The organism is Actinomadura sp. K4S16 (assembly GCF_008327685.1).
Lineage (GTDB): Bacteria > Actinomycetota > Actinomycetes > Streptosporangiales > Streptosporangiaceae > Spirillospora.
Window position 1 is genome coordinate 1 of record NZ_BDDE01000032.1, and the last position, 98,555, is coordinate 98,555.

Sequence of the window (98,555 nt, forward strand, 5' to 3'; positions counted from 1 at the left end):
AAGCAGTACATACAGTATGAATCAGGGGCCGCAGTGATCAAGGTTTATCACGGTCAATCGCTTCCGGTGCCGGTGCAGACCTACGAGTATGCGCGTTCTCTTCTGTTGGCCGGAGCGGGGGCCGAGAACATCGAGGGCGCGTTGGAGATTCGGCTCAAGCGGCAGGAGATCCTGAGCAAGGCCCAGCCGCCGCGAGTATGGATCTTGGTCGACGAGGCGGCTCTGGACCGCCTCGTCGGCGGCGTGGACGTCATGCGCGACCAACTCCGCCGATTGCTTGAGCTGGGCGAACTGCCCCACATCATCATCCGTGTCGTCCCGTTGTCCGCTGGAGCGCATCCCGGGTTCGACGGACCGTTCCAGATCCTCACCGTCGGTTCCAGGGACATCGCGTATGCGGGCGCGCAGATCGGCGGACGGCTGATCGAGGCCGGTGACGAGGTCCGCACCCTCGGGGTACGGTTCGATGAGATCGGCTCTGAGGCATTGTCTCGGTCCGATTCGAGGTCCCTGATAGAGCGGAAGCTGAAGGATCTGACTTGACGAAGTGGCGGAAGAGTTCGTACAGCGGCGGCGTCAATGATGAAGCCTGCGTTGAGTTGGCGAGATTGGGGCAGGGCGTCGGCGTACGGGATTCCAAGGACCCGAACGGTCCGCATCTCGACCTCGGCTCCCGGGCGTTTGGCGGTTTGGTCGCCCGGATTCGGCGCGGCGAACTGGATCTTTAGGGGCCTCTGGTCAGGTGTGCCAGTGGCCTACTAGTTCTGCGTAGGTCTGGCTGCGGGTCAGGAGGGTCTCGTGGGTGCCGAGGGTGGGGACGGGGCCGTCCATCAGTAGGACCTGGTGGGCTCGTTCGGCGGAGGTTATGCGGTGGGCTATGACGATCAGGGTGCCGCCGCGGGCTGCCAGGGCCTGTTCGGCGCGGGCCTCGGTCGCCGGGTCCAGGTGGCTGGTGGCCTCGTCCAGGACGATGACCGCGGCCGGGGACAGGTAGGCGCGGGCCAGGGTGATGAGTTGGCGTTCCCCCTGGGAGAGGCCGCCCCCGCCGGGTGGGATGTCGGCCTCGTATCCGCCCAGGCGCTGGACTGTGTCACCGAGGCCTACGGCGGCTACGGCTTCGTCTAGGGCTGGGGTGGAGGCCTCTGGGCTCAGGTAGGTCAGGTTTTCGCGGAGGGTGCCGGCGAAGACGTAGCTCTCCTGCGGGATCAGCGTGATCGAGGCGCGCAGGTGGGCCGGGTCCAGGCGGGGGAGGGGGACCTTGCCGAGGGTGATCCTGCCTTTCTGGGGTTCCAGGAGGCCGGTGAGCAGGTTCGCCAGGGTTGACTTGCCGGTGCCGCTGGGGCCGACCACGGCCAGGTGGGTGCCCTCGGGGACGTGCAGGGACAGGTCCTCGACCACCGGGGCGGCGTGCGGGGAGTAGGCGAAGGTCACGTGGTCGGCTTCGATGCCGGACGATTCGGCCGTCGCGGTGCCGGGGGGCGGGGCCTTGGGGACGGCGCAGACCTCGGCCAGGCGGCCCAGGACCACCGCGAGGCTGAGCAGGAGGGTGCCGCCCGCGTCGACCAGGACGGTGATGCCCGGCTGGAGTCCCGTCACGAGGTAGCCCGCGCCGCCTGCGATCTGCCCGGCGGTGAGTCCGTGGTGCGCGGTCAGGTAGGGCGACAGGACGAGCAGGGAGAGCAGGGGCAGGTGCACGCCGAGCGCGAGGACGGGGAGCCTGACCCAGCGGGTGCGGGCGTAGGCGCGCAGGGCTTCGGCCTGTGCGTCCACGACCTCGCCCACCGCGGCGGCGGCGCGGTCCTCGGCGGCGCAGGCGGTGACGTCGCGGACGCCGTGGACGACGGTCGCGGCGGCCTCCCCGATCCGTTCGGCCTGGCGGATGACCGCCCGGTACCGGCGGATCTGCATGCCGACGAACGCCGCGTACACCGCCAGGGCCAGCGCGACCGACACGCAGATGACGAGGGCCAGCGGCGGGGACAGCAGGGCCAGGCCCACGAGCGCGGCGGCGCCGGCGGACAGGAGCTGGCGGACGTTGCGCAGCGCGGTCCCCACCAGCGCCCGGACGGCCTCGGCCTGCTCGGTGACCTGGGAGACGCCCGCGCCGGCGGCGTCCGGGGCCCGGTCGGCCATCCGGCGGAGGGCCGCCGCGACGACCTCGATGACCAGGGAGTCGCGCAGCGGCTCGACGGTCGCGGCGAGCCACGGGTAGACCCGCCCGGTCGCGAACGCGCCGACCGCGTACAGGGCCGCGAGGACGGCCAGCCAGCCGAGGCCGGTCAGGGTGCGGCCCGCGAGGAACCCCTGGTCGACGGCGCGGGCGAGGAGCAGCCCGGACGCGAACATCGGCAGGGACTCCACGGCCGACCAGGCGGCGAGGCGGCGCACCGCGGGCCACTGGCCGCGCAGGTGGCGGTGCAGCAGGCGCGCGGCGGGCGGGGCCGTCATGAGGCCGTCCCGGTGGAGAAGACGGCGCGGTAGTCCGGGTCGGCCCATAGCTCCGTGTGCGGGGCGAGCGCCCGGACGCGTCCGGCGTCCAGCCAGGCGACGAGGTCGGCGCGGGCGGCGGTCGCGGGGCGGCGCGCCACCACGAGGCTGGTCCGCCCGGCGAGGATCTGCCGGAGCGCCTGGGTCACCTTCATCTCCGTCGCGGTGTCGAGGCTGCTGGTGGCGTCGTCGAGGAGGACGATCCGGGCGTCGGCGAGCGCGGCGCGGGCCAGGCCGAGCCGCTGCAGTTCGCCTCCGGACAGGGGCACGCGGTCGAGGGGCGTGTCGTATCCGTTGGGGAGGACCCGGATGAAGGCGTCGGCGACGGCGTCGCGGGCGGCGCGGTGCACCTCGGCGCGGGTCGCGGCGGGGCGGGCGTAGGCGATCGTCTCGCGCACGGTCGCGCCGAGCAGGGCGGGGCGTTCGAAGGCGTAGGCGACGGCGCGCCGCAGCTCCGCGAGCGGGACGGCGGTGACGGGGACGCCGTCGAGTTCGACGACCCCCTCGTCGGGGTCGAGGAGCCGCCCGACGGTCGACATCAGCACGCTCTTGCCCGTCCCGGACGTGCCGACCACCGCGAGCGTCGTCCCGGGCGGCACGTCGAGGTCGAGTCCGTCGAGGACGGCGCGGCCGCCGAGCCGGACGGTGACGCCGCGCAGCCGCAGCCGGCCCGGCCCGTCCGGCAGCCGCACCGGCCGTTCGGGGGGCCGCACCGCCGGGACGGCCATCAGGATCTCGTTGATCCGCCCCGCGCCGACCTGGCAGTTGAGCAGTGCGACGACCGTGTCGAACACCGACGCCGCCGCGACGGCAAGGGCCGCGTAGGACAGGGCGCCCACGAGCTGACCGGTGGTGATGTCGCCGGTGGCCAGGCGGACGCCCGCGACGCCGACCACCAGGACCTGGGTGAGCGGGGCCAGCAGCGCGAGCCGTCGGCTGACCGTGCCCTGCACGGCCCACGTCTCCCGGCCCGCCCGCCCGAGGCCGGGAAGCGGTGCGAGGATGCGGCGGGCCTCGGCGGCGGCGGTGCCGCTCGCCCGGATCGTCCGAATCCCCTGCCGGGCGTCGAGCAGCCGCGTCGCGATCGCCGCCTGGCAGGCCTGGTAGCGGGCGAACGGCTCGGTGGCCCGGACGACGAACACCCGCAGCGCGACCAGCAGCGGCGGCACCCCGGCCGCGAACGCGGCGGCGAGCCACCAGTCGATCAGGGCCAGGCCGGCCAGCGCGCCGGCGGTGGTGGCCAGCGCGGCGGCGGCCGACAGCAGCAGGACGGGGAACGCCGCCGGACCCGACGCGGACTCGGTGAGCCGGGACAGCACGTCCCCCGCGGGGAAGCGCCGGCGCCCCTCCGGTCCGAGGGCCAGCACGTGCCGCAGCAGCCGGTGCCGGAGCCAGGCGGTGACGTCGCTGCCGCAGTAGGAGCCGAGCACGTCCTCGCCGGTGGTGGCGACCGCCGCCGCGGCCAGGACGAGCGCGAGCCACGCCGCGGAGGCGCCGACGTCCTGCTGGGCGCGGGCGGCGTCGACCGCCCGGGCGAGCATGACGGGCGTCGCCAGCGTCGCGGCGACGCGGACGATGGCGAGGAGGACCAGCACGCCCATCGCCGCCCGGAAGCGGGCCATCGCCGTGCGCAGGAGCCGCCGGCCTCCGGCGCGCAGTGCCGCGGAGTCGCCCGATGTGCCGGTGAGGGCCACGCGCCACGACTCCGTTCGCTTCCGGGGGATGTCTTCTACACTCGTAAGTGGGTCCGGTCACGGACCGGCTCGTGGCCGGTCCGTGACCGGGGTTCTGCGGGCCGGGGTTCATTCAGGGGTCCCGGGTTCCGCATGGGCTGCGCTGATCAGGCGCAGGAGATGCCGATGCAGATCGTGTTGAGCAGCGTCAGCAGGCCGACACACGCGCAGGTGCCGCCGAGCTGGATGCCGTCGATCTCCACGGGGTCGGTCTCGGGCAGCTCCTGCAGAGCGGCCACGAGGTCGCCGTCGAACGTGTTCATGCGTTTCACCTCCCTTCCTTGTCGAGGGCCAAGGCCCGCCCCGCCGTGAGGCAGAAGCGGACCACCGCTTCACGCAGGACCGGGGACCAGGCCTGGACGACCTCGTGGTGGTCGCCGGCGGTCTCCAGGTAGTCGAAGTCGACTCCTTCGGTCCTGCCGAGTTCGAGGAGGCGGCGGCGCAGCGCCCTGGACTGCTCGACCGGGACGGCCTCGTCCCGGACGCCGTGCGCCACCAGCAGCGGCGCCGTCAGCGCATCGCACGCCCGCAGGACGTCGCGCCCGGCGTCCTGCTCGTCGTGGGCGTCGAGGCGGCTGAGCCGCGACACGCGATCCCTGACCGCTCCGTTGGCGGTGCGGTGCAGGCCGGCCGCCGAGGTGAACGGCGCGAGCGCGACGCAACCCGACCACAGGTCCGGCCGGCGGCAGGCCGCGAGCAGGGCCAGGAAGGCGCCGTAGCTGCCGCCGAGCACGACGGGGCGCGGCAGCGCGGTGCCGCGGCCCTCCGCGAGCGCGTCCGCGACGTGGACGACGTCGTCGAGGTCGGGGCCGCCCCAGTCGCCGATGACCGGCCGCAGGTGCGCGTCGCCGTAGCCGGTGCTGCCCCGGTAGTTGGGGGCCACGACGGCGGCGCCCGCGGCGGCCAGGTACTGGAAGAGCGGCTCGAACTCGTACCGCCACGCCGACAGCGGTCCGCCGTGCAGGGCCAGCACCAGCCGGGGCCGCGTGCGCCAGCCGGGGCCGCCGTAGACGATCGCCTCGATGGGCCCCGCCGGTCCGGAGAGTTCGACGAGTTCCGCGCCCCGCCAGGCCGCCGCGCCGTCGGAGGGATGCGCGGCCAGGTCCCAGCCGGAGGGCGCGGGACGCCGCACCGTCGCGAGGGTCGGCGGCTGGTGCGGGGCCGAGAACCGGACGTGGACACGGCCGTCGCCGCCCCAGTGCGCGGGCGGCCAGAGCATGCCCGGCGGGCCGGGGACCGGGGTGATCCGGTCGTCCCCGGTGGCGTAGACGGCGAGGCGCGCGGCGGCGCCGGCGATCTCCCGGACGAGCAGCCGCTCGCCGGAGGCGTCGAAGGCCAGCGGGGTCCGGTACGCGGCCGACCGGTTGAGGTTCTCGGGGAACCGGACGGGGCCGCCGCCGGGCAGGCGCAGCCCGATCTGCGGCGCGCCCCGCTGCTGGGCGCCCGGCGTGGTGGTGGTCACCGCGAGGGCGCCAGAGCGCGGGCTGTAGGCCGCGATCCGGTCGCCGGTGGTGTCCGACACCGACCAGAAGCGCTGCCAGGTGCGTTCGCGCAGGTCGACCAGGATCCCCTCGGTCCGGTGCCCGGCGCCGTCGTGGTCGAGGGCGAGGGTGCGGCCCTCGTCGGCCCAGACGCCGCCCGACAGCACGCCGGGGATCCGCAGCACCGGCTCCAGGACGGGGGACGAGGGCGACACCCGCCAGATGCGCGAGTGCCGTTCGTCCTCGACGGCCACGAGCAGCGCGGTCTGCGCCTGCCCCGGAGAGGCCAGCAGGAACCCGGCGAGCATCTCCGGCACCGGCCACGACCGGACGGGCCTCAGCCCGGCGGAGGTCGGCTCGGCGAGGACGAGGGTCCCGTGGCCGGCGGGTTCGCCGTGGTCGCCGACGGCGGGCCGCACGACCAGCACGCGGCCGTCGTTCAGCGGCAGCGCCCCGCAGCGGCGGTCGATGATCCCGCCGCCCGGGCCGGCCCCGTCCGGGAGGGCGGCGTCGTCGAGCGTCCGCAGGGACGGCCCCGGGTTGACGGCGGGCCACGTGAGGTCCCAGCGCTCCAGGACGACGCTGTCCTGCGCGGACCGCAGGCAGGTGGCCCAGCGGCCGTCGGCCGAGAAGGCGAAGCCGAACCGGCTCGGCACGGGCGGAAGGTCCGGCAGGGCCGCGGTCATGAGGCCCGCCCGGCGGTCGTCGGCTCGGGGGCCGCGGATCCGGCGGCCTCGTCGGCCGTCCACTGGCGCGGCGTGCCGTGCTGGAGGCGCACCAGGAAGCCGAGGACGCCGCTGAGTCCGTCCCCCCAGGTGATCGAGACGTTGCCCTGCTCGTCGGGGAACACCGTCCGCCCGCCGCGATGCGCCCGGTTGGCCAGGACCATGCGGGCGAGCCGCCACGCGTCCTCCCGGAAGCGCTCGTCGCCGGTGAGGGCGGCCAGGTCGAGCAGGAAGTCGCCGTTGCCCGACAGGCCGTGGCACTGCCCGAGCGTCGCGCGCCAGCGGTTGTCCATCACCGCGCGCGCGGCCAGTTCGGCGGCCCGGCGGAAGCGCCGCTCCCCGGTGGCCTGGCCGAGGCGGCCGAGGAAGCCGCCGATGCCGGCCGAGCCGTGGCACCAGTACGGCGCGGTGGCGATGTCCCCCGAGTTCGCCGGCCACATCGCCGACCGCCCTGTGTCGATCATGGTGTCGAGCAGCGTCTCCCCGACGCCGGCCGCGAGCGCCCGGTGGGCGTCGCCGCCGACCGATTCGGCGCAGGCGAGCAGGAAGGCGCCGACGCCCGCGACGCCGTGCGCGAATCCGTAGTAGCGCCGTCCGGCGAGCTTGGACTCGATCTCGGCGGGCGTGCTCCAGTCGAGCCCGCCGTCCCGCTCCTCGGCGGTCGCGGCGAGGGCGTCGGCGGCCGCGACCGCCCGCTCGGCGAACCTCGCCCGCCCCGTCCGGGCCCACATGTGCAGGGCCGCGAAGCCGAGGCCGGCCGTCCCGTGCGTCACGTCCGGGCTGGGGACCGCCTCCGGCAGCCGCTCCGCGACGGCGAGCGCCCCGTCGACCAGCTCGCCGTCGTCCAGGGCCAGGCCGGCGTCCAGCACCGCCCACGCGGCGCCCGCCGTGCCGAAGTACAGCCCGGGGGGCCGGTCGCCGTCCCTGTCCAGCCGCCGCAGGACCCAGTGGCCCGCGTCGCTGATCGCCTCGGCCAGGCGCGGGTCGGCGCCGACCTCGTAGCACTGGGTCAGCGCGCCCAGCGCTCCCGCGGCGCCGTGCTGGAGGCTGCAGGGGTCGGGGGCGCCGTGGACGCACGAGGCGGGCCACAGCGTCTCGGCCGACTCCGGGGTCATGGTGGCGATGAGCTGGTCGACGATCCCGGCGATGGAGAGCCTGCACTGCCCCTGCAGCGACGGGGTGCGGACGGTGCGCGGCGCGCCGCCGCGCCGGCCCGCCGGAACGCCGCCGGCCTCGCGGCCTCCGCCTTCGCGCTCCGGGGCCATCCTGGCCAGCTCCTCCCGCGCCCTCGGCGGCCCCCAGCGGTGGCCGGGCCGGTCGGCCATCAGGCCGAGCAGGAGCGGGACGAGCCCGTCGGGCAGGTCGAGGTCCAGGGTGCGGGCGGCCAGCCATTCCGCCAGGCGCTCGTTCAGGGACCTGGCCGGGGGGCTCTCCTCCAGGAGGTAGGGGGGTCCGCCGGTGAGGACGTGGCAGAGCGTCGCGCCCAGGGCGAAGTAGTCGGCCGACCGGGCCGGCGCGGCGCCGTCCATCTGCTCCGGCGCGCTGTAGCCGGGGGTGCCCACCCGCATCCCTTCGCGCTCGGTGTCGTCCCGGGTGAGGGCCAGCTCCAGGTCGATCATCACCGGGGCGCCGCCGGGGCGCACGATGATGTTGCTCGGGTTGAAGTCGCGCACGATGAGCCCGGCGCGGTGCGCGTTCGCCATCAGCTCGGCCAGGCGCCGGCCCATCTCCAGGGCCGGGGTGAGGTGGGGGCCCCAACCCGCGTCGCCGATCACGTCCGCGATCCACTGCCGCAGCGAGATGCCCGGGATCATCTCCTGCGCCAGGAAGAGGTGGCCGCTCTGGGTGAAGAGCTCGACCGGGCGCGGCGCGAAGCCCAGGGTCTCGACCGCCCTGAGCACGCGGTCCTCCGTCCGCAGCCGGTCGCGGGTGTCCCTGCCCTTCGCGTCGACGTCCACGTGCGGGCGCGCCTCCTTGATGACGACCGCCTCGCCGGTCTCGTTGTCCGTCGCCCGGTACACGCCGCCCTTGTTGGTGTGGCGGATCGCCTCGTGGACGGTGAACCGCGATCCGATCAGAACGCCTTTCCCCTTCTCCGTGCCATTCTTGATGGCTGTGCTATTTCGGCTGTTTTCGGTCCCGCCGGTCGCGTCCGCGCCGTTCTCGCTCTGCGTCGGCGGAACGTCCTGGGGGAATGGGCAGACGGCCCATGGAGGCGGCGCGTAGGTGGCGCCGCGGCGGTCTTCCACGGGATTGCCGTCGGGGTCGAGAATGACCCAGGCGTAGAACCCGTCGTTGGTGATCCGCCGCACCTCGACGAAGGCTCCGTAGCGGTAGTGGACGAGGCTCCCCGGCCCGTAGGGGCGGTCGGAGAGGATGCGCGGGCCGGGCAGGCCGGCGGTCGCCACGTGCAGTTCCGCCGCGAGCCGGACGGCCTCGTCGTCGTCCACCGGGTAGACGGTGATGAACTTTCCGGAATGGCCGCGCGAGGTGTTGCGGGCGTTCAAGGCGGCGACCAGGTCGCGGGTGGCGGCGAACTTGAAGAGGGAGCGGCCCGCCAGCAGCACCGGCAGCGAGCGGGCGAGCACCTGCTCGGCCGACGCCGGCGTGGCGGAGACGTGCAGCTTCCAGCCCTGCTGGGGGCACTCGGCGTTCCGCGGGCGCACCTGGGCCCACATGCCGCTGCGCACCGTCGTCCACCGGACCGGGCCGGCCGCGGCGGCGAGCGCCCGGTCGAGGACGTCGAGCAGGCGGGTGTCGCCGTCGTCCGCGGCGGACGCCCCTGACAGGACACTGAAATGGAAGTCCGCCATCTCCGCTCGTCCTCTCTTTCCGCTCGACCGTCCAGGTCGCCGGCGCTTGCTATGGAACGTGTCGGCTTTTGTGATCAAAAGCCGGGAAAAGCAATGGGATGTAACTTTCGTCGAGCAGGGACACGGTAACCACGAATCATCCGGAAACGCTAGAGCACGAGTTCTGTCCGGCATCCACTTGATCGGTAGAAAAGACTTACCTGATGGGAAATATGTCATGTGACGCGTGTGCAGAGAGTGACGATCTTTTCCGGCGTTGTTCCCGCAATGGGGGGAAATGTCGAGTTTGCCATCACCCGGAATCGATGATCGCCTTTTCGTGCCGGGTTGCGGTCCGGTTTCCGGACACCTCATGGCCGATGACTGCCACACCGGCCGCTGGCGACGCGCCGTGCGGTTGTGCTAACGCCCCGTCGCGCACGAAAAGGGCGGCCGCGCTCTCGCCTGCGGTTCCCGCCTCTCAGGCGCCGGCGGCGGCCGCGTCCACGGCGCCGGGGGAGAGGATGTTGTCCAGCACCATGGCGGCGCAGCCGGCCAGGCCCGCGCCCTCGCCCAGGCGGCTCGGCTCGATCCGCAGGTCCCGGGTCGCCAGCGCCGTGGAGCGCCGGTAGACGATCTCTCGCAGGCCGGCGATCAGCGGCTCGTCGGCGCCCGCGAGGTCGCCGCCGAGGACGACGACCGCGGGGTTGAGCAGGTTGACGGCGGTGGCCACGACCTCGCCGATGCGGCGGCCGGCGTCGCGCAGCAGGGCGACGGTCGCGGGGTCGCCGGCCCGGGCGAGGGCCGCCAGGGCGGGCAGGTCGTCGGCGGGGGAGCGGGCCAGCAGGGCGGTCCCGCCGGCGACGGCCTCGACGCAGTTCACGTTGCCGCAGCGGCAGGGCGCCTCGCCGGGGAACGGGACGGGGACGTGCCCGATCTCCCCGGCCGCGCCGAGCGCGCCGCGCTGGATACGGCCGCCCGCGATGATGCCCGCGCCGATCCCGGTCGAGACCTTGACGAACAGCAGGTCGCCGACGCCCGGATGGGCCTGGTGCTCGCCGAGGGCGGCGGCGTTGACCTCGTTGTCGAGGTAGGCGGGGACGCCGAAGCGCTCGGCGACCGGCGCGCCGATCTCGACCGCGTCCCAGCGCCCGGCGACGTGCTCGACGGCGTCGGGCACGCCGAGGCCGACGCCGCGGACGGTCGACGGGTCGGTGCCGGACGCGTCGAGGAGCGACGCCCACTGGTCGAACAGGCGCGGAAGCGTCTTGCCCGGGGTCGTCTCCGCCGGGGGCCCGTCGGCGCGGGCCAGGACCGTGCCGGCGAGGTCGCACACGGCGAGCTGGCCGCGGGACTGGCCGAGGTTCGCGACGAGGACGGCGCCGCCCGCGGCGTTGAACTCCAGCCGGGCCGGGGGGCGCCCGCCGGTGGACGGCCCGTCGGCGCGCTCGACGACCAGCCCGCGCGAGATCAGCGCCGCGACGCGGGACGCCACGGCGGGACGGGACAGCCCGGTGAGGCGGCCCAGCTCGGCGCGGGTGGCGACGCCGTCCTCGCGGATCAGGCGCAGCATGTCGCCGCCGGTGGCCGGACGGGTGACGGGGCGGGGCATCCGGTCAGTCAAGCAGTCAGGGCTTCGGTACGTCCAGTTGGGAGAACTTCCAGACTTTTGTCATTCAAAGTTCATAAGTCCTGTTGAACGGGTGACCTATGTCTCGCTACCTTGGTGATCCAGCGATCCCCCTGGGCTTGGAGCTTCTGATGGCTGTGCATCCCGTGCTGGCGGCAGTGACCCGGCGCGTCGTCGAGCGGAGCGCCGGATCCCGCGGCGCCTACCTGGACCGGATCCGGGCCGCCCGGTCGGAGGGCCCGGTGCGCGGCGGGATGGGGTGCGCGAACCTCGCGCACGGCTTCGCGGCCTGCGGCGTCCAGGACAAGCTGTGGCTGCGCGGCGACGTGACGCCCAACATCGCGATCGTGTCGGCGTACAACGACATGCTGTCCGCGCACCAGCCGCTCCAGGACTACCCGGACGTCCTGAAGGCGGCGATCCGCGCGGGGGGCGGGACGGCGCAGTTCGCCGGGGGCGTCCCCGCCATGTGCGACGGCATCACCCAGGGCCGCGCCGGCATGGAGCTGTCGCTGTTCAGCCGGGACGTGGTGGCGATGGCGACGGCCGTGGCGCTGTCGCACGACATGTTCGACGGCGCGCTGCTGCTCGGCGTCTGCGACAAGATCGTCCCGGGGCTGGTGATCGGGGCGCTGTCGTTCGGGCACCTGCCGGTGCTCCTGGTACCCGCCGGGCCGATGGCGTCGGGGCTGCCGAACGGCGAGAAGGCGAAGGTCCGCAAGCGGTTCGCGGCGGGGGAGATCGGCCGCGAGCAGCTGCTCGCCGCCGAGGCCGCGTCCTACCACTCGCCCGGCACCTGCACCTTCTACGGGACGGCCAACTCCAACCAGCTGCTCATGGAGGTCATGGGGCTGCACCTGCCGGGGGCCAGCTTCGTCCCGCCCGGGACGAAGCTGCGCGAGGCCCTGACCGAGGCGGCCGGCAGGCGCGTCCTCAAGCTCACGGACCTCGGCGACGGCTACACCCCGATCGGGGAGCTGCTCGACGAGCGCGCGTTCGTCAACGGGGTCGTGGCGCTGCTCGCGACCGGCGGCTCCACCAACCACACGCTGCACCTGGTGGCGATGGCCGCCGCGGCGGGCATCGAGCTGACCTGGGACGACTTCGACGAGCTGTCCAAGGTCACGCCGCTGCTCACCCGCCTCTACCCCAACGGGACCGCCGACGTGAACCACTTCCACGCGGCGGGCGGCACCGCGTTCCTCATCGGCGAGCTGATCGACGCGGGGCTCCTGCACGAGGACGCGAGGACGGTCGGGGGCGACACCCTCGCGGCGTACCGGAACGTTCCCGAGCTCGTCGGCGGCAAGGTCGAATGGCGCGCGGCGGTCGGAGAGTCCGGCGACACCGAGGTGCTGCGCCCGGTCGCCGAGCCGTTCGACTCGCACGGCGGCCTGCACACGGTGCGCGGCAACCTGGGGCGGGCGGTCGTCAAGGTGTCGGCGGTCCGGCCGGAGCACCGCGCCATCGAGGCCCCCGCCCGCGTGTTCGACTCGCAGGAGGCCCTCCAGGAGGCGTTCGCCGCCGGCGAGCTGGACCGGGACGTGGTGGCGGTCGTCCGCAACCAGGGCCCGCGCGCCAACGGGATGCCGGAACTGCACCGGCTCACCCCGCCGCTGTCGGTGCTCCAGGACCGTGGGCACCGCGTCGCGCTGGTGACGGACGGTCGCATGTCGGGCGCCTCAGGGGCGGTGCCCGCCGCGATCCACGTGTCGCCGGAGGCCGCGGCGGGCGGGCCGCTCGCCCGCGTCCGCGACGGCGACGTCGTCCGGCTCGACGCGGACGCCGGGGTGCTGGAGGTCCTCGTCCCCGACGAGGAGTTCGCCGTCCGCGAGGCCGCCGCGCCGCCGCCCGACCAGACCTACGGCACGGGACGGGAACTGTTCCAGGTGTTCCGCCATGCCGTGGGCCCGGCCGAGCGCGGGGCCGGGGTGCTCTCATGACGAGCGGAGCGAAGCGGGGGGTGTGGGGGGTCGTCCCCCCACAGGAAACACAGCCTGGAGTCTGGCTGGTCGCGGATGTTGGCGGGACGAACGCGCGGTTCGCGCTGGTAGACGGTCCGGACGGCGTCCCGTCCGAGGTCAGGTCGCTGCCGACCCGCGACCATCCGGGCCTGGCGGAGGCCGCGGCCGCCTACCTCGACATGGTCGGCGTGCGTCCTGCGGCCGCGTGCCTGGCGGTGGCGGGGCCCGTCACGAACGGCACCTTCCACCTCACCAACGCGGGCTGGCCCAAGGGCAGCCCGGAGGCGGTGCGCGCCCACCTCGGCATGGCGCACCTGGAGGTCATCAACGACTTCGAGGCGCTCGCCCTGGCCCTGCCCCGCCTCGGCGAGGACGACCTGGTCCCCGTCGGGGCGGGAACCGCGGACACCGGCGCGCCGCTGGCCGTGGTCGGGCCGGGCACGGGCCTCGGCGTCGCCGGGCTCGTTCCGACGCCGTCGGGCTGGGTGCCGCTGCCGGGTGAGGGCGGCCAGGTCGACGTCCCGGCCGCCACCGACCGGGAGACGGCGGCGGCGCGGCTGCTGCGCGCCGAGAAGGGCTCGGCCACCGCGGAGTTCCTGCTGTCGGGGGCGGGTCTCGCCCGCCTCCGCCGCTACCTCGCCGCGATCGACGGCGCGCCGGCGCGCGACCTGACCCCGCGGCAGATCAGCGAGGACCTGGACGACCCGCTGAACCGCGAGGCCGTGGAGATGTTCTGCGCGCTGCTGGGGTCGCTCGCGGGCAACGTCGCCCTCACGCTCGGCGCCCGGGGCGGCGTCTTCCTCGGCGGGGGCATCCTGCCGCGGATCGTGGACGTGCTGCAGGGCAGCGCGTTCCGTGCCCGTTTCGAGGGGAAGCCCCCCGTCGAGGACTACATGCGCGCCATCCCGACCTCGCTCATCGTCCATCCCGGCCCGGCCCTGGTCGGCGCCGCCGTCCGGCTCGCGCAGAGCCTGCCCCACCTGGAGCCCGCATGATCGCTGAAGACCTGTTCGACCTCGCGCCCGTCATCCCCGTCGTGGTGCTGGACGACGAGGAGGCCGCCGTCCCGCTGGCCCGCGCCCTGGTCGAGGGCGGCCTCCCGGTGATCGAGGTGACGCTGCGCACGCCGTCCGCGCTGGCGGCGATCACGCGGATCGCCGCCGAGGTCCCGGACGCGGTGGTGGGGGCGGGGACGGTCGTCCGCCCCGAGGACGCCGAGCGCTCGGCCGCCGCCGGGGCGCGGTTCCTGGTCAGCCCCGGCTGCACGCCCCGCCTCCAGGCGGCGATGGTCGCGACCGGGCTGCCGTTCCTGCCGGGCGTCGCGACCGCCTCCGAGGCGATCGCGCTGCTGGAGGGCGGGATCACGGCGATGAAGTTCTTCCCGGCCGAGGCGGCGGGCGGCGCCGCCTACCTGAAGGCGCTCGGCGGGCCGCTGCCGCAGATCCGGTTCTGCCCCACGGGCGGGGTCGGCCTGCGGAACGCGGCCGACTACCTCGCGCTCGGGAACGTCGGATGCGTCGGCGGCTCCTGGCTCACCCCCGCGGACGCCATCCGCGACGGCGACTGGGACCGCGTCCGCAAGCTCGCCTCCGAGGCGGCGGCCCTCCGCTCGCGGTGATGTCACATCGGGCGCCGGGCCTCACGTCTCCCGGGTATGGACACGAAATCGACGCTTGAGACTCTGAGGAAGCAGCGCACCGTCCTGCTGACGAGCTACCGCAGGGACGGGACGCCGGTCGGGACGCCTGTGAGCGTCGTCGTCCGCGGCGACCGCGCCTACTTCCGCACCTACGACAAGGCGTTCAAGGCGAAGCGGCTGGCGCGCAACCCGGAGGTGGAGATCGCGCCGAGCACCCTCCGGGGCGAGGCCACCGGCCCGGCGGCGCACGGCCGCGTCCGCCTGCTCACCGAGGAGGAGGCGCGGCCGATCCGCAGGCTGCTGGCCCGCAAGCACCCCCTCCTGCAGGGCCTCGCGGTGCCGCTGGCCCACAGGCTGAAGCGGTACCGGACGCTCCACTACGAACTCACGCTCGACGAGGGCTGACCGCGCGGTGCGGGCACGGCCCGGCGGCGAGCCCCTGGCCGCCGCCGGTGGGGACGAGGTCCATCCGCAGCCGCCCGCAGGCGCAGCGCGTCCACGTGACGACGCCGTCGCTGGTGATGTGCCGGGACACGAGAGTGGTGTGTTCGCTCATGCCAGCAGTCTGCGACCGTTCCAACGTTGCCGTCTATTTCAGATTTCCTTAGGGAATCGTGCAAGATGGTTGTATGATCGACCTGCGCAGGCTGCACATGCTGAGGCTCGTCCACCAGTACGGGACGGTCACGTCCGCGGCGGAGGCGATGCACCTGACGCCGTCGGCGGTCTCCCACCACCTCCGCGAGCTGGCGCGGGAGCTGAGGGTCCCGCTGCTGGAGCCGCAGGGCCGCAAGGTGCGGCTCACGCCGGCCGCGCACCTGCTGATCGGGCACGCCGACGGCCTCCTCGCCCGGTGGGAGGAGGCCCTCGCCGACCTGGCGTCGCACCGCGCCGGTGAGGTCGGGCCGCTGCGGATGTGCGGGTTCACCACGGCGGTCTCCGGGCTCGTCGCGCCCGCCGCCGGCGCCCTGCTGCGGGAGGACCCGGATCTCACGATCGAGGTCCGCGAGTGCGACACCGACGAGGCCGTCGGGCTGCTCGCCGCGGGGGAGACCGACATCGCGGTGATCGAGCCGACGCCCGGCGCGCCGCCGCCCGGCGATCCGCGCTTCGACCGGGAACCGCTCCTGGAGGAGGCGCTCGACCTCATCGTCCCGGCGGGGCACCCGCTCGCGCTCCGCGACGGCGTCCGGCTGGAGGACGCGGCGGGCGAGCCGTGGATCAGCGTCCACGGCTGCGTCCACCACCAGCAGGTCATGGCCTACTGCGCCGCGGCCGGGTTCACTCCGCGGATCGCGCACAACGCGACGACCTGGTCGGTCATCTGGGCGCTGGTCGCCAACGGGCTGGGGGTGTCCCTCGTGCCGCGGCTGGCCGGCGATCCGGCGGGCTCGCAGGTCGTGCGGGTGCCGCTGGCCGGGGACGGCGTCCCGAAGCGCCGCGTGCTGACCTGCGTGCGCCGCGGCAGCCGCTCCCACCCGCTGATCGCGCGCGCCCTGCACGCCCTCCACGAAGCCGTCCCCGCCCCCTGCGCCCTGGCAGCCGCCTGACCCCGGGGTCAGGAGCCCGGGGCGTGGCGGCGGGATCGGCGGATGCCGAAGGCCAGCAGGACCGCGCGGAGGATCCAGACGGCCAGGGCGATCTGCAGGGCGACGAGGAGTCCCGTGCCCGGTCCGGCGGTGAAGGCGAGCACCAGGAACACCGCGAACACGACCGGGAACGCCGGGAAGAGCGGCCCGGGCCGGTGGCGCTGGGCCATCTGGCGGTGGCGGCGGGCCATGTGCCGCTGATGGCGGTGCCAGGCGGGGTGCCCCGGGCCGCCGAACATGACCGCCATGCCCGGCTCCCACGCGTGCCCGGGCTCCCACGGCGCTTCCTTCCGGGGTTCGGGCAGCCCCGTCGGGGACGGCAGGTCCCGGACGATGGCGCGCAGGTCGCCGCGCGTTCTGGCGCTCAGCACGGCCTCCAGCCGCTCGTCGAGCTCGGCGCGGTCCAGCCTGCCCTCGGCGAAGTGGTCGTGCAGGGCGACCATGACGGCGTCCCGCTCGGCGTCGCCGATGCGGAGCGCGTCGTGCAAGGCCGTCTCGTCGTGCCGGGCCATGATCACTCCTCGGTGTCGTCGGCCGTCGGCCCCGGGTCGCCGAGGTCGTCGGCCAGGATGCGGTACAGGCTGCGCCGGGCGTCCGACAGGACGTCCTTGGCCTGGGCGACCTGCTCCGGCGAGCCGGAGTGGACGATCTGCATCACCGCGGCGCCCGTCTGCGCGGCCTGCTTGAACAGCTCGGGGACGCCCTCGCCGAACTCGGGCGTCATCTCCGCCCACGGCTCGGCGAGCCGGTCGGCGTTCTCCTCGACGTGGGCGCGGCCCTCGTCGGTGAGGTGGAAGGTGCGCCGGCCGCCGGCCTCGTCGCCGACGATCAGCCCCTCGTCCGCGAGCTGCTGCAGCGCCGGGTAGACCGCGCCGGGGCTCGGCTTCCAGGCCCCGTCGCTGCGCTCGTTGATCTCCTGGATGATCTGGTAGCCGTTGCGCGGCTCCTCGGCCAGCAGGACGAGGATCGCCGCCCGGACGTTCCCCTTGCGCGCCTTGGCGCCCCGGCCCCACGGGCCGCCGCGCCCGCGCGCCCACGGCGGGCGCGGACCGGGCCCGTGCCCGAAGCCGCCGGGCGGGCCGAAGGGGCCCGGCCCGCCGCCGAACAGAGCGCCGAAGTTCGGGAAGTCGCCGCGGCCCCAGGGACCGCGGCCGTGCATGTGCCCCATGTTCTGCACCACCTTCTGAGAGCTCTCTCTGACCTCTCGCGATACGACAACGATATATCGAAGACGTACGGATCGGCCAGATGGTTCCCCGATTTCCGGCACGATCCGGCGAGTCCGCCGGAACCGGCCGGAGCGGGTCTCCGAATGCCGGGCGCGGGGCCGTCTGAGGCGGCGCGTGTCTGGGTACCACCGTGGCGAGGGGACGATGGGCACACAGGAAGCGGTCGCCGCGCAGGACGCGGCCTTCACCCCGGGCGTCACGGGTACCAGGCTCCGCGCCAGGAACGAGCTCGTGCTCGGCCTGGCGCTTTTCGCGCTCTACGCACTGGTGGCGATCCTTCCCGAGCAGGCGAGGGCGACCGCGGCCCGCGGGCACGGGGAGTCGCTGTACGCCCTGGAGCGCGCCCTCCACCTCGACGTGGAGCCGACCCTCAACGGCTGGCTGGCGGGGCAGCCGGTCCTGCGGGTCCTGGCCAACTACGAGTACGCCATCACCTACGTCGCCAGCGCGCTCGCCCTGCTGGTGTGGCTGTATCTGCGCCACCCCGAGCGGTACCGCACGGCCCGCAACGCCTTCGTCATGCTCAACCTCGCCGGCCTCGCGTGCTTCGCGCTCTACCCCGTCATGCCGCCCAGGCTGATGCACACCGATCTCGGCTTCGTCGACACCGTCGCCAACGGCCGCACCTGGGGGTCGTGGGGTTCCCCACTGGTCAAGCACGCCGACGAGTTCGCCGCCGTCCCGTCCCTGCACATGGCCTGGACGCTGTGGGTCGGCGTCGAGCTCGCACGGGTGAAGGCCAAGCGCTGGGTGCAGGGGCTGAACACCGTGCACATCCTGGTCACCCTCTACGTCATCCTGGCGACCGCGAACCACTACCTGCTGGACGCCGTGGCGGCGATCCCGTTCGTCGTCGTGCCCGTCTACCTCGCCGAGCGCCGCGCGGCCCCGCCCGCGGGGCGCGTCCAGGGCCCGGACGCGTTCTTCCTCGCGGTGGAGACGCCCGAGGCGCCCCAGCAGGCCGGCGGCGTCATCATGCTCGACACCTCGCGGGCCGGCGTCGGCCGCGCCGACCTCGTCCGGGTGATCGAGGAGCGCCTCGACGGGCTGCCCCGCTTCCGGCAGCGGCTCGTCCGGCGGGGGCGCTGGCGCCGTCCCGTCTGGCGCGACCAGGACCGGGTCGACTGGGAGTGGCACGTCGCCGAGAAGCAGGTCGACGGCATGGACGGGCTGCGCGGCGAGGTGGCCCGGCTCCAGTCCGAGATGCTGCCGCTGGACCGCCCGCCCTGGCGGATGGTCGTGCTCAAGGGCGCCGAGCCCGGCCGCACGGCGGTCGCCTACATGATGCATCACGTGGTCGCCGACGGCGTCGGCATCGTGGCGCAGGCCGTCCACCTGATGGAGCCGCCGCCCGAGCCGGTCGCCGCGCCTCCCCGGGCGCCGTTCCGCAAGGCGCTCGCCACCGTGGTGGGCCTCGGCCAGCTAGCCACCGCCGTCGGCAGGCCCGAGCCGCTGCCCGCCTCCGGGACCAGCGAGCGCCGGTTCGGCACCATGGTCCTGCCGCTCGGCATGGTCCGGGACGTGGCCCGCCGCTACGGCACCCGGGTCACCGACGTCGTGCTGTGCGCGGTCGCGGGCGCCCTGAACCGCAGCGTCAGCGAGGAGGACGGCCGGCCCGGCACGTGCCGCGTCGCGGTCCCGCTGATGATGCGGCCCCCGGGCAGCGCGATGGTGGGCAACCACACCACCGCCGTCATGGTGGACCTGCCGATCGGGAAGATGACCGAGACCGAGCGGCTCGCGCTGATCGCCGAGCGCGGCCGGGTGCTGCGCTCCGGGACGCGGGCCCAGGCGGCGTGGTTCGTCATGTGGCAGGCCGGACGGCTGATGCCGCCCCCGCTGCACGCCCGCTTCGCGCGCATGTCCTACAGCGGCCGGTTCCTGCAGGGCACCGTGTCCAGCCTTCCCGGGCCCGACGCGCAACTGCGGCTGTGCGGCGCCCCGATCACCGCCGTGTACCCGATCGTCCCGCTCGCCCCCGGCACGCCCCTGGCGATCGCCGGGCTCGGCGTCAACGGCGACCTGTGCTTCGGCCTCTCGGTCGACCCCGGCCTGACGGAGGACGCCGACGCGCTGATGGACGCCGTCCACGACGTCATCGAGGAGCTCCGGGAAGGCCCCGCCTGATCACGCGCCCGGCCTGATCACGCGCCCGGCCTGGTCACAGGCCGGGGGTGATCACACGCTTCGCACGGCGCGCAGCGACTCCTTGAGCGAGCCCATCGTCGCGAACACGGCGGTGGGCTCGTAGCCGCAGTGCGCCATGCAGTTCGCGCACCGGTCGTCGCGGCCCCGCCCGTAGGCGTCCCAGTCGGTCTCCTCCAGGAGCTCCTGGTAGGTCGCGGCGTAGCCGTCGTCCATCAGGTAGCAGGGCCGCTGCCAGCCCTTCAGCGAGTACGACGGGATGGCCCACGCCGTGCACGGGAAGTCGACCTTCCCTTCGAGGAAGTCCAGGAACATCGGCGAGTGGTTGAACCGCCACCGCTTGCGCCGGCCGTCGGCGAACGCCTTGCGGAACAGGCTCCGGGTCTCCTGCACGCCGAGGAAGTGGTCCTGGTCGGGCGCCTTCTCGTACGCGTACGCGGGCGAGATCATCATCTGGTCGACGCGCAGCTCGTCGTTGAGGTAGTCGAGGACGTCGATCACGGTCTGCGGGGTGTCGGTGTTGAACACCGTCGTGTTCGTCGTGACCCGGAACCCGCGCTCCTGGCACATCCTGATCGCGTCCACCGCCTGGTCGAACACGCCCTCCTTGCAGACGGACGCGTCGTGCCGCTCGCGCAGCCCGTCGATGTGCACCGCCCAGGCGAAGTAGCGCGACGGCCGGAACTGATCGATCTTCTTCGGGATCAGCGCGGCGTTCGTGCACAGGAACACGTACCGCCTCATCCGGACCAGCTCGGCGACCAGCTCGCCGATCCGCGGATGCATCAGCGGCTCGCCGCCCGCGATCGACACCATCGGGGCGCCGCACTCGCGGACCGCCGCGACCGCCTGCTCGACCGGCATCCGCTGCTTGAGCACGTCCGCCGGATGCTGGATCTTCCCGCAGCCCGCGCACGCCAGATTGCACGCGAACAGCGGCTCCAGCTCCATGATCAGGGGATACTTCGTCCGCCCCGCGAGCCTGTTGCGCAGCACGTAGCCGCCGACGCGCAGGCTCTGGCGCAGTGGCATCGCCATTTAGGAGATCTCCTTCAGGTACCGGCCGAGCGCCGAGAGCGGGAACACGATCCGGTACAGGTGGTAGTTGATGTAGAAGTCGCCCGGGAACCCGGTGCCGGTGAAGTGGTCCTCGTCCCAGGTCCCGTCCGCGCGCTGGTGCTCCACGAGCCAGCGGACCCCGCGCTCGACGGCCGGTCCGCGCTCCCCGGCTGCCAGCAGGGCGAGCAGCGCCCACGCGGTCTGCGACGGCGTCGAGACCCCGTGGCCGATCCACGTCCGGTCCCGGTAGGAGCGCAGGTCCTCGCCCCAGCCGCCGTCGTCGCGCTGGTGGCGCTCCAGCCAGCCGACCGCGTCGCGGATCGCCCGCTTGCCCGGCCGGACGCCCGCCGCGATGAGCGCGGGCACGACGCAGCCCGTCCCGTACACGTGGTTGGCGCCCCAGCGGCCGAACCACGACCCGTCCGGCTCCTGCGCCTTCAGCAGCCACACGACGGCCCGCTTGACCACCGGGGAGTCGGCCATGCCGCGGTGCGACATCGCCTCCACGACGTGCGCGGTGACGTCCGCGGACGGCGGGTCGATCACTTCGCCGAAGTCGCAGAACGGCAGCCGGCGGCACAGGGCGCGGGTGTTGTCGGCGTCGAACGCGCCGAACCCGCCGTCCCGGGAGGCCATCCCCGCCATCCAGCGCAGCCCCCGCTCGATCGCCGGCCCGGCCGCCAGGTGCCGGACGCGGCCGAGCGCGAGGATCACCTCGGCGGTGTCGTCGGTGTCGGGGTAGCAGTCGTTGTCGAACTCGAACGCCCAGCCGCCCGGAGGCAGGTCGGGACGCCGCACCGACCAGTCGCCGGGCCCCTTCACCTCCTCGCGGATCAGCCATTCGGCGGCCCGCTCCAGGGCCGGATGCCCGGCGGGCACGCCCGCGTCGGCCAGCGCGTTCATCGCGAGGGCGGTGTCCCAGACGGGGGACTGGCAGGCCTCCAGCCGCCGGCCCCCGGCGTCCCGGATCGTGAACCGCTCCAGCCCGTCCAGGCCCCGCCGGACGATCGGGTGGTCGAGGCCGTAGCCCAGCAGGTGCAGCGCGAGCAGCGAGTACACCCAGGGCGGCTGGATCCCGCCCCAGGACCCGTCCCGCTCCTGCCGCGCGATGATCCACTCGGCGGCGCGGCGCAGGGCGGCCCTGCGCAGCCCCTTCGCCGGGCGCCGCTCGTACACGTGCAGGGCCTTGTCGAGCGCCCCGAACGCCGCGTCCCAACCGGACAGGCCCTGCCCGCCGTCATGGGGGACGTCGTAGTCGGGGTACAGCTCGTCCAGCGCGAACGGCAGCGGCCGGACGGGACGCAGCGCGGCCACCACCGTCAGCGGGACGATCGTCTGCCGCGCCCAGCACGCCCAGTCGTAGACGTTCAGCGGGAACCAGCGCGGCAGCAGCACCATCTCCGGCGGCAGCGCCGGCAGCTCCTCCCACGGCCAGCGGCCGAACATCGCCAGCCAGAACCGCGTGAAGACGCGCGTCGCCGGGATGCCGCCCCCGCTGCGTACGAAGGCCGCGGCGCGGACCATGTGGCCCTCGTCCGGCCGGTCTCCCGCGAGCCGCAGCGCGACGTAGGCCTCCACGGTCGTGGACAGGTCCGGCGGGCCGTCGTGGAAGTTCGCCCAGGTGCCGTCGGCGGACTGCTGCGACCTGATCCAGCGCGCGGCCTCGAAGGTGTCCGCCTCGTCGCGGATGCCGAGGAACTCGCGCAGCAGCAGGTCCTCGGCGTCCATCGTCACGTTGGTCTGGAGCTCGCCCTTCCACCAGCCCTCGGGCGACTGGAGGCGGAGCAGGTGGTCGCGAGCGGCCGCCAGCGCCTCGGCCGCCGTCCTGAGCCTGCCCGGCCCACCGGCGTCCGGCGCCGGTGCGGGCATCGCCTCTGCGGCGGGCGGCGTCTCCGTGGCGGGTGCCGGTGCTGTGGCGGGTGCCGGTGCTGTGGCGGGCACCGGTTCTGTGGCGGGCTCTGTGGTCGTCATCAGTGGTCCCGGCGGGTGACGAAGTCGGCGATGTGCAGGAACTCGGTGCGGACGGGGTCCGGCAGCCGCGCGGCGAGCAGGTGCTCGGCGGCGCGCTGGATGCGGCTCTCGGCCTCCATCTCGGCCCACGCGCGCCCGCCCGCCGCCTCCACCAGTGCGGCGGCCTCGGCCAGTTCCTCCTCGGCGGGCTCCTCGTCGGCCGGAAGGGGCCGCGCGTACAGCTCGGCCAGCCGCGCCGCCTCCGGGGTCCCGGAGTTCAGCGCGGCGACGACCGGCAGCGACATCTTGCGGGACCGCAGGTCCGACTGGGCGGGCTTGCCGGTGGCCGCCGGGTCGCCCCAGATGCCCAGCAGGTCGTCCACGAGCTGGAACGCGAGGCCGAGGTCCTCGCCGAACGCCTCCAGCGCCGTGCACAGCCGATCCGACGCCCCGTCCAGGACGGCCCCGATCGAGCAGGAGCACGCGAGCAGCGCGGCGGTCTTGCCGGACGCCATCGCGACGCACTCGTCCACGCTGATCTGCCTGCGCGTCTCGAAGTCCATGTCGAGGGACTGCCCGGCGACCAGGCGGCGGACGGCTCCGGCGAGCGCGCGCGCCGCCCGCGCCGAGCCCTGGCCGGGCGCCTCCAGCAGGACCTCGCCCGCGAGCGCGAGGAGCGCGTCGCCGGCGAGGATCGCGGACGCCTCGCCGAACACGGTCCACGCCGCCGGGCGGTGCCTGCGCGTCCGGTCGCGGTCCATGATGTCGTCGTGCAGGAGCGAGAACGCGTGGGCCAGCTCGACGGCGACGGCGCCCGGCAGCCCGCTCTCCGGGGGCGCCAGGGCGGCGCGCGCGGACAGCAGCGCCAGCGCCGGGCGCAGCGCCTTGCCCGCCGGCGCCTTGCGGGGGCGGCCCTCCTCGTCGGTCCAGCCGAGGTGGTAGGCCGCGACCCGGTAGGTGCGCGGGTCGAGCCGCCCGACCGCGGCGCGCAGCGCGCCGTCGACCAGCTCACGGACATCGGTCAGCGAAACGGGCACGGCCGTCATCGGTCCTTCACCTTCTCCAGGTGGCGGCGGACCAGGCGGGCGGCGGTGAGACCGCTGCGCACTGCTCCCTCCATGGTGTCGGGCCAGCCCGTGTCGGTCCACGCGCCGGCCAGGTACAGGCCCGGCGCGCGCGTCGCCGCGCCCGGCCGGGCGGCCCCGCTGCCGGGGCGCTGCCGGAACGTCGCGCGCCGCTCCCGCGTCACGAACACCTCCCGGACCTCCGCGCCCCACGCGGCGGGCAGCAGCCGCCGCAGCTCCGGGAGGAACCGGGAGCGCAGCTCGGCGGTCGGCATGTCGATCCACCGGTCGGCGGCCGACAGCGAGACCGCGAGGTACTGGCCGCGGCGCAGCCCGCTCACCGCCGTCCGGTCGAACACCCACTGGACGGGCGAGCCGACGGCGGCGGCGAACGGCGCGTCCATGACCGTGCGGTCGTAGACGACGTGCACGTTCACGATCGGGCTGGCGTCCAGCTCGGGCCAGCGCAGCGGGTCGGGCAGCGCCTCGATCGGCAGCAGCCGCGCCGCCGCCTCGTGCGGCACCGCCATGATCACCGCGTCCGCCGCGATCGGCGCCCCGTCCACGACCACCTTCGGGTCGGCGGTGACCGCCTCGACCCTCGCCTTCAGCCGGACGGTCCCGCCCATCTCCGCGATGCGCCGCAGCGCCGGGCCGCCGTGCAGCTCCTCCAGCGGGACGAGCGGCAGCCCGATGTCGGCCGCGTCGGGGCGTCCGAACAGGGCCCGGCGGCACACCATCGCCGACAGCCCGAGCGCGGCGTCGTCCACCTCGGCGTTCAGCGCGGACGTGAGGAAGAGCCCCCACAGCGCCTCCCGCGCCCACGGCCGCTGCCCGCGCAGCGCCAGCCACGCCCCGGCGGAGACCTGGTCGAGCGCCGGGTCGTCGGGGTCGAGGCGCCGCAGGGCCGCGGCGGCGCGCACGGCCCGCAGCCGGTCGGCGGCCGGCAGCGGCGCGTACCGGGCCAGCGCGGGCAGCAGGTGCAGCGGGCTCGGCAGGCCCGACCTGCGCAGCCGCGCCGGCGGGGCGCCCGCGCGCAGGACGGGGACGTCGAACCGGTCCTGCACGTCGACGAGGTGGTCGGCGCGCAGCCGGTGCAGCAGCCCCTGGTAGGCGGTGCAGCACCGCAGGAACACGTGCTGGCCGTTGTCGACGCTCAGCTCGCCCCGTCCGAACGAGTGCGTGGCGCCGCCCAGCCACGGCCGGGACTCCAGGAGCGTGACCGGCACGCCCGACTCCTGGAGCGCGATGGCCGCGCTGATGCCCGCGAGCCCCCCGCCCACGATGACGACGCTCACCGCTCCACCCCCGACAGCGCGCGCGCCGCCACCACGGCCTTCTGCCAAGTCGGCAGCGACATCCGCGCGTTCAGCGCGATCTGCGGGCTCGCGGCGATGCTCTCCAGGAGCCGCCGGTAGATGCCGGCCATCGCCGCCGTGCACGCCGCGCTGCGCCGGTCCAGCAGCGGCAGCAGCCGCAGGCCCTCGGCGTACCAGGCCCGTGCCCGCTCCGCCTGGAAGCCGATCAGCTCGCCCAGCCGCCACGGCGGGTCGACGAACGCGCCCGACTCGTCCAGCTGCAGCGTGCAGCCGAACCGTGCGAGGTCCTCGGCCGGGATGTAGATCCGCCCGGCCAGCCGGTCCTCGCGCAGGTCGCGCAGGATGTTGGTGAGCTGCAGCGCGACGCCGAGCGAGTCGGCGAGGCCCTCGGCCCGCTGCCGGCCCTCGGCCCCGAACACCCCGAGCGACAGCCGCCCGACCGAGCCCGCGACCCGCTGGCAGTAGCGCAGCAGGTCGTCGAAGGTCTCGTAGTCGGCGCCGCGCACGTCGTCCTCGCAGCCGTCGATCAGCTCCTCGAACGCCTCCAGGGGGATCGGGAAGCGGCTCGCCGCGTCCGCCAGCGCGGTCAGCACCGGATGCCCCTCCAGCGCCCGGACGTCCACGCGCCGCCGCAGCACCTCCTGCACGGTCGTCAGCCGCTGCCGCGACCGGTCCAGCAGGTCGAGCCGCACGCACGCCGGCTCAGGGCCGTCGCCGATGTCGTCGATGCCGCGCGCGAACGCGTAGACGGCGCTCATCGCCCGCCGCTTCGGCGCCGGCATCAGCCGGATCCCGTAGGAGAAGTTGCGCGCCTCCTCGCGCACCACCCGCTCGCAGTGCCGGTACGCCTCGACAACCCGGTCGGAACGCTCGCACGCCTCCGAAACCGTCATCGCCCCCTCCTTCCAAGGGCCCGCGCCCACCCGGCCGGCAGCGTGGCCCGCCGTGGACGCAGCGCATGCGCGAGCACGTCGTACCGCCCGCGTTCCAGAGCCGACAGCGCCCCGCGCCCGCCGGCCACGTAGCCCGCCACGGCGATGCGCGCCCATCCCGTCAGGCCCGGCATCAGGGGCACGGCGCCGCCGTCCAGCAGTTCGCGGGCGCGGCCTGCCTGCAGCGCCAGAACGCCGCGCAGCCGGGTCGGCGTCACCGGCCGCGCGAGGTCCTCCTCGGCGCAGCCGAACCGGCGCAGGTCCTCGCCGGGCAGGTAGATCCGGCCGGCGCGGTAGTCCTGCCCGGCGTCCTGGACGTGCTCGATGATCTGCAGCGCCGCGCAGACGTCGTCGGACGCGGCCGCCAGCCCTGGCGTGTACGCGCCGAACAGGTGCAGGACGATGCGTCCCACCGGCGCGGCGGACAGCGCGCAGTACCCCTTGAGGTCGGCGAACGTCTCGTACCGGTGGACGGTCTGGTCCTGCCGGTTCGCCTGCACGAGGTCGCGGAACGGGTCCTCTGGGAGCCGGTAGGCGTGCACCGTCCCCGCGAGCCTCCGAAGCTGCGGCAGGACGGGCGTCCGCCCGGCGAAGACGCGGTCCAGGTCGTCGTCCACGAGGCCGAGCAGCTTGGACCGCTGCTCCGGCGGCGCCTCGTCGCCGATGTCGTCGACGAGCCGCGCGAAGCCGTAGACGGCCCGCAGGGCGGCGCGGTGCCGGGCGGGCAGGACCCGCGCCGCCACCGGGAAGTTCTCCCGCGCGGCGAGCCGGTCCAGCGCACGGTCGTGCTCCTCGGCGCTCCAGGGCGGTTCAATGATCACCTAGAGGACATCGACCGGTCCGGCACGAGAGAAACTCTGGCCGAGGTATGGGCTTGTTTAAACGGCGGCGTGTCCGGGGCTGAACCGTTCCGGGGGACGCGGGGCCGCGCGGGCCCGCTCGGTAGCCTCGGGGCATGCCGACCCATGAGCGCGAGATCACCGAGCCCGTCGACCTGTGCACGCCGGACGGACGCCTCGACCCCGCGGCGGTCGGCTGGACCCGCCGCCCGCTGCACCGCGCGAACCTGCGCGGCTGGGGGCGGGCCAAGCGCTGGGAGTACTGGGGCATCGTCACCCCGCGGCACATCGTCGGGCTGGTCGCCTCGTCGCTCGACTACGCCGCGGTCCACGGCGTGTACGTGCTGGACCGCGCGACCGGCGAGGAGACCTCCAGGGACGGCGTGGTCCCGTTCGCGCGCGGCGCGGTGTTCCCCGACCGCAGCGGCGAGGGGGAGGCGTCGGTGCGCGGGGCGGGGTTCGCGGTCGGCATCCGGCAGGACCCGTCCGGCTCGCGCGTGCGGGCGCTCGTCCCCGGACTGGTGGACCTGGACGTCCGGATCCCGCTGCCGGACGGCCACGAGTCGCTCGGCGTGGTGGTCCCCTGGAGCGACCGGCGGTTCCAGTACACGGTCAAGGACCTCGGGCGCCCCGTCCGGGGGCGGCTGCGGCTCCCGTCCGGCGACCACGAGATCGGGGAGGGCGCCTTCGCCGTCCTCGACCACGGGCGCGGCAAGTGGCCGTACCGGATGACGTGGAACTGGGCGGCGGCGTGCGGGCCCGGCCTGGCTCTCCAGTTCGGCGGCAAGTGGACCGACGGTACGGGCATGACGGAGAACGCGCTGTTCGTGGACGGCCGGCTCCACAAGATCGGCGAGGAGCTCGACTGGTCGTACGACCGCGCCGACTGGCTGCGCCCGTGGACGATCCGCGGGCCGCGCGTCGAGGTCGAGTTCCGGCCGTTCCATGAGAAGGCCACGCGTACCGAGTTGGGCGTCGTCGGTACCGAGACGCATCAGTGCTTCGGGCACTTCAGCGGACGCGTCCAGAGCGACGACGGCACGTGGATCGACGTGGACGGCCTCACAGGGTGGGCCGAGGAGGCGCGTCAGCGCTGGTGAGCCGCGCGTTCACCGATGGTGCCGGGTCCTCGGGATTCTGAACGGCGCCGTCCTTCGTTGTCACGGGCGGACAACGAAATCACCACATACTGGACGATTTGCCGGTCGCGCGCTTGCCTCCCTTTCCGGATCAAGTTCTCCTTTTGATCAGGAAGATCGGGGATCTGGTCCGGCGGACCGGGTTCTCGGGGACCCGGTTCTCGGCGACCGGGTTTCCGGGGCCCTGCTTCGGCGGACCGGGCATCGGGGGTGTCGGAAAGAGTCGCGCTGAAAGGGGACCCTGTGAGGCTCAGAACCATTCCGCTACTCGTGGCCGCCCTCGTTTTAGGAGGTGCGGCTCCAGCGGCGGCCCAGCACCGGGCACCGGATTCGTCCGCCGTCGTCCGCACCGACCTCGGGCCGGTGCGAGGCCTGGTCAAAGACGGCTACCGGCTGTTCCAAGGCATTCCCTATGCCGCACCGCCGACCGGGGGCCTGCGGTTCAGGCCACCGCAGCCGGCGCGCGCGTGGAAGGGCGTTTACGACGCCACTTCCCCGCGCGGCCAATGCGCGCAACTCCCCGCCCCCTATGGCGGCGAGACGAGCTACGAAGAAGACTGCCTCCATCTGAACGTCACCACACCGGATCGCGCGAATCGCCGGCACGGACTGCCCGTAATGGTGTGGGTGCACGGCGGCGGTAACACGACCGGCACCGCGAGCATCCACAACGCCGCCAAACTGGCCGTGAACGGCGGCGTCGTGGTCGTCACGATCAACTACCGCCTCGGCCCGCTCGGCTGGCTCGCGGACCCGTCCCTGGAGACCGGCGCAGACCGCGGCCACCAGGCGGGCAACTACGGCCTGCTCGACCAGCAGGCCGCCCTGCGCTGGGTGCGGCGCAACGCCGAGACCTTCGGCGGGGACCCCGGGAACGTCACGCTGTTCGGCGAGTCCGCCGGTGGCGCGGACACCTGCGCCAACCTCGCCTCGCCCACGGCCGCGGGGCTGTTCCACAAGGTCATCGCGCAGAGCTACACCTGTACCGCACCCGTCCGCACCGAGGCCTCGGCCGAGGCCGAAGGGGCGGCGATCGGCAAGGCCATGGGGTGCGACAAGGGCTCGGCCCCGGCCGATGCCGCGTGCCTGCGCGCGCTGCCCGTCAAGACGCTGCTGGAGACCTTCGAGGCCAAGGCGACGGAAGTGGGCCCCGTCGCGGGCGGCGACCGCGTCCTGCCGCTGGAGCCCGCGCAGGCGATCGAACGGGGCCGCATCAACCGGGTACCGGTGATGCACGGCAACACGCTGGACGAGATGCGCCTGTTCGTCTCCCTCGGGTTCCCGAACCCGATCACCGCGGCGGAGTACGAGGATTTCGTCCGCTCCACCTACGGCGCCGACGCGGACAAGATCCTGGCCCGCTACCCGGCGGCGGACTACCCCGAACCCAGGCTCGCGCTGGCGGCGCTCCAGACCGATTCCAACGAACTGGTGTCGGCCTGCGCGCACCAGGACGCGTTCCGCCTGCTCAAGCGTGCGGGCGTCCCGGTGTACGCGTACCAGTTCGCCGACCGCGGCGCTCCACCGCTGCTCGACGTCCCCGGCTTCGAGGAGGGGGCCGAGCACACGAGCGAGCTGACCTACCTGTTCCCCGGCCTGTACGGCGACCTGAAGCCGCCGCAGGAGCGGCTCTCCGACGCCATGGTGGGCTACTGGACGTCCTTCGCCCGCAACGGCAGGCCCATGGCGCGCCAAGCCCCTGACTGGCCCCGTTTCCGTTCGCCGGACGACGTCCTGTACCTGGCGCCCGGTTCCGGCGGCATCCACCCGACCGACACCACCGAGACCAGCAACTGTTCCTTCTGGAACTCTCTCTGACGGGACCGGGACCGGGGGCGGGGCTGGGACCGGGGCTGGGGCCGGGACCGGGACCGGGAGCGGGGGCGGCATGGCGGAAGATGACCATGCGGAGACCCCGTTCTCGGCAGGAATCCATGATCCAAAACGGGTGTCATTGGACCTCTTGCGCGAACTGGATCTTGAGCGCATCGTGGACCCATCGCGCCGAAGATCATTTCGGCCGCCCCCCAGAGGGAGGAGGATGCATATGCGCCTTCGCAGGTCAGCCGTCGGCGTCGGGCTCGCCGTCGCTGCGGTCTGCGGCATGAGCGTGCCCGCCCATGCCGCCGACTGGAAGTCCTACGGCCGCTACACCAGCAAGTCCAAGTGCATCGACGCCGGGCAGCAGTACGTGCGTGAGGGGTTCAACTCCTACAAGTGCACGCAGGACCTCGGCTACCCGCCGTGGATCCTCTGGCTCAAGTAGAGCAACGCAGCATGAGGGCGGGTGCGGCCGGAACCCCTTCCGGCCGCACCCGTCTCTGTTGCGCCGGGCAAATGGGGGCCGGGCTGCGGGGCTCGGCGGGGTCTAATCATGGGTTGCCGTCGGGGACGGCTCACCAATCCAGGAGAATGCCGTATCCCTTTTGGGTCGCCTCTTGCAGTGCGTTCACTCGATCACCCAGCCAATGCCCATGGTCTCCCTCGATCTCTTGATGTGAACCATTTTGCCGTTGATCGTCGCTTGGTGTGACGTGGGGGCCTGTGGTGGTCTCTCTGTGGCACGTTCCTTTGAGGCCGGGTGCGTGGCTGGCGTCTCTTTTCTCTCGGTATTGGTGTGGTGCTGGTGGGTCGGTGGCTGAGGTGCCTTCCGTAGGTTGTCTCGCTTTTTTGTCTTGCTGCCGGTTGCTGTCACGTTGGTTGCGGTCGTTGGGGTGAGGTCTGGTTTTGTCGTGGCGGTCTGTGCGTGGTTTCTGCTCTTGCCGCGCTGCGCGCGGCTGGTAGGCGCCTAGGTGGTGGCTGGTGGGGCGGTTCTCTGAAGGTGGCTGTGGTACTTCTTGTTGATTAAAGAAAGTCGGAGAAAAGATGTGATGATGGCGTGGCATGTCTGAATTGCCGCAAGCTGTTGAGGTGAATGTGGCATAAAATTGGGGTGGGGATTAGGGGGGTGAGGTTTCGTGTTGATGTCCGCCGCGACGGTCGAGCATGAGCGGGAATGGGACGAGCGGGTGGGGTGCCTGCCGGTCGTGCGGCTCTCTGGCCAAAAGGAGCGGCTGGCCGATCTCGCCGATGACGAACTGCTCGAAGTCGCCAAAGCCGCTCGGCGGCATGCTTCGTGGGCGCAGGCGCGGGAACTGGCCTCCATCGCCGAACTCCACCGGCGGCGCACGGACGCGGAAAGCGACGACCAGCTCGACCACCGCTTCCTGTCCGCGCACGAGTCGGTCATCGAAGAGGTCGCCGTCGCTTTGACGGTCACCGGCAACGCCGCCGCCACCCTTGTGCACCTGGCCGACCGTCTCACCGGGCCCTTGGCCGCGACCGGCGCGGCACTCGAAGCCGGACGGATCGACCTGGCCAAAGCCCGCGTCATCTGCGACACCACCGACGGCCTTCCCGGCCAGGTCGCCGATTTGGTCGAAGCCGCCGCGCTGGAGAAGGCGTCCGACCAGACCACCGGCCAGTTGCGCCGCCGTATCAAGCGCATCGCCCAACGGCTGGCTCCCGAGTCGATCGAGGAACGCAAACGGGAGGCTGAGCGCAGGCGACGGATGGAACTGTGGGAGAACCCGTCCGGTACCGCTGATCTGGCGTTGTGCGATCTGGCCGTCGAAGACGCCCACGCCGTCTACAACAAGATCACCGCCGCCGCCCACGGCCTGAAGGCCGAGGGCGACCCCCGCCCGCTCAGCGCCATTCGCGCCGACCTGGCCCTCCAACTGCTCCACGGCACCGACCTCCCCGAAGCCATCCGAGCCGTCCTCACCCAGGCCTGCACCGCCCCCCAGCCCCCCGCCCCCGACCCCGTTGCCACCGCTGCCGCCGGGGCCACCGGCGTACAGGCCGGTGGGGCTGAGGTCGGCGGCATTGAGTGCGGGGGCGTTCAGGGCACTGGCACCGAGTCCGCTGGCGGTCAGGTCACCGGCGGTCAGGTCAGTGGCATTGAGGGCAGCGGTGCTGAGGTCACTGGCTCCGGTGTCACCGGTGGGGGATCGTCCGCGCCAGGGCCGGTTCTACCGGCTACGCCGTTCGCAGTGCTTCCGCCCGTCTGGACGACGACGATGGCGGTGTGGATGCGGCGGTCGCCTCATTGGCCGGGGTCGTCGGGGGGCTTCTGGCCGATGCCAGTGAGCGCGCTCGGCCCGAGGACAGGCGCGCCGCTGTCGGAGGGGTCGCGCAACGCATCGACCTTCGGCTGGCCGAGGCTCGTGACATGGCCTGCCAAGGTGATCAGCCGAGCCACGGACGGCCCGGCTACCGGCCGCCTGCCCAGGTGCGCCGAGAGGTCGAGGCTCGCCACGAGACCTGCGTGTTCCCCACCTGCAACCAGCCGTCGCACCGCTGCGACCTCGACCACACCGTGCCGTGGCGGCCCGGCATCACCTGCCGCTGCAACCTGGCCCCGCTCTGCAGACGCCACCACAGGCTCAAGCAGCGTCACGACTGGAAGCTCTTCCAGATCTGGCCCGGTCTGCTGATCTGGGTCACTCCCTCCGGTGCCTGGCGCATCGTCCGCCCCGACCGGCAGTGAGCCGCCGCGCCGCAACGATGAGACGGCCCCGGAGGGAAGGGCCAGGGTCGCATGTCGGGCGCGACTGTTTGAATGCGGCCATGACCGCCGCAGATCTCGCCCAGCGTCTCCCGTCCATCGCTACCGTCCGGGCGCTGAGCCAGTCCTTCGCCGTCCTGGACGCGATCCTGAGCCCGGAAGGCTACGCCACCTACACCTTCGATGGCCGGTGGGCCGAGGGCCAGGAACTCGCCTCGATGGACAACGGAAGCGGCGACGAGTACTCGATCGTCTTCACCCCCGCCGGCGCCTTCATCCGCGGGTTCGACCACGAGTCGCAGATGAGTCCGTATGCCGACGACGACTACGAGCTCTGGCCCGGCCTGGTCGAGTCGGTCCCAGAGCAGTTCGCCGCCCAAGTCACCGAACCGGCTTTCTGCCATGACGGGGGCGCAGGACCGTTTCTGACGGCGACCGTCTGCCTGTGGCGCCTGAACGACGATCCGGCCTGGAGGACCGGGGACATCGAGTACCCGCCACAGGAGGGGCGGAGCGGGGCCCCCGACGGATCGGACTGGCTGTTCGACCTCCTGGCCAAGGGCACTCCCGAGGCCTACTGCGCCTACGCCACCGACTACTTCGAGGTCTCCCTCGACCCGGCCGCCGTCAGGGAGATCTTCGAACACCGGCCCGTCACCGCCGACCTCGTCCGGCGGCTCAACCCGGACACCGACCTCACCTCCCTCACCGAAACGCTCGACAACGTCGGCTACCCCTTCACCGCAGAGAACGCATAGCCAGCGGGACCTCTCCGGTCGCACCCGTTCCTGTTGCCGGGCACATGGCGCCCTAGCCGAGGCGCTCGGTGAGGTTGACGGTGACGGTGTCGCCCGCCTCCTTGCCTAGAGTCTTGAGGAGCTCCGCCTTCACGGCGAGTTTGTGGTTGCCGTCGCCCAGCGCCATGAAGGAGCCCCGGAACGGGTGCCCGTCGACGGTTCCTTTGACCTTCACCAGGCCGCGGGTGCCGAAGAAGTCCGCCGACTCGGGCCAGACGACGTAGGTCCAGCCGCCCTTGGCGGGGCTCTTCCGCAGGGTCTCGGTGAATTCCTTGTCGAGCGGTGTGCTCTTCGTCTGCGCGGTCATGGTGCGTCCTCTCCGGGCCTCGTATCACCCATGCTGACGTGTTGTGAAAGAGACCATGCGGGGCGGCGGAACTCATCGGTCCGAGGACGACCGGCTCGCACCTGCCCGCCCCGAGGGCTCGTCGAGCGCTGTCGTACGAGGCGCAAGTAGCTTGATGTCGAGATAAATTGGAGATAGCTTGACGTCAAGAGAAAAGAGGCGGAAGTTAGGCGGCCCTGATTCCCGGTCAGGAGTCCGACTAAGGCAGGATCAAGGGAGACGAAGCTCCCGTCCCGCCGCGCGCCGTCCCGCGTCGGCCTCGGGGACGGGCCGTACTGAAGATCAACCCAGCGCCGCGCGCTCATGTCCCGGACCCGACGCGCGGTGGCGACGGAGGAGGAGTCCGTGTCCGCGAACAGCTTCGGCAGCCTTGACAAGCTGCAGGTTGGCGACAGGTCGTACGACATCTACCGGCTGGACGCCGTCGAGGGCTCGGCCCGTCTCCCGTACAGCCTGAAGGTGCTCCTGGAGAACCTGCTGCGCACCGAGGACGGTGCGAACGTCACCGCCGAGCACATCCGCGCGCTCGCGCAGTGGGACGCCAAGGCCAAGCCGAGCAAGGAGATCCAGTTCACCCCCGCGCGGGTGATCATGCAGGACTTCACCGGCGTGCCGTGCGTGGTGGACCTTGCCACGATGCGCGAGGCGGTGCGGGACCTCGGCGGCGACCCGACCCGGATCAACCCGCTTGCGCCGGCCGAGATGGTGATCGACCACTCGGTGATCGTCGACTACTTCGGCTCGCCGGACGCGTTCGAGCGCAACGTGCAGCGCGAGTACGAGCGCAACAAGGAGCGCTACCAGTTCCTGCGGTGGGGGCAGACGGCGTTCGACGAGTTCAAGGTCGTCCCGCCCGGCACCGGCATCGTCCACCAGGTGAACATCGAGCACCTGGCCCGCGTCGTGTTCGACCGCAACGGGGTCGCCTACCCCGACACCTGCGTCGGCACCGACTCGCACACGACGATGGAGAACGGCATCGGCGTGCTCGGCTGGGGCGTCGGCGGCATCGAGGCGGAGGCCGCGATGCTCGGCCAGCCGATCTCGATGCTCATCCCGCGCGTCGTCGGCTTCAAGCTGACCGGCGAGCTGCCCGCCGGCACGACCGCGACCGACCTCGTGCTCACCATCACCGAGATGCTGCGCGAGCACGGCGTCGTCGGCAAGTTCGTGGAGTTCTACGGCGAGGGCGTGCACGCGCTGCCGCTGGCGAACCGCGCCACGATCGGCAACATGAGCCCCGAGTTCGGCTCCACCTGCGCGATCTTCCCGATCGACGACGAGACGCTGAAGTACCTGCGGCTCACCGGCCGCGACGAGGAGCAGATCGCGCTCGTCGAGGCCTACGCCAAGGCGCAGGGCCTGTGGCTCGACCCGTCGGTGGAGCCCGAGTTCTCCGAGTACATGGAGCTCGACCTCGCGACGGTCGTCCCGTCGCTGGCCGGCCCGAAGCGCCCGCAGGACCGCATCTCCCTGTCCGAGGCCAAGCAGACCTGGCGCCGCGACGTGCAGAACTACGTCGAGAGCATCCAGGGCTCGGCCGACGAGGCCTCCAACGAGTCGTTCCCGGCCTCGGACTCCCCGGCGATCAGCCACGACTCCAACGGCGACAAGCCGCGGCCGCACGGCACCAACGGCTCCGGCCGCCCGCACAACCCCGTCCCGGTCACGCTGGAGGACGGGACGGAGTTCGAGCTCGACCACGGCCACGTCGCCGTCGCCGCCATCACCTCCTGCACCAACACGTCCAACCCGTACGTGATGATCGGTGCGGCGCTGCTGGCCAAGAACGCGGTGGAGAAGGGCCTGACCCGCAAGCCGTGGGTGAAGACCTCCCTCGCGCCCGGGTCCCAGGTCGTCACCGACTACCTGGAGCGCGCCGGCCTCACCCCGTACCTCGACAAGATCGGCTTCAACCTGGTCGGGTACGGCTGCACCACCTGCATCGGCAACACCGGCCCGCTGCAGCCGGAGATCTCCAAGGCCGTCAACGACAACGACCTCGCGGTCACCGCGGTCCTGTCCGGCAACCGCAACTTCGAGGGCCGCATCAGCCCCGACGTGAAGATGAACTACCTGGCGTCGCCGCCGCTGGTCATCGCCTACGCGCTCGCCGGGACGATGGACATCGACATCCTCAACGACCCGATCGCCGAGGGCGCCGACGGCCCGGTCCGCCTGGCCGACATCTGGCCCGCGCCGGAGGAGGTCGCCTCGATCGTCGAGTCGTCCATCGGGCAGGAGATGTTCACCGAGAGCTACGCGGACGTCTTCAAGGGCGACGACCGCTGGCGGGGCCTCGACATCCCGACCGGCGACCTGTTCGAGTGGGACGAGCAGTCCACCTACGTCCGCAAGGCGCCGTACTTCGACGGCATGGGCGCCGAGCCGGCGCCGGTCGCCGACATCCACGGCGCCCGCGTCCTCGCCAAGCTCGGAGACTCGGTCACCACCGACCACATCTCCCCGGCCGGGTCCATCAAGGTCGGCACGCCCGCCGCGCAGTACCTGGAGGACAACGGCGTCGCCGTCAAGGACTTCAACTCCTACGGCTCGCGCCGCGGCAACCACGAGGTCATGATCCGCGGGACGTTCGCCAACATCCGGTTGCGCAACCAGCTCCTGGACGGCGTCGAGGGCGGCTACACCCGCGACTTCACCCAGGACGGCGCGCCGCAGTCGTTCATCTACGACGCCGCCCAGAACTACGCGGCGCAGGGCACCCCGCTCGTGGTCATCGCGGGCAAGGAGTACGGCTCCGGCTCGTCCCGCGACTGGGCGGCCAAGGGCACCGCGCTGCTCGGCGTCCGCGCCGTCATCGCGCAGTCCTACGAGCGCATCCACCGCTCCAACCTGATCGGTCTCGGCGTCCTGCCGCTGCAGTTCAAGGAGGGCGAGTCCGCCGAGTCCCTCGGCCTCACCGGCACCGAGACGTTCGACATCACCGGCGTCACCGCGCTCAACGAGGGCGGGATCCCGGAGGAGGTCACCGTCAAGGCCGACGGCAAGGAGTTCACCGCCGTCGTCCGCATCGACACCCCGGGCGAGGCCGACTACTACCGCAACGGCGGCATCCTCCAGTACGTCCTGCGCAACCTGCTCCGCAAGTAGTCCGCACGCAGAAACGGGCCGCCTCCCTGGACGGGGGGCGGCCCTTTCCGTGCGGTCAGCGGCCGGTGGGCAGGCTCAGGCCGCCGTTGCACTCGATGACGCTGCCTGTGATGAACCCGTTCGTCGCGGTCAGCAGGATCGCCTGGGCCACGTCCTCGGGGCGCCCGACGCGGCCGACCGGCAGGGCGGCGGCGTGCTCGGCGAACATCGCGGTGCGCTGCTCGGCGGGCATGCCGTCCCACCACGGCGTCTCGATGACGCCGGGGGAGACCGCGTTGACGCGCAGCGGGGCCAGTTCCGCGGCGAGGGGCGGCACCATCGCCTCCAGCGCCCCGTTGATGGCCGCCAGGCCGGCGGTGCCGGACAGCGCGGCCCGCGCCGACGACGCGGTGACGAACGTGACCGAGCCGCCCGCAGCCAGCCGGGGGAGCGCGGCCTGGAGGATCCGCAGGTGCAGCCAGAACTTGGCCTCGAAGCCGGTGCGCAGGTCGGCGAGGTCGAGGGTGGCGATGGGGCCCGCGCCCGCTCCGCCGCTCAGCGCGAGGACCAGGTGGTCGTACGTCGTCTCCTCGGCGAAGAACGCGGCGACCTCCTCCGCCGAGGCCGCGTCCAGGCGGCGTGCGGTGAGCCCGTCCGCGGCGGCCTTGGCGAGGCGCTCGGCGTCGCGTCCGGTGACGACGGCGTCGGCGCCCTGACCGGCGAAGAGCCGGGCGGTGGCCGCGCCGATCCCGGACGTGCCGCCGCAGACCAGGACCCGCTGCCCGTTCAGCGTCATGATGTGGCCTTCCTTGTCGAGACTTGTCGTCTCGACAATTGTTTGCCGAGACGGGCGGTCTCGTCAAACGGGTATGCTCGCCCCATGACCGGTGAGACCCGCCGACCGCACACGGGTCGGCGCCGCAACGAGGCCGCGCGCCGGGCGATCCTGGACGTCGCCGTCGAACTGCTCGGCGGCACCGGTGACACGCCCGTGACGATCGACACGATCGCGGCGGCGGCCGGGGTCGGGAAGCAGACGATCTACCGCTGGTGGCCGTCCAAGGGCGCCGTGCTGCTGGAGGCGGTGGCCGAGCGCGCCGGCGCGGACATCCCCGTCCCGGACACCGGCTCGCTGCACGACGACCTCAGGGCGTTCCTCCGGGCGACTTTCCGGGCCGCCGGGCACGAGCGCACCGTGTCGGTCCTGCGGCACACGATGGCGGAGGCGCAGCGCGACCCTCATGCCCGCGAGCACATGCGCGCCTTCATCGCCGGGCGGCGCGAGGTGCTGCGAGGTCTGCTGGAGCGGGCCCGCGACCGCGGCGAGGTCTCACCCGCGACCGACCTCGACCTCGTCGTCGACCAGGCCTACGGGCTGCTCTGGTACCGCATCCTCGCGGGGCACGCGCCGCTGTCCGAGGAGGCGGCGGACGCGCTGGCCCGTGCTCTCACCGAGCAGGTCCGCGGCTAGGGCTCGACGGCCAGCCGGACGCCGAAGCCGATGAACGCCAGGCCCGTGACCTGCTGGATGCGGCGCTTCACGGCGGGACGGGCGAGGGCGCGGCGCGCGGCGCCCGCGGCGCCGACGACGAGCGCGAACCACAGCAGGCCCTGGACGGCATGGATCGCGGCGAAGAGCATGCTCGTCCAGAACACCGACGCCCCGTCCGGCACGAACTGGGGCAGCAGGCTCATGTAGAACACGCCGATCTTGGGGTTGAGCAGGTTGGTGGTGAACCCGGTGCGCAGTGCGGCGGTCCCGGAGAGATCCGCGTCCGGCGTCCCGGCGGTGTCCTGGGATGCGCGGCGGGCCCTCCACAGCGCCTGCCCGCCGAGCCACAGCAGGTAGCAGGCGCCCGCGCCGCGCAGCACGTCGAACGCGATGCGGGACGCGGCGAGCAGCGCGGTCAGCCCGGCGGCGCTCGCCAGCGCCCAGCACAGGCAGCCGGAGGCGACGCCCGTCGCGGCGAGGTAGCCCGTCCGCCGGCCGCTGGTCACGGTGGTGCGCAGGACGAGCATGGTGTCCAGCCCGGGTGTGATCGTGACGAGGGCGGCGACGGCGGCGAAGGCCAGGCAGGCGGTCAGCACCCGGGCATTTTCCCAGGAATCATCCGTCGGGTGAAGGGGAACGGCCGCCTCGGAACCTTTGATTGGATCACTCCATGACTGACATCAAGAAGATCGGTGACCTGGACGTCTTCCCGTTCTGCCTGGGCGGCAACGTCTTCGGCTGGACCGCGGACCGGGAGCGCTCGTTCCAGATCCTGGACGCCTACGCCGCGGCCGGCGGCAACTTCCTCGACACCGCCGACTCCTACTCGGCGTGGGTCGAGGGCAACCACGGCGGCGAGTCCGAGGCGATCATCGGGGAGTGGGCGCAGTCGCGCGGCAACCGCGACGACCTCGTCATCGCGACCAAGGGCGGCCGCCACCCCGAGCACCAGGGCCTGGCCGCCGCGACGATGAGGGCGGCCGTGGACGACTCGCTGCGGCGGCTGCGCACCGACCGCATCGACCTGTACTTCACCCACTTCGACGACCCGTCCGTGCCCGTCGAGGAGATCATGACGACGCTGGACGAGCTGGTCGCCGCGGGGAAGATCCGGCAGATCGGGGTGTCGAACATCGAGCTCGACCGGCTCCAGGCGTCCCTGGAGTTCAGCGAGCGCGAGGGGACGGCCCGCTACACGGCCATCCAGCCGCAGTACAACCTCGTGTCCCGCGACTCTTACGAGGGCCCGCGCCGCGACCTCGCAGAACGGTACGGGCTGGCCGCCGTCCCTTACTACGGCCTCGCGTCCGGCTTCCTCACCGGCAAGTACCGCCCGGGCTCCACGGTGGACAGCGCGCGCGCCGGGAGCGCGGCGCGGCACCTGGAGACCGAACGCGGACACGCCGTCCTTGCCGCGCTCGACATCGTCGCCGAGGAACAGGACGTACCGGTCGCGACCGTCGCGCTCGCCTGGCTCGCGGCCCAGCCGACCGTCGCCGCGCCCATCGCGAGCGCCCGGACCCTCGACCAGCTCCCGCCGCTCGTGGAGGCCGCCCACACGACCCTGACCGCCGACCAGCTCGAACGCCTGGCCGAAGCGTCGTCGTGAAGGGGCGATAGGGTCGCTCGACGTGCCACCTGTCGAGTTCGTCCTGATCGGGGGCCTGGCCGCGCTGGCCGGCGCGATCGTGCAGGGCAGCGTCGGCCTCGGCGTCGGGCTGGTCGCGACACCGATCGTCACGATGCTGTTCCCGTCCCTGATGCCCGGCGCGATCCTCGTCATCGCGCTCGTCCTGCCGTTCGCGACGCTCGCCCAGGAGCTGCGGCACGCCGACCTGCGCGGGCTCGGCTGGGCGTTCACCGGCCGCCTCGCGGGCACGCCGATCGGCGTGTGGCTGGTGGCCGCCGCCCCGGACCGCGTCCTCGGCGTCATGATCGGCGTGGTCGTCCTCGCCGCGCTCGCCGTGACGGCCTGGACCGCGGACGTGCCGCGCAACCGCCGCACGCTCGCCACCGCCGGCGTCATCTCCGGCACGACCGGCACCGCGTCCGGCATCGGCGGCCCGCCGATCGCGCTGCTGTACCAGCGCGAGAGCGGCCCCCGCGTCCGGGCGACCCTGGCGGTGTTCTTCATCGCCGGCGCCCTGCTGTCGCTCCTCACCCTCGCCGCCGCCGGCCGCCTCCCCGCCCGGCAGGTCGTCGCGGGCGCCGAACTGGTCCCGTTCGTGTTCGCCGGGTTCCTCGCCGCCGGGCCGCTGCGCCGCTACCTCGACGCGGGACGCCTCCGCGTCGCGCTGCTCGTCGTCGTCGGGACGTCCGCGGCGGTGCTCATCGTCCGCAACCTGATCTGACGCGTCCCACCCAGGCCGATCTGGAGGCCGCCCGCGGTGGTGTTGGTCGCCCTTAGCCTGTTCTGATGCGCCCCACGAAGGCCGATCTGGAGGCCGCCCGCGACCGCGTCATCCCCGACATCCTGCCCGAGGACGCCGGAACGCTCCGCGTCCTGTTCTGCGGCATCAACCCGGGCCTGTACTCGGGTGCGACCGGCCACCACTTCGCCCGCCCCGGCAACCGCTTCTGGCCCGCGCTGCACCTCTCCGGCTTCACCGACCGCCGGCTGCACCCGTCCGAGCAGGACCTCCTGCCCGGCTACGGCCTCGGCATCACCAACGTGGCACCGCGCACCACCGCCCGCGCCGACGAGCTGACCGACGCCGAACTCCGCGAGGGCGGACAGCGCCTGGCCGCGCTGGTCGAACGCCACCGCCCCGCCTACCTGGCCGTCGCCGGCGTCACCGCCTACCGCACGGCCTTCGGCCGCCCAAAGACGCAGATAGGCCCCCAGGACGAGGCCTTCGGCCCCGCACGCCTCTGGGTCCTCCCCAACCCGAGCGGCCTCAACGCGAGCTGGCCCCTCGACCGCATCGCCGCCGAGTTCCGCCGCCTCCGCAAAGCCGCCGAAGCCCTCAGAGCTCCGTGAGGTGTCGGGGGCGTTCGGTGAGGACCTTCGGGTCGAACGTGACGGTGAAGGCCTTGTCGGCCGTCACCTCGGCTTCCAGGATGCCCCCGGACTTCGCCGACTGGTCGAGCCGGTATGCAGGGAGCTTCCTGCCGGTGGGTCCTTCCTGGTCCTCAAGGACGAAGACCTGGACAAAGGGCTCGGGTGTGTAATCGACCAGCCAGTACTGGGGGATTCCCATCGCCGCGTACTCCTGGGGCTTGCGGAAACGGTCCCGGCCTTCGCTACCGCTGCGCGGTGAGACGACCTCCGCGACGAGGAGCAGGTCATGGCCCGGAATGGTGGTCGGGCAGTCGCCGTCGAACCACGAGTCGGCGACGTCTCCGGGGACCGCGATCACATCGGGCTTCCGGATACCGGCCGCCGTCTCGATCTCCCAGTCGCTCCCGGAGGCCACGAAAAGAGATGCGCCCGCGTCTGCCGCTGCCTTCCTGATGAGCTGGCGAAGCCTCTCATAGGCGATGTTGTGCAGTGGATTAGGAGACAGCTTGACCAGCCACCCATCCTCGAGTTCCAGGCCGCGGCCTTCGTCCTCTCGGGCGTGCAAGTCTTCCACCGTGTACGGGCCATGCCCGCCATGATCGTGCGCGATGCTCACGTCCCGCTCTCCCGTAGGTGGCATGACAGATCCATGCAGGGACCACGTTACCCCGCCCGACTTCCGCGACCTAGCGTAGCGAGTTCTTTACGCTTAGTTGGCGTTGTTGAGGGCGGCGGTGGCGAACATCGTCTCGACCTCTTTGACGAGGGTGGGGGTCGGCTGCCACAGGTCGGTGCGGCCCAGGGCGATGATGGGGCGGGGGAGGGCCCGGATGTCCGCCAGGCGCCAGTGGTGGGCCGTGGGGCCGGCCCAGGGGCCGCAGTCGCAGGCGGCGCCGCGGACGGCGGCCGAGCAGACGTCGTCGAGTTCGGCGACCGCGATGACGGCGCCGATCGTGGCGAGCGGGTCGCGGGGGTCCCATCCGGCCGCCTGGATCAGCGGGGAGTCGCACGCCTTCAGGTCGACGCGCATCGAGGCGTGGATGAGCAGCGGACCGCGGTAGGCGGTCGGGAAGCTCTGGTTGGACACGGCCTTGCCACCACGCGCGATCGCGAACGCCCAGGGCTGCTGAACACTCATCGCCTGCACGCGGTCACCTCCAGTGTTCGCCCGGTCTCTGCGCCCCCGGGTATCGCCGGGACGCCCGGCGGTGGACGCCGGGGGTCGCGCGACGATGCCCGAGAGGCTAGGCGCATCCCGCAGGAAATGCCAACGTACGAGGCGAACGGGTCGTTGTCCGTCATGGGCTGTTCGAACCCATGGTGGAATTGATCACCCATGTGACGTCTGAGACCCATATGTGGTTGACGTGGCGCGTGATTCTCGTCTTTCGGCGCGATTCTCAGCCCTTCAGCGCGCCCGCCATGAGGCCGCGCATGAAGAACCGTCCGAGCAGCAGGTAGACCAGCAGCGTCGGCAGGGAGGCGAGGAGCGCCTCGGCCATCTGCTGGTTGTACTGGACGGCCACCGCGCCCGACCCGGCCGTGTTGTTCAGCATCACCGTGACCGGCCAGCTGTCGGGGGCGCCGAGGAACACCGCGAACAGGAAGTCGTTCCACATCGAGGTGAACTGCCAGATCAGCGTCACCGCGAACGCCGGCCCCGACACGGGCAGGACGACCGACCAGTAGGTGCGGAGCATCCCCGCGCCGTCGACCCGGGCCGCCTCGACCAGCTCGTCCGGGATCGTCACGTAGTAGTTCCGGAAGATGAGCGTGCAGATCGGGATGCCGTAGACGACGTGCGCGAGGACGAGGCCGCGGATCGTCCCCACCAGCTCCATGTCGGTGAGCAGGCCGGCCAGCGGGATCATCACCGCCTGGTAGGGGATGAACATGCCGAACAGGAACAGCGTGAAGACCACGTCCGCGCCCGGGAACCGCCACTTGGACAGCACATAGCCGTTCAGCGAGCCGAGCACCGCCGAGATCAGCGACCCGGAGACGGCGATCTTGACGCTGTTCTCCAGGCCGGGGCGCAGCGCGTCCCACGCGGAGGTCCAGCCGGACATGCTCCAGCTGCTCGGCAGGCTCCACGCGCTGCTCGGGTCCGCCTCGTCCAGCGGCTTGAAGCTCGTGACGACCAGCACGTACACGGGGATCAGGAAGAGCAGGACGAACGCCAGCAGGACGACCAGCTTGACGGCCTGCCAGCCGCGCGACGACCCGCCCGGCTCCGCCGCCGCTCCGCCGCCCCGGCCGCGCAGTCCGCGCGCCAGCCGCCGCCACACCGGCGCCGGGGGCACCGCCTCCACGCGCGTCATCGCGTCCGCTCCGAACGTACCGACCAGACCAGATAGGGGATCACCAGCAGGGCCACCGCGAACAGCAGGTAGGTGGCGATCGTGGCGCCGTTCGCCGGGTCGTGCCGGTCGAAGATCTCGACGTAGGTGGCGACGGCCGGCACGTAGGTGATGATCTGCTTGCCCGCGATCGCCATGATCAGGTCGAACACCTTCAGCGAGATGTGCCCGAGGATGATCAGCGCGGACAGCGTCACCGGGCGGAGCTGCGGGAGGACCACGTACCGGTACACCTTCCACTCGGACGCGCCGTCCACCCGTGCCGCCTCGCGCAGCTCCCCGGGCACGCCGCGGAACCCCGCGAGGTACAGCGCCATCACGTAGCCGGACATCTGCCAGATCGCGGGCAGGGCCATGGCGGCCATGCCCCAGCTCGGGTCCTGCCACCAGCTGTTCGCCAGCCCGCCGAGGTGCAGCTTGTCGAACAGCTGGTTGAAGCCGACCGCGCGCTCCGGCGGCGCCGGGTTCATCAGCCAGCGCCACACGACGCCGCTGGCGATGAACGACACCGCCATGGGGAACAGGTAGACGACGCGGAAGGACGCCTCGCCGCGGATGCCCTTGTCCATCAGGAACGCCAGGAACGCGCCGAGCAGCAGGGCGCCGACGACGAACACCGCCGTGAACAGCAGCGCGTGCTTCACCGCGCCGGGCCAGCTGGGCTGGTCCCACAGGTCGACGAAGTTCCTGCCCTTGTCGAACCCGTACTCGGTGACCTCGTCGTGCTTGCCGCTCAGCGCGACCCGCGTGTTCCAGAAGATGAGCCCGTAGACGAACAGGCCGATCGCGACGATGGACGGCGAGACCAGCAGCAGCCCGGGCAGCCACCTGCGGCTACGGGCCCACCTGGAACCGGGAGAGCTCACTGGCCGCTGTTCTTGGCCGCGCTCACCAGCCCCTGCTGGAGCTTGGCGACGTCCTTGCTCTGCAGGAAGAGGCCCACCGCCGTGTCGATGTCGGTGTGCTGCTTCTTACTGGCGTTGACGCCGTGCCAGAACGAGCCCGCCAGCTTGATGTCGGGCTTGTTCCACTGCTCGAACGCGTACTGGAGGTAGCCCTTGTAGAGGCTCTTGTTGGCGTCCTTGCGGGCGGGGACGGAACCCTTCTTCGGGTTGAACAGGTCCTGCCCCTCCTTACTGGACACCTCCTTCAGCCACGCGAGGGCGCCGCCGCGGTGGGGCGCTCCCTTGGGGAGGGTGAAGCTGTCCGACAGCCACATGTAGGTGCCGTCCGTGCCGGGGGAGGCCGCGTACTTGAAGTCGGTGTCGAGCTTCTTGCCGAGGCCGTTCGGCGCGCTGCCGACGAAGTACCCGTACGCCCAGTCGCCCATGATGTTGAACGCGGCCTTGCCGTCCACGACGGCCTTGGCGGCGCCCTGCCAGTCGGTGGACGCGGCCTCCAGCGTCGTGTACTTCATGATCTCGGCGTAGTCGGTCAGCGCCTTGGTGACGGCCGGGCTGCTCCAGTCGGCACCCGGCTTCCACAGCGCGTTGTAGGCGTCGGTGCCGAGGTCGCCCAGCAGGACGTTCTCCAGCAGGTGGTCGGCCGTCCACTGCGCGCCGAGCGACAGCGGGACCTTCTTCGTCTTGTCCTTGACGGCCTTCAGTGTGGTGATGAACTCGGCGATCGTCTTGGGCGGTCCGGCGATCCCCGCGTCCTTGAGGATGCCCGGGTTGTACCAGAGCATGTTCGACCGGTGGATGTTCACCGGCACCGAGTAGATCTTGCCCTTGTAGCTGATCTGGTCGAGGAGCTGCTGCGGGTAGACCGACTTCAGGTTGTTGTCGTCGTAGAAGGAGTCCAGCGCCTCGATCTGCCCGGCCTTGATGTAGTCGAGCAGTTCGGCGCCCGCGTGGCCCTGGAAGGAGTCCGGCGGCTTGCGGTTCTGGAGCCGGCTCGCCAGGACCGCCTGAGCCTGGGTGCCCGACCCGCCGGCGATGGCGGCGTTGACGAACTTGGTGCCGGGGTTCTTCTTCTCGAAGTCGGCCTGCATCGCGGCGAGGCCGTCCGCCTCACCGGGACCGGTCCACCAGGAGAAGACCTCGACCTGGGATTTGTCGTCGGAGCCCTTGTCGTCGCTGCCGCCGCAGCCCGACACGGCGAGGGCGGCGGTCATCGTCACGGCGGCGACCGCCTTCAGGCGCCGCCGGGGAGCACGTACTCGCATCGTCCGTCCCTTCGGTTACCCCGAAAAACAAGCGTCTGCTTGGACGGACGGACGGTCAACACCGGTCGCCGAATAGTGATCTTTCGGTGATGCGGCGGCCCGCGGCCCCGCCGGAGCGGGCGCCCGCGGCTACCAGCCGAGGGCGGGCGGCAGGGCGGAGAGCCCGGCGTCGGGCCAGTCGAGCGGCGCGCCGAGCGGCGCCAGTTCGGCCAGCTGGAGCCGGTACCAGAGGGAGGATTCGGGCCGGCGGGCCAGCTTCAGGCAGCGCTCCCACGTCCACCACTCCGCGTGCTCGACCTCCTCCGGGTTAGGGCGGACGGCCGTGCCCGCGGGGACGACGGCGCGCACGACGGGGCAGCGCTCGTGCTCGACCGTCCCGTCGTCGGCCACGGCGCGGTAGTGGAACCGGGGCAGAACGGACGTGAGCGTCGCGTCCTGGATGCCGAGCTCGTCCTGCAGGCGCCGGAGCACGGCGTCGCGGAGCTTCTCGCCGGGCCCCGGATGGCCGCAGCAGCTGCCCGTCCAGACGCCGGGGAAGGTCCGCTTGTCCAGTGCGCGCTGAGTGATCAGGACGCGACCGTCCGTATCCGTGACATAGCAGGAGAATGCCAGGTGGTACGGCGTGTCACTGTGGTGGCTGGTGCTCTTGGGCGCGGTTCCGACCGCCTCGTCGTCCGCGTTGAGCAGCACAATCTCTTCGACGCCCATGCTCACTTCCTACCCCATCCCTCCTACCGGGGTCAGTCTTTTCACACCCCCCGGGCGGGTGGTCCGCGGCGCGTCGCGGGCGAACCGGGATTAAACTCAGAACGGCCCGAGCCAGGGGAGACCGAATCCCCGACGGAGGAGTTGAAACGAGTGAGCTTGCTGGAGTCGATCACAGGTCCCGACGACCTCAAACGACTGGACGCCGCTCAGATGTCTCGGCTCGCGGAGGAGATCCGCGAGTTCCTCGTCCAGGCGGTCTCCAAGACCGGCGGCCATCTGGGCCCCAATCTCGGCGCGGTCGAGCTGACGATCGCGCTGCACCGCGTCTTCGACTCGCCGCACGACAAGATCCTCTTCGACACCGGCCACCAGGCCTACGTGCACAAGCTGCTCACCGGCAGGCACGACTTCGAGCTGCTGCGCCAGCGGGGCGGGCTCTCGGGCTACCCGAGCCGCGCCGAGTCCGAGCACGACATCATCGAGAACTCGCACGCCTCGACCGCCCTGTCCTACGCCGACGGGTTCGCCAAGGCCTTCCAGCTGCGCGGCGAGAGCGACCGCGCCGTCGTCGCGGTCGTCGGTGACGGCGCGCTGACCGGCGGCATGTGCTGGGAGGCGCTGAACAACATCGCCGCCGGCGTCGACCGGCCCGTCATCGTCGTCGTCAACGACAACGGCCGCTCCTACTCGCCGACCATCGGCGGGCTCGCGTCCCACCTGGCCGACCTGCGCGTCACCCAGGGCTACGAGAACGCGCTCGACCTGATCAAGAAGACGGTGCCGCGGGCGCCCGTGGTCGGCAACGTCGCCTACGAGGCGCTGCACGGCATCAAGAAGGGCCTCAAGGACGTCCTCCAGCCGCAGGCCATGTTCGAGGACCTCGGCATGAAGTACGTCGGCCCGATCGACGGCCACGACGAGGACGCCGTCGAGCGGGCGCTGCGCCGCGCCCGCGGGTTCGGCCGCCCGGTGATCGTGCACTGCATCACCACCAAGGGCCGCGGCTACGCCCCCGCCGAGAACGACACCGAGGACTGCATGCACGGCGGCGGCGCGTTCGACCCCGCCACCGGCAAGTTCGTCACCGGCAAGGGCGGCCCCGACTGGACGAAGGTCTTCGGCGAGGAGATGGTGGCGATCGGGCGCGAGCGCCGCGACGTCGTCGGCATCACCGCCGCGATGCTCTACCCGGTCGGGCTCGCGCCGTTCGCCGAGGCGTTCCCCGACCGCATCTTCGACGTGGGCATCGCCGAGCAGCACGCCGTCACCTCCGCCACCGGCCTCGCGATGGGCGGCCTGCACCCGGTCGTGGCGCTGTACGCCACGTTCCTGAACCGCGCCTTCGACCAGGTCCTGATGGACACGGCGCTCCACCGCCAGCCCGTCACCTTCGCCTTGGACCGCTCCGGCGTGACCGGGAGCGACGGCGCCAGCCACAACGGCATGTGGGACATGTCGATCCTGCAGCTCGTCCCGGGCATGCGCATCGCCGTCCCGCGCGACGGGGCCCGGCTCCGCGAGCTGCTGCGCGAGTGCGTGGCCGTCTCCGACGGCCCGACCGCGATCCGCTACCCCAAGGGCCCGGCGGCCGCCGACATCGAGGCGGTCGGCAAGGCCGGCGGCATGGACGTGCTGGCCCGCCACGACGGCTCCAACGGCGCCCGCGTCCTGCTGGTCGCGGTCGGCTCGATGGCGACGCCCGCGGTCGAGGCGGCCGAGCTGATCGCCGCGCAGGGCATCGGCGTCACCGTCGTCGACCCCCGGTGGGTGAAGCCGCTCGACCCGGCGCTGCTCGACCTCGCCCGCGAGCACACGCTCGTCGCCGTCGCCGAGGACAACGGCCGCACCGGCGCCGTCGGCGACGCCGTGGCGCGGCTGCTGCGCGACGCCGGCGTCGACGCGCCCCTCCGCACCTTCGGCATCCCGCAGGAGTTCCTCGACCACGCGTCCCGGGGGCAGATCCTCGCCGACATCGGGCTCACCCCGCAGGCCCTCGCCCGCGACGTGACCGAATCGGTGGCCCGCCTCACCGCCGACGCCGACGAGCCCGCCGCCTCGGAGGAGCGGTCCTAGCCGCCCTCCGCCGACAGCAGCCGCCACGCGTGGGTGATGGACGCGGCGGACGTGCCGAGCTCACGTCCCGAGTACGTCCATTGCCCGCGCAGGCACCAGAGGCGCCCCGCGCCGTCCTGGACGTAGACCTGGAGCGGGAAGCACGCATCGTGCGCGCGGATGACGCCCGCCGGGTCCACCACGGGCGCGAGGCTGGGCGCGCCCTCGCAGCGCACGCCCATGACGAACGTGTGCGGGTCCTGGCGCAGGAGACCCTGCGTCAGGTCGTACACGAGTACGGAGACGTAGTCGGGGCCGAGCCACCTGAGGTCGGGGACCGTCTCGGGTGGGGGGAACCCGTACAGTTCTGGACCGCCGGTCACACGCGCACCGTAGCGTCAGCCTCACCGTCGAGTCACTAGTTTCCCGGTGGGGACTTCGCCGGGGATTACGCGGACCCCCGGCAGGCGGACCGCATCGCCTCCCAGCGGGCGAGCTTGACGCGTTCCCCTCGGTCGAGGCTGCGGGCGAGGGCGATCTCGGCGGCGTCGAGGTTCAGCCAGTCGTCGTAGGTGACGACGGGCAGCCCCCGCGACTCCAGCAGCTCCTCGATGGCCCCTTCCGGCGCCGTCTTCGCGTCCGCGAGGTCTTCCAGGAGGTTGCGGACGGTCTCGGCGGCGTCGGACTTGTTGGTCCCGACGACGCCGGACGGGCCGCGCTTGATCCAGCCGGCGACGTACTCGCGCGGGACGTAGCCGCCGTCCGGGCCGAGGATGCGGCCGCCCTCGTTCGGGACGACGAAGGAGCGCTCGTCGAACGGGACGCCCTCCAGCGGGACGCTCTGGTAGCCGACGGACCGCAGCACCATGCCGACCGGCAGCGTCTCGAACTCGCCGGTGCCGGTGACGCGGCCCGACTCGTCCAGCCGGGTCCGCTCCAGCCGGAGGCCCTCCACCCGGTCGGTGCCGAGGATCTCGGCGGGGGCGCGCCAGAACCGCACGTCGATGTGGCGGGCGCGCCCGGGGGCGGGCTCGCCCGTCCAGCCGTTCAGCACCTTGATGTTGCCGCGGACGTGCCGGTCGCTCTCGGCGAGCTCGGCGCTCGCCGGGTCGAGTTCCATGTCCTGCGGGCTGACGTGGATGCTCGCGTTGGGCAGCTCGCCCAGCTCGCGCGCCTCCTTCGTGGTGAACTTCGCCTGCGCCGGCCCGCGCCGCCCGATCATGTGGATGCGCTTCACCCGGCTCCGCGACAGCGCCTCGATCACCTGCTCGGGCACGTCGGTGTCGCGCAGCTCGGCGGCCGTCTTGGCGAGGATCCGGACGACGTCCACCGCGACGTTCCCGACGCCGACCACCGCGACCTCCTCGACCGACAGGTCGAACGCGTGGTCGGCGGCGTCGGGGTGCCCGCAGTACCAGTTGACGAAGTCGGTCGCGGCGATGCTGCCGGGCAGGTCCTCACCCGGGATCCGCATGTGCCGGTCGACCATCGCGCCGGTCGAGTAGAGGACGGCGTCGTAGCATCCGAGCAGGTCGTCGCGGGTGAGGTCGCGGCCGAGCTCGACGCACCCGAAGAACCGGACCGCCGGGTTCTCCAGCACCCGCTGCAGGTACTTGGCGATCGACTTGATGGACGTGTGGTCGGGCGCGACGCCGTAGCGCACCAGCCCGTACGGCGTCGGCAGCCGGTCGAAGACGTCCACCCGTACGTCGTCGCCGCCCTGCTTCACGAGGGCCTCGGCGGCGTAGATCCCCGCCGGGCCCGAACCGATCACCGCGACGCGCGCTGGAGAAGCCATGCGGGTCATTGTGCCCACCCGTCGGTCGAAAGGACACCGTGAGTCCCGTCACTGGGGGCGTCAGGACTTGTAGACGATGCGCTCCCCGTCCCCCCGGCGTCCCACCATGCTGTGCCGGTACCCGTACAAAGCGTAGACGACGCCGCCGATGACCATCCAGGCGAGGAACCGCAGCCAGGTCTCCACCGGCAGGTTGATCATCACGAACAGGCAGGCGAGCACGGACAGGATCGGGATGACCGGCACCCACGGCGTGCGGAACGCGCGCGGCAGGTCGGGGCGGGTGTTGCGCAGCACCACCACGGCGACCGAGACGACGAGGAAGGCGAACAGCGTGCCGATGTTGACCAGCTCGGCCAGCTCGGCGAGCGGGATGAACCCGGCGAGCACCGCGACGATCACGCCCATGATGACGGTCGCGCGGTAGGGGGTGCCGAAGCGCGGGTGCACGGCCGAGAGCCAGGGCGGCATCAGGCCGTCGCGGCCCATCGCGAAGAAGATGCGGCTCTGCCCGAGGAGCAGGATGAGCACGACGGTGGTGAGGCCGACGACCGCGCCGATGCTGATGATCGTGGCGAAGACGGGATGGCCGACGGCTTTGAACGCGTCCGCGAGCGGCGCGGCGACGCTCAGCTCGGTGTACTTCTGCATGCCGACGACGACGGTCGCGACGGCCGCGTACAGGACGGCGGTGATGACGAGGGAGCCGATGAGCCCGACCGGCAGGTCCCGCTGCGGGCGCCGCGCCTCCTCGGCCGCGGTCGCGACGATGTCGAAGCCGATGTAGGCGAAGAACACGATGGCGACGGCGGAGAAGATGCCGAGCCAGCCGTAGCTGACCGGCGCGCTGCCGGTCAGGACCTGGATCAGCGGCGCCTTGAGGCCCTCCACGCTCGGCGTCGGCTTGGACGGCGGGATGAAGGGGTGGTAGTTGGCGCCCTTGACGAAGAACAGCCCGGCGAAGATCACCAGCAGCACGATGGCCACCTTGATCGAGACGACCACCGCGTTCACCCGCGAGGAGATCTTGACGCCGAGGACGAGCAGCGCGGTCACCGCCAGCACGAGGCAGATGGCGGGGACGTTCACTGTCCCGCCTTCGCCCGGCGGGGCGGCGAGCGCCGTCGGGATCGTGATCCCGACGTCGTCCAGCAGCGAGGCGAAGTAGCCCGACCAGCCGACCGACACCACGGCCGCGCCGAGGGCCATCTCCAGGATGAGGTCCCAGCCGATGATCCAGGCGGGGAACTCCCCGATCGTGGCGTAGGAGAACGTGTAGGCCGAGCCGGCGACCGGGACGGTGGAGGCGAACTCGGCGTAGCAGAGCGCCGCGAGGCCGCACACGACGGCGGCGAGGATGAACGACAGCGCGACCGCCGGACCGGCCTTGTCCTTGGCGACCTCGCCGGTGAGCACGAAGATGCCGGTTCCGATGATCACGCCGATTCCGAAGACGGTGAGATCGAACGCCGACAGGTCGCGGCGGAGCCGGTGCTCCGGCTCCTCGGTATCCCTGATCGACTGCTCGACCGACTTCGTGCGCAGCACGTTCACGTCTCGTTGCCCCTTCGCGTCCCGGTGTCCGGTTTTCGGCATAAGGCCGACAGCCGTATGCCCATATGTGCGCGGGTTATGATCCGCCGAAACCCGTGCATGTCCGTGACGTGGGGAAACGCCGGAAAAGAGGCGTTCCGAACCGTGTTCGGAACGCCTCTCTCCGTGATGGGGCTCCGGATCCGTCCGGGGATCCGGTCGGCCGCGGGTCAGGCGGGCAGGGAGGCGACCCCCGGCTCCAGGAAGCGACCGCCCGCGGCCCGCTCGGCGACGCCCGACCTGTCCAGGTACGGGGTGATGCCGCCGAGGTGGAACGGCCAGCCGGCGCCGAGGATCATGCACAGGTCGATGTCCTGCGCCGCCGCGACCACGCCCTCGTCGAGCATGATCCGGATCTCGTCGGCGAGCGCGGCGAGCGCCCGGTCGAGGACCTGCTCCTCGGTGGACGGGCTCGTCCCGCCGGAGAAGATCTCCACGACCTCGGGGTCGAGGGTGAAGTCGGGCAGGTACACGCCGCTCTTGCCGGCCGCGACCATCTTCGCCAGGTTGTCCGACAGCGGGAACCGGTCCGGGAAGGCCCCGTGCAGGGTCTCGTTGACGTGCAGCGCGATCGCCGGGCCGACCAGGCCCATCAGCACGAACGGCGGCATCGGCAGGCCGAGCGGGGCGGCGGCGCGCTCGGCCGCCTCGATCGGCGTGCCCTCGTCCACCGTCTTGACGATCTCGGCGAGCAGCCGCAGCAGGACGCGGTTGACGACGAAGGCCGGGGCGTCCTTGACCAGGACGCACGACTTCTTCAGCGCCTTGCCCGTGGCGAACGCCGTGGCGAGGGCCGCGTCGTCGGTCCGCTCGCCGCGGACGATCTCCAGCAGCGGCAGCACCGCGACCGGGTTGAAGAAGTGGAACCCGACCACCCGCTCGGGGTGCGCGAGCCCGGAGGCCATCTCGGTGACCGACAGCGAGGAGGTGTTGGTCGCGAGGACGCACTCCGCGGAGACGTACTCCTCGACCTCGGCGAACACCTTCTGCTTGACCGACATCTCCTCGAAGACGGCCTCGATGACGAAGTCGGCGTCGGCGAACGCGTCCTTGGTCAGCGAGCCGGTGATGAGCCCCTTGAGCCGGTTGGCCTTGTCGGGGGACAGCCGGCCCTTGCCGAGCAGCTTGTCGATCTCGCCGTGCGCGTAGCCGACGCCCTTGTCCAGGCGCTCCTGGTCGAGGTCGGTCAGCACGACCGGCACCTCCAGGCGCCGCGCGAACAGCAGGGCGAGCTGGGAGGCCATCAGACCGGCGCCGACGACGCCGACCTTGGTGACCTTGCGGGCGAGCTCCTTGTCCGGCGCCCCGGCGGGCCTCTTCGCGCGCTTCTGGGTGAGGTCGAACGCGTACAGGCCGGCGCGCAGCTCGTCGCTCATGATGAGGTCCGCCAGGGCCTCGTCCTCGGCGGCGAAGCCCTCGTCGCGGGTGCGGTCCTTGGCGGCGGCGACCAGGTCCAGCGCCCGGGTGTAGGACGGGGCCGCGCCGTGCAGCTTGCCGTCCACGGTCCAGCGGGCCATCGCGACGGCGTCGTCCCACGCCTTGCCCTTGTCGACCTCGGGACGCCGGACGGTGATCTCGCCGTTCAGCACCCGGGCCGTCCAGGCCAGGGACTCCTCCAGGAAGTCGGCCGAGTCGAAGATCGCGTCGGCGATGCCCAGCTCGTAGGCCTGCGCGCCCTTGAGCATCCGGTTCTGGGACATGGGGTTCTCGATGACGACCTTGAGCGCCTTCTCCGCGCCGATCAGGTTCGGCAGCAGGTAGGTGCCGCCCCATCCGGGGACGAGGCCGAGGAACGCCTCGGGCAGCGCGAACGCCGGGACGCCGCGCGAGATCGTCCGGTAGGTGCAGTGCAGGCCGACCTCGACGCCGCCGCCCATGGCAGCGCCGTTGTAGTAGGCGAAGGACGGGACGTCCAACTCGCCGAGGCGGCGGAACACGTCGTGGCCGAGCCGGCCGATGGCCGCCGCGTCCTCGCGCCGCCGGATCAGCGGGACGCCCTTGAGGTCGGCGCCGACCGCGAAGATGAACGGCTTGCCGGTGACGGCGACGGCCGCGATGTCGTCGCGGGCGGCGACGGCGTCGAGCGCGGCGTTCAGCTCGGCGAGCCCGCCGGGGCCGAACGTGTTGGGCTTGGTGTGGTCGAAGCCGTTGTCGAGCGTGATGAGCGCGAGCGTGCCCGCGCCGTACGGCAGCGTCACATCGCGGACATGCGCGTGCGTGACGACCTCGTCCTTGAAGATGTCAGGGTTCACTTGGCGCCCTCCCAGTTCACGTTCTCCCAGAGGACGGTTCCGCCCATGCCCATGCCGACGCACATCGTCGTCAGCCCGAACCGGACGTCCGTGCGCTCCTCGAAAAGGCGGGACAGCTGGTTCATGAGCCGCACGCCGGACGAGGCGAGGGGATGGCCGAGGGCGATCGCGCCGCCCCACGGGTTCACCCGCGCGTCGTCGTCGGCGATCTTGAAGTGCTCCAGGAACGCGAGCACCTGCACGGCGAACGCCTCGTTGATCTCGATGAGGCCGATGTCGTCCATGGTCAGCGAGTTGCGGGCGAGGAGCTTCTCGGTCGCGGGGACCGGCCCGACGCCCATGACCTCGGGCTCCACACCGGCGAACGCGAAGTCGACGAGCCGCATCCGCGGCGTGAGGCCGAGCTCGCGCGCGGCGTCCTCGGCCGCGAGGAGGCAGGCGGTGGCGCCGTCGTTGAGGCCCGCGGCGTTGCCCGCGGTGACGTTGCCGTGCACGCGGAACGGGGTCTTCAGCGCGGCCAGGCTCTCCATCGTCGTGCCGGGGCGCGGAGGCTCGTCCTCGGCGGCGAGCCCCCAACCCAGCTCGGCGGACCGGACCGCGGTGGGCACCAGGTCGGGCTGGATCTTTCCGGCCGCGTACGCCTCGGCGACCTTCCGCTGGCTGCGCACCGCGTAGGCGTCGGCGCGCTCCTTGGTGATGCCGGGGAACCGGTCGTGCAGGTTCTCCGCCGTCGAGCCCATGACCAGGGCGGACGGGTCTACCAGCTTGTCGGCGAGGAACCGCGGGTTCGGGTCGACGCCCTCGCCCATCGGGTGCCGGCCCATGTGCTCGACGCCGCCCGCGATGGCGACGTCGTAGGAGCCGAACGAGATGCCGGCGCCGGTCGTGGTCACGGCGGTCATCGCGCCCGCGCACATCCGGTCGACGGCGAAGCCGGGGACGCTCTTCGGCAGCCCGGCCAGCACGGCGGCGGACCGCCCGATGGTCAGGCCCTGGTCCCCGGTCTGGGTGGTGGCGGCGATGGCGACCTCGTCCACCCGCTCGGGCGGGAGGGACGGGTTGCGGCGCATCAGCTCGCGGATCGCGCGGACGACCATGTCGTCGGCGCGGGTCTGCGCGTACAGGCCCTTGGGGCCGGCCTTGCCGAACGGCGTGCGGACGCCGTCGACGAACACGACGTCGCGTGCGGTGCGAGGCACGGGTCGTCCTCCCTGGGATGGACTCTGATGGAGGTGTCGAGCCTCGTGCCGCCCCTGCCGGCGGCACGAGTACCCGCATCAGCGATGCTACTCGCTGGTAACCCTCAATGCTACTCGTCAGTAACCACTGACGCGGTGCTCAGCGGCCGGATGCCCGCCGGCATGGGCCCTGGTGCCCTTGTTCGGTTCATGACGGATGGGTAGCGTGACCCGAAATCACCGGAGGAGGCACGGTGACCCACGCGAGGCCCGCGTACCGGCCGGGGGTGCGCCGCCGGATCGGGCACATCCGCGACCTCGCGGCGCTGCTGCTGCGCACCGGCCTGCTGTTCTCCGGCGGACCCCGCCGGCTCCTCCGGCAGCTCGGCACGCTGCGCCGCTGGGGCACCTCGCTCGCGGGGCTGGTCGCCTCCGCCGCCGCCCGCTCCCCGTCGCGCCCCGCCCTGATCGACGACGAGGGCGAGCTGACGTTCGCCGAACTGGACGAGCAGGCCGCCCGCCTCGCCGCCGGACTGCCCCTGCACGGCCCCCGCCCCCGCGTCGGCGTCCTGTGCCGCAACCACCGCGGCATGGCCCTGACCCTCCTCGCGTGCTCCCGGCGCGGGGCCGAGGTCGTGCTGCTCAACACCGGTTTCGGAACGGGCCAGATCCGCGCCGTGCTCGGCGAGCTGCGCCCCACCCTGCTCGTCGCGGACGCCGAGTTCGCGCCGCTGCTGGCGAACGTCCCGATCGCGCTGCGCCGGAACGTGCTGTGGGCCGACCGCCGGCCGCCGGCCGCGGCCCCGCTCTCGGCGCCCGTCCCCGCCGCGACGCTGCCGCCGCCCCGCACTTCCCCGGACCTCGCGCCCGTCCCCGCCGACCAGGGCGGCCCGAGCATCGAGGAGATCATCCGCTCGACGCCGCCGGCCGCCGCCGCGCCGCCGCAGATCCAGAGCCGGACGATCATGCTGAGCTCGGGGACCACCGGACGACCCAAGGGCGCCCGCCGCCCGCCCCGCCCGGGCCTGTGGCCGCTGGCCTCGGTGACGTCCCGGATCCCGCTGCGCGCCCGGCAGACCATGATCGTCGAGGCGCCGCTGTTCCACACCTGGGGCTACGCCGCGCTGCAGATGGCGTGGGCGCTGCGTGCGCCGGTCGTCCTGCACCGCCGCTTCGACCCCGAGCAGACGCTGCGGACGATCGCCTCCTACCGCGACGTCACGGTGTTCGCCGTCCCGGTCATGCTGCAGCGAGTCCTCGACCTGGCGCCCGAGGTCCGCGCCGAGTACGACACGTCCTCGCTGCGGATCGCGGCGCTGGGCGGCTCCGCGCTGCCCGGCGACCTCGCCACCCGGTTCATGGACGCGTTCGGCGACCGGCTCTACAACATCTACGGCTCCACCGAGGCGTCCTGGGTGTCCATCGCGACCCCGCGCGAACTGCGGCTCGACCCGCGCACCGCCGGGCGCCCGCCCCGCAACACCTCGCTGGCGATCCTCGACGACGAGGGCCGCCGGGTGGGCCGCTCCACCCGCGGGCACATCTTCGCCGCGAACGAGCTGCTGTTCGAGGGCTACACCGGCGGCGAGCCGATGGAGGTCCGCGACGGGCTGCTCGCCACCGGCGACCTCGGCCACATCGACCACCGCGGACTGCTGTTCGTGGACGGCCGCGGCGACGGCATGATCGTGTCCGGCGGCGAGAACATCGTCCCCCGCGACGTGGAGGACGCCCTGCTGCGGATGCCGGAGATCCGCGAGGTCGCGGTCACCGGCGTGTCCGACCCCGAATGGGGGCAGCGCCTCGCCGCGTACATCGTCCTGCGGCCCGGCGCGGGGCTCGACGCCGACGCCGTGCGCGCCTACGTGCACGCGCAGGTCGCCCGGTACGCGGTGCCCCGCGACGTGTACTTCATCCCCGAGCTGCCGCGCAACGCCACCGGCAAGGTCGTGCACCGCTGGCTGACCGCCCGCCCCGACCGGCCCGAGCCCGAGGGCCGCGTCGCGTGGCCGCAGCCCCCGCTGCGTTGATTCACTCCCGGCCCACTTCGCTCGCCTTGCGGCTCGCTATGTGACCGGGCCTGGGCGAATGCGGCATCGCTTCGCGATCTGCCCGGTTCCGCTCGCCTCCGGCTTCGCTCCACCGGCCAGGTCACGCGTTCGCGTGCGTGGCCGATCGAAGCAGGCCCTAGGCGGCGAGGACGGGGCCGGCGGACGTCGGCAGCCGGACCGTGATCGACAGGCCGCCGTCCGGCCGCGGGACGGTGTCGACCGCGCCGCCGTGCGCGCCGACGACCGCCCGCACGATCGACAGGCCGAGGCCCGCGCCGTCCTTCGACCCCGTCCGGTCCGCGCGCAGCCGCCGGAACGGCTCGAAGATCGTCGCCACCTCGTAGGACGGCACGGGCCGCCCCGTGTTGACCACCCGCAGGAACGCCTCGCCGTCCCGGACGCCCGTGCTCACCCAGATCCGCCCGTCCCGCACGTTGTACTTCACGGCGTTCTCCAGCAGGTTCACCGCGCACCGCTCCAGCAGCACCGGGTCGCCGGCCACCGCGGCCGGGCCGAGCCGCGCCTCGACGTCCACGGCCGCCTCCTCCGCCTGCCCCTCGACCTGGTCGAGCGCGCTGCGCACCACGTCCTCCAGCGGCGTCTCGGCCCGGGTCGCCAGCTCCCGCTCGGACTTCGCGAGCAGCAGCAGCCCCTCGATGAGCCGCTCGTGGCGCGCGGTGTTGCCGAGCAGGACGTCCGCGAGCGCCCTGGTCTCCGGCGGGCTCCGGCGGCTCGCCAGCGCGACTTCCAGCACCGTCCGGTTGATGGTCAGCGGCGTGCGCAGCTCGTGCGAGGCGTTCGCGACGAACCGGCGCTGGGCGTCGAACGCGCGGTTCAGCCGGTCCAGCATCCGGTCGAAGGTGTCGGCCAGGTCCTTGATCTCGTCCTGCGGGCCGTCCAGCGCGATCCGCTCGTGCAGGTTGCTCTCCGACAGCCGCCGCGCCGTCGCGGTCACCGTGTGCAGCGGCCGCAGCATCCGCCCCGCCACCACGTACCCGATCACGACGGCCAGGACGCCGAGCACCAGCATCGTCACCAGGGAGCTCTGCAGCAGCTGCTCCAGGACGTCGTGCTTCTGCCGGGCCAGCTCCCGGTCGGCGTCGGCCTTCAGCTTCACCAGCTCGCTGACGTCGCCGTTGATGGCCAGCGCCCGCAGCCGCGTGATCGTCGTCGCGTCCACGCTCTGCCGCGACGTGAACCGGTTGTCCATCGTCCTGACGGTCAGCAGGTACGTCACCGCGACCAGCGCGGCCGACGTGACGAGGAACAGCGACCCGTACACCAGCGTGAGCCGCGTCCTGACGCTCAGCCTCTTCACCATGCCTCCAGCCGGTACCCGGACCCGGTCACCGTCTCGATCACCGGCGGCTGCCCGAGCTTGCGCCGCAGCGTCGCCATCGTGACCCGGACGATGTTGCTGAACGGGTCGATGTTCTCGTCCCACGCCCGCTCCAGCAGCCGCTCGGCGCTCACCACGCCGCCCTCCGCCCGCAGCAGCTCCTCCAGCACGGCGAACTCCTTGTTCGTCAGCCGCAGCTCCCGCCCGTCCCGCGCGGCCTTCCGCCGGTACGGGTCGAGCCGGATGCCCCGCCCCTCAAGGACGGGCGGCACCGGCGGCCCCGACCTGCGCGCCAGCGCCCGCACCCGCGCCACCAGCTCGCCGAACACGAACGGCTTCGGCAGGTAGTCGTCGGCGCCGAGCGACAGCCCGTCCACCCGGTCGTCGACGTCCCCGGACGCGGTCAGCATGAGGATCCGCGCGCGGCTCCGCCGCCCCACCAGCTCCCGGCACACGTCGTCGCCGTGGACCATGGGCAGGTCCCGGTCGAGGACCACCACGTCGTACTCGTTGTACGAGGCCCGCTCCAGCGCGGCGTCGCCGTCGTAGACCACGTCGACGGCCATGGCCTCGTCCCGCAGTCCCTCGGCGATCGTGTCCGCGAGCACCCGCTCGTCCTCGACGATCAGTACACGCATGCCGCCGAGCATGCCGCCCCAAGGGTTAAACCCCGATAAGCCCGGGAGGCTTCAGACGCCGGCGAGTCTCCACAGCCTGTCGACCGGGGCTTGCGCGAAGAGCAGCAGCAGCGCGAAGTAGGAGACGCCGGGGAAGGCCGCGACCACGGCCAGGCCCACGGCGAGCAGCGCCACGTTCGACAGCGCGCCCCGGACCGACTCGATCGTCGGCGGATCGGACTCCAGCGCGACGTCGGGGTCGCGGTAGGAGATCACCGTCAGCGCGGTCTGGAGGACGCACGCGACGAGGATGTTCCCGATGTACAGCATCACGGTGAAGCGGTCGTCCCCCGGATAGGAGGCCGCCATCTCCGTCGGGAACGGCAGGATCACGATGGCCAGCAGCCATCCCGTGTTCACCAGCATCAGCGCCCGCGTGTAGCCGCCGATGTGCTCGAACACCCGGTGGTGGACGAACCACAGCCGGATGATCACCACGAAGCTGAGGACGAAGCTCCCGATCTGCGCCCAGTGCCCCGTGATCACCTCGACCGACCGCTGGTGCGCGCTCACCGCCTCCGGCACCACGTCGACCAGCGGCAGCACCAGCAGCGTCACGGCGATCGCCACGACGGCGTCGGTGAACAGAACAAGCCGGTCAGGATCCCGAGACACCGCCCGCGCCATAACTCAGGACCCTACAGCGGCGGCCTTCATCGTCCCAGCTCAGCGCGCATCCCCCCGTCAGTCGACCAGGAGCACGAGCTTCCCGCGCACCTTCCCGCCCTCGCCGGCGCGGTGCGCCTCCGCGATATCGGCGAGCGGGAAGGTCCGCACGGCCGGCGGCGAGAAGCGCCCCGCCTCGATCAGCGGCCCGATCTCGCCGAGCACGTGGACCGCGCGACCGGCGTCCCCGCGGCTGAACCGCACCCTGTGCTCCCGGGCGCCGATGAAGTCGGCGACCGTGACGACGCGCTCCGCACCGCCGGCGAGCCCGATCAGCTCGGGCAGCACCCCGCTCCCGGCGACGTCGAGCGCCAGGTCGACGCCGTCCTGCGCCAGCGCGCGCACCCGCTCGACGAGCCCCTCGCCGTAGACGACCGGCTCGGCCCCCAGGGAACGCAGGTACTCCTGGTTCCCCGGACCGGCGGTGCCGATCACACGCGCGCCGCGCACCACGGCGAGTTGGACCGCGGCGCCGCCGACGCTCCCGGACGCGCCGTTGACGAGCAGCGTCGCGCCGTCCCCGACGCCGAGCTGGTCGAGCGCGCGCGTGGCCGTCTCGATGGCCGCCGGCAGCGCCGCGGCGCGGGCGAAGTCGAGCGAGGGCGGGATCGGCGCGTAGTGGGACAGCACTGCCAGCTCGGCCTGGGCCGCCCCTTCGACGCAGAAGCCGAACACGCGATCGCCGACGGCCGCGTCCGCCACACCCTCGCCGATCTCGTCGACGACCCCCGCCGCCTCGTAGCCCAGGGTCTGCGGGAGCTCCGGATCCATCTGCCCCTGGCGCTTCTTCCAGTCGCTGGCGCTCACCCCGGCCGCCCGCACCGCGATCCGGACCTGCCCGGGCCCCGGATGAGGATCAGGCAGGTCGACGAGCTCCAATACCTCGGGACCGCCGAACCGGTCGAAACGAACGGCCTTCATCGTGTGCTCCGTTCCAGCCCCCGCGGGCATGCGTCGTCGGGCTCTGGTCGACCAGCGAATCAGACCCCACCGACGATCCGCCCTCAAACCGAGCCCGGGCGGCGCCGCGGCTCGTCCAGCGTCAGCGAACTGCTGAGAGGGAGCTCTCAGCGCGGCCAGAACCGTCGGGCGTCCTAGTCTCCAGACATGATCGAGGCTGTCCTGTGGGACGTCGACGACACGCTCTTCGACTTCACCGGCTCGGAACGCGCCGGACTGCTGCACCACTTCGAGGCGGAGGGTCTTCCCTCCGACCAGGCCGCCTTGGACCGGTGGCAGCAGATCACCACGAGCGAGTACCGGCGCCTCGCGGCCGGTGAGCTGACCTACGAGCAACAACGCCGTACGCGAGTCCGCAGGTTCGTGGACCGTCCGCTGAGCGACACCGAGGCGGACGCCTGGTACGACCGGTACGAGGCGCTTTTCGAAGCGGCCTGGTCAGCGTTCCCCGACGTGGCCGCGGCCTTGGACGCCCTTCCTCACCGGAAGGGGGTCCTGTCCAACTCCAGTACCGTCCACCAGGAGCGCAGGCTGACGGCACTGGGCCTGCGCCACCACTTCGAAGTGCTCCTCTGCTCCGACCGGCTCGGCCGCGCGAAACCGGACCCCGCGGCATTCCAGGCCGCCTGCACAGCCCTGAACCTGCCTCCCGCCGCAGTCGCCTACGTCGGCGACAAACTCGACATCGACGCCGTAGGCGCCCACAACGCAGGCCTCCACGCCATCTGGCTGGACCGAGCGGAAACGGCGACCCCGACGCCGACCGGCATACACCGCATCTCGACCCTGAATGAACTGCCCGTGGTTCTGGCCGCCTGCTGAACTCCCACCTGCACGGCAGCGCCGCGCCACTCCCTAGCGAGCGCACGACCAAACAGCCTCACGTCGAGATCGGCGCTTCAGGAGATCGGCACGTACCAGCGCTCACGGCCCGCCTGCGAGAGCCGGAACCGCTCCGGATCCCGGACGCAGGCCTTCATCAGCCCGTCCGCCGCCTTGTCGTCCAGGTCATCGGGAACTTCGAACCCCTGGAACGCCGCTCGACCGACCCCGGCACGGAACCGGTGCTTGTACTCCTCCTCGCCCACGTAGGTCAGTGCTATGCGCCCGTCCCATTCGAGTCCGAATTCGAACGGTGCATGCCGGGTGGGAAAGCGGATCCGATGATCGGCGACCGAGTCATGGCCGAGCAGGTAGATGTGGAAGGCGAAGTCGTCCCAGTCCTCGATCTCGTCCACTTCGTCGAGGCCGTCGACATGGAAGGCGCGGCCGGTCAGCGCGTCGAAATCCAACGGTTCGTCCGGAGATCCCGCGACGAAACCCCGGGCGGCGCTGATGGTGCACCTGTGGTAGTTGCACCAGACGATCTTCGCCTCGAAGTCCGGCCCGTCTTCGGAATCTTCATCCTCCTCGCTACCGGTCGGGTCCTCCGCGTCGTAGTAGGCACTCTCCAACTCGAAGATGAACCGCAAGCCGGACTCGGGGTCCAGCCGTCCCTTCCAGGCGAACTCCTCGATCCTGTGCCCGCCAGGCCACGGATTCCCCGGAAACCAGATCCGATCATCCTTCGCCGACAGGGTCATGTTCCCGTCCACCGCACCCCTCCAAAGCACTCGCGACCACGGTTCTACAGCCTGGGGGTGACACGCGGCTCAGGCGAGGAGGCGTTGGACGAAGAAGACGACCAGGGAGGCGAGGATTCCGGTCACGTACTGCAGAAGGGTGGCGGTCTTGACCGGGAGGCGGCGCAGCGTCCGGAAGTGCGTGTAGGCCTGGACGGCACTGCCCAGGTCCTCGGAGAGCAGGAGGTGTCCGGGCGGGCGGTGCGTCTGCGCCATCAGCGGGTCCACGATCGTGTCGATATGGCGCCGGACCAGGTGGGCCAGCGTGATGTAGGGCTGCACGCCGACGTACAGGGCCGTGACGACCGCCAGGACGGGGAACCCCACGAAGAACGCCTGCATGAGCGGGCCCGGACGGTCGCTTGTGACGGCCACGGTCGACAGTTCGGCGATGAGGACACCCACTGCCGTGCTGACCGCGACGCGCCCGTACACCCGGCACAACTGCACGATCGCCGGAGTGTGTGCGGGGTCCATCCACGCCATCTGCAAATCCATGCACCGGTGCAGACGCAGCGGCACCTCGGCCAGCGTGTAGAGCCAGTAGAGGACGCCGCCACCGATGAATCCCGTCCAAGCGCAGCACACGTAGATCCACACGCTCACGGAGACCGAATCGACCTGCTGGTGCGACATCGCGTAGGCGAGAAGCGCGGAGAGACCCATCCCGGCGGCCCCGGCCACAAACTGCGGCACCGGACGGCAGCGTCCGTTGAGCCAGCCCAGGAACTCACCCCGCTCGGCCGACACGGCCAGCAGGTCGGCTACGGACTCGGCTAAGACCGCCGTCCAGCGCCAGGCGATCCACGAGAGGGCCAGCATCAGGACGGACGTGACGGTCGCGGAGAGCACGAGCAAAGCACCGGTGGTGCCGCGCAGCGGTTCGTCCTCCAGAAGCCCGCCGAGGACGAGCGCGAGCAGGTAGGGCCAACCACCCGTGACCAGGATCCCCACCGTAGCCGTGAACGCCGTGATGGGGCCGGGCAAGACCCGCGCGACCGCCCTCGCCAGCAGCACCACCATGACGAGCCCGCGCCCCTGCTCGGCGAACCGCCGCAACTCCGCCGCGGTCGCCGGATCCCGCAGCGGCCGCCGGTCCACCGCACTCAGGCGGCTAAGCAGATCGCCCTGCCCGCCGTCCGCCGCCCCTTCCGCCCCCAGCCCCATCGCCACCCACCTCGCCGTAGCCCTCCGCGACACCACGCTGACGAGTCCCCCGAACAACCGCAACACCAAGGCCAATCCCGGCCCGCAAGGCCCGCAGGCTAATGCGGGTTTAACCCTCTGGGGGCTCTTATGGGGCGGGCTGGGGCAGGGTGCCTCGGGGAGAGGGTCGGCATGAAGGTGTGGGTTCTGGGTGTCGCTGCGGCGCTCTTGCTGGGGCTCGCCGGGTGTGGGGGCGATGGGGAGAGCGGGGTCGCCAGTGCGGGGGGTGGTTCGGGTTCTGCTTCTCCTGGCAAGTCGGTCTCTCCGGAGGATGCTCAGTTGAAGTTCGCGCGGTGCATGCGGGAGAACGGGGTGGACGTTCCCGATCCCGGGAGTGGGGACGGGCGGGCGTTGCGGCTGGGGAAGGGCGGCGACCGCAGCAAGTTGGACGCGGCGCTGCGGAAGTGCCAGTCGTGGCTTCAGGCGGGCGGGAAGATGCCCGACCTCAAGGACCCGAAGGTCCGCGACCAGTACGTCAAGTTCGCGCAGTGCATGCGGGAGCACGGGGTCGACATCCCGGATCCGGGGCCGGACGGGCAGATCAGGATCCCGACGGCGCGGGTCGACCGGGGGCAGGCGGAGAAGGCGCGTGAGGCGTGCAGGGCCAGCCTTCCGGGGGCCGGGAAGTGAGGCGGGTCGTGGTCGCCGGAGGGGTCGCCGTCGTCGTGGTGGTGGGCGGCGGCGCCCTGGTGTGGGACCGGGACGGGAGCCAGGCGCAGGGGGCGCAGGCCCCGCTGGCGACGGCGGTGGTGAGTCGGGGCGATCTCGTGGATACCGAGAAGGTGGACGGGAAGCTCACCTACGACGGTGTCCGGGACGTGTGGACGGGGGCGTCCGGCGTCGTGACCTGGGTGCCGGCGGAGGGCGCGACCGTGGGGCGTGGGGAGACGCTTCTCTCGGTCGCGGGCAAGCCTGTGACGCTGATGTACGGCGGCAGGCCCATGTACCGGACGCTGCGGAGCGGTTCCTCTGGCAAGGACGTCCGGCAGCTGGAGGAGAACCTGCGGGCTCTCGGGTACGGCGGCCTGACCGTGGACGAGGAGTTCACCGGAGCTACGGAGGCCGCCGTCGAGGAGTGGCAGGACGATCGGGGGCTCAACGAAACGGGGACGGTCGACCCTGGTCAGGTCGTGTTCCTCAGCGGGGCCGTGCGGGTCCGGGAGGTCAAGGCGCCCGAGGGGAAGCGGGCCGTCCAGGGGCAGCCCGTCCTGACGGTCGCCGGGACGAAACGGGTCGTGCACGTCGATCTGGACGCCGACAAGCAGGATCTCGCGAAGAAGGGCGCGGGGGTGACGGTGGAGCTGCCCGGCGGGGCGACCGTGAAGGGGAAGATCAGCAAGGTCGGCGGCGTCGCCGAGACGACCGGGTCGGGGCAGGACCAGAAGACCACGGTCGGGGTCGACATCTCGCTCGGGAACGCCAAGACGGGGCGGCTGGACGAGGCGCCGGTCAGCGTCGAGCTGGAGAGCGAGCGGCGCGAAGGGGTGCTGTCGGTGCCGGTCGAGGCGCTGCTCGCGCTGCGGGAGGGCGGCTTCGGCGTCGAGGTCGCCGACGGGTCGAGGCGCCTGCTGCCCGTGAGGGTCGGGGCGTTCGGCGGCGGACGCGTCGAGGTCTCCGGGAGCGGGCTCCGCGAGGGCATGAAGGTCGGGGTGCCCGCCGAATGAAGGGCTTCGACGACAGGGGCGCGAACATCGTGGAGCTGGCCGGGGTGGCCAAGGAGTACGCGGGCGGCGTCGCGGCGCTGCGGGGCGTCGACCTGGTGATCGCGCCGGGGGAGCGGGCGGCGATCGTCGGGCCGTCCGGGTCGGGCAAGTCGACGCTGCTGCACATGATCGGGACGCTGGACCGGCCGACCCGGGGCAGCGTGCGGGTCGCCGGGCACGAGGTCGCGGAGCTCGCGGACCGGGAGCTGTCGGCGCTGCGGGCGCGGCACATCGGGTTCGTGTTCCAGCAGTTCCACCTGGCCGCGGGGGTGAGCGCCCTCGACAACGTCGCCGACGGGCTCCTCTACAGCGGGGTCGGGCTGCGGGAGCGGCGGGAGCGGGCGCGGGCGGCGCTCGAACGCGTCGGGCTGGGGGAGCGGGCGGGGCACCGGCCGCACCAGCTGTCGGGCGGCGAGCAGCAGCGGGTCGCGGTCGCGCGGGCGGTCGTGGGCGAGCCCGACCTGCTGCTCGCGGACGAGCCGACCGGCAACCTCGACTCCGCCGCGGGAGCCGGCGTGCTCGCGCTGCTGGACGAGCTGAACCGCGCGGGCACCACCGTCGTGGTCATCACGCATGACGCGGAGGTCGCGGCCCGTGCGCCGCGCCGGGTCCGGATCCGGGACGGCGAGATCGTCGCGGACGAGCGGGCGGGGGTGGGGAGCCGATGAGGCCCGCGCGGCTCGGCGCGGGCGACGTCCTGCGCGTGGGGCTCGGCGGGCTCAGGGCCCGGCCCGCGCGGGTCGTGCTGTCGGCCCTCGGCATCGCGATCGGCATCGCGACGATGGTCGCCGTCATCGGGATCTCCTCCTCCAGCAGGGAGGACCTCATGCAGCGGCTCGACCGGCTCGGCACCAACCTGCTGACGGCCAAGCCGGGGGACACCCTGTTCGGCGAGAAGGCGGAGCTGCCCGAGACGGCCCCGGAGATGGTGCGCCGGATCGCGCCGGTCACGGCGGTCGGTGCGACCGGGTCGGTGGAGGCCACCGTCCGCCGCACCGACAGGATCCCGGAGGAGGTCACGCAGGGCATCGCCGTGCAGGCCGCCACGAGCGGGCTGCTCGGCACCCTGGACGTGGCGCCGGCGAGCGGGCGCCGGCTCGACGCGGCCACCGAAGGGCGTCCCGTCGTGGTGCTCGGCTCGGAGGCGGCGCGGCGGCTCGGCCTGGACCGGGCGGGCGGGCAGGTGTGGATCGGCGGCCGGTGGTTCGTCGTCCTCGGCGTGCTGCGGCCCGCGGAGCTGGCGCCGGAGATCGACCGCTCCGCCCTCGTCGGCTGGGACGCCGCGCGCCGCTACCTCGGCTTCGACGGGCACCCCACGACGATCTACGAGCGGTCCACGGACGCCTCCGTCGACGACGTCCGCGACGTCCTCGCCCGGACGGTCAACCCCGAGCGCCCCGAGGAGGTCGAGGTCAGCCGCCCCTCCGACGCGCTGGAGGCGCGGGCCGCGGCGTCCGGCGCGTTCACCGGGCTGCTGCTCGGGCTCGGCGCCGTCGCGCTGCTGGTCGGCGGGGTCGGGGTCGCCAACACGATGGTGATCTCGGTGCTGGAGCGGCGCCGCGAGATCGGGCTGCGCCGGTCGCTCGGGGCCACCCGCGGCCAGATCCGCCTCCAGTTCGTCGCCGAGTCGCTGCTGCTGTCGGCGTTCGGGGGCGCGGCCGGGGTCGTGCTCGGCGCGGCGGTGACGACCGGGTTCGCGCTGTGGAAGGGGTGGCCGCCGGTCGTGCCGGTCTGGGCGCTCGGCGGCGCGCTCGCCGCGACCCTGGCGATCGGGACGGTCGCCGGCCTGTACCCGGCGATGCGGGCGGCGCGGCTGCCGCCGACGGCGGCGCTGGCGACCGCGTGAAGTCTGGTCACGATCCGGCACATCGGTGCATGATTGGGGCGGCGACGTCGACCCGCCTGGGGGAGGTGCCACAACCGCCATGCCGGTGCCACGCCCGCTCCGCGAGCGCTGCAGGGAGTTCCTCGGAATCGACGATGAGATCCGCTACATCTTCCCCGCGATGACCTACGGCGGCGGCGCCGGGTTCATCTTCGTCGTCACCGGCGACCAGGTCGCGGTGATCTCCACCGGCTCGCTGAGCCGCAGCACCCCGAAGAGCATCTGGGGCAGCTACCCGCGCGGCACGAGGATCGGGCCGGTGGAGACGGGCGTCGGCGCGTCGTTCGAGTTCGCGGGCGCCGTGTTCGAGCTGGACGACGAGTACGTCCCGGTCGTCAACGCCGCCGACGCGGAGATCTTCGCCCGGGACAGCCTGCCCCGCGACCCGCTGCCCGACCTCTGACCTGCGTCAGGACGTCGGCGCCGGCTCGGTGGCCTTGGCCGGGGCGGGCTTGGACGGCGACGGGCTGCGCAGGAACAGCACCATCACCGGCACCAGGTAGAGCGCCCACATGACCAGCTGGAGCCAGGTGATCTGCGGGGTGACGTTGAGGACGCCCTGGAAGACGGTCTGCATCCAGTCGCCGGCGCCGCCGAACTTGGCGAAGAAGGCGTGCGGCTCCAGCGCGACCGAGTTGATGCCGGGGAACACCTCCGCCTCCTGCAGGTCGTGGAAGCCGTAGCCGAACACGCCGGCGGCGACGACGATGAGCGCGGCGCCCGTCCAGGTGAAGAACCGCTTCAGGTTGATCTTGAGACCGCCGCGGTACAGCAGGTAGCCGAGCGCGACGGCGACGGCGAGGCCGAGGACCGCCCCGATGATCGGCTCGGTGGACCCGCTGGAGGAGTTGGAGATGTTCGTCCACAGGAACAGCGCGGTCTCCAGCCCCTCGCGCCCGACCGCGAGGAACGCGACGGCGGCGAGGGCGAGCGGCCCGACGTCGAGCGCGCCCTCCAGCCGGCCTTCCAGTTCGGCCTTCATGAACCGGGCGGTCTTGCGCATCCAGAAGACCATCCAGGTGACCAGGCCCACCGCGATGATCGACAGGATGCCGCCGAAGAGCTCCTGGGTCTTGAACTGCATCTCCGACGACGCGGCGCTCAGCGCGATCCCGAAGCCGCACGCCAGGACGACGGCGGCGCCGATGCCCGTCCAGACGGGCAGCAGGGCCTGGCGGTTGCCGGTCTTCACCAGGTACGCGATCAGGATGCTCACGACCAAGGCGGCCTCGAGCCCCTCACGCAGGCCGATGAGGAAGTTGCCCAGTAGCATCGACGCACTCCTCGGGGATCGCACGGGCTTGTTTAGGCAAAGCTAACCTAAGCCAGTGTGTGCCCGGTGACCGCCCCCGTGCAAGTGCCGACTAAAGCTCGCCCTTGCTTTCGAGGCGGAGGAACGCCTTGGCGATCGGCTGGGCGATGAGCCCCACCTGCCAGTCGCGGGCGCCGAGGCCGCGCAGGGCGGCGCCGATCGCGGACGCCGACGACTCCGCCGGCGGCGTCCAGGCCAGCCGGCGGACGTAGTCGGGCTGCACGAGGTTCTCCGACGGCATCGAGTGCTCGTCGGCGAGCGCGGCGACGACGGCGCGGGCGGCGGTGAGCCGCTTGGCGGCCTCCGGGTCGCGGTCGGCCCAGCGGTGCGCGGGCGGCGGCCCGTCGCCGGGCAGGTTGGACGCCGGCAGCCCGCGCTCGCCGAGCTCACGGGCCCGGGTGACGGCGCGCAGCCACGCCGACTGGTGCCGGCGGGCGCCGCGGCCCCGCATCGTCGGCAGGGCCTGGAGCTCGGCGGGGGTCTTCGGGGCCTTCTGCGCCAGCTCGATGATCGCGGCGTCCTGGAGCACCCGGCCGGGGGACAGGTCCCGCTCGCGGGCGATCTTGTCGCGCGCCTCCCAGAGCTCGCGGACGGTGGCGAGCGCCCGCCGGTTGCGCACCCGGTGGATGCCGGACGTGCGGCGCCACGGGTCGGCGCGCGGCGGCTTCGGCGGCGTGGTCAGGATGGCGGCGAACTCCTCCAGCGCCCACTCCAGCTTGCCCGCCGCCTCCAGCTCCTCCTGGAGGACGTCGCGCAGCTCGACCAGCAGCTCGACGTCCAGCGCGGCGTAGCGCAGCCAGTCCTCGGGGAGGGGGCGGGTCGACCAGTCGGCGGCCGAGTAGCCCTTCTCCAGCACGAAGCCGAGCACGTTCTCGACCATGGAGCCGAGGCCGACCCGCGGGTAGCCGAGCAGCCGCCCGGCCAGCTCGGTGTCGAAGAGCCGGCGCGGCACGAGGCCGACTTCGGCCAGGCACGGCAGGTCCTGGTTGGCGGCGTGCAGCACCATCTCGGTGTCGGCGAGCGCGGCGTCCAGCGCGGACAGGTCGGGGAGGGCGACCGGGTCGATCAGCGCGGTGCCGGCGCCGGCGCGGCGCATCTGGATCAGGTAGGCGCGCTGCCCGTAGCGGTAGCCGGAGGCGCGCTCGGCGTCGACCGCGACCGGGCCGGTGCCCGCGGCGAACGCCGCGATGACGCGGTCCAGGTCGGCGGCGGTGGTGAGCACCGGCGGGACGCCCTCGCGCGGCTCCAGCAGCGGGACGGCGGGGGGACCGGTGTCGGCCTCCGTGCTCGTCTGGCCGAGGCCGGGCCCGGCCGTCCCGGGAACTGTCCCGGTAGGGGTCGCCGCCGTGTTCTCCGCACCGGCGCCCTGCTCGGGACCGGTCGCGCGCGTTTCGGACACTCCCACTTCTTCCGTGTTCTCCCCCGCCGTCTCGGTTTCGGACGCTGTGCTCACGCCCCCTACCGTACGTCGCTCAGCCGCCCCCGCCGCCCGGACGGTCCGGCAGCGCGGCGACGCCGGTCGGCGGCAGCCCCGCCGTGGTGCACATCACCTCGCACCAGGCCAGCACGTGGGCGGTCAGATCCTCCCCCGTGGGGGACCACGAGGCCCGCAGCTCCAGCTCCGTGGTGGACGGCTCGTCGCGCTTGTCGCCGAAGCTCTCCGACACCGCGCGGGTGATCGTCCCGGACACCGCGGCGTAGCCGGCGGGCTCCAGGGCCTCGAGCAGCCAGTCCCACGCGACGGAGCCGATCAGCTCGTCGGCGGCGATCTCGGGCTCCAGGTCGGCGCGGATGTAGGCGACGACGCGGAAGCCGTTCGTCCAGCCGGGGCGGCCTTCGGGGTCGTACAGCACGATGAGGCGGCCCATGGCGACCTCGGTGTCGTCGTCGCGGTAGACGCTGCCGGACATGGCCGCCGCGTAAGGCGCGAGGCTCTGCGGGGCGGGCATGTCCTCGAGGTCGAGCTCCGGCCGGAAGGCGGGCCCGTCGAGGATCTCGCGCAGCGTGTCGACGGCCCGCTGGAAGGCAGGTGGGTTCATGGGTGGACCGGCCTGATCGCGGGGGAGTGACGGGTCGCGGGGGGCTGGCTCGGCGGGCTCGGGTCGGTGCTGCTGGGATGTGCCGCCGCAGGGGGCGACGGGAGGGCGCGGAGGGGACACAGGCACGGCACAGGTGGTTTCGTTTCGGGGGCCGGGCCGTTCAGGCCACGGCCCGCACGGTGGCGGCGCGGCCGGGCGCCGGGGCGGTCTCGGAGGTCCGGCCGGGGGCCGGGGCGGCGGCGCCGGGCGGCAGGCCGACCAGGACGGCGGAGCCGCAGTCGACGCAGGCCCGCTCGGGGCACTCCTCGCCGTGCCCGTCCTCGCACGGCGGCAGCTCGAACTCGCGTTCATCACCGCAGGTGAAGCAGTACAAGGGGGAACCTCCCTCGGCTATGACACGCATCACGTTCGCACGCGCCGGTGACAGAATGCGGGACTTCGCTCGGCGTGTCCGGAAGTTCGTTGCGCCTCACCCGCCACTCCGGTGCTCCCCCATCCGCTTTTCGTGGGACCATCACAACGTGACCGCTGACGCAGCCCGTTCGAACGACCACCCTGCGCGCACGCCCGACAACGGCGGCCTCGCCGAGAGCCCCTTCCTGCTGGCCTGCCGCCGCCGGCCGGTGCCGCACACGCCCGTGTGGTTCATGCGCCAGGCGGGCCGCTCGCTGCCGGAGTACCTGCGGGTCCGCGAGGGCGTTCCGATGCTGGAGTCGTGCACCCGCCCGGACATGGTCGTGGAGATCACGATGCAGCCGGTGCGGCGGTACGCGGTGGACGCGGCGATCTTCTACAGCGACATCATGGTGCCGCTCAGGGCCGTCGGCGTCGACCTCGACATCAAGCCCGGCGTCGGGCCGGTCATCGCCGATCCTATCCGGGACGCGGCGGGCCTGGACGCCCTGCGCCCCCTCGTCCCCGACGACGTCCCGTACGTGACCGAGGCCGTCGAGGGCCTGGTCGGCGAGCTGGGCGGCACGCCGCTGATCGGTTTCGCGGGGGGCCCGTTCACGCTCGCCTCGTATCTGATCGAGGGCGGCCCGTCCAAGAACCACGAGCGCACCAAGGCGATGATGTACGGCGAGCCGGAGCTGTGGGACCGGCTCATGGAGCGGCTGGCCGACCTCACGATCGCGTTCCTGAAGGTGCAGATCGCGGCCGGCGCGAGCGCCGTGCAGGTCTTCGACTCCTGGGTGGGCGCGGTCGCCGCGCAGGACTACCGCGAGTCCGTCCTGCCGCACGCCCGCCGCATCTTCGCCGAGATCGAGCCGCTCGGCGTCCCGCGCATCCACTTCGGCGTCGGGACGGGCGAACTGCTCGGCCTGATGGGCGAGGCCGGGGCCGACGTCGTCGGCGTCGACTGGCGGGTGCCGCTCGACGAGGCCGTCAGCCGCGTCGAGCCGGGCAAGGCGCTGCAGGGCAACCTCGACCCGGCGATCCTCTTCGCGCCGTGGGAGACCGTGGAGCGCCGGGCCCGCGACGTGCTGGCCCGCGGCCGCACGGCCGAGGGGCACATCTTCAACCTGGGCCACGGCGTCCTGCCGTCCATCGATCCGGACGTGCTGGCTCGCCTCGCGGACCTCGTCCACGAGGCGAGCACCGAGGACCCGCGCTAGGCGGGCGGCCGGGGCCCTTCCGGGGGCTCCTCGCCCGCGCCGACCGCGGCCTTCGCGTTCTCCGGCTCCGGGGTCTTCCCCGGCTCCGGCGCGGCGTCGTCCGCGGCGCGGGCGCGCCGCCGCCGGAGGGCCAGGAGCGGGAGCCCGACCACGGCGGCCGTGACGAGGAACGGCAGCAGCCAGCCCAGCACGGCGGCGACGCCGCCGACGAACGCGGTGAACGCGTGCCAGCCGCTCTGGAGCCCGCCGACGAACCCGCCGCGCGGCTCGTCCTTCTCGGGCGGCGGGGCCTTGGTCACGACGGTCACGGTCACCGTCGCGAACTGCGTGCGGTTGGCAAGCGCCTTCTGGCGCGCCTGGAGCGCCTCCAGGTCGGCCTCCCGCTGGGAGATCTCCTGCTCGATGCTCATGATCTCGCTGACGGAGCCCGCCCGGTCGAGCAGCTTGCGGAACGTCTCCAGCGTGGCCTTCGCGGACCGCACCCGCGCGTCGACGTCGGCGACCTCGCCGGTGACGTCCTCGGCCTCCTGGCTGAGCGACAGCTTGGTGCCGAGCTCGGTGCCGAGCCGGCCGAGCACCTCGGCGTACCGCTCGCTCGGGATCTTGAGCGCGATCTCCGAGCGGGCGGGCTCGCTCGACGTCGACTCCCGTTCGACGTAGCCGCCCGCCGCGGCGACCAGCTGCTTGGCCTTGGCGGCGGCGGCCTCCACGTTCCCGGCCCTGACCCGCAGGGCGGCGGTGTGGACGACCTCGCGCCCGGTCGGCAGCGGCGCCTGCGCCCGCTGCTTGGCGCCGCCCTGGGGGGCGCCCTCCGCGCGCTGGGCGCCGCCCGGGAGGGCCGGCGCCGTGGCCGCGCTCCGCGGCGCGGAGTCCGACGCCCCGGACGAGTGGTCGCCGCCCCCGCAGGCGGCCACGATCCCGGCCATCGGCAGGACGACCAGTGCGCAGGTGATGCTCCTGACGTTCCGCATGCGGCTTGGACGATGTGCCGCATATCACCGTTCCTCGGGACGGATCGCGATCCGGGCACGAAGCGGGCACGCGCCGATCACGGGTCGCCGGTGCCGGTCAGGGGCCGTCGGTGAGGACGACGGGCCCGCCGATGTCGACGGTTCCGAGCGTCCACAGGGCGCCCGTGCCGGGGACGACGGCGAGCGCGCTCGCGTAGAAGTTCTTCCGGTTCGGCACGGCGGTGGCCGGGACCCGCTCCCAGGTCCCGCCGCTGTAGCGGATCAGGCCCGGCTTCGCCGGCTCGTCGAGCGAGTGCCCGATGGCCCACAGCGTCCCGTCTCCGCCTTCGGCGATCCTGGTGAGCGCGTTGAGACCGGGCGGGGTCGTGACGCCCGTCCAGGCCGTGCCGTCCCAGTGCATCAGGACGGGCGTGGCCGGGGACGTGCGGTAGCTGATGCCGGTGGCCCAGGCGTCGGTGGGGGAGAGGGCGAGCATGTCGGTGAAGCCGGTCCCCGGCACGGGCTCGTGCACGGGGACGGTCTGCCAGGACCGCCCGTCCCAGTGCCGCGCCGCGAGCGTCTCGTCGGTCGCGGACGCGGTGCCGAGCACCCAGATGTCGTCGTCCGCCCGGATGTAGGACGTGTGCTGCCGGATGTCCGGGAGCGTGGTGATGAGCGCCCAGGTGTCGCCCGTCCGGCGGTAGAAGCCGGTGTCGGTCGCGACCCGGACGCCGCCGGCGCTCGCCTGGAGGTTCGCGCTGCGGGCTCCGGACGGCAGCGCCACCTGCTCGAACCGGGAGCCGGTGAAGTGCGCCGCGTAGGGGACCGGCGCCCCGCCGCCCGAGCCGTACTTCGGGCCGCTGATCCACACGTCCTCGGGGGCGACCGCGTCGACGTCGGTGATGGTGCCGCGGCTGGACAGGCCCTGGAGGTCGTACTCGACCCAGCTCCCGCCCTTCCAGCGCCGGACGACGGGATTGCCGGGGATGCTCTGCCCGGTCCCGGGGATCGGGCCGGGGATCACCAGTTCTCCCTGGTTCCCGGCGATCCAGACGCTGTCGGGCGAGGCGGCGGCGACGTCGTAGAGGCTGTTGTTCGGCCAGAAGAACGGCAGCGGGACCGGCGTGAAGTCGCCGCGTTCGGCGGCCGAGGCGGGGGTGGCCGCCCCGCCGATCGCGAGCGCGCCGGCCGCGAGGACCGCCGCGGCCCGGGTGGAGGTCGTCCGAGGGATCATGTCTGCCAGTATTCACTGGCGAGGTTCGGAGATCTTGTCATCTCGGCGACAAAAACCCGCGCGGCGCGAGTGCCGCAGTTCACGTCGACCCGGTGCGCGATCCGGCGGGGCGTCTGGGAGGCTGGAGGCATGACCACGTCCCATGCGGTTGTCGTCGGGGGCGGCATCGCGGGCCTCGCCGCCGCGCGCGTGCTCGTCCGGGAGGGCGTCCGGGTGACGGTCCTGGAGGGGTCCCCCCTGATCGGCGGGAAGCTGCGGGTCAGCGAGATCGCCGGGATCCCGGTGGACGAGGGCGCCGAGTCGATGCTCGCCCGCCGTCCCGAGGGACTCGACCTCGTGCGCGACCTCGGCCGCTCCGGCGACCTCGTGAACCCCGGCACCACATCCTCGGGCATCCTCAGCCGCGGCGCGGTGCGGCCGATCCCGTCCGGCCAGGTCATGGGCGTGCCGTCCGATCTGAAGGCGCTCGCCGCCTCGCACGTGCTCTCGCCCGCCGGGCTGGCGCGCGTGCCCCTCGACCTCGTGCTGCCGGAGACCCCGCGGGGCGCGGACGTGTCCGTCGCCGACTACATCGGCGCCCGCCTCGGCGCCGAGGTCGTCGACCGGCTCGTCGAGCCGCTGCTCGGCGGGGTCTACGCGGGCCGGGCCGAGCTGCTGTCGTTCGAGTCCACGCTGCCCGCCGTCGCCGCCGCCGCGCGCACCCACCGGTCTTTGATCCACGCCGTCCAGGGCATCAGGGACGCCGCGCCGCAGAACCCCGGCCCGGTGTTCGCCACGCTGCCGGACGGGCTCGGCACGCTCCCGCACCTGGTCGCCGCCGACATCGCCGAGGCCGGGGGGACGATCAGGACCGGGGCCATGGTCCGCGGGCTGCGCCGCCGCGAGGACGGCTGGCGGCTCACCGTGGGCCCGGCCCGCGACCCCGAGCACCTCGACGCCGACGCGGTGGTCGTGGCGGTCCCGGCGGCCCCGGCGGCCCGGCTGCTGGAGCCGGACGTCCCCGCCGCGGCGCGCGAGCTGGCCGGCATCGAGTACGCCAGCATGGCGATCATCACCCTCGCCTACCGGGCCACCGCGTTCCCGCGGCTCCCGGAGGGCAGCGGCTACCTCGTCCCGAACGTGGAGTGCGACACCGCCCGCGGCGGGCGCGGGGTCAAGGCCGTCACGTTCAGCTCGCTGAAATGGCCGCACCTGCGCGACCGCGACCCGGGCGTCATCGCGGTGCGCTGCTCCATCGGGCGGTACGGCGAGGAGCACACGCTCCAGCGGACCGACGAGGAGCTCACAGCGACCGCCATGGCCGAGCTCGCCGCGACGTCCGGCGTCACCGAGCTGCCGATCGAGACCCGGGTGACCCGGTGGGGCGGCGGCCTTCCCCAGTACAACGTGGGCCACGCCGACCGCGTGGCCAAGGTCCGGGCCGCGGTCGCCGGCGCGCCGGGGCTGGCCGTCGCGGGCGCCGCCTACGACGGCCTCGGCATCCCCGCGTGCATCGCCACCGCGCGCGCGGCGGCGATCCGGGTGCTGGACCATTTGCGCAGTCGAGAAGGAGTTGGACCATGACGGAGCAGGCGGCCAAGCCGAAGGCGCGCGAACTCAACAACGTGATCCGCTACACCATGTGGTCGGTGTTCCGGGTCGCGAACCCCGGGACGGTAGGCGAGCGGGAGGCGGCGGAGGTCCAGGACCTCCTCGACCAGGCCGCCCAGAAGGACGTCACCACGCGCGGCGCCTACGACGTCGCCGGCCTGCGCGCGGACGCCGACTACATGTTCTGGTGGCACGCGCCCACCTCCGACGACCTCCAGGAGGTCTACACCCGGTTCCGGCGGACGGCGCTGGGCCGGGCGAGCGAGCCGGTGTGGTCGCAGATGGCGCTGCACCGCCCGGCGGAGTTCAACAAGAGCCACATCCCCGCGTTCCTCGCCGACGAGGAGCCGCGCGCCTACGTGTGCGTGTACCCGTTCGTCCGCTCGTACGAGTGGTACCTGCTGCCGGACGACGAACGCCGCGCGATGCTCGCCGAGCACGGGAAGATGGCCCGCGACTACCCCGACGTCCGGGCCAACACGGTGTCGTCGTTCGCGCTCGGCGACTACGAGTGGATGCTGGCGTTCGAGGCCGACGAGCTCCACCGCATCGTCGACCTGATGCGGCACCTGCGGGGCGCGAGGGCGCGCCTGCACACCCGCGAGGAGGTGCCTTTCTACACAGGTCGCCGCAAGCCGGTCGCCGAGCTGGTCGCCGGGCTGGCCTAGCGGGGCTCATCACGCCGAATCGTGCGTCGGGCGGGGGCGGCCGGCAGTAAAGTGCCGTCCGTGACCAAGTCTCCCGCCCGGCACGCCCGCGGCCGGCACGCCCGGCCGCCGTCCGAGTTCACGGTCCGCCTGCACCGCATGACCGCGTCCCTGGCCGGCTCCCGCCGCCGCCGGGCGGCCGCCGCCGGCACGCTGACCGCGGCCGCCGCGGTGCTCGCGGCCGCCGCGCTGGCGCTGCCCGGCGGCTCGCACCCCGCCCCCCGCGCCGCCGTGGCCGCCCGCACGGGCGCCGCCCCCTCGCCGCACGAGCGTGTCGCGGCCGCCGGTGACCCGGACGAGATCACCGACGCGGTGCCCTACTTCGAGACCAAGGACCCCGGCAAGAAGGTCGTCAAGCACGTCACCGACGTCCGCCGCAGCGGCAGCTTCGTGCGCGTCTACACCGACCTCGGGGAGTCCGACGAGAACTCCGAGCCGGCCATCGACCTGTGCAAGTGGACGACCCAGTTCCTCAAGGACGGCGGCGACGACGAGCCGCGGGTCTTCGTCCACGGCAAGAGCGACGACAACGGCAGCGTCGTCCTCGCCAACAAGCAGAGCGACAAGGACGACTGCGGCGTCTCCGAGACCCCCTAGTAGGGGCCAGGGCCGTTGCCCCAGGTGTCCCAGGCATTCCAGGCGTAGCCCGAGTACTTCGTCTCGGACAGGGGGCTCGGTTCGGGGCCGCGCCTGACCCCGTTCAGGGCCCAGTCGTAGGGCAGGTCGAGCGGCTTGGGGTTGTCCATCTCCATGACCTGGCGGAGCTTGGCGTCCTCCACCGCGGCGGTGCCCAGCGCGGCGAGCCTGGTGACCGCGTCCGGCGCGGCGCCCTTCAGCGCGCCGAGCCCGGACGGAGCGCCGGACTCGGCGTGCGCGCGGAGCCTGCGCCGGGCCGCCCTCCCCTTGCGCGTCCTCCGTAGTTTGCCGCGGAACCCCCTGCGCAGGAGGCCCCTCTCGACCAGCCCGCCCGCGATGGCGGCCATCTCATCGGATTCGGCGACCGCGTCCAGGACGTAGCCGAGCTGGAAGCCGGTGTCGGGGACCTCTTCGAGAAGCGCGGCCTGGATCTTGTCGTCCGCCTCCCGCTTGACGACGGTCACGCGGCGCGTGCCCCGCGAGACCCGCACCCGGCGCCCCTCGTAGAGGGTGAGCAAAGCGCACTGGGCGGCGCGGGTGGGACCGCCGCAGAGTAAGGCGATCTCGTAGGGGGTGAACTCGTCCACGGCGACTCCCCGGGGGCTGACCGTCACTGCTGTGGGCGTCAATGTGACGCGTCAGGGCCCGGGGAGGTTGCGTCATTCGGCGGGTTCGAGGGTGAGCGAGATCGAGTTGATGCAGTAGCGGTCGTCGGTCGGGGTGTCGTAGCCCTCGCCGTGGAAGACGTGGCCCAGGTGCGAGTCGCACACCGCGCAGCGGACCTCGGTGCGGACCATGCCGAGCGAGCGGTCCTCGATCAGCGTGACCGCGTCGGAGTCGGACGGCGCGAAGAACGACGGCCACCCGCAGTGGCTCTCGAACTTGGTCTCGGACCGGAACAGCTCCGTGCCGCACGCGCGGCACCGGTACACCCCGACGGTCTTGGTGTCGGTGTACTCGCCGGTGAAGGGCTTCTCGGTGCCCGCCTCACGCAGCACGTGGAACTCCTCGGGGCTGAGCTGCGCCCGCCACTCGTCCTCACTCTTGCGGATCTTCTCCATGCTTCGACGGTACCCGGCGCGTCCGCCCGGGAGGACTGTCGTGGCCGTGGGTTAACGTGCGGTTATGGCCTCGCCCTACATCGAGATCCCGGTCGGGGATCGGCTCGTCAAGGTGACCAATCCTGACAAGGTCTATTTCCCCGAGCACGGCTACACCAAGCGGCAGCTCGTGGAGTACTACCTGGCCGTGGGGGAGGGGATCCTGCGCGCCACCCGCGACCGCCCGACGACGCTGGAACGCTGGCCCGCGGGGGTCTTCGAGGGCGCCAGGATGGCCACCCGCGAGGACTACGCGCGCGGCCAGGCGGGCATGGGCGCCGGCAAGTCCGACGCGTTCTACCAGAAGCGCATCCCGAAGGGCGCGCCCGACTGGGTGCGGACCGCGCGGATCGCCTTCCCCAGCGGGCGCTCGGCCGACGAGGTCTGCCCGACCGAGGTCGCCGTGATCGCCTGGGCGGCCAACCTCGGGACGCTGACCTTCCACCCGTGGCCCGTCCGCAAGGGCGACGTCGACCATCCCGACGAGCTGCGCATCGACCTCGACCCGCAGCCCGGCACCGACTTCTCCGACGCCGTCCGGGTGGCGCTCGGCCCGGCCCGCGACCTGCTGTCGGAGCTGGGCTGCACCGGGTACGTGAAGACGTCCGGCAAGGGCGGGGTGCACATCTACGTCCGCATCGAGCCCCGCTGGACGTTCACCGAGGTCCGCAGGGCCGCGCTCGCGTTCGGCCGCGAGGTGGAGCGCCGCGCCCCCGCCGAGGTCACCACGAAGTGGTGGAAGGAGGAGCGGGGGGAGCAGATCTTCATCGACTTCAACCAGAACGCGCGCGACCGCACGATCGCCTCGGCGTACAGCGTCCGGCCGGCCCCGCACGCCCCGGTCTCGGCGCCGGTGACCTGGGAGGAGCTGCCCGACGTCGACCCGCGCGACTTCACCATCGCCACGATGCCCGCGCGCTTCAAGGAGCTGGGCGACCTGCACGCCTCGATCGACGACGCGTCCTTCTCACTCGACGCCCTGCTCGACATGGCCGACCGCGACGAGAAGGACCACGGCCTCGGCGACATGCCGTACCCGCCGAACTACCCGAAGATGCCCGGCGAGCCCAAGCGCGTCCAGCCCAGCAAGGACACCGACAACCACGCCTGAAGCCGGGCGCCCCAAGCGTGCGGCCCGCCGCCCCGGAAGGGACGGCGGGCCGGTCCGCCTCGGTGAGGGCCGTCAGTAGAGCTTGCGCTCCTGGACGGGGAGGGTGACCCTGGCCGGGCCGCGCCAGGTCTCGGCGGGCCGCGGCGGCGCGACGAGGGCGGTCACGTCGTCCTCGGCCGCGACGACCGGGACGCTGACGGAGCTGCCGCGCAGGTCCACCGTCACCTGGGCGCCCGTCGGCGTCTCGGTGTTGTAGTCGGCGTCCGTCCCGGCGAGGACGAGCGCCAGCCGGTGGCCCTTCTTCAGCAGGTACTCCTGGCTGAGCGTCTGCCAGCGGACGCCGTAGTAGCGGCCGGGCTCCAGCGGCGACGGGTTGCTCAGCGACCGGTCGTTCTGTGCGTCGAGCCAGCCGCGGGCGACCACGTTCACCGGCGAGGTCACGGTTCTGACCTCGGTCTGCTTGTAGCAGGCGTCGTCGGAGGGCGTGCTCTCACCGTGGCAGTCCTCGGTGGTCAGCGTCCGGATGCCGGAGCCCGGGCCGAGGTAGTCCACGCGGGTGTCGTCGCCGTAGTCGACCAGCAGCGCCGTCAGGTTCGACGTGGGCCGGTCCAGCTTGATCTTCAGGCGCGCGTCGGGGGTGCCGGACAGGCGCCCGGTCCGCGGCAGCGGGGCCGACACGAACGCGGTCCGGTAGGGCCGCGCCGCCGTCGGGTCGGCGACCATGTCGTCCTCGGGGTAGCCCGCGCCCTGCGGGCCCGCGGCGTCGGTGAAGGCGGCGGTCGCGCCCGCCGCGGCCGGCTTCAGGCCGAGGGAGCCGTCCGTGCCGGGGCGCAGCACGACGTTCCGCGCGTCCCGGGACGGCCAGTCAGGCTGGGTGATCCACTGGTCCGGGCCGATCTCGATGTCGGCGCGCGGCTGCCGCATGATGTCGTTGGGGATCCGCTGCAGCTCGTGGTCGAACCACTTGTGCAGGGCCGCCACCCAGGCGTCGCGCCGGGTGTCGAACGGGTCGACGTGGCCGCGCTGGCTCAGCCACACCTTGCGCTGCACGCCGCGCTTCGCGAGGGCCTTCCACCATTCGGCGAAGTGGTTGTCCTTCACGTTCAGGTCGTTGACGCCGTGGGTGGCGAAGATGCTCGCGCGCACGCGGGAGGCGCGGGCGATCGTCCCGTCCCGGTAGTCGGCGGTCTTCCAGTAGGCGTTGTAGTTGCCGGTCGCGTCGTCCTCGCCCTTGTCGAGGTCGGCGAAGACCGCGGCGCACTTCTCGGGCGGGTCGGTGTCGACGTAGTCCGCGAGCCACGGCTGCTCGTCGGTCCAGTACTTCACGCCGTTCATCCGGCTGTAGTCGTACCAGCTGCTGATCGCCGAGATCGGGACGATCGTCTCCAGCCCCTCGACACCGGTCGCCGCCACGCCGTTGGCGAGCGTCCCGTCGTAGGACTTGCCGATCATGCCGGTGCGGCCGGTCGTCCAGGTCGCCTTCACGGGGCTGCCGTCCGGCCGGTACGCCCGGGCCCGCCCGTTGAGCCAGTCGACCACGGCCTTGCCGCCGAGGACGTCGGTCGGGCCGCCGCTGACCGGGCAGCCGTCGGAGCGGGTCGTGCCGACCATGTCCACCGCGAGGAACGCGTAGCCGCGCGGCACGAAGTAGTTGTCGTAGTACAGCGGGAACTTCACCGGGTTCCCGGCCGCGTCGTAGGTCTTGCGCTCGCTCTCGTTGCCGCGCCCGGCGTTGTCGTAGTAGGGGCTCTCGTCCATGATCACCGGCACCTTGAGACCGTGCTCGGTCTCCTTCGGCCGGATGATGTCCACGTTGACGCGGTCCTTCTTGCCGTCCCGGTCGCTGTCCACGCTCGACTCGACGTAGACGTGCTCCCGGACGGCGTCCTTGTAGGAGAAGACGGGCTGGGTGACCCCGTCCTTCACCACGATCTTGGGGGACGTCCCCGCCAGCGCCGTCGCGCCGCCGCCCGCGCCGGCCAGCGCCGCGCCGGTCAGCACGGCCACCGCCGCGGTCCGCCGGGTTCGTCTCAGGGATCGCCTGGCCAACCCGCACCTCCGAATATGGAAATGATCTCCGACGGGCCACAGGCTCCCTGTCCGCGGGCCGCGGGTAAAGGGCGGCGCACGACGAAGTCGGTCCGGATTTGGTCACGTCCTGCCGTTGCCTCGACGCTGATGTCCGTATTGCCCTTTATGGATGTCCGGGAACGGGTGGCGGGGATGCCCGGCGTGCCGACCGGGCATCCCCGCCGCATGGGTTGGAGCTATCGCAAGTCACTCAAGATGGGCCCGTTCCGCCTCAACTTCTCCAAGAAGGGCGTCGGGCACAGCGTCGGGGCGCGCGGCGCCCGCTACACCAGGGGGGCGGACGGGCGCCGGCAGATGACGCTGCGCATCCCCGGAACCGGCCTGACGTGGAGACGGTCCCTGAAGTCGTCTAACCGCTCTTAGCGCGGTTGACCGCCGACAGGACGGCCTCCACGGACGCGGTGAGCACGGACGTGTCGCGCCCCGCGCCCCAGCGGGTCACGCCGTCCACGCGGCACTCGGCGTAGGCGACGGCCATGGCGCCCTGCCCGGCCTCGGTCGCGTGCTCGGCGTACTGCAGGACGTCCACCTTGATCCCGGCGGACGCGAGCGCGCCGGTCAGCGCGTCCAGCGGGCCGTTGCCGGTGCCGGTGTGCTCGCGCTCGTCGCCGTCGACCCGGACGACGCCCGTGAAGTCGTGCCGCGCGGGGCCGGTGTGGGAGGTCCGCCAGCCGGTCACGCGGACCGGTCCCGGCCGGTCCAGGTACTCGGCGCGGAACAGCTCCCACAGCTCGGCCGCCGTGACCTCCTCGCCGCTGCCGTCCGTCGCCCGCTGCACGACCTGGGAGAACTCGATCTGCAGGCGGCGCGGCAGGTCGAGGCCGTACCCCGTCCGCAGCAGGTAGGAGACGCCGCCCTTCCCCGACTGGCTGTTGACGCGGATGACCGCCTCGTACCCGCGCCCGACGTCGGCCGGGTCGATCGGCAGGTACGGGACCTCCCACGGCAGCCGCTCCGGCGGCACGCCCCGCTCGCCGGCGAGGCGCGCGTGCCGGGCCATGCCCTTGCCGATCGCGTCCTGGTGGGTGCCGGAGAACGCGGTGTACACCAGGTCGCCGCCGTACGGGTGGCGCTCGTGGACGGGGAGCCGGTTGCAGTGCTCGACCGTCCGCCGGATCTCGTCGATGTCGGAGAGGTCGATCCGGGGGTCGACGCCCTGGGCGTGCAGGTTCAGCGCCAGCGTGACCAGGTCGACGTTCCCCGTCCGCTCCCCGTTGCCGAACAGGCAGCCCTCGACCCGCTGCGCGCCGGCCAGCATCGCCAGTTCCGCGCACGCGACGCCCGTCCCGCGGTCGTTGTGCGGGTGGACCGACAGGATGACCGCGTCGCGCCGGGCGAGGTTGCGGTGCATGTACTCGATCTGGTCGGCGTACACGTTCGGGGTGGCGATCTCGACGGTGGCGGGCAGGTTGAGGATCACCGGGCGGTCGCGCGAGGCGTCCCACAGCGCGGTGACCGCGTCGCAGACCTCCAGCGCGTAGTCCGGCTCGGTGACGTTGAACGTCTCGGGGGAGAACTCGAACCGCACGCCGGGCCCGGCGAGCCGTGCCACGTCGGCCGCGCCGTCCAGGATCAGCCGCCGCACCCCGTCCCGGTCGGATCCGAGGACGACGTCCCGCCATACCGGCCCCGTCGCCGTGTACAGATGGACGACCGCCCTGGGCAGCCCTTCTATGGAGGCGAACGTCCGCTCGATCAGTTCCCTGCGCGCGGGCGTGAACACCACGGGCGTCACGTCGTCCGGGACGCCGGCCTCGGCCAGGTGGCGGACGAAGTCGAAGTCGGTCCGGCTGGCCGAGGGGTAGCCGACCTCGATCTCCTTGAAGCCCATGGTCACGAGCAGGTCGAACATGCGGCGCTTGCGGGCGGTGTCCATGGGCTCGGCCAGCGCCTGGTTGCCGTCCCGGAGGTCGACCGGCACCCACAGGGGCGCGCTCTCGATGCGCCTGGACGGCCAGCCGCGCTCGACGTCCGGCACGGGCGAGGGCACGCGCTCGTGGGCGGACCGGTACCGGTGGGACGGCATGGAGCTGCCGCGCTGGGGGTTCCAGAAGGGCGCGCCGTCCGCCACCGGGCCGGTCGGGGTGCGCAGGGTCGGGAATCGCGTGTCTTCGTTCAGTCGCGTGTCTGTGTTCACGGGCCTGTTCCGTTCGATCGCCGGACGACCGGCAGCACCGGACCCCGCGGCGGGGTGCCGGTCCGGATCAGGCCCCGCCGCGGCGACCGAGGAGAAGGCCCTGCCACGACACGCCGCCCACCCAACCACACCTCAGCTCCTCAGACAAGCTGAGGTGGCCTACCCTGGAGGCCCGCCACCGTCCCGGAGGACCCCGATGCCGCTCGGCCCGCTCCGTCCCAGCCCGCTCGTCGAGCAGGCCGCCCAGCGCCTGCGCGACCAGATCTCCGGCGGGGCATGGCCGGTCGGGACGCGGCTCCCCGGCGAGACGACGCTGGCCAAGGAACTCGGCGTGGGCCGCTCCACCGTCCGCGAGGCCCTGCGCGCCCTGGCCGGAGCCGGTCTCGTCCAGGCCCGCCAGGGCGCGGGCGTCTTCGTCATCGCGACGGAGCCGGCCGAGGACTGGCCCGCCCGGCTCCGCCGCGCCTCCGTCGCCGAGGTCTACGAGATCCGCGAGATGCTGGAGGTCCGCGCCGCCGAGCTGGCCGCCGAGCGCCGCACCTCCGGCGACCTCGCCGACCTCGACCGGGCGCTCGCGGCCCGCGACGCGGCCCTCGACGGCCGCGCCGTCGAGGGGTTCATCGACGCCGACATCGCCCTGCACACCGCCGTCATCGCCGCCGCGCACAACCCGGTCCTCGCCGACCTCTTCGCCGGGTTCGTCCCGGTCCTGCGCGACGGCCTGCTCGACCTCGCCGCCCTGGTCGACGTCCGCGCGTCCGACGCCGCGCACGGCCGGGCCGCCCACGCCGCCCTGGTCGAGGCGATCCGCGCCCAGGACCCGGCGGCGGCGAGCGACGTCGTCAGGGCCGAGCTCGGCAGGACCCTGACCGGCCTACTCCAGAGCCGATAGCAGGGGCGGCAGGTCCCCGTCGTGGACGACGGTCAGGCGGCGGGTGGCCCTCGTGAGCGAGACGTAGAGGTCCTGGCCGCCCTTGGCGGACTCGCCGAGGATGCCGGACGGGTCGACGACCACGACCGAGTCGAACTCCAGGCCCTTGGCCTCCTCGGCGGTCAGGACGACGACGGGCGAGTCGAGCGCCTCGGGGGTGGCGCCGACCGCGGCGTCCGGGAGGGCCCGCAGGACCTCGGCGTGGCGCGCCGCCGAGGAGATGACGGCGAGGCGGCCCTCCTTGAAGGCGCCCCCGATGTCCTCTCCGCCCGTCACGAGGACCAGCTCCGAGCGGACCAGGGACGGCAGCTCGTCGATCGGCAGCGCGAGTGCGGCCGGCGGCGGCCCGTCGTCGCGGACGGGTTCGGGCGGCGTCTGGTCCGGGGCGACGGCGGCCAGGACGTCCGCGGCGACCTTCATGATGGCGGCCGGGGTGCGGTAGTTGACCATGAGCCGCTGCTCGCGCCACCGCCCCGGGACGTAGCGGTCGAGCATCTGGCCCCACGACGCCGCGCCCGCGGCGCTGCCGGTCTGGGCGATGTCCCCGACGACCGTGAGGGAGCGCGTCGGGACGCGGCGCATCACGGTCCGCCAGGCCATCTCCGAGAGCTCCTGCGCCTCGTCCACGATGACGTGGCCGTAGGCCCATTCGCGGTCGGCCATGGCGCGCTGGGCGGTGGTGAGGCGCGGGCCGCCGTCGTTGTGGCGCTCGGCCAGCTCGCTCGCGGAGATCAGATCGCTGGCCAGGATCATCTCGGCGCCGTCGGTCGTCTGCATGACCTCGCGGGCGTAGCGCTCCTCCTCGGCGAGCTTGGCTTGCGCCGCGCGCTCCCGTGCCTTGTCGGCGGAGTCGTCCTTGCCGAGGAGCTCGGCGGCCTCGTCCAGGAGGGGCACGTCCGGGACCGTCCAGGGCGAGCCGGGCGGGCGGTGCAGGAGCGTCCACTCGTCGGGGGAGAGGCCGGCCTCGGTGCCCACGCGCGCGAGGGCTTCGGGGGAGGCGTAGAGGTCGGTGAAGAGCCGCTCGGGGGTCAGGTCGGGCCAGAGTTCGTCCAGGGCGGACCTGACCGCCGGGTCCTGCCAGAGGGCCTCCTTGGCCAGGCGGAGGTCGGTCTCGTCCAGGAGGGGTTCGTCCTCGGCCTCGTCGATGAGCTCTTGGAGCCAGCCGGGCAGCCCACCGGAGCGGGCCATCTCCTCAAGGGGCTCGTCCATGATGCGGTCGAACTGCTCGGCCCGGTTGACGGCGAGCGCCTCCAGCATGTCGTGGACGAACCGGCGCCGCTGCACGTTGTGCGGTGCGCGCAGGGCCCGGGCGCGTTCCCGGACCTGTTCGCACTTCTCGGTCTCCACGATCAGGGTGAGGCCGTCGACCTCGACGTGCAGCCCGCCGGCGGGGACGCGCTGCCGGTCGTGGACGGCGGCCTTCACGAAGTCGGCCATGCGGAGCCCGCCCTTGACGACGGCGGCCTCGGGGGTCTCGGCGGCCGTCGCCTTGAGCCCCGGGTACAGCTCGCCGACCGTGGCCAGGGCGACGTCCGTCTCACCCAGGCCGGGCAGCACCTGCTCGATGTAGCGCAGGAACGTGGCGTTCGGCCCCACGATGAGGACGCCGCGCCGCTCCAGGACGTCGCGGTGCGTGTAGAGGAGGTACGCGGCCCGGTGCAGGGCGGCGACCGTCTTGCCGGTGCCGGGACCGCCCTGGACGACCAGCACCCCCTGGAGGCCGGAGCGGATGACGAGGTCCTGCTCCTCCTGGATGGTCGCGACGACGTCGCTCATCCGGCCCGTCCTGCCGCGGCGGAGGGTGGCCAGCAGGGCGGCCTCGCCGACGATGCCGCCGCGCTCGGACTCCTCCAGGCCCTCCAGGTCGAACACCTCGTCGTCCAGCCGGACGACCTCGCGGTGGCGCAGGTGCAGGTGGCGGCGGCGCGCGAGCGTGCCGGGCGCCCCCGGCGTGGCGGTGTAGAACGGCCGGGCCGCGGCGGCGCGCCAGTCGATCAGGAGGGGCTCGTGGTCCTCGTCGCGCAGGCCGATGCGGCCGATGTAGAAGGTGTCGCCCGGCCCGTCGGCGTCCGCGCGGTGGTCGATGCGGCCGAAGCACAGGCCGTGCTCGACGGCGTTCAGCCGGACGAGGCGCCGGGCCGCCTCGTCGGTGGCGATGGCGCTCTCCACCCGTGCCTGGAACGCCGCGCCGCCGCCCGCCGCCGGGCCCTCGCGCAGCGCGGCCGCGGCCTTGTCCCGCTCGGCGTCGAGGCGCGCGTACACGCCGGACACGTACTCCTGCTCGACCTGCACGGCGGTCCGCGTCGCTTTTTCTTCCCGTTCCGGGTTGACAGCGCCCGCTTGACGAAGTCCCATGCCTGGACTACACTCCTATTCGTAGGGTGGAGTATCTGTATGCGCTTTTGCGACTCCGGAGTCTAGCACCCTTCCGCGGGTCCGCGTGATCTTCTAGTTCCGCCCAAAAGATCGTCTTTGTTGTGGCGGGTGTCATCCGCGCGGTACCCCCTGGTCATCGATCTTCGTGAGGCTTTCCGGCGAGCACTGCCGGACCCCTCCGAAAGGTCACTCCTCCATGGCCGACTCCGCCCGCCCGCTGAACCGGCGCGCCTTCCTCGCCACCAGCGGGCTCGCCACCAGCGGACTCCTCACCGCCGCCGCCGTGACCGGCGTGCCCGGCACCGCCCTGGCCGCCCCGCGGTCGCGCGCCCTGCCCTCCGACCCGTTCACGCTGGGCGTCGCCTCCGGCGACCCCGAGCCCGACGGCTTCGTCCTCTGGACCCGCCTGGCCCTGGACCCGCACGCCGAGGACGGCCTCGGCGGCATGCCCGCCCGGACCGTCCCCGTCCGCTGGGAGGTCTCCTCCGACCCCCGGTTCCGCCGCATCGACCGGCGCGGGACCGCCGCCGCCCGCCCCGAGGGCGCCCACTCCGTCCACGTCGAGCTGGGCGGCCTGCGCCCCGGCCGCGAGTACTGGTACCGCTTCCGCGTGGACGGCCACATCTCCCCGGTCGGGCGGACGCGCACCGCCCCCCACCCGGCCGTCTTCGGTCCGGCGCTCGCCATGGCGTTCGTGTCGTGCTCCCAGTTCGAGCACGGCTACTTCACGGCGTACCGGCGGCTCGCCGAGGAGCACCCCGACCTCGTCCTGCACCTGGGCGACTACCAGTACGAGTACAAGAAGGGCGTCTACAAGATCCCGGGCGGCAACGTCCGCGACCACGAGGGCCCCGAGACGGTCACGCTGGCCGACTACCGGCTGCGGCACGCCCAGTACAAGTCCGACCGCGACCTGCAGGCCGCGCACGAGGCCGCGCCCTGGCTCGTCGTGTTCGACGACCACGAGGTCGAGAACAACTGGGCCGGCTACATCCCCGAGGCGAACTCCGACACGCCCTCCTACGAGAGCTTCCGCGCCCGCCGCGCCGCCGCGTTCCAGGCCTACTACGAGAACATGCCGCTGCGCCGCCGGTCCGTCCCCGCGGGCCCCGACATGCAGCTCTACCGGCGGATCCGGTGGGGGCGGCTCGCCAACTTCCACATGCTCGACACCCGACAGTTCCGCGACGACCAGGGCTGCGGCGACGGCTACAAGGACTGCCCCGAGGCCGTCGACCCGAAGCGCTCGATCACCGGGGACCGGCAGGAGCAGTGGCTGCTCGACGGCTTCCGCCGCTCCGACGCCCGCTGGGACGTCCTCGGCCAGCAGGTGTTCTTCGCCCAGCGCGACAACACCGCCGGGCCCGTCAAGAAGACCTCGATGGACGCCTGGGACGGCTACGTCGCCTCCCGCGACCGGATCACCAAGGGCTGGCTGGACGCCGGGGTCCGCAACCCCGTCGTGCTCACCGGCGACGTCCACGCCCACTGGGCGAGCGACCTGAAGGCCGACTACGACGACCCCGGCTCCAGGACGGTCGGCGCGGAGCTGGTGTGCACGTCGATCACCAGCACCGGCGACGGCGCCGACTCCGACCCCGCCGCGCACCCCTTCCTCAAGATCAACCCGCACCTGCGCTTCTACAACAACCAGCGCGGGTACGTGATGACGACGATCGGCAAGGAGGAGATGAAGGCCGACTTCAAGACCCTCCCGACCGTCCGGACCCCGGGCGCCGCGATCTCCACCAAGGCGACGTTCGTCATCGAGGACCGCGTCCCCGGCGTCAACCAGACGTACCTGCGCCCGTACGTGTCGGCCAAGATGGCGGCGCGGCCGGACGAGGAAGTGATCCGGCAGACCGTCCAGAACGAGACCCAGCCCTGACGGGCGGACGGCCGGGACGCCCCCCGACGGAGCGGGGCGTCCCGGCCGGGGCCCGGTGCCGGACGCGGTTCGGCGCCGGGCCCGCCCGCACTCAGCGGTCGACGCGCGGGCTCGTCGCCGGGCCGCCGAAGATGTCGTCGAGGTCGTAGGCCACCGGCACCTCCAGCTGCTCGTAGGTGCAGGAGTCGGGCGTCCGGTCGGGGCGCCAGTTCCGGAACCGGGCGGTGTGCCGGAACCGGTCGCCCTCCATCGCCTCGTAGGCCACCTCGACCACCAGCTCGGGGCGCAGCGGCACCCAGCTGAGGTCCTTCTTGCCGGTCCAGCGCGAGACCGCGCCGGGCATGCGGTCGACGGTCGCCTCCGACTGGTTCGCCCACTCCGCCCACGGATGCTCGGACAGGTCCTCCAGCCGGTAGGGCTGAAGCTCCTCGACCAGCTCGGCCCGGCGCTTCATCGTGAACGAGGCCGCGACGCCGACGTGCTGGAGGCCGCCCTCGGCGTTGTACAGGCCGAGCAGCAGCGACCCCACGATGGGGCCCGACTTGTGCCAGCGGAAGCCCGCCACCACGCAGTCGGCCGTCCGCTCGTGCTTGACCTTGAACAGGACGCGCTTGTCGGGCTCGTACGGGACGTCGCGCGGCTTGGCGATGACGCCGTCCAGCCCGGCGCCCTCGAACTCGTCGAACCAGCGCAGCGCCAGCTCGTAGGAGTCGGAGGCGGGCGTGACGTAGAAGGGCGCCTTGACGCCGGCCAGGGCGTCGACGAGCCGCTGCCGCCGCTCGCCGAGCGGCACCTCCATCAGCGACTCGTCTCCGAGGGCGAGCAGGTCGAACGCCACGAACGACGCCGGCGTCCGCTCCGACAGCAGCTTGATCCGCGACGCGGCCGGGTGGATGCGCTGCTGGAGTCCGTCGAAGTCGAGGCGCGTCCCCTTCGGCAGGACGATCTCGCCGTCCACCATGCACCGCTCGGGCAGCTCGCGCCGCGCCGCCTCGACCAGCTCGGGGAAGTAGCGGGTGAGCGGCTTCTCGCCGCGGCTGGACAGCTCCACCTCGTCGCCGTCGCGGAAGACGATGCAGCGGAACCCGTCCCACTTCGGCTCGTACAGCAGGTCGCCCTTGGGCATGGTCTTGACCGCCTTGGCCAGCATCGGCGGCAGCGGCGGGCTGATCGGCAGGTCCATGCCCCCCATCTTGCGCCCCGCCACCGACAAAAGGACATCCCGGGGGTCCGATAACGTGCAGGTCATGCGCCGTCTGCTCCCCGAGCCCGCCGCCGCGGGCGTCGACCCCTACGAGGTGTACGGCGACCTGCCCCGGCTGCGGCTGGGCATGGTCATGAGCGCGGACGGCTCGGTCACCGACGCCGAGGGCTGGACCGACGGCCTCGGCGGCGACGCCGACTTCCGCGTCTTCCGGACCCTGCGCGCCCTGACCGACGCGATCCTCGTCGGCGCGGGGACCGTCCGCACCGGGCGCCTCGGCCCGGCGCGCCTGCGCTCCGATCTGCGCGCGCGCCGCGGCGGCCCGCCCGCGCCCATCGTCGTGGTGAGCCGCTCCCTCGACCTCGACTGGACGCTCCCGCTGTTCACCGAGGCCGAGACGCCCACCGTCGTCGTGACGACCCGGAACGCCCGTGCCGGAGTCCCGGACTACCTCCAGGTGGTCGCCGAAGGGGACGACGACGTCGACCTGCCCGCGGCGGTCAGGGTGCTCCGCGAAGAACTCGGCTACGAGCACCTCCTCTGCGAGGGCGGCCCGTCGCTTGCCACCGCGCTCATCAGGGCGTCCCTCGTCGACGAGCTGTGCCTCAACATCGCCCCGACCCTCGTCGGAGGCTCGCGGCACACCCGCCTCCTGGAGGGGCTCGGCGCCGAGGTGCCGCTCGAACCGTCCGCCCTCTACCTGGACGAGGGCGTGCTGTTCGTCCGCTACCGGCTGCGGGTGTAGCGCAGGAAGAGGAAGTCGCCGTCCTGCAGGGCGTCGGCGAGCGTCATCTCCGGCGGGACGGGGAGGGGCGGCCCGTTCAGGATCCCCGCCGGATGCCCGGCGAGCAGCAGCGGGCTCAGCGTGAGGCACAGCTCGTCCAGCAGCCCGGCGGCCGTGATCTGCGCCAGCAGGGCCGGGCCGCCCTCGCACAGCAGGCGCCGGTGGCCGCGCGCGGCGAGCTCCGCTACGGCGGTGGGGAAGTCGAGCGAGTCGTGCCCGGCGACGATGACGTCCGCGCGCTCCCGCGCGGTCTTCAGCCGCACCGGGTCGGCGGTCGCGGTCGTCAGCACGATCGTCGGGACCCGCGCCTCGGTGAAGACGGGCGCGTCGAAGTCCAGGTCGAGGGACCGGGACGCGATGGCCAGCGGCGGCACGGGCGTCCGGCCCTCGCGGACGCCGTCCCAGCCCTCGCTCGGCCGGACGGGCCCGTACCCCTCGGCGCGCACCGTGCCGGCGCCGACGACGACCGCGTCGGCGAGGCCGCGCAGGAGCAGGAAGAGGTGCCGGTCGGCGGCGTTGCCGAGGCCGCCGCTGCGCTCGTCGCGCTGGGCCGCCCCGTCCAGGCTGGCGACCATGTTCGCCCGCAGCCAGGTGGTGCCGTCCGGATAGGCGTAGCGCTCGGCGAGGTCGGCCTCGCCCGGCTCGGGAGAAAGGATCCGCATAGGAGTCTCAAGCTACTCGACGGTCGCTCGCGGGCCGCCCGGCGGACGACTTGACCAGTGGAATTACGGGTTGTCCTCCAATGTGTGCGAATCCGTCATGCCGGAAGCGCTGTGGAGCGACACTAGGCGTCGGGGGACGGGGGAGAATCTCACGAAAGGAGCGGGGGTGGAGTACGCCGCATTGGGCGCGTGGATCATCGCCGCCGTCGCGGGCGGGTACCTGCTGGTCGTGTGGCTGGTCAACGGGGGGCGTTCGACGAAGGTGACGCGGTTCCCGCTGCTGGTCGTGGCGGGGCATCCGCTGTCGGCCGTCGCGGGCTTGGCCGTGTGGATCGCCTACGTCGCCACCGGGGAGGCCGCCTACGCCTGGGTCGCCTTCGCGGCCCTGTTCGTCGTCATCATCCAGGGGCTGCTGCTGTTCACCCGCTGGCTCGTCGGCCGCGGCGGCCGCCACGCCAGGGGCGCGGAGCAGGCGTTCCCCGCCGCGGCGGTCGCCGTCCACGGCGCGGTGGCGGTCACGACGTTCGTCCTGGTCTTCCTGACGGCGATGGAGGTCACCCGGAGGTGAGCCCGGCGGCTCACGCCCCGCGCCGCAGGACCACGAGCGCGCGGTCCCCGACCGCCACGGCGTCGCGGGCCTTGAGGCGGGGCCGCTCGCCGACCGTGCCGGGCTCGGCGGTGTCGAGGGCGAACTCCCAGCGCTCGCCGAACTCGGCGCCGGGCAGCGTGAACTCGACCGGCTCCGACCCGGCGTTGATCAGGAGCAGGAACGAGTCGTCCCGGACGCGCCGGCCGCGCGGGTCGGGCTCGGTGATGGCCTCGCCGTTGAGGAACACGCCGAGCGACTTGGCGAAGCCGACGTTCCAGTCGTGGTCGGTCATCCTCTCGCCCGCCGGGGTCAGCCAGGCGATGTCGGCGGCGGCGCCGCGGCCCGTCCCGGTGAAGAAGCGGCGGCGCCGGAACACCGGGTGGTCGTGCCGCAGCCGCGACAGGAGCCGGACGAACTCCATGTCGCCGGAGTCCTCCCAGTGGACCCAGGCGATCTCGTTGTCCTGGCAGTAGGCGTTGTTGTTGCCCCGCTGCGTGCGGCCGAGTTCGTCGCCGTGGGAGAGCATCGGCACGCCCTGCGACAGGAACAGCGTCGCGAGGAAGTTGCGGCGCTGCCTGGCGCGCAGGTCGAGGACGCCGGGGTCGTGCGAGTGCCCCTCGACGCCGCAGTTCCACGAGCGGTTGTCGTCGGTGCCGTCGCGGTTGTCCTCGCCGTTGGCCTCGTTGTGCTTGTGGTCGTAGGAGACGAGGTCGGTGAGGGTGAACCCGTCGTGGCAGGTCACGAAGTTGATGGAGGCGAACGGGCGGCGCGCGCTGTGCTCGTAGAGGTCGGAGGAGCCGGTCAGCCGGGACGCGAACTCCGGCATGGTCGCGTAGGAGCCGCGCCAGAAGTCGCGGACGGTGTCGCGGTACTTGCCGTTCCACTCCGTCCACAGCGGCGGGAAGTTGCCGACCTGGTAGCCGCCCTCGCCCACGTCCCACGGCTCGGCGATGAGCTTCACCTGGGAGACGACCGGGTCCTGCTGGACGAGGTCGAAGAAGGCGGCGAGCCGGTCGACGTCGTGCAGTTCGCGGGCCAGCGCCGAGGCGAGGTCGAAGCGGAACCCGTCGACGTGCATCTCCAGGATCCAGTAGCGCAGCGAGTCCATGATGAGCTGGAGCGCGTGCGGGTGCCGGACGTTCAGCGAGTTGCCGCAGCCGGTGTAGTCGAGGTGGTAGCGCTTGTCGTCGTCGCGCAGCCGGTAGTAGGAGGCGTTGTCGATGCCCCGGAACGAAAGCGTCGGGCCCAGGTGGTCGCCCTCCGCCGTGTGGTTGTAGACCACGTCCAGGATGACCTCGATGCCCGCCTCGTGCAGGGTGCGGACCATCGCCTTGAACTCCAGCACCTGCTCCCCGGACTGCCCGGACGAGCTGTAGGAGTTGTGCGGCGCGAAGAAGCCGATCGTGTTGTAGCCCCAGTAGTTGTCGAGGCCCCGCGCCACCAGCGCGTGCTCGGGGACCGACTGGTGCACCGGCATCAGCTCGACCGCCGTCACGCCGAGGTCGAGCAGGTGGTCGACCATCACCGGGTGCGCGAGGCCCGCGTAGGTCCCGCGCTGCTCCTCCGGGATGCCGGGGTGCAGCTTCGTCAGCCCCTTCACGTGCGCCTCGTAGATGACGCTCTCGTGGTAGGGGACGCGCGGCGGCCGGTCGTCGCCCCAGTCGAAGAACGGGTTCACCACCACGTTCTTCGGCATGTAGGGGGCGCTGTCGTCCTCGTTGAGCGCGTCCGGGTCGGCGAACCGGTAGGAGAACAGCGACTCGTGCCACCGGATCAGCTCGTTCGGGGCGGCGCCCGCGACGGCCTTGCCGTACGGGTCGAGCAGCAGCTTGGACGGGTTGCAGCGGTGCCCCTCGCGGGGGTCGAACGGCCCGTGCACCCGGTACCCGTAGCGCTGGCCGGGCCCGATCCCCGGCAGGTACCCGTGCCAGACGAACCCGTCGACCTCGGGCAGGTCGCGCCGCGTCTCGCGGCCGTCGGCGTCGAACAGGCACAGCTCGACCCGCCGGGCCACCTCGGAGAACAGCGCGAAGTTGGTGCCCGTGCCGTCCCAGGTGGCGCCCAGCGGATAGGGATCCCCGGGCCAAACCTCCCGCATGCTCCTCCACCCCTCGACCGGTTCGTCCTGGCCCGTCGATTGTGGCCTACCCGCTCACGTCCCGCGCGCCACGGCCCGCCACCAAGGGTGTCACGGCGGAGCGGGGCGGGGGAGGCGCCAGACGATCTCGCCGTCGCGGGTCTCCCCGGTCCGGCGCAGCCCGATCCTGTCCGCGACCGCCGCGGAGGCGCGGTTGTCCGGGTGGACGGTCGCGACCACGTCGCGGACGCCGTGCTCCGCGAGCCGGTCCAGCAGCGCGCGGGCGGCCTCGGTGGCGAACCCGAAGCCCTGGTACGGCATGCCGATCACCCAGGCGACCGACGCGGTCAGCCGCGGCGGGCCCGGCGTGACCGTCGACCCGGCCGAGGCGGGGGTCACCGTGTACTCCGGCGCCGCCGGCGTGACCGTCGCCTGCACGTAGCCGATGGCCTGGCCGTCCCGGGCGCGGCGGACGATCCAGTTCAGCCAGTACTCCTGGTGGAAGGGCGCGGGACCCGCGGCCAGATGCGCGTAGCGGGCGCGCAGCTCCTCCAGGGTGAGGGGCTCGCCGCCGATGTAGCGGTGCAGGCGCGGATCGTCCAGGACGGGGGCCATCTCATCCGCGTGGTGGACCGCCAGCGGCTCCAGGACGAGGCGCTGGGTGCGGATGGTGTCGGCGATGGGCCCGTACACCCGCCGATCGTACGCCCTGGCCGGGCGGCGGGCCGGGGAAGCGGCCGCCGGAGCCGCCGGGGCGGAGCGGCCGGTCACCGCCGCCAGTCGGGCCGCTTGTCGGACAGCCGCCGGGTCCAGGCGCCGGCCGGATGCTGGCGGGGGTGGAGCCACAGCCACGGCTGGGAGTGCCGGAAGGGCAGGTCGGTGCCGGGCTGCCACGGGAACAGGCCCTCCCCGTTGGGCCAGACGACCTGGAGGATCGGCAGCGGCGGGCGCCGGTAGAACGCCACGGCGCCGCCGAACAGGCCGTCGAACCAGTGCGGGTCGGCGTCCCGGAACGCCGCCTGCTGCCCCCGGACGACGCCGTCGCGGCGCTCGCCGTCCGCGGGGCCGCGCCCCTCGGCGGTCTCCCGGCCGAGCATGTTGAGGATCTCTTCCGTCTCGTACACGTCGCCGCCGAACATCGCGAGCTCGGGGGCGCGGTGGCTGTGCCACAGGCCGACCGTGTAGGCCCAGCCGGGCCCCTCCTCGTCCGGCTGGACGAGGACGACGCTCCACCCGTACTGGGTGATGTGCACGATCGTGCGGAGCTGGAAGTTGTCCAGGCGGTCGCGGTCGCCGTAGTCACGGCACATCACGCATGTGCATGAGGGGCGGTCGCCGGACATGACCCTCAGTTTACGATCAATCGACCCTGGGCGAGCATGCCCGGCCGTTCAAGATCACCAGAAGACGCCGGTGTCGCGCGGCGGCGCCTCGTGCTCGTGCCGGGCGGGCGGGCCGAGCAGCCCCCGGACGGCCATGGCGACCAGCAGCATCGCCGCAGGCAGGCCTAGGGGGATGGCCGTGAGCGGCGCGACGGACGCCACGTCCAGCGCCGTCCCATGGAGCAGCCCGGCGACGCCGAGATCGGCCCCGCGCCGTCCCGCGCCCAGCGGCGTCGCCAGGACGGCGGCGGTGACGGCGAGCGCGGCCGCGGGCACCGCCAGCGCGCGGCGACGGACGAAGAAGGCCAGCCCCACTCCCAGCGCGCCCAGCACGGGCAGCACCATCACGCCGTACCAGCGTCCCGGCTCCGGCCGCATATCGATGCGGACGACGGGCGCCGGCGCGCCTTTGCGCAGGTGCCAGAGGCGGGCCCCGGATTTGTCGGGCCGCACCGTCGCCGGTACCGGCGGAAGCCGCAATTTCATGGCCGTGTCGTCGAAACCGCGCGCGGCGAGTTCGCGCGCCGCCCCGGAAGTGTCGATTAGCAGGGACGGACTCCGTCCCGTCCGGTAAGCGCGATCGGTTTCCGCGCGGGTGAACGGCACCCCGCGGCTTTTCCGCGTCCGGACGCGGACGCTCTTCGCGCCGGGGAACATCGCCCTGGCGATCCGTCCGGCCAGGGCCCGCGCATCGGCGTCCGACCGCAGCCGCCCCGCCGCGTACAGATCGACGTGCGCGCCGCCGTCGACGAGCAGGACGACCTCCACCCGGGCCCGCTGCTCCCTGGGCGGCGCCCCGCCGCAAGCTGCGAGCACGCCGAGCAATAGCAGGGTCATCCCTATCGCGGCAAGCCGCCGAAAACACACCGGAGGCCTCGCTTCGTCGGTCGGTATCGCGGCGCCGGAAGATGATCTATTTTATGCGCGACCACCGGTGGAGCACAGTAGGGAGAAGACCATGGCCGACGATCCGGTCAACGCGATCGACACCTCCGTTCCCCACTCCGCGCGGATATGGAACTACTGGCTCGGCGGAAAGGACAACTACCCGGTCGACCGCGAGGCCGGCGAGCAGTACGTCAGCATCTATCCGGGGATCGTGGACATCGCGCGGACCGGCCGGCACTTCCTCGCCCGCGCCGTCCGGTACCTGGCCGGGGAGGCGGGCGTCCGCCAGTTCCTCGACGTCGGCACCGGGCTGCCCACCGTCGACAACACCCACGAGGTCGCGCAGCGCGTCGCGCCCGAGGCGCGCATCGTGTACGTCGACAACGACCCTCTCGTGCTCTCCCACGCGCACGCCCTGCTGACGAGCCGTCCCGAGGGCGAGACCAGCTACATCGAGTCCGACATGCGGGACCCCGAGCAGATCCTCCGGGTCGCCCGGGGCAAGCTCGACTTCGACCGCCCGATCGCCCTGATGCTGATGGGCGTCCTCGGGCACATCGACTCCTATGACGAGGTCCTGCACATCATCCGGACGCTGATGGGCGGCCTGCCCTCCGGCAGCTACCTCGCCCTTTACGACGACACCGACACCGACGAGGCCCACAACAAGGCGCAGCAGGAGTACGACGACACTGGCGCCGTCCCGTACCGGCTGCGCCGCCCGGAGCAGATCGTCGGCTACTTCGACGGCTTCGAGCTGATCGAGCCCGGCGTGGTGGCGTGCGAGAAGTGGCGCCCCGAGCCGAGCCCGTTCGGCGAGACGCCCAACACCTCCACCCTTTGCGGGGTCGCGCGCAAGCACTGACCCCGCGGCGCGGCCGGACCGGGCCGACGGCCGGATGAGGCCACCGGCGGCCCGGTCGGCCGCGCGGTCAGAGCGCCACCAGCTCCACCGGGATGTTGCCGCGGGTGGCGTTGGAGTACGGGCACACCTGGTGGGTGGCCTCGATGAGCCGCTCCTTGGTCTCCGCGCCGAGCGCGTCGGGCAACTGCACCCGCAGGACGGCGTCGAGCTGGAAGCCCCCCGCGCCGTTCGAGCTGAGGCCGACCTCGGCGGTGACCGACAGGCCGGTCACGTCGATCTTCTGCTTCCGCGCCACGAGCTGCATGGCGCTGGCGAAGCACGCGGCGTAGCCGGCCGCGAACAGCTCCTCGGGGTTCGTGCCGTCGCCGCTCCCGCCGAGCTCCTTCTGCAGGGCCATCTGGAGGTCCAGCCGCCCGTCCGGGGTGAACGCGCGCCCGTCCCGCCCGGTCGCGGTCGCGGTGGCGGTGTACTGCCTCATGAGCTGCCTCTTCTCCTAGCTAGACAGACAGTTCTGTCTGCCTCGGTCCTCAGGAGACTAGACCGATCTGTCTGGTAGCGTCAAGGCGTGACCACGAGCTCGCCCCCGCGCCGGAGCGCGGCCTGGACCCGCGTCTTCGACACCGCGATGCGCCTGTTCTACGCAGAGGGCGTCCACGCCGTGGGCATCGACCGGATCATCGCCGAGGCCGGGGTGGCGAAGGCGACCTTCTACCACCACTTCCCGAGCAAGGACGACCTCGTCCGCGCCTACATCGTGGAGCAGAGCCGGCGGCAGCGCGGCCTCGCCGACGTGCCCGAGTCCGCGACGCCCCGCGAGGCCGTCACCACCGCGTTCGAGCGGATGTGCCGGTTCGGCGCCGACCCCGCCTTCCGCGGCTGCCCGTTCATCAACGCCGCCGCCGAGTACCCCGACCCCGCCCACCCGGTGCGCCGCGCCATCGACGACCACCGGGAGTGGCTCCGAACCCTGTTCCGCGACCTCCTGGCCGCCGACGGCCACCCGACCCCCGACCGCACCGCGCAGGCCTTGATGCTCCTCAAAGACGGCCTGGCAGTCGGCTTCGACCTAGACGACCCACCCCAGGTCCGCGCCGCCGTCCAAGAAACCGTAACCCGCCTCCTGGACGCCCCACCCCGTCCGCCGGAGCCCGCCGCACCCTGACCGCCCGCGACTCCCG

The 98,555-nt window shown here is 72.7% G+C and carries 91 protein-coding genes; 38 read left to right on the top strand and 53 right to left on the bottom strand.

The window, feature by feature from the left end:
* Both K4S16_RS42540 and K4S16_RS42545 read left to right on the top strand, forming a co-directional pair.
* Positions 1-543: DUF5753 domain-containing protein (locus tag K4S16_RS42540; RefSeq protein WP_235037434.1), on the top strand; the 543-nt coding region annotated here is incomplete at its 5' end.
* On the top strand, positions 540-728 hold the full coding sequence (locus K4S16_RS42545; RefSeq protein WP_149264807.1) for a DUF397 domain-containing protein: 189 nt from the start codon (positions 540-542) through the stop codon (positions 726-728). The genes K4S16_RS42540 and K4S16_RS42545, both read left to right, overlap by 4 nt.
* Positions 729-738: 10 nt before the next feature.
* Here the strand turns inward: K4S16_RS42545 and K4S16_RS42550 are convergent, their stop codons facing one another.
* From K4S16_RS42550 to K4S16_RS42570, 6 genes are all read right to left on the bottom strand, one after another.
* Entirely contained in the window at positions 739-2,448 is a 1,710-nt protein-coding gene (locus K4S16_RS42550) for an ABC transporter ATP-binding protein (protein ID WP_149264808.1), read from the bottom strand.
* On the bottom strand, positions 2,445-4,181 hold the full coding sequence (locus K4S16_RS42555; protein ID WP_149264809.1) for an ABC transporter ATP-binding protein: 1,737 nt from the start codon (positions 4,179-4,181) through the stop codon (positions 2,445-2,447). Before K4S16_RS42555 ends, K4S16_RS42550 begins: the two co-directional genes overlap by 4 nt.
* 146 nt (positions 4,182-4,327) lie before the next feature.
* Positions 4,328-4,483 (bottom strand): VenA family class IV lanthipeptide, encoded by a 156-nt coding sequence (locus K4S16_RS45360; RefSeq protein WP_168221299.1) that lies wholly within the window; start codon positions 4,481-4,483, stop codon positions 4,328-4,330.
* A 5-nt stretch (positions 4,484-4,488) separates the two neighbouring features.
* Positions 4,489-6,387, bottom strand: a complete 1,899-nt coding sequence (locus tag K4S16_RS42560; protein ID WP_149264810.1) for a S9 family peptidase — start codon at positions 6,385-6,387, stop codon at positions 4,489-4,491.
* Entirely contained in the window at positions 6,384-9,239 is a 2,856-nt protein-coding gene (gene lanL, locus K4S16_RS42565; RefSeq protein ID WP_200842445.1) for a class IV lanthionine synthetase LanL, read from the bottom strand. The genes K4S16_RS42560 and lanL overlap by 4 nt, the downstream gene beginning before the upstream one ends.
* A gap of 460 nt (positions 9,240-9,699) precedes the next feature.
* Positions 9,700-10,830, bottom strand: a complete 1,131-nt coding sequence (locus K4S16_RS42570; protein WP_149264811.1) for an ROK family transcriptional regulator — start codon at positions 10,828-10,830, stop codon at positions 9,700-9,702.
* Between the two features lie 149 nt (positions 10,831-10,979).
* Between K4S16_RS42570 and edd the strand changes: the two genes are divergently transcribed.
* Genes edd through K4S16_RS42590 form a run of 4 tightly spaced genes read left to right on the top strand, consistent with a single transcriptional unit; the run spans position 10,980 to position 14,856 of the window.
* Positions 10,980-12,791 carry a phosphogluconate dehydratase gene (gene edd, locus K4S16_RS42575; protein WP_149264812.1) on the top strand — a complete coding sequence of 604 codons (1,812 nt, stop codon included), beginning with the start codon at positions 10,980-10,982 and terminating at the stop codon, positions 12,789-12,791.
* Positions 12,788-13,807 carry a glucokinase gene (glk, locus tag K4S16_RS42580; protein WP_149264813.1) on the top strand — a complete coding sequence of 340 codons (1,020 nt, stop codon included), beginning with the start codon at positions 12,788-12,790 and terminating at the stop codon, positions 13,805-13,807. Before edd ends, glk begins: the two co-directional genes overlap by 4 nt.
* Positions 13,804-14,430 carry a bifunctional 4-hydroxy-2-oxoglutarate aldolase/2-dehydro-3-deoxy-phosphogluconate aldolase gene (gene eda, locus K4S16_RS42585; protein WP_149264814.1) on the top strand — a complete coding sequence of 209 codons (627 nt, stop codon included), beginning with the start codon at positions 13,804-13,806 and terminating at the stop codon, positions 14,428-14,430. Before glk ends, eda begins: the two co-directional genes overlap by 4 nt.
* 36 nt (positions 14,431-14,466) lie before the next feature.
* The gene (locus K4S16_RS42590; protein ID WP_149264815.1) at positions 14,467-14,856 is read left to right on the top strand and encodes a PPOX class F420-dependent oxidoreductase; all 390 of its coding nucleotides are present in this window, start codon (positions 14,467-14,469) and stop codon (positions 14,854-14,856) included.
* Here K4S16_RS42590 and K4S16_RS45365 read toward each other — a convergent pair.
* On the bottom strand, positions 14,837-15,007 hold the full coding sequence (locus K4S16_RS45365; protein ID WP_200842446.1) for a hypothetical protein: 171 nt from the start codon (positions 15,005-15,007) through the stop codon (positions 14,837-14,839). The genes K4S16_RS42590 and K4S16_RS45365 overlap by 20 nt on opposite strands.
* Before the next feature lie 73 nt (positions 15,008-15,080).
* On the opposite strand from K4S16_RS45365, the gene K4S16_RS42595 reads away from it, so the two are divergent.
* The gene (locus K4S16_RS42595; protein WP_200842447.1) at positions 15,081-16,001 is read left to right on the top strand and encodes a LysR family transcriptional regulator; all 921 of its coding nucleotides are present in this window, start codon (positions 15,081-15,083) and stop codon (positions 15,999-16,001) included.
* An 8-nt stretch (positions 16,002-16,009) separates the two neighbouring features.
* Here K4S16_RS42595 and K4S16_RS42600 read toward each other — a convergent pair whose 3' ends face one another.
* A complete protein-coding gene (locus K4S16_RS42600; protein WP_149264816.1) occupies positions 16,010-16,552 on the bottom strand; it encodes a DUF1707 domain-containing protein in 543 nt (180 codons plus the stop codon).
* Between the two features lie 2 nt (positions 16,553-16,554).
* Positions 16,555-17,208: a PadR family transcriptional regulator gene (locus K4S16_RS42605; RefSeq protein ID WP_149264817.1), complete on the bottom strand. Its 654-nt coding sequence runs from the start codon at positions 17,206-17,208 to the stop codon at positions 16,555-16,557.
* Between the two features lie 205 nt (positions 17,209-17,413).
* Between K4S16_RS42605 and K4S16_RS42610 the strand changes: the two genes are divergently transcribed.
* Entirely contained in the window at positions 17,414-19,396 is a 1,983-nt protein-coding gene (locus K4S16_RS42610) for a phosphatase PAP2 family protein (RefSeq protein WP_149264818.1), read from the top strand.
* 51 nt (positions 19,397-19,447) lie between these two features.
* Here the strand turns inward: K4S16_RS42610 and hpnH are convergent, their stop codons facing one another.
* The 6 genes from hpnH to hpnC are packed head-to-tail and all read right to left on the bottom strand — an operon-like array spanning position 19,448 to position 26,559.
* Positions 19,448-20,452, bottom strand: a complete 1,005-nt coding sequence (hpnH, locus tag K4S16_RS42615; protein ID WP_149264819.1) for an adenosyl-hopene transferase HpnH — start codon at positions 20,450-20,452, stop codon at positions 19,448-19,450.
* Positions 20,453-22,444 carry a squalene--hopene cyclase gene (gene shc / locus K4S16_RS42620; RefSeq protein WP_235037435.1) on the bottom strand — a complete coding sequence of 664 codons (1,992 nt, stop codon included), beginning with the start codon at positions 22,442-22,444 and terminating at the stop codon, positions 20,453-20,455.
* Complete coding sequence (locus tag K4S16_RS42625; protein ID WP_149264820.1) at positions 22,444-23,469, bottom strand: polyprenyl synthetase family protein; 1,026 nt, start codon at positions 23,467-23,469, stop codon at positions 22,444-22,446. Before K4S16_RS42625 ends, shc begins: the two co-directional genes overlap by 1 nt.
* Entirely contained in the window at positions 23,466-24,785 is a 1,320-nt protein-coding gene (hpnE, locus tag K4S16_RS42630) for a hydroxysqualene dehydroxylase HpnE (protein ID WP_200842448.1), read from the bottom strand. The genes K4S16_RS42625 and hpnE overlap by 4 nt, the downstream gene beginning before the upstream one ends.
* On the bottom strand, positions 24,782-25,699 hold the full coding sequence (gene hpnD, locus K4S16_RS42635; RefSeq protein WP_149264821.1) for a presqualene diphosphate synthase HpnD: 918 nt from the start codon (positions 25,697-25,699) through the stop codon (positions 24,782-24,784). Before hpnD ends, hpnE begins: the two co-directional genes overlap by 4 nt.
* On the bottom strand, positions 25,696-26,559 hold the full coding sequence (hpnC, locus tag K4S16_RS42640) for a squalene synthase HpnC (protein ID WP_149264822.1): 864 nt from the start codon (positions 26,557-26,559) through the stop codon (positions 25,696-25,698). Before hpnC ends, hpnD begins: the two co-directional genes overlap by 4 nt.
* Positions 26,560-26,693: 134 nt before the next feature.
* Between hpnC and K4S16_RS42645 the strand changes: the two genes are divergently transcribed.
* The 5 genes from K4S16_RS42645 (at position 26,694) to K4S16_RS42665 (ending at position 33,023) form a co-directional block, all read left to right on the top strand.
* Positions 26,694-27,677 (top strand): DUF2804 domain-containing protein, encoded by a 984-nt coding sequence (locus K4S16_RS42645; protein ID WP_149264823.1) that lies wholly within the window; start codon positions 26,694-26,696, stop codon positions 27,675-27,677.
* A gap of 309 nt (positions 27,678-27,986) precedes the next feature.
* Positions 27,987-29,534, top strand: coding sequence for a carboxylesterase/lipase family protein (locus K4S16_RS42650; RefSeq protein WP_268843310.1), 1,548 nt, complete (start codon positions 27,987-27,989; stop codon positions 29,532-29,534).
* 229 nt (positions 29,535-29,763) lie between these two features.
* Entirely contained in the window at positions 29,764-29,982 is a 219-nt protein-coding gene (locus tag K4S16_RS42655) for a hypothetical protein (RefSeq protein WP_149264825.1), read from the top strand.
* A gap of 697 nt (positions 29,983-30,679) precedes the next feature.
* On the top strand, positions 30,680-32,194 hold the full coding sequence (locus tag K4S16_RS42660; protein WP_149264826.1) for a DUF222 domain-containing protein: 1,515 nt from the start codon (positions 30,680-30,682) through the stop codon (positions 32,192-32,194).
* Between the two features lie 133 nt (positions 32,195-32,327).
* Positions 32,328-33,023: a hypothetical protein gene (locus tag K4S16_RS42665; protein WP_149264827.1), complete on the top strand. Its 696-nt coding sequence runs from the start codon at positions 32,328-32,330 to the stop codon at positions 33,021-33,023.
* Positions 33,024-33,075: 52 nt separating this feature from the next.
* Here K4S16_RS42665 and K4S16_RS42670 read toward each other — a convergent pair whose 3' ends face one another.
* The gene (locus tag K4S16_RS42670; protein WP_149264828.1) at positions 33,076-33,369 is read right to left on the bottom strand and encodes a DUF1905 domain-containing protein; all 294 of its coding nucleotides are present in this window, start codon (positions 33,367-33,369) and stop codon (positions 33,076-33,078) included.
* Between the two features lie 384 nt (positions 33,370-33,753).
* On the opposite strand from K4S16_RS42670, the gene acnA reads away from it, so the two are divergent.
* Positions 33,754-36,519, top strand: a complete 2,766-nt coding sequence (gene acnA, locus K4S16_RS42675; RefSeq protein ID WP_149264829.1) for an aconitate hydratase AcnA — start codon at positions 33,754-33,756, stop codon at positions 36,517-36,519.
* A gap of 55 nt (positions 36,520-36,574) precedes the next feature.
* On the opposite strand, the gene K4S16_RS42680 is transcribed toward acnA, so the two are convergent.
* On the bottom strand, positions 36,575-37,294 hold the full coding sequence (locus K4S16_RS42680; RefSeq protein ID WP_149264830.1) for an SDR family oxidoreductase: 720 nt from the start codon (positions 37,292-37,294) through the stop codon (positions 36,575-36,577).
* Positions 37,295-37,378: 84 nt separating this feature from the next.
* Between K4S16_RS42680 and K4S16_RS42685 the strand changes: the two genes are divergently transcribed.
* Positions 37,379-37,969 (top strand): TetR/AcrR family transcriptional regulator, encoded by a 591-nt coding sequence (locus K4S16_RS42685; RefSeq protein ID WP_149264831.1) that lies wholly within the window; start codon positions 37,379-37,381, stop codon positions 37,967-37,969.
* Here the strand turns inward: K4S16_RS42685 and K4S16_RS42690 are convergent.
* Complete coding sequence (locus K4S16_RS42690; protein ID WP_149264832.1) at positions 37,966-38,586, bottom strand: LysE family translocator; 621 nt, start codon at positions 38,584-38,586, stop codon at positions 37,966-37,968. The genes K4S16_RS42685 and K4S16_RS42690 overlap by 4 nt on opposite strands.
* Before the next feature lie 74 nt (positions 38,587-38,660).
* Here K4S16_RS42690 and K4S16_RS42695 point away from each other — a divergent pair, with 74 nt between their 5' ends.
* The 3 genes from K4S16_RS42695 to mug all read left to right on the top strand — a co-directional run bounded on the left by K4S16_RS42695 (position 38,661) and on the right by mug (position 40,970).
* Positions 38,661-39,599, top strand: coding sequence for an aldo/keto reductase (locus K4S16_RS42695; RefSeq protein ID WP_149264833.1), 939 nt, complete (start codon positions 38,661-38,663; stop codon positions 39,597-39,599).
* Positions 39,600-39,621: 22 nt separating this feature from the next.
* A complete protein-coding gene (locus K4S16_RS42700) occupies positions 39,622-40,341 on the top strand; it encodes a sulfite exporter TauE/SafE family protein (protein WP_149264834.1) in 720 nt (239 codons plus the stop codon).
* Between the two features lie 65 nt (positions 40,342-40,406).
* Positions 40,407-40,970 (top strand): G/U mismatch-specific DNA glycosylase, encoded by a 564-nt coding sequence (mug, locus tag K4S16_RS42705; protein WP_200842450.1) that lies wholly within the window; start codon positions 40,407-40,409, stop codon positions 40,968-40,970.
* Here mug and K4S16_RS42710 read toward each other — a convergent pair.
* From K4S16_RS42710 to idi, 6 genes are all read right to left on the bottom strand, one after another.
* Entirely contained in the window at positions 40,957-41,607 is a 651-nt protein-coding gene (locus K4S16_RS42710) for a Uma2 family endonuclease (RefSeq protein ID WP_160161233.1), read from the bottom strand. The two genes, mug and K4S16_RS42710, sit on opposite strands and share 14 nt — an antisense overlap.
* Before the next feature lie 93 nt (positions 41,608-41,700).
* Positions 41,701-42,129 (bottom strand): hypothetical protein, encoded by a 429-nt coding sequence (locus K4S16_RS42715; protein WP_235037436.1) that lies wholly within the window; start codon positions 42,127-42,129, stop codon positions 41,701-41,703.
* Positions 42,130-42,391: 262 nt separating this feature from the next.
* Positions 42,392-43,312: a carbohydrate ABC transporter permease gene (locus K4S16_RS42720; RefSeq protein ID WP_149264838.1), complete on the bottom strand. Its 921-nt coding sequence runs from the start codon at positions 43,310-43,312 to the stop codon at positions 42,392-42,394.
* The gene (locus K4S16_RS42725; RefSeq protein WP_235037437.1) at positions 43,309-44,217 is read right to left on the bottom strand and encodes a carbohydrate ABC transporter permease; all 909 of its coding nucleotides are present in this window, start codon (positions 44,215-44,217) and stop codon (positions 43,309-43,311) included. Before K4S16_RS42725 ends, K4S16_RS42720 begins: the two co-directional genes overlap by 4 nt.
* Entirely contained in the window at positions 44,214-45,518 is a 1,305-nt protein-coding gene (locus K4S16_RS42730) for an ABC transporter substrate-binding protein (RefSeq protein WP_149264839.1), read from the bottom strand. The genes K4S16_RS42725 and K4S16_RS42730 overlap by 4 nt, the downstream gene beginning before the upstream one ends.
* Positions 45,519-45,647: 129 nt before the next feature.
* Positions 45,648-46,226: an isopentenyl-diphosphate Delta-isomerase gene (idi, locus tag K4S16_RS42735; RefSeq protein ID WP_149264840.1), complete on the bottom strand. Its 579-nt coding sequence runs from the start codon at positions 46,224-46,226 to the stop codon at positions 45,648-45,650.
* A 150-nt stretch (positions 46,227-46,376) separates the two neighbouring features.
* On the opposite strand from idi, the gene dxs reads away from it, so the two are divergent.
* Positions 46,377-48,299 (top strand): 1-deoxy-D-xylulose-5-phosphate synthase, encoded by a 1,923-nt coding sequence (gene dxs / locus K4S16_RS42740; RefSeq protein WP_149264841.1) that lies wholly within the window; start codon positions 46,377-46,379, stop codon positions 48,297-48,299.
* Here the strand turns inward: dxs and K4S16_RS42745 are convergent.
* The 5 genes from K4S16_RS42745 to K4S16_RS42765 form a co-directional block, all read right to left on the bottom strand.
* The gene (locus tag K4S16_RS42745) at positions 48,296-48,661 is read right to left on the bottom strand and encodes a hypothetical protein (protein WP_149264842.1); all 366 of its coding nucleotides are present in this window, start codon (positions 48,659-48,661) and stop codon (positions 48,296-48,298) included. The two genes, dxs and K4S16_RS42745, sit on opposite strands and share 4 nt — an antisense overlap.
* A 65-nt stretch (positions 48,662-48,726) precedes the next feature.
* Positions 48,727-50,085, bottom strand: a complete 1,359-nt coding sequence (locus K4S16_RS42750; protein WP_149264843.1) for an FAD-dependent oxidoreductase — start codon at positions 50,083-50,085, stop codon at positions 48,727-48,729.
* A 51-nt stretch (positions 50,086-50,136) separates the two neighbouring features.
* On the bottom strand, positions 50,137-51,630 hold the full coding sequence (locus K4S16_RS42755) for an amino acid permease (protein WP_200842451.1): 1,494 nt from the start codon (positions 51,628-51,630) through the stop codon (positions 50,137-50,139).
* 209 nt (positions 51,631-51,839) lie between these two features.
* Positions 51,840-53,921 (bottom strand): 3-hydroxyacyl-CoA dehydrogenase NAD-binding domain-containing protein, encoded by a 2,082-nt coding sequence (locus tag K4S16_RS42760; RefSeq protein WP_235037438.1) that lies wholly within the window; start codon positions 53,919-53,921, stop codon positions 51,840-51,842.
* Complete coding sequence (locus K4S16_RS42765) at positions 53,918-55,120, bottom strand: thiolase family protein (protein WP_149264845.1); 1,203 nt, start codon at positions 55,118-55,120, stop codon at positions 53,918-53,920. The genes K4S16_RS42760 and K4S16_RS42765 overlap by 4 nt, the downstream gene beginning before the upstream one ends.
* Positions 55,121-55,353: 233 nt before the next feature.
* On the opposite strand from K4S16_RS42765, the gene K4S16_RS42770 reads away from it, so the two are divergent.
* Entirely contained in the window at positions 55,354-57,129 is a 1,776-nt protein-coding gene (locus K4S16_RS42770; protein ID WP_235037439.1) for an AMP-binding protein, read from the top strand.
* A 157-nt stretch (positions 57,130-57,286) separates the two neighbouring features.
* Here the strand turns inward: K4S16_RS42770 and K4S16_RS46685 are convergent, their stop codons facing one another.
* The 4 genes from K4S16_RS46685 to K4S16_RS42790 form a co-directional block, all read right to left on the bottom strand.
* Positions 57,287-58,471: a cell wall metabolism sensor histidine kinase WalK gene (locus tag K4S16_RS46685; RefSeq protein ID WP_268843311.1), complete on the bottom strand. Its 1,185-nt coding sequence runs from the start codon at positions 58,469-58,471 to the stop codon at positions 57,287-57,289.
* Positions 58,465-59,127: a response regulator transcription factor gene (locus K4S16_RS42780; RefSeq protein WP_149264846.1), complete on the bottom strand. Its 663-nt coding sequence runs from the start codon at positions 59,125-59,127 to the stop codon at positions 58,465-58,467. The genes K4S16_RS46685 and K4S16_RS42780 overlap by 7 nt, the downstream gene beginning before the upstream one ends.
* A gap of 51 nt (positions 59,128-59,178) precedes the next feature.
* Positions 59,179-59,781 carry a TMEM175 family protein gene (locus K4S16_RS42785; protein ID WP_200842452.1) on the bottom strand — a complete coding sequence of 201 codons (603 nt, stop codon included), beginning with the start codon at positions 59,779-59,781 and terminating at the stop codon, positions 59,179-59,181.
* A gap of 69 nt (positions 59,782-59,850) precedes the next feature.
* On the bottom strand, positions 59,851-60,753 hold the full coding sequence (locus tag K4S16_RS42790) for an NADP-dependent oxidoreductase (RefSeq protein ID WP_149264848.1): 903 nt from the start codon (positions 60,751-60,753) through the stop codon (positions 59,851-59,853).
* Between the two features lie 186 nt (positions 60,754-60,939).
* Here K4S16_RS42790 and K4S16_RS42795 point away from each other — a divergent pair, with 186 nt between their 5' ends.
* A complete protein-coding gene (locus K4S16_RS42795; RefSeq protein WP_149264849.1) occupies positions 60,940-61,614 on the top strand; it encodes an HAD family hydrolase in 675 nt (224 codons plus the stop codon).
* 77 nt (positions 61,615-61,691) lie between these two features.
* On the opposite strand, the gene K4S16_RS45370 is transcribed toward K4S16_RS42795, so the two are convergent.
* Positions 61,692-62,375 carry a hypothetical protein gene (locus K4S16_RS45370; protein ID WP_200842453.1) on the bottom strand — a complete coding sequence of 228 codons (684 nt, stop codon included), beginning with the start codon at positions 62,373-62,375 and terminating at the stop codon, positions 61,692-61,694.
* A 69-nt stretch (positions 62,376-62,444) separates the two neighbouring features.
* Complete coding sequence (locus tag K4S16_RS42805) at positions 62,445-63,581, bottom strand: hypothetical protein (RefSeq protein WP_149264850.1); 1,137 nt, start codon at positions 63,579-63,581, stop codon at positions 62,445-62,447.
* A 318-nt stretch (positions 63,582-63,899) separates the two neighbouring features.
* Between K4S16_RS42805 and K4S16_RS42810 the strand changes: the two genes are divergently transcribed.
* From K4S16_RS42810 to K4S16_RS42830, 5 genes are all read left to right on the top strand, one after another.
* On the top strand, positions 63,900-64,250 hold the full coding sequence (locus K4S16_RS42810; protein ID WP_149264851.1) for a hypothetical protein: 351 nt from the start codon (positions 63,900-63,902) through the stop codon (positions 64,248-64,250).
* Between the two features lie 8 nt (positions 64,251-64,258).
* Positions 64,259-65,284: a peptidoglycan-binding protein gene (locus K4S16_RS42815; RefSeq protein ID WP_149264852.1), complete on the top strand. Its 1,026-nt coding sequence runs from the start codon at positions 64,259-64,261 to the stop codon at positions 65,282-65,284.
* Entirely contained in the window at positions 65,281-65,991 is a 711-nt protein-coding gene (locus K4S16_RS42820; protein WP_149264853.1) for an ABC transporter ATP-binding protein, read from the top strand. Before K4S16_RS42815 ends, K4S16_RS42820 begins: the two co-directional genes overlap by 4 nt.
* A complete protein-coding gene (locus K4S16_RS42825; protein WP_149264854.1) occupies positions 65,988-67,169 on the top strand; it encodes an ABC transporter permease in 1,182 nt (393 codons plus the stop codon). Before K4S16_RS42820 ends, K4S16_RS42825 begins: the two co-directional genes overlap by 4 nt.
* Positions 67,170-67,248: 79 nt before the next feature.
* Positions 67,249-67,611: a hypothetical protein gene (locus tag K4S16_RS42830; RefSeq protein ID WP_149264855.1), complete on the top strand. Its 363-nt coding sequence runs from the start codon at positions 67,249-67,251 to the stop codon at positions 67,609-67,611.
* Positions 67,612-67,617: 6 nt separating this feature from the next.
* On the opposite strand, the gene efeU is transcribed toward K4S16_RS42830, so the two are convergent.
* From efeU to K4S16_RS42850, 4 genes are all read right to left on the bottom strand, one after another.
* Positions 67,618-68,481 carry an iron uptake transporter permease EfeU gene (efeU, locus tag K4S16_RS42835; RefSeq protein WP_149264856.1) on the bottom strand — a complete coding sequence of 288 codons (864 nt, stop codon included), beginning with the start codon at positions 68,479-68,481 and terminating at the stop codon, positions 67,618-67,620.
* A gap of 91 nt (positions 68,482-68,572) precedes the next feature.
* The gene (locus K4S16_RS42840) at positions 68,573-69,772 is read right to left on the bottom strand and encodes a ribonuclease D (RefSeq protein ID WP_200842457.1); all 1,200 of its coding nucleotides are present in this window, start codon (positions 69,770-69,772) and stop codon (positions 68,573-68,575) included.
* 220 nt (positions 69,773-69,992) lie between these two features.
* A complete protein-coding gene (locus K4S16_RS42845; protein ID WP_149264857.1) occupies positions 69,993-70,559 on the bottom strand; it encodes a DUF3000 domain-containing protein in 567 nt (188 codons plus the stop codon).
* A 160-nt stretch (positions 70,560-70,719) separates the two neighbouring features.
* Positions 70,720-70,932: a hypothetical protein gene (locus K4S16_RS42850; RefSeq protein WP_200842454.1), complete on the bottom strand. Its 213-nt coding sequence runs from the start codon at positions 70,930-70,932 to the stop codon at positions 70,720-70,722.
* A 226-nt stretch (positions 70,933-71,158) separates the two neighbouring features.
* Between K4S16_RS42850 and hemE the strand changes: the two genes are divergently transcribed.
* Positions 71,159-72,175 (top strand): uroporphyrinogen decarboxylase, encoded by a 1,017-nt coding sequence (hemE, locus tag K4S16_RS42855; RefSeq protein ID WP_200842458.1) that lies wholly within the window; start codon positions 71,159-71,161, stop codon positions 72,173-72,175.
* Here the strand turns inward: hemE and K4S16_RS42860 are convergent.
* Both K4S16_RS42860 and K4S16_RS42865 read right to left on the bottom strand, forming a co-directional pair.
* A complete protein-coding gene (locus K4S16_RS42860; RefSeq protein ID WP_149264860.1) occupies positions 72,172-73,146 on the bottom strand; it encodes a DUF4349 domain-containing protein in 975 nt (324 codons plus the stop codon). The two genes, hemE and K4S16_RS42860, sit on opposite strands and share 4 nt — an antisense overlap.
* Before the next feature lie 97 nt (positions 73,147-73,243).
* Positions 73,244-74,359: a hypothetical protein gene (locus K4S16_RS42865; RefSeq protein WP_149264861.1), complete on the bottom strand. Its 1,116-nt coding sequence runs from the start codon at positions 74,357-74,359 to the stop codon at positions 73,244-73,246.
* Between the two features lie 129 nt (positions 74,360-74,488).
* On the opposite strand from K4S16_RS42865, the gene hemG reads away from it, so the two are divergent.
* The 3 genes from hemG to K4S16_RS42880 are packed head-to-tail and all read left to right on the top strand — an operon-like array spanning position 74,489 to position 77,253.
* Positions 74,489-75,922 carry a protoporphyrinogen oxidase gene (gene hemG / locus K4S16_RS42870; RefSeq protein ID WP_149264862.1) on the top strand — a complete coding sequence of 478 codons (1,434 nt, stop codon included), beginning with the start codon at positions 74,489-74,491 and terminating at the stop codon, positions 75,920-75,922.
* On the top strand, positions 75,919-76,617 hold the full coding sequence (hemQ, locus tag K4S16_RS42875; protein ID WP_149264863.1) for a hydrogen peroxide-dependent heme synthase: 699 nt from the start codon (positions 75,919-75,921) through the stop codon (positions 76,615-76,617). The genes hemG and hemQ overlap by 4 nt, the downstream gene beginning before the upstream one ends.
* Before the next feature lie 60 nt (positions 76,618-76,677).
* A complete protein-coding gene (locus tag K4S16_RS42880; protein ID WP_149264864.1) occupies positions 76,678-77,253 on the top strand; it encodes a hypothetical protein in 576 nt (191 codons plus the stop codon).
* Here K4S16_RS42880 and K4S16_RS42885 read toward each other — a convergent pair.
* Positions 77,250-77,906, bottom strand: coding sequence for a TIGR04222 domain-containing membrane protein (locus K4S16_RS42885; protein WP_305790883.1), 657 nt, complete (start codon positions 77,904-77,906; stop codon positions 77,250-77,252). The genes K4S16_RS42880 and K4S16_RS42885 overlap by 4 nt on opposite strands.
* Positions 77,907-77,951: 45 nt before the next feature.
* On the bottom strand, positions 77,952-78,353 hold the full coding sequence (gene msrB / locus K4S16_RS42890; protein ID WP_149264866.1) for a peptide-methionine (R)-S-oxide reductase MsrB: 402 nt from the start codon (positions 78,351-78,353) through the stop codon (positions 77,952-77,954).
* 64 nt (positions 78,354-78,417) lie between these two features.
* Here msrB and K4S16_RS42895 point away from each other — a divergent pair, with 64 nt between their 5' ends.
* Positions 78,418-79,503, top strand: a complete 1,086-nt coding sequence (locus K4S16_RS42895) for a DNA polymerase domain-containing protein (RefSeq protein ID WP_149264867.1) — start codon at positions 78,418-78,420, stop codon at positions 79,501-79,503.
* Positions 79,504-79,575: 72 nt separating this feature from the next.
* Here K4S16_RS42895 and K4S16_RS42900 read toward each other — a convergent pair whose 3' ends face one another.
* Positions 79,576-81,510 carry a Xaa-Pro dipeptidyl-peptidase gene (locus K4S16_RS42900; protein WP_149264868.1) on the bottom strand — a complete coding sequence of 645 codons (1,935 nt, stop codon included), beginning with the start codon at positions 81,508-81,510 and terminating at the stop codon, positions 79,576-79,578.
* 249 nt (positions 81,511-81,759) lie between these two features.
* Between K4S16_RS42900 and K4S16_RS42905 the strand changes: the two genes are divergently transcribed.
* Positions 81,760-81,957: a DUF4236 domain-containing protein gene (locus tag K4S16_RS42905; protein WP_149264869.1), complete on the top strand. Its 198-nt coding sequence runs from the start codon at positions 81,760-81,762 to the stop codon at positions 81,955-81,957.
* Here K4S16_RS42905 and leuA read toward each other — a convergent pair.
* Entirely contained in the window at positions 81,944-83,620 is a 1,677-nt protein-coding gene (gene leuA, locus K4S16_RS42910) for a 2-isopropylmalate synthase (RefSeq protein ID WP_149264892.1), read from the bottom strand. The genes K4S16_RS42905 and leuA overlap by 14 nt on opposite strands.
* A 307-nt stretch (positions 83,621-83,927) precedes the next feature.
* Here leuA and K4S16_RS42915 point away from each other — a divergent pair, with 307 nt between their 5' ends.
* On the top strand, positions 83,928-84,623 hold the full coding sequence (locus tag K4S16_RS42915; protein ID WP_149264870.1) for a FadR/GntR family transcriptional regulator: 696 nt from the start codon (positions 83,928-83,930) through the stop codon (positions 84,621-84,623).
* Here the strand turns inward: K4S16_RS42915 and K4S16_RS42920 are convergent.
* Complete coding sequence (locus tag K4S16_RS42920) at positions 84,606-87,017, bottom strand: ATP-binding domain-containing protein (protein WP_149264871.1); 2,412 nt, start codon at positions 87,015-87,017, stop codon at positions 84,606-84,608. The genes K4S16_RS42915 and K4S16_RS42920 overlap by 18 nt on opposite strands.
* Positions 87,018-87,234: 217 nt before the next feature.
* Here K4S16_RS42920 and K4S16_RS42925 point away from each other — a divergent pair, with 217 nt between their 5' ends.
* Complete coding sequence (locus K4S16_RS42925) at positions 87,235-88,926, top strand: alkaline phosphatase (RefSeq protein ID WP_149264872.1); 1,692 nt, start codon at positions 87,235-87,237, stop codon at positions 88,924-88,926.
* Positions 88,927-89,017: 91 nt separating this feature from the next.
* On the opposite strand, the gene K4S16_RS42930 is transcribed toward K4S16_RS42925, so the two are convergent.
* Positions 89,018-90,109 carry an ATP-dependent DNA ligase gene (locus K4S16_RS42930; RefSeq protein ID WP_149264873.1) on the bottom strand — a complete coding sequence of 364 codons (1,092 nt, stop codon included), beginning with the start codon at positions 90,107-90,109 and terminating at the stop codon, positions 89,018-89,020.
* A gap of 64 nt (positions 90,110-90,173) precedes the next feature.
* Between K4S16_RS42930 and K4S16_RS42935 the strand changes: the two genes are divergently transcribed.
* Positions 90,174-90,875, top strand: a complete 702-nt coding sequence (locus K4S16_RS42935) for a dihydrofolate reductase family protein (protein WP_149264874.1) — start codon at positions 90,174-90,176, stop codon at positions 90,873-90,875.
* Here the strand turns inward: K4S16_RS42935 and K4S16_RS42940 are convergent.
* On the bottom strand, positions 90,857-91,576 hold the full coding sequence (locus K4S16_RS42940) for a pyrimidine reductase family protein (protein WP_149264875.1): 720 nt from the start codon (positions 91,574-91,576) through the stop codon (positions 90,857-90,859). The two genes, K4S16_RS42935 and K4S16_RS42940, sit on opposite strands and share 19 nt — an antisense overlap.
* A gap of 166 nt (positions 91,577-91,742) precedes the next feature.
* Here K4S16_RS42940 and K4S16_RS42945 point away from each other — a divergent pair, with 166 nt between their 5' ends.
* A complete protein-coding gene (locus tag K4S16_RS42945; RefSeq protein ID WP_149264876.1) occupies positions 91,743-92,144 on the top strand; it encodes a hypothetical protein in 402 nt (133 codons plus the stop codon).
* A 10-nt stretch (positions 92,145-92,154) separates the two neighbouring features.
* Here the strand turns inward: K4S16_RS42945 and glgX are convergent, their stop codons facing one another.
* From glgX to K4S16_RS42965, 4 genes are all read right to left on the bottom strand, one after another.
* The gene (gene glgX, locus K4S16_RS42950) at positions 92,155-94,263 is read right to left on the bottom strand and encodes a glycogen debranching protein GlgX (RefSeq protein WP_149264877.1); all 2,109 of its coding nucleotides are present in this window, start codon (positions 94,261-94,263) and stop codon (positions 92,155-92,157) included.
* A 90-nt stretch (positions 94,264-94,353) separates the two neighbouring features.
* On the bottom strand, positions 94,354-94,935 hold the full coding sequence (locus K4S16_RS42955; protein WP_149264878.1) for a GNAT family N-acetyltransferase: 582 nt from the start codon (positions 94,933-94,935) through the stop codon (positions 94,354-94,356).
* Between the two features lie 74 nt (positions 94,936-95,009).
* Positions 95,010-95,585 (bottom strand): DUF4262 domain-containing protein, encoded by a 576-nt coding sequence (locus tag K4S16_RS42960; RefSeq protein WP_149264879.1) that lies wholly within the window; start codon positions 95,583-95,585, stop codon positions 95,010-95,012.
* Positions 95,586-95,639: 54 nt separating this feature from the next.
* The gene (locus K4S16_RS42965; protein WP_149264880.1) at positions 95,640-96,461 is read right to left on the bottom strand and encodes a hypothetical protein; all 822 of its coding nucleotides are present in this window, start codon (positions 96,459-96,461) and stop codon (positions 95,640-95,642) included.
* A 121-nt stretch (positions 96,462-96,582) separates the two neighbouring features.
* Here K4S16_RS42965 and K4S16_RS42970 point away from each other — a divergent pair, with 121 nt between their 5' ends.
* Positions 96,583-97,377, top strand: coding sequence for an SAM-dependent methyltransferase (locus tag K4S16_RS42970; RefSeq protein WP_149264881.1), 795 nt, complete (start codon positions 96,583-96,585; stop codon positions 97,375-97,377).
* A gap of 67 nt (positions 97,378-97,444) precedes the next feature.
* Here K4S16_RS42970 and K4S16_RS42975 read toward each other — a convergent pair whose 3' ends face one another.
* A complete protein-coding gene (locus K4S16_RS42975; RefSeq protein WP_149264882.1) occupies positions 97,445-97,855 on the bottom strand; it encodes an organic hydroperoxide resistance protein in 411 nt (136 codons plus the stop codon).
* A gap of 87 nt (positions 97,856-97,942) precedes the next feature.
* Here K4S16_RS42975 and K4S16_RS42980 point away from each other — a divergent pair, with 87 nt between their 5' ends.
* Complete coding sequence (locus K4S16_RS42980; RefSeq protein ID WP_200842455.1) at positions 97,943-98,539, top strand: TetR/AcrR family transcriptional regulator; 597 nt, start codon at positions 97,943-97,945, stop codon at positions 98,537-98,539.
* Positions 98,540-98,555 lie beyond the last annotated feature (16 nt).

Coding starts and splice junctions, on each gene's coding strand:
- K4S16_RS42660 (WP_149264826.1), top strand. CDS start 30,680: ATGTCCGCCGCGACGGTCGAGCATGAGCGGGAATGGGACGAGCGGGTG.
- K4S16_RS42670 (WP_149264828.1), bottom strand. CDS start 33,369: ATGACCGCGCAGACGAAGAGCACACCGCTCGACAAGGAATTCACCGAG.
- K4S16_RS42915 (WP_149264870.1), top strand. CDS start 83,928: ATGCCGCTCGGCCCGCTCCGTCCCAGCCCGCTCGTCGAGCAGGCCGCC.
- K4S16_RS42595 (WP_200842447.1), top strand. CDS start 15,081: ATGATCGACCTGCGCAGGCTGCACATGCTGAGGCTCGTCCACCAGTAC.
- K4S16_RS42715 (WP_235037436.1), bottom strand. CDS start 42,129: ATGAGTGTTCAGCAGCCCTGGGCGTTCGCGATCGCGCGTGGTGGCAAG.
- K4S16_RS45370 (WP_200842453.1), bottom strand. CDS start 62,375: ATGACCCTGTCGGCGAAGGATGATCGGATCTGGTTTCCGGGGAATCCG.
- K4S16_RS42570 (WP_149264811.1), bottom strand. CDS start 10,830: ATGCCCCGCCCCGTCACCCGTCCGGCCACCGGCGGCGACATGCTGCGC.
- glgX (WP_149264877.1), bottom strand. CDS start 94,263: ATGCGGGAGGTTTGGCCCGGGGATCCCTATCCGCTGGGCGCCACCTGG.
- K4S16_RS42600 (WP_149264816.1), bottom strand. CDS start 16,552: ATGGCCCGGCACGACGAGACGGCCTTGCACGACGCGCTCCGCATCGGC.
- leuA (WP_149264892.1), bottom strand. CDS start 83,620: ATGCCGTCCCACCGGTACCGGTCCGCCCACGAGCGCGTGCCCTCGCCC.
- eda (WP_149264814.1), top strand. CDS start 13,804: ATGATCGCTGAAGACCTGTTCGACCTCGCGCCCGTCATCCCCGTCGTG.
- K4S16_RS42845 (WP_149264857.1), bottom strand. CDS start 70,559: ATGAACCCACCTGCCTTCCAGCGGGCCGTCGACACGCTGCGCGAGATC.
- K4S16_RS42925 (WP_149264872.1), top strand. CDS start 87,235: ATGGCCGACTCCGCCCGCCCGCTGAACCGGCGCGCCTTCCTCGCCACC.
- K4S16_RS42610 (WP_149264818.1), top strand. CDS start 17,414: ATGGGCACACAGGAAGCGGTCGCCGCGCAGGACGCGGCCTTCACCCCG.
- hemQ (WP_149264863.1), top strand. CDS start 75,919: ATGACGGAGCAGGCGGCCAAGCCGAAGGCGCGCGAACTCAACAACGTG.
- K4S16_RS45365 (WP_200842446.1), bottom strand. CDS start 15,007: ATGAGCGAACACACCACTCTCGTGTCCCGGCACATCACCAGCGACGGC.
- K4S16_RS42895 (WP_149264867.1), top strand. CDS start 78,418: ATGGCCTCGCCCTACATCGAGATCCCGGTCGGGGATCGGCTCGTCAAG.
- K4S16_RS42605 (WP_149264817.1), bottom strand. CDS start 17,208: ATGGGGCACATGCACGGCCGCGGTCCCTGGGGCCGCGGCGACTTCCCG.
- K4S16_RS42930 (WP_149264873.1), bottom strand. CDS start 90,109: ATGGACCTGCCGATCAGCCCGCCGCTGCCGCCGATGCTGGCCAAGGCG.
- K4S16_RS42695 (WP_149264833.1), top strand. CDS start 38,661: ATGACTGACATCAAGAAGATCGGTGACCTGGACGTCTTCCCGTTCTGC.
- edd (WP_149264812.1), top strand. CDS start 10,980: ATGGCTGTGCATCCCGTGCTGGCGGCAGTGACCCGGCGCGTCGTCGAG.
- K4S16_RS42960 (WP_149264879.1), bottom strand. CDS start 95,585: ATGTCCGGCGACCGCCCCTCATGCACATGCGTGATGTGCCGTGACTAC.
- K4S16_RS46685 (WP_268843311.1), bottom strand. CDS start 58,471: ATGGTGAAGAGGCTGAGCGTCAGGACGCGGCTCACGCTGGTGTACGGG.
- K4S16_RS42655 (WP_149264825.1), top strand. CDS start 29,764: ATGCGCCTTCGCAGGTCAGCCGTCGGCGTCGGGCTCGCCGTCGCTGCG.
- K4S16_RS42975 (WP_149264882.1), bottom strand. CDS start 97,855: ATGAGGCAGTACACCGCCACCGCGACCGCGACCGGGCGGGACGGGCGC.
- msrB (WP_149264866.1), bottom strand. CDS start 78,353: ATGGAGAAGATCCGCAAGAGTGAGGACGAGTGGCGGGCGCAGCTCAGC.
- idi (WP_149264840.1), bottom strand. CDS start 46,226: ATGGGCGTCGAAGAGATTGTGCTGCTCAACGCGGACGACGAGGCGGTC.
- K4S16_RS42720 (WP_149264838.1), bottom strand. CDS start 43,312: ATGACGCGCGTGGAGGCGGTGCCCCCGGCGCCGGTGTGGCGGCGGCTG.
- K4S16_RS45360 (WP_168221299.1), bottom strand. CDS start 4,483: ATGAACACGTTCGACGGCGACCTCGTGGCCGCTCTGCAGGAGCTGCCC.
- K4S16_RS42625 (WP_149264820.1), bottom strand. CDS start 23,469: ATGACGGCCGTGCCCGTTTCGCTGACCGATGTCCGTGAGCTGGTCGAC.
- K4S16_RS42920 (WP_149264871.1), bottom strand. CDS start 87,017: ATGGGACTTCGTCAAGCGGGCGCTGTCAACCCGGAACGGGAAGAAAAA.
- K4S16_RS42970 (WP_149264881.1), top strand. CDS start 96,583: ATGGCCGACGATCCGGTCAACGCGATCGACACCTCCGTTCCCCACTCC.
- K4S16_RS42680 (WP_149264830.1), bottom strand. CDS start 37,294: ATGACGCTGAACGGGCAGCGGGTCCTGGTCTGCGGCGGCACGTCCGGG.
- K4S16_RS42820 (WP_149264853.1), top strand. CDS start 65,281: ATGAAGGGCTTCGACGACAGGGGCGCGAACATCGTGGAGCTGGCCGGG.
- K4S16_RS42865 (WP_149264861.1), bottom strand. CDS start 74,359: ATGATCCCTCGGACGACCTCCACCCGGGCCGCGGCGGTCCTCGCGGCC.
- hpnH (WP_149264819.1), bottom strand. CDS start 20,452: ATGGCGATGCCACTGCGCCAGAGCCTGCGCGTCGGCGGCTACGTGCTG.
- K4S16_RS42590 (WP_149264815.1), top strand. CDS start 14,467: ATGGACACGAAATCGACGCTTGAGACTCTGAGGAAGCAGCGCACCGTC.
- hemG (WP_149264862.1), top strand. CDS start 74,489: ATGACCACGTCCCATGCGGTTGTCGTCGGGGGCGGCATCGCGGGCCTC.
- K4S16_RS42730 (WP_149264839.1), bottom strand. CDS start 45,518: ATGCGAGTACGTGCTCCCCGGCGGCGCCTGAAGGCGGTCGCCGCCGTG.
- K4S16_RS42935 (WP_149264874.1), top strand. CDS start 90,174: ATGCGCCGTCTGCTCCCCGAGCCCGCCGCCGCGGGCGTCGACCCCTAC.
- K4S16_RS42860 (WP_149264860.1), bottom strand. CDS start 73,146: ATGCGGAACGTCAGGAGCATCACCTGCGCACTGGTCGTCCTGCCGATG.
- glk (WP_149264813.1), top strand. CDS start 12,788: ATGACGAGCGGAGCGAAGCGGGGGGTGTGGGGGGTCGTCCCCCCACAG.
- K4S16_RS42940 (WP_149264875.1), bottom strand. CDS start 91,576: ATGCGGATCCTTTCTCCCGAGCCGGGCGAGGCCGACCTCGCCGAGCGC.
- K4S16_RS42965 (WP_149264880.1), bottom strand. CDS start 96,461: ATGACCCTGCTATTGCTCGGCGTGCTCGCAGCTTGCGGCGGGGCGCCG.
- K4S16_RS42560 (WP_149264810.1), bottom strand. CDS start 6,387: ATGACCGCGGCCCTGCCGGACCTTCCGCCCGTGCCGAGCCGGTTCGGC.
- K4S16_RS42685 (WP_149264831.1), top strand. CDS start 37,379: ATGACCGGTGAGACCCGCCGACCGCACACGGGTCGGCGCCGCAACGAG.
- K4S16_RS42795 (WP_149264849.1), top strand. CDS start 60,940: ATGATCGAGGCTGTCCTGTGGGACGTCGACGACACGCTCTTCGACTTC.
- K4S16_RS42780 (WP_149264846.1), bottom strand. CDS start 59,127: ATGCGTGTACTGATCGTCGAGGACGAGCGGGTGCTCGCGGACACGATC.
- lanL (WP_200842445.1), bottom strand. CDS start 9,239: ATGGCGGACTTCCATTTCAGTGTCCTGTCAGGGGCGTCCGCCGCGGAC.
- K4S16_RS42805 (WP_149264850.1), bottom strand. CDS start 63,581: ATGGGGCTGGGGGCGGAAGGGGCGGCGGACGGCGGGCAGGGCGATCTG.
- K4S16_RS42665 (WP_149264827.1), top strand. CDS start 32,328: ATGACCGCCGCAGATCTCGCCCAGCGTCTCCCGTCCATCGCTACCGTC.
- K4S16_RS42825 (WP_149264854.1), top strand. CDS start 65,988: ATGAGGCCCGCGCGGCTCGGCGCGGGCGACGTCCTGCGCGTGGGGCTC.
- shc (WP_235037435.1), bottom strand. CDS start 22,444: ATGACGACCACAGAGCCCGCCACAGAACCGGTGCCCGCCACAGCACCG.
- mug (WP_200842450.1), top strand. CDS start 40,407: ATGCGCCCCACGAAGGCCGATCTGGAGGCCGCCCGCGACCGCGTCATC.
- K4S16_RS42790 (WP_149264848.1), bottom strand. CDS start 60,753: ATGAAGGCCGTTCGTTTCGACCGGTTCGGCGGTCCCGAGGTATTGGAG.
- K4S16_RS42830 (WP_149264855.1), top strand. CDS start 67,249: ATGCCGGTGCCACGCCCGCTCCGCGAGCGCTGCAGGGAGTTCCTCGGA.
- K4S16_RS42645 (WP_149264823.1), top strand. CDS start 26,694: ATGCCGACCCATGAGCGCGAGATCACCGAGCCCGTCGACCTGTGCACG.
- hpnD (WP_149264821.1), bottom strand. CDS start 25,699: ATGACGGTTTCGGAGGCGTGCGAGCGTTCCGACCGGGTTGTCGAGGCG.
- K4S16_RS42905 (WP_149264869.1), top strand. CDS start 81,760: ATGGGTTGGAGCTATCGCAAGTCACTCAAGATGGGCCCGTTCCGCCTC.
- efeU (WP_149264856.1), bottom strand. CDS start 68,481: ATGCTACTGGGCAACTTCCTCATCGGCCTGCGTGAGGGGCTCGAGGCC.
- K4S16_RS42750 (WP_149264843.1), bottom strand. CDS start 50,085: ATGACCCGCATGGCTTCTCCAGCGCGCGTCGCGGTGATCGGTTCGGGC.
- K4S16_RS42550 (WP_149264808.1), bottom strand. CDS start 2,448: ATGACGGCCCCGCCCGCCGCGCGCCTGCTGCACCGCCACCTGCGCGGC.